This window comes from Kitasatospora sp. NPDC034533 (genome assembly GCF_055575155.1).
Window position 1 is genome coordinate 170,674 of record NZ_JBVITE010000002.1, and the last position, 90,565, is coordinate 261,238.

The window sequence follows — 90,565 nt, forward strand, 5'->3', positions numbered from 1 at the left end:
ACCTTCGCCTGGTCGCCCGCGCTGGGCCGCCCCGGACTGACCGACGAGCGGATCCAGCGGGCCACCGCCAACCTGCTGGACCGGCTCTGCAAGAACTAGCGTGCGACGGTCGTGAAAGACTGCGGGGGCAGTGACCTCCCCTTTCGCGGTGCCCCCGCCCGTGAACGACCCCTGAGGACTGAACACCTTGAGCGGATTTGTCACCAAGCCCGAGCCGGTCCAGGTACCCGGCCTGGTCCACCTGCACACCGGCAAGGTGCGCGACCTCTACCGCACCGAGTCGGGCGACCTGGTCATGGTCGCCAGCGACCGGACGTCCGCCCACGACTGGGTGCTCCCGAACGAGATCCCCGACAAGGGCCGCATCCTCACCCAGCTGTCGCTGTGGTGGTTCGAGCGGATCGCCGACATCGTCCCCAACCACGTGATCTCCGCCGAGGTCCCGGCCGGTGCCCCGGCCGACTGGAAGGGCCGCACGCTGCTCTGCCGGAGCCTGGAGATGGTCCCGGTCGAGGCGGTCGCCCGCGGCTACCTGGCCGGCTCCGGCCTGGCCGAGTACAACGAGAGCCGCACGGTCTGCGGCATCGCGCTGCCGGAGGGCCTGGAGAACAGCTCCGAGCTGCCCGCCCCGATCTACACCCCGGCGCTCAAGGCCGAGGTCGGCGAGCACGACGAGAACGTCTCCTACGAGGAGACCGCCCGCCGGATCGGCGCCGACCTCGCCGCCCGGCTGCGCCGCACCACCCTGGACGTCTACTCCCGGGCCCGGGACATCGCCCGCGAGCGCGGCATCATCCTGGCCGACACCAAGTTCGAGTTCGGCCTGCTGGACGGCGAGCTGGTGATCGGCGACGAGGTGCTCACCCCGGACTCCTCCCGCTACTGGCCCGCCGACGAGTACCGGCCGGGCCGCTCGCAGTCGTCCTTCGACAAGCAGCTGATCCGCGACTGGCTGGTCTCCCCGGCCTCCGGCTGGGACCGCCACGGCGAGGAGCCGCCGCCGGCGCTTCCGGACGAGGTGGTCGAGCGGACCCGCGCCAAGTACATCGAGGTCTACGAGCGGCTGACCGGCACCAGCTGGGCCTGACGCGTTCCGCGACGCCCGCGAGCGCTGGGGCTCGGTCTGACGGTCCGCGTCGCGCATCCGGCGAGACCTGCCGGACGCGCCGCTAGATCCAGCCGTGCTCGCGGGCGATCCGCACCGCCGCGTGCCGGTTCTCCGCGCCCAGCTTGGTGGCCGCCGAGGACAGGTAGTTGCGGACGGTGCCCTGGGACAGCGCGGCCCGCTCGGCGATCTCCGCGATCGGGGTGCCGTCGGCGGCCAGCTCCAGGACGTCCGTCTCGCGCGGGGTCAGCGGGGTCTCCCCGGCGCTGATCGCGTCCGCCGCCAGCTCCGGGTCCACGTACCGGCCGCCGGAGCGCACGGTGCGGATGATGCCGGCCAGGTCCGCCGCCGAGACGGTCTTCGGCAGGAAGCCGCGCACCCCGACCTCCAGCGCCCGCTTCAGGTAGCCCGGGCGGCCGTGGCCGGTGACGATCATGCAGCGGCAGTCCGGCAGCAGCAGCCGCAGCTGGGCGGCCACCTCGATGCCGTCCTTGCCCGGCATCTGGAGGTCCAGCACCGCGACGTCCGGGCGGTGCGCCTGCGCCATCGCCAGGGCCTCCGTGCCGGAGCCGGCCTGGGCGACCACCTCGATGTCGTCCTCCAGCGAGAGCAGCGCGGCCAGCGCGCCCCGGATCAGGTGCTCGTCGTCGGCGAGCAGGACGCGGACGGGCACGGCGTTCTCGGTCATCGGGCGCCTTCCTTCCTCAGCGGAAGCTTGCTCAGCGGGGGAGCGGGACGGTGGCGAGCATCCGGAAGACGCCCGCCTCGACGGTCGGGACGGTCAGCTCGCCGTCGTGGACGGCGAGCCGCTCGCGCAGGCCGCGCAGCCCGGTGCCGCTGCCCTGGGAGGGGAAGGGCACGGCGGGCACCCCGTCATTCTCCAGCTCCAGCACGGCCCGTCCGTCCTCGGTCCGCAGCCGGATCAGGCAGCGGTCGGCCTCGCTGTGCCGCAGCACGTTGGTGGTGGCCTCGCGGATCACCCAGCCGAGCACGGACTGCACCGCGGCCGGCAGCCGGTCGGCGTCCTCGCCGAGGTCGATCTCGCAGGCGACGTCGGCCGAGCGCAGCACCGCCCGGGCGCCGATCGCCTCGGCGTGCAGGTCGGCGGTGCGGTAGCCGCGGATGACGTCCCGGACCTCGCGCTGCGACTCCTGGGCGATCTTCTGCACCTCGGCCATCTGGTCGGCGGCCTCCTCGCGCCCCCGGCGGGCCAGCTGGACGGCGAGCTCGCTCTTCAGCGCGATGGTGGTGAGGTTGCGGCCCATCACGTCGTGCAGGTCGCGGGAGAAGCGCAGCCGCTCCTCGGCGACGGCCAGCCGGGACTGCGCCTCGCGGGCGGCGTCCAGCTCCCAGACCGCCGCGGTCAGCCAGGCGAAGCTGCGGCAGGTCCCGCCGAGGACGGGCAGCATGACCAGGGTGCCGACCAGCAGCCCCGCGGTGTGGGCGACCCCGTACCCGGCCAGCACCAGCGCCGGGGCCACCATCAGCAGTCCGCCGACGGCGGCGAGCGACGCCCGGGGCAGCGACAGCCCGATGGACGCCGGTCCGAAGGCCATGGCGATCAGGAGGGAGCAGACCGTGGAGGCGAACGCCGTCCCGTGCGGGCCGTCCGCCCCGCCGGCGTCCGGTCCGGTCAGCAGGACGGCCCAGGAGCCGGCCACCGCGAAGGCGCCGTTGGCGGCCAGCCATCGCAGGTGGTCGGTGGGGCGCTTCAGGTAGTGGTCGAGCGAGGTGCGGCAGGCCCGCAGGCCCAGCAGTGTCCCGGCGAGCGCGACCAGCAGGGCGATCCGGACCGATCCGACGGAGTCCGGCAGCTCGGCCCGGGCTCCGACGGCGAGCAGCGTGATCGGGAGCAGCAGCAGCGGCAGGGAGTAGAGCGACCAGCGGAAGTACAGCTCGGTGCGCTGGGGCTTGCTCAAACCAGCCCAGCTGCTGCGCGGTGACCGCATTCTCAATTCTTCCGCCCCCAGTTCGACCACGATCCTGCTCGCTGCCTTCATATCAGAGGCCAATCTGGGGGCGGTCCTTCGGATTACTGTTCTTGCTTCGAACAGAGCCTCAGCGACGCGGCTCCCAGCGGAAGTAGCGGACCGCGCCCCAGACCGCCAGGCCCAGCCAGATGGTCCCGGTGACCAGGTGCGGGGCGGCGGCGCCCCAGGAGCCGGCGAAGCCGGTCGCCGCGGCCGAGCCGTCGGTGCCGAACCAGCCGACGCGGATCAGCTGGAAGGCCGGGGTGGTCGGCAGCAGGCGGCAGATGTCGGCCAGCTGCTCGGGCATGACCTCCAGCGGGATGAACAGGCCGGAGCCCAGCTGCATGACCAGCATGACCGGCAGGGTGGTGATGCCCGCGCTCTCGACGGTCTTGGTGAAGGCGCTGGACAGCGCGGCCAGGGCGATCATGGTGGCCAGCACCAGCAGCAGGCCGATCAGCATCAGCAGCGGGTTGACCGGCACGGCCAGGTGCAGGCCGAGGCTGCCGCCGACCCCGATCAGGGCGGCCATCAGCAGGCCGAGGGTGAGCGAGGGGACGGCGGTGCCGAGCAGGATCTCCAGGTCCCGGGCCTCTCCGGTGCGCAGCCGCTTGAGGACCAGCTCACCGCGCCGCCCGACGTACGCGGCGGTCAGGTTGTAGTACACGACGAAGGCCAGGATCATCCCGACCGAGCCGTAGACCAGCAGCGAGTCGACGTCCAGCCCGGGGTTGGACTCGGCCTGCTGGGAGAGCGTGCTCTTCAGGGTGAAGATCAGGATCAGCGGCAGCAGGAGGGCGGTGAACAGCGCCGTGCGGTTGCGCAGCAGCAGGGTGGCCTCGGCCCGGCCGAGGGCGAGCAGCCGGCGGACGGTGGTGCTCTTCGGACCGGTGGTGCTCTCCGGGCCGGCGGTGAGGGTGGCGGCGGTGGTCATCGGGCGGATCCGATCAGGCGGCGGCGGGCGGGACGGGTGGCGGCGGCGGGCGCCTTCGGCGGGTTCCGGTGGGCGGCCTCGGAGGCGATCGCGAGGAAGGCCTCCTCCAGCGAGGCGCTCCGGGCGTCCAGGGCGCCGAGCGCGACGCCGTGGTGGCGGGCCCAGCCGAGCAGGTCGGTCAGGGTGTCCTGGAGGGCGAGGGTCTGCACGGTGACCTTGCCGCCGTCGACGGAGAGCTCGGCCCCGGTCAGGACGGGCAGGGAGGCCCCGGCGAACTCGGGCAGCCGGAAGCTGATCCGGGAGGGCCGTCCGGCGATCACCTCGGCGACGGTGCCGGCGGTGACGACCCGGCCGCCGTGCATGATGGCCAGCCGGTCGGCCAGCTCCTCGGCCTCCTCCAGGTAGTGGGTGGTGAGCAGCACCGTGGTGCCCTGGGCGCGCAGCTCGCGCACCAGCTGCCAGACGGCGGCGCGCGCCTCCGGGTCGAGGCCGGTGCTGGGCTCGTCCAGGAAGAGCACCTCGGGGCGGCCGAGCAGGGCCATCGCGAGGTCCAGCCGGCGCTTCTCGCCGCCGGACAGCTGCTTGACCCGGACGTTCGCCCGGTGGCCGAGGCCGACCAGCTCCAGCGCCTCCGCGACCGGGCGGGCGCCGCTGGTCATCCCGGCCCAGACGCGGCCGGTCTCGGCGGCGGTGAGCTCGCCGGGGAAGCCGCCCTCCTGGAGCATGACGCCGATCCGCGGGCGGACGGCGGCCCGCTCCTTGTACGGGTCCCGGCCGAGCACCCGGACGGTGCCGCCGGTGGGCGCGGCCAGGCCCTCGATGACCTCCATGGTGGAGGTCTTGCCGGCCCCGTTGGTGCCCAGCAGGGCGAACAGCTCGCCGCGGTGCACGGTGAGGTCCACGCCGCGTACGGCGTGGTACCCGGAGGTGGCGCCGCCGTAGTGGCGGTGCAGGTCGGTGACCTCGATCACGTCTTCGCTGGGGCGGGGGGTCCGGCTCGTTTCCATGCCCCAAGCCTTCCGCCGACCGGGCCGCGCGGGCAGTGCGGGCCGTCATGACATGGCGGTGGGTATCCACGGGTCGGCGATGACAAATGTCATGGGTGGATATCGCGGTCGCCGGCGGGAATGCCGAAGGGCCCCCTCGTTCGAGGGGGCCCTTCGTATCGGAGCGGACGACGAGATTCGAACTCGCGACCCTCACCTTGGCAAGGTGATGCTCTACCAACTGAGCCACGTCCGCAGGTCTGACTATTGAGTTGTGCTGTGCTCGCGCACTGCGAGCGGACGACGAGATTCGAACTCGCGACCCTCACCTTGGCAAGGTGATGCTCTACCAACTGAGCCACGTCCGCGTGGTGCCTGGTGGGGCACCCGCCGCCTCTCCGGATCTCTCCGTTGCGGCGACGAGGAATACTCTACAGCATCTTTCGGGGTGGTCGCCCCACCCCTCGGTCCGGGCGGGAGGGGCGACCGGGTACGGAGCCCGCGGGGCTCAGTTCGCCTCGGCGAACGCCTCGTACACGTGCTTGGGGATGCGGCCCCGGGCCGGCAGTTCCATCCCGCGGGACAGCGCCCAGGCGCGGACCGCGGCCGGGTCCGGAGTGAGGGCGGTGCGGCGGAACGACTTTCCGGTGCGGCTCTGCCGGCGGCCGGCGGCGACGAACGGAGCGAGGGCCTCCCGCAGCTTTTCCGCGTTGTCCACGGACAGGTCGATCTCGTACGACTTCCCGTCGACGCCGAAGTGGACGGTTTCCGCGGCGGCGCCGCCGTCCAGGTCGTCGGAGAGCGTGACAACTACACGCTGAGCCATGGGTGTCAATCCTCTCGGGCAATTCGGCCGCCGGTCCGAGGGGGTACCGAGGCCTGATGTGCACCAACTCGCGCAAGCACGTACGGGCGGACCCGGTGGCCCGCCTGATACGCAGCACTTGCCGCGACAGGTGGCCCTATTCTGCACCCGAAGGGGGTCGAAATCGAAGAGTTCGGCATTCTTTTCCGGATATTCACGAGTCTTCGTCGGGTGTGCCGGATACCGATGTGCGGGACGGGCGGATCTGTCCCCAAGTGCCGTATTCGGGTGTTCTCCGGGCGGGATCGTTCCGAGTGCCGTTCCGACGGTCGTTCCGGGCGTCGATTCCGCGGAAACCGGACGGGTTCGACGGGGGGTCAGGGCGCTGGATCCCTTGCCGTGTAAGGGGTCTGGGTCTACGCGCGTCGCTATGCCCGGCCAGCAATCCCGCCCGAAACCACCGGTAGTCTGGAGTTCCCCCGCCTCACCGAAGACACCACCGGGAGTGCCAGTGGCACGCGTCGTAGTCGACGTCATGCTCAAGCCGGAGATCCTCGACCCCCAGGGACAGGCGGTGCAGCGCGCACTGCCCCGTCTCGGATTCACCGGGATCGCCGACGTCCGCCAGGGCAAGCGTTTCGAGCTGGATGTGGAGGGCCCGGTCGACGACGCGGCGCTCGCCCGTATCCGCGAAGCCGCCGAGACCTTTCTCGCCAACACCGTGATCGAGGACTTCACCGTCCGGGTCGAGGAGGAGGGCAAGTGACCACCCGCGTCGGCGTCGTCACTTTCCCGGGCTCCCTCGACGACCGCGACGCCCGGCGGGCGGTCCGTCTCGCCGGCGCCGAGCCGGTCGCCCTCTGGCACCGTGACAAGGATCTCCACCAGGTCGACGCCGTCGTCCTGCCGGGCGGATTCAGTTACGGCGACTATCTGCGCTGCGGTGCGATCTCCCGCTTCTCGCCGGTGATGGAGACCGTCATCGAGCAGGCGAAGCTCGGAATGCCGGTGCTCGGTATCTGCAACGGCTTCCAGGTGCTCTGCGAATCGCACCTGCTGCCCGGCGCGCTCCACCGGAACGACTCGCTGCACTTCATCTGCCGCGACCAGAAGCTGCGCATCGAGAACGCCGGCACCGCCTGGACCGGGGATTACTCGGCGGGCCAGGAAATCGTCGTCCCGCTGAAGAACGGCGAGGGCCGCTTCGTCGCCGACGAGCGGGTGCTGGACGAACTGGAGGCGGAGGGCCGGGTCGTCGCCCGTTACCTCGACGTCAACCCGAACGGTTCGTACCGCGACATCGCCGGCATCACCAACGCCGCCGGCAATGTCGTCGGCCTGATGCCGCACCCGGAGCACGCGGTGGAGCCGCTCACCGGTCCGACCACCGAGGGCCTGGGCTTCTTCACTTCCGTCCTGAAGCAGCTGGTGAACGCCTGATGAGCCTCGACACCGTCAAGAACGCCGAGCAGACCCCGGACGCCGCCCAGCCCTGGGCCGAACTCGGCCTCAAGGAGGACGAGTACGCGCGCATCCGGGAGATCCTCGGCCGCCGCCCGACCGGCGCCGAACTCGCCATGTACTCGGTCATGTGGTCGGAGCACTGTTCGTACAAGAGCAGCAAGGTCCACCTGAAGCAGTTCGGCGAGAAGAAGCCGGATTCGGACGCGATGCTCGTCGGCATCGGCGAGAACGCCGGTGTGGTCGACGTCGGCCAGGGTTACGCGGTCACCTTCAAGGTCGAGTCGCACAACCACCCGTCGTACATCGAGCCCTACCAGGGCGCGGCCACCGGCATCGGCGGCATCGTGCGCGACATCCTGGCGATGGGCGCCCGCCCGGTCGCCGTGATGGACCCGCTGCGCTTCGGTGCGGCCGACCACCCGGACACCCGGCGCGTGCTGCCCGGGATCGTCGCCGGCATCGGCGGCTACGGCAACTGCCTGGGCCTGCCGAACATCGGCGGCGAGGTCGTCTTCGACTCCTGCTACCAGGGCAACCCGCTGGTCAACGCGCTGTGCGTGGGCGTCATGAAGCACGAGGACATCCACCTCGCGCAGGCCTCCGGCGCCGGCAACAAGGTCATCCTGTACGGCGCCCGCACCGGCGGCGACGGCATCGGCGGCGTCTCGGTGCTGGCCTCCGAGACCTTCGACGACACCAAGCCGGCCAAGCGCCCGGCCGTCCAGGTCGGCGACCCGTTCCAGGAGAAGCTCCTGATCGAGTGCACCCTGGAGATCTTCCGGGAGAAGCTCGTCAAGGGCATCCAGGACCTCGGCGGCGCCGGTCTGTCCTGCGCCACCAGCGAGCTGGCCTCGGCCGGTTCCGGTGGCATGCGGATCGAGCTCGACACCGTGCACCTGCGCGACCACACGCTCTCGCCGGAGGAGATCCTCATGAGCGAGTCGCAGGAGCGCATGTGCGCGATCGTGGAGCCCGACAAGGTCGACCGCTTCCTGGAGATCTGCGAGAAGTGGGACGTCATCGCCAACGTCATCGGTGAGGTGACCGACGGCGAGCGCCTGGAGATCTTCTGGCACGGCGAGCTCGTGGTGGACGTCCCGCCGCGCACCGTCGCCCACGAGGGCCCGACCTACCAGCGCCCGTACGCCCGCCCGAGCTGGCAGGACGCGCTCCAGGCCGACGCCCCGACCGCCGAGCGGCTGGCCCGCCCGACCACCGGCGAGGGCCTCAAGGCCGACCTGCTGAAGGTCGCGAGCCACCCGAACCAGGCCTCCAAGTCCTGGATCACCGACCAGTACGACCGCTACGTGCTCGGCAACACCGTGCTCGCCTCCGGCGAGGACTCGGGCATGATCCGGATCGACGAGGAGACCAACCTCGGCGTCTCGGTCGCCACCGACGGCAACGGCCGCTTCGCCAAGCTGGACCCGTACACCGGCGCCCAGCTGGCCCTGGCCGAGGCGTACCGCAACGTCGCGGCCGGCGGCGCCAAGCCGCTCGCCGTCTCCGACTGCCTCAACTTCGGCTCCCCCGAGGACCCGGACGTGATGTGGCAGTTCGCCGAGGCCACCCGCGGTCTGGCCGACGCCTGCCTGGTGCTCGGCACCCCGGTCACCGGCGGCAACGTCTCGCTGTACAACCAGACCGGTGACGTCGCCATCCACCCGACCCCGGTGGTCGCGGTGCTCGGCGTCATCGACGACGTCACCCGGCGCACCCCGGTGGCCTTCGCCGAGGAGGGGCAGCTGCTCTACCTGCTCGGCGACACGGCGGACGAGCTCGGCGGCTCGGCCTGGTCGCAGGCCGTCCACGACCACCTCGGCGGCCTGCCGCCCAAGGTGGACCTGGAGCGCGAGCGGCTGCTCGGCGAGATCCTGATCGCCGCCTCGCGCGACGGCATGATCGACGCCGCGCACGACCTGTCCGACGGCGGTCTCGGCCAGGCGCTGGTGGAGAGCTGCCTCAAGGGCGGCCACGGCGCGCGGATCGTCGTGCCCGAGGGCCAGGACCCGTTCGTGCTGCTGTTCTCGGAGTCGGCCGGCCGCGCCGTCGTGGCGGTGCCGCGCAGCGAGGAGCTCCGGTTCAACGACATGTGCACCGCGCGGGGCCTGCCGGCCACCCGGATCGGTGTCGTGGACGGCGACAGCCTGGACGTCCAGGGCCAGTTCAGCGTCTCGCTGGCGGAGCTGAGGGACGCCCACACCGGCGTCATCGAGGCCCTGCTGGGCTGACGCTCGGCTCGGCCCGAGGGGCGGACGGTTCCTTCCGGACCGTCCGCCCCTCGGCGTTTCCGCCAACCGTCCTCCCCCGGGCGTATGTTGGGGTCCATGCCTGCCAAGTCCCGTACGTACCAGCCGCAGAAGGTCCGCGCCGCGCTGGCGGCCCAGACCGAGGCGCTCCACACCGCCGTCCACGGCCTCACCGCGGACGAGTTGGAGCGGCCGACCCGTCTCGGCACCTGGCGGGTAAGGGAGTTGCTGGCGCACCTGAGCCTGGCGCTGGGCCGGCTGCCGGCCGCGCTGGACGCCCCGGCACCGGACGGGCCGGTGCTCTCGCTGGCGGGCTACGCGGAGCTGAGCAGGACGATGGCCGGGGCCGTCGACGAGGCGGTGACGGAGCACGCGGCGGCCGGGTTCGCCGGCCCGCTCGCGGAGGTGGTCGCGGCGGTCGACCGCTCGCTCGACGCCGTCCGGGCGGTGCTCGACCGGCCGGCCGGGGAGGGCCCGGAGGCCACCGCCGTCGTGGTCGGCCGGCGGATCCTCCTGACCGACTACCTGGTGACCAGGCTGGTCGAGGCCGTGGTGCACGCCGACGACCTGGCCGACGCGCTCGGTCGGGAGGGCTTCCCGCACGACCGCCAGGCCCTCGCCGCCGTCACCCGGATGCTGGCCGACGCCTTCGCCGACCGCGCCCCCGGCGGCGCGGTCGAGCTGCGGGTCCCGCCGTACGCGGTCGTCCAGGCCGTGCCCGGGCCGAAGCACACCCGGGGCACCCCGCCCAACGTGGTGGAGACCGACCCGCTGACCTGGATCCGGCTGGCCACCGGCCGGGCCGACTGGGCGGCCTCGGTGGAGGCGGCCGCGGTGTCCGCCTCGGGGGAGCGCAGCGACCTGCGGGCGTACCTGCCGGTGTTCGGGTAGCCCGGCCGGTGGCCCGGGGGCCCGGTCGGTCTCAGGGACCTGGCCGGTGTATCAGGGGCCCGGTCGGTGTCTCAGGTGCCTGGTCGGCGCATCGGGGTCCCGTCGGTCCCTCAGGGGACGGACGGCCCGCTCAGGTACGTGCCCTCCGCCGAGTACGGCCAGGCGTTGGGCGTGCAGCCCTTGAGGCCGTAGATCTGCTGCATCATCGCGGGCGCGGGCTTGCCGTCCCCGGGGCAGGTCTCGTGCCCGTGGCCGATCCGGTGGCCCACCTCGTGGTTGACGATCAGCGCCCGGTAGTCGTCCAGCGGTCCGCTGAACTGGGGTGAGCCGGTGTTCCAGCGCTTGGAGTTGACGAGCACCTGGTTGCCGACGTTGCAGTTGACCTCGCCGTGGGTGTCCAGACCGGAGGCGCCGCAGATCCGGTCCACCGTGGCCGGGGAGGCGATCTTCACGGTGAAGTCGTACGAGCCGCCGGCGGTCAGCTGGAAGCCGTTCCTGCGGTCGCTGGTCCAGCCTCGCTTGTCGCCGAGGATGCCGTGGATCTGGGCGGCGGCCGCCGCCGCGTCGATCCCGATGCCGTCCTCGACCTCGACCCGGTAGCGGCGGATGTTGCCCTGTCCGACCGCCTTGGCGGTGGCGGGGGCGATGGTGAAGGTGCCCGCGCCCTTGGTGGGGCCGGGGTCCGGTCCGGTCGGCGTCGGGGTGGGAGTGGGCGTCGGCGTAGGTGTCGGCGTGGGCGTCGGGCTCGGCGGGGCCTGGACGGGCGCCTGCGACTCCACGGAGGCCTGTTCGGCCGGCGGGGCGACCCGCGCCTGGGTGCTCGGGGCGGCGGCCGGGGTCCCCGGGGAGCGGTTCAGCATGACCGCCGCGGCGCCCAGCACCAGTAGGGAGAGCGCCAGCGCCGTGAGCATGCCAGGACCGAACCTCCGGCGCGGTCGGCGGCGTCGGCTGCCGCCCTTCTTCCTGGGCGGTGCGACCCGCCTGCCGACCGATCGGGCTGCGGACATGATCTTCACACTGGCATGGCGAACGGGTGAATGTCTACATACCTGGTATGCGGCGCGGGGGCGCTGGGGAGGGAGGTCCGTTCCGGGACGCCGGTTGACCCCTGCGTCTCGGGTGGCAGACTTCAGGGCATGGCGATTCACAGGAACCTTCTCGACGGCCCCGAACCGACCCTCCTCCCGGAGGAGGAGCGGCCCTACCGGATGCTGGCGGAGGAGTCGGCCTCCCCGACCCAGGTGGCGGCCGAGTTCCCGGCCTTCTGTCTGGCCTGGGCCATGCTCGCCGACGACGCCTACACGGCCGGCCGGTACGTCGAGTCGTACGCCTACGCCCGTACCGGCTACCACCGGGGCCTGGACGCGCTGCGGCGCAACGGCTGGAAGGGCCACGGCCCGGTGCCGTGGGAGCACCGCGGCAACCGCGGCTTCCTGCGCTGCCTGGCGGCGCTCGCGCGGGCGGCCGGCGCGATCAAGGAGACCGAGGAGGAGGCCCGCTGCTGGCAGTTCCTGAAGGACAGCAGCGCGGAGGCGTACGCGGAGCTCAAGCAGTAGCCCCACGGCTCGGAGAGCGGACACCCGGACGTGCGGGTGCCCCCGGCGGAGGACCGCCGGGGGCACCCGTTCCTCATGCGGGGCGCGGGGGCCTCACTTCAGGCGCTTGCCCGCCGAACGCAGCTGCTCGGCGGCCTCGCGCACGCGGGCGGCCATGCCGGCCTCGGCCAGCTTGCCCCAGGTGCGCGGGTCGTAGGTGCTCTTCTTGCCGACCTCGCCGTCGACCTTCAGCACGCCGTCGTAGTTGGCGAACATGTGGCCGGCCACCGGGCGGGTGAAGGCGTACTGGGTGTCGGTGTCCAGGTTCATCTTCACGACGCCGTTCTCCAGCGCGGTGGCGATCTCCTCGGCGGTCGAGCCCGAGCCGCCGTGGAAGACGAAGTCGAACGGGTCGGTCTTGCCGTACTGCTTGCCGATCGCGTCCTGGAGCTCGCGCAGCAGCTCCGGCTTCAGCACGACGTTGCCCGGCTTGTAGACGCCGTGCACGTTGCCGAAGGAGGCGGCCAGCAGGTAGCGGCCCTTCTCGCCCAGGCCCAGCGCCTCGGCGGTGCGCACGGCGTCGTTGACGGTGGTGTACAGCTCGTCGTTGATCTCGTGGGTGACGCCGTCCTCCTCGCCACCGGTCGGGGTGATCTCGACCTCAAGGATGATCTTGGCAGCGGCGGCCTGGGCCAGCAGCTCCTGGGCGATGGCCAGGTTGTCGGAGAGGGTCTCGGCCGAGCCGTCCCACATGTGCGACTGGAACAGCGGGTCCTGGCCCTTGGCCACGCGCTCGGCGGAGACCGCCAGCAGCGGGCGGACATAGCCGTCCAGCTTGTCCTTCGGGCAGTGGTCGGTGTGCAGCGCGACCGTGATGTCGTACTTGGCGGCGACGATGTGGGCGAACTCGGCGAGCGCGACGGCGCCGGTCACCATGTCCTTGTTGTGCTGGCCGCCCAGGAACTCCGCGCCACCGGTCGAGATCTGGATGATGCCGTCGCTCTCGGCCTCGGCGAAACCACGCAGCGCGGCGTGCAGGGTCTGCGACGAGGTGACGTTGATGGCCGGGTAGGCGAACTTGCCCGCCTTGGCCCGGTCCAGCATCTCGTTGTAGACCTCGGGAGTTGCGATGGGCATGCGATCCGCTCCTGTCGGGTTGCGGCGTACGGACGGTGCTGTCCGACGCTGTGTACGCCTTCGTGACGACTCCGTGCCGGCCCGCCGACGCGCGGCGTTGCGGTGGCTCTCCGGCACGTTCGAGGCGACCTCCGCGGTACGGCCATGAGGGTGGTGTGCCGTTGCGGACCGGACGCCCGTGCCATCTTCCCAGACTCGTGCCCGCTGGTCAGCAGGAGCCCGCCATGCGGAACACCACGGGGTGCGGGCGCGCGACGGGCTCCGGGCGGTCCGGGCGGGGGGTCGGGAGCCGTCGCCGGTCAGGCGCGCCCGCTATCCTGCGCCCGTGGACTACAACCAGCTGGCCGTCAACCTCCTCGACGCCAAATCCCTGATCTCGTCCCTCGGCGCCATCGGGCTGATCGCGATCATCTTCGCGGAGACCGGCCTGCTGGTCGGCTTCTTCTTCCCCGGTGACTCACTGCTGATCCTCGCGGGTGTCGCCGCCTCGAACGCCGCCTCCTCGGTGCTCGGCGACGGCGCCAAGCTGCCGATCGCCGTCCTGCTGATCGGCTGCCCGGTCGCGGCGATCGCCGGCGCCCAGTTGGGGCACCTGATCGGGGTCAAGGTCGGGCCGAAGATGTTCGACAAGCCCGAGTCGAAGATCTTCCGCCGCGAGTACGTGGTGAAGGCGGAGGAGTACTTCAACAAGTTCGGCGCGGGCAAGGCCGTCGTGCTGGCCCGCTTCATGCCGATCATCCGCACCTTCCTGAACCCGGTCGCCGGCACCCTGGAGATGCCCGCCCGGACGTTCTTCCTGTGGAACGTGGTCGGCGGCGTGCTGTGGACCGAGTCCATGCTGCTGATCGGCTACTTCTTCGGCGACGCGCTCGCCCCGGTGATCGACAAGTACCTGATCCCGGCGGTGCTGCTGATCGTCCTGCTGTCGATCTCGCCGATCCTGGTCGAGGTCATGCGCGAGCGAAAGAAGAAGCGGGCGGGCGGTGCCGGGGCCGACGCCGAGAGCCCGGCCGCCCAGGTCGGCAGCGGCCGGCACCGGCGCGGCTGAGCGCGACACCGGCCGGGCGCCCTTCGGCGGGCCGTCCGTCGAAGGGTCGTCCGTCGGTGGAGTGTCCGTCCGTGGGGCGTCCGTCCGTGGACACGGCGAGGGCCGGTCCTGTTTCACGTGAAACAGGACCGGCCCTCCGTCGTTCTCGGCCCTCCGAGGGGCGGCCGGGGTCAGAGCCCCAGGTCGTCCAGGGTGTACGCGGCCACGTACTCCAGGCCCTGCGCCTCGACGGCACCCGCGCCGCCGCGCTCCACGATCACCGCGACGCCGACCACCTCGGCGCCGGCCTCGCGCAGCGCCTCCACGGCGGTCAGCACCGAGCCGCCGGTGGTGGAGGTGTCCTCGACGGCCAGCACCCGGCGGCCCTTCACCTCGGGGCCCTCGATGCGGCGCTGGAGGCCGTGCGCCTTGCCGGCCTTGCGGACCACGAAGGCGTCCAGCTGCCGGCCGCGCGCGGCGGCGGCGTGCAGCATCGAGGTGGCCACCGGGTCGGCGCCCAGGGTCAGCCCGCCGACGGCGTCGTAGTCCAGGTGCGAGGTCGCGTCCAGCATCACCCGGCCGACCAGCGGGGCGGCCACGCCGTCCAGCGTGATCCGGCGGAGGTCGACGTAGTAGTCGGCCTCCTTGCCGGAGGAAAGGGTGACCTTGCCGTGCACGACGGCCTTGTCCTTGATCTGTGCCAGCAGGGCGTCGCGGTCGTTGCTCATGAGCGTTCAGTCTAGGCCCTGAGCACGGACCCGGCGCTCCGGGCTCAGCGCCGGCGCAGCGCCCTGACCAGCACCACGGCACCGCCCAGCAGGGCCACCGAGCCGCCGATCACCCACGGCACCGCGCTGCGGCCGCCGGTGCCCGGCACCACGATCCCGCCGGCCTCGCCGCCCCACCGGGACGCCGCCCGGGCCCGCGCGCTGCGGGCGGGCAGGGCCGGGGCGTACGGGCCGCGCGGCGGGGCGTGGTCCACCTCCTCGGCGGACCGGCCGACGATGCTGCGGCGCACCGGGCCGGTGAGCACCGGCTCCTCCTCGTACGCGAAGAGCGGCTCGGCGGAAAGGTCCTCGGCGACGGCGTCCTCGCCGTCGACGTCGTTCTCCTCGTCCGTGTCCTCCTCGTCGGCGTCCCCGGAGCCGGTGGGCAGACCGAAGCGCTCGGCGTCGGCGTCGGAGAAGGCGATCAGGTCGGAGAGGTCGTCGTCCAGGTCGTCGCCGGGGTGGTCCTGGTGCTCCTCCAGGTAGACCACGTCGGCGTCGGTGCCCGTTCCGGCCTCGGTCTCCTCGGTCTCCTCGGCCTGGGCGTCGGCCTCGCTCTCGGCCTGAGGCTCGGCCTCGGCGGCCTCGTCGCCCGCCTCCCGGTCCTCCTCCCGGCCCTCTTCCCGCTCCTGCGGCTGCTCGCCCCCCGGGGCGACCAGCGTGGCGGCGAAACGGTCCAGCAGGCGGCGGCCGGTGGTGTCGAGGGTCTCCTCGTCGAACTCGGTCAGCCGACCGGTGGCGCTCAGGTCACCGGTGAAGCGGATCGCCGCGGTGCCGGCCTCGGCACCGTCCGCGACGCTGACCCGGACGGTGGCGGTCACCTCACCGCTGCCCCGGGCCTCCTCGCCCTCGGCGAGCACGGTCAGCACGCCCTCCCGGCCCTCGATCAGCGACAGCACGCCCTTGTACGTGATCGTGGAGCCGCCGATCCGCAGCTTCAGCCGTCCGCTGATCTCCTCGGCCGAGCCGGCCCCGACCGCGGCGGGCTCGGTGCTCAGCCCCGGCACACTCCGCGCCAGCAGCGCAGGATCCTGCAAGGCCTGCCGCACCAGCTCGGCGGACATCGGGACGACAACCTCATGCTCCATGTCACGGAGCCTACCGACTGCTCCCCGCCCGGTCCCTACCCACCACCATCAGATTTTCCCCGCCCCACCTGTTCCCTTGGTCGCCGCACCATCGCCCCCGCCGCCGCCCGCGCGGCGCTGACCAGGGCTGGGGGCGGGGCGGGGTTCCCCGTGACCTTCTCCTGTCCCCTGCTTCCTGAATGCCCTGACCCACGCGGCTCCCGGCCCCTGGCGCGCCCGCCCCGGCCACTCCCTCGGGGCCGCGTCGCCCGGCCGAAGCAAGCAGGGCCCCGCATCCCCGGGCTCAGCGGGGCCCGAGGAGGGTGAGGGCGGCCGGCGGGTGGGTGGGGCGGAGGGCCGTGAGGCGGGCGGTGGAGCCGAGGAGGGTCTCGGGGGTGAGGGCGCGGGGCGGCGGGGCGTCGGGGGCGAGGCCGAGCGCGGGCTGGGCGTCGGAGGCGAGGAGGAAGTTCTGGGTGGCGTCCCGCCGGCCGGGGCGGCAACCGGCGGTGGCGCTGCCCGGGACGGCGTACGGGGCGGTGCGCAGGCCCGCCGTGCGCAGACCGGACTCGATCCGCCAGAGGCCGTCCAGGCCGTCCGGGTCAGCCGGGCCGTCCGAGCCGTCCGGGCCGCCTCCGGCGCGGACGGCGATCCGGCCGCCGGGGGAGAGCAGCCGGGCGGCGAGGCCGTAGAACTCCTGGGAGTGGAACTTGACCGGCCCGCCGTCGTCCGGCGCCGGGAGGTCGGTGAGCACCACGTCGTACGGCCCGTCCCCTCCGGAGGCGTCCGCGGCGCGCAGCCAGGCCATCGGGTCGGCCGCGGTGGTGCGGACCCGGGGGTCGTCCAGTGAGCGGTCGCCGAGGGCGGCGAGCGCGGGGTCGGTGCGGGCGAGCCGGGGGAGGACGGGGTCGCCGTCGACCAGCCGGACGGAGCGCACGCCCCGGTGCCGCAGCACCTCCCGCAGGGCGAGCCCGTCGCCGCCGCCGAGCAGCAGAACCCGGGCGTCCGGGCCGCCCGCCATGGCGGGGTGGACCAGTCCCTCGCTGGCCCGGTACTCGTCGGGCCCGCAGACCGCGAGCCGGCCGTCCAGGTAGAGCCGGAGCGGGCCCTCGGCGGGGCCGGTGAGCACGATCTCCTGGTGCCGGCTGCGGGTGGCGTAGCGGACGTCGTCGCCGTAGAGGGCGTACCGGGCGGCGCGTTCGATCGCGTCGGAGCCGGCCGCGGCGGCCGCGAGCAGGGCGAGGACGAGCAGGCAGCCGCCCCAGAGCAGCCGCCGGACACGGGGGGCGGGTTCCTCGCGGAACAGCCAGAGCACCACGGCGGCCCCCGCGACGGCGTTGACGGCGCCGGTGAGCAGTGCGCCGTCGCCGGGGCCGAGGGTGGGCAGGATCAGGAACGGGAAGGCCAGGCCGCCGATCAGCGCGCCCACGTAGTCGGCGGCGAACAGGTCGGCGACGGCCCGTCCGGCGTCCTCGCGCCGGATCCGCTGGATGAGGGTCATCAGCAGCGGGATCTCGGCGCCGATCAGGATGCCGATCAGGCAGGTGAGGCCGACCACGGCCACCTGGTAGCGGCCGATCCAGGCCCAGCAGGAGTAGAGCGCGAGGACGGAGAGCCCGCCGGTGAGCGCGAGCGCGCACTCGACCAGCGCGAAGGCGGTGGCGGGACGGCTGGTGAGCCGCTTGGCGAGCAGCGAGCCGAGGCCCATCGCGAACACCATCACGGAGAGCACGACCGAGGTTTGGGTGACGGTGTCCCCGAGCAGGTAGTCGCCGAGCGCGACGAGTTCGAGTTCGTAGACGAGTCCGCAGGCCGCGCAGACGAACGCGGCCAGCAGGACGGCCAGCCGGGCGAACCGGGGGCTGGAGCGCAGCCGGGATCGACGGCGGGTGGGCAGGAGTGGGGCGAGGCTTCGCCCGGGCCGGGGTGGGGCGCCGTCGTCGAGGTCCACTCGCGGGCGTGCGGGCGGACCGGCCGGATGGTTGATCACGAACAAACGCTAGGGGACGTGCGGGACGGATCGCTGCGCCCATCCGGCGGACAGTGAGCAACGTCAGATTGACGAATCGTTCCTGCGTACGATTCGTACGACCGCATCGGCGGCCCGCCGCCGGATCGGGGGTCCGGTCCGGGCCTCGGGCCGGTCATGCCCCGGACAGCACCAGCGAGGACCGGGTACACACCAGCTGCCCCTCCTGCGGGTAGGCGTGCCAGGTGCGCCAGAGCACCCGGTCCGCGCCGCCCTGGGCGACCAGTGCGGTGAAGGCGCTCGGGTCGCCCGGGAAGACTCCGGCCAGGCCCCGCGGGTGGCCCTCGACCAGGGCCAGCAGTTCCTGGGCGCGGGCCGCGAAGTCGTGCGGCGGCAGCGCCTCGATCCGGGCGGCGAACTCGTACTCCCAGCCGCCGACCTGCTTGGCCACCCGGGCCGGCAGCGGGGTGCGGCGTCCGGGCAGACAGGCGACGGTCTCCAGACACTGGCCGGGGCCCGCGTCGATCACCACCTGATGGGAGGCGCCGAGCAGGCGCAGCTGGAGGGTGCCGGAGGCGCCCTGGCGGTCGGCTCCGTCGAGTCTCAGGTCGCGGACGGCGAGAGCGGGCAGCGGGTCGCCGCCGAGGCACCAGGCGAGGTCACCGGCGCGGGTGTCCGTGTAGGAGGTCTGCAGTGTGGTGAGCATGCTCGGCTCCGCGTTTCAGCTCCGTGCGCGCCCGCCGAGCAGCATCGAGTAGGCCTAGGCGATGGCGAGGCTGTTCGTGGCTGTGCGGCCCTGGGCGCGGCCGGCCGTGGAAGGAAGGATTCCGGCTGGAGATTCAGCAGCAGAGAAGCACGAATACGTCGGGTCCGCCGGTGATTTACCCAACTTTGTCAAGCATTCACCGTTTCGAGCACACCTGCTTCCCGGCTCTGATCGAGCCGGTGTGCGACTCTGCACAGCCCGCGCCCCTATCACCGGATCGCGCGCCGTGTGCGCCGGGAGTGCGCCGTCCGAGTGCATCACACATCGCCGCCCTCCGCGCGCGAGGCGTGGAGGGCGGCGAGCCCGTACCCGGCATGGCGGACCGAATGCCCCTGGAACGGCAAAATAGCAGTCTGATCAAGGAAGTTGAGCTCTCACCAGAACTGGTGTCGGATCAATCGGCATCCCAGTTCGAAGGGCGCGAAAGGGGGCGCGTAGCCCATCATGAGCGCCGCAGACAAGTGACGGGCTCCTGCTCCACCCTGCCCTCATTGCAGCGGGCGAGGCGGACCGAGCCGGTACCGAGGAGGCCGCGAAAAGGATTGTCATGAAAGGGAGTTCGGCCGGCGAGCGGCGAAGTCCCGCAGCGGCAGGGATTTTCCGGAGCCCGGAAAACCGGCGGTGGTACCGGATTCCGAGGCTCCGACAAAGGGAATGGGTCAGGACCCGGTGGTCCTGACCCATTCCTTCCGAACGCCTCGCGGACGGTAGCCGCCCGTCAGAGCTGCCGCAGGCGGGTGACGGCCTCCTGGAGGACTTCGTCCTTCTTGCAGAAGGCGAAGCGGACGAGCGGGCGGCCCGCGTCCGCGTCGTCGTAGAAGACGGCGTTGGGGATGGCGACGACGCCGCAACGGCCGGGCAGGGCGCGGCAGAAGTCGATGCCGTCCTTCTCGCCGAGCGGGGTGATGTCGGTGGTGACGAAGTAGGTGCCCTCGGGCCGGAAGACCCGGAAGCCGGCCGCGGCGAGGCCGTCGACCAGCAGGTCGCGCTTGCGCAGCAGGTCGGCGCGGAGGGCGTCGAAGTACGTGTCGGGCAGCCGCAGGGCCTCGGCGACGGCGTGCTGGAAGGGGCCGGCGCTGACGTACGTGAGGTACTGCTTCGCGGTGCGCACGGCCGCGACCAGGGCCGGGCTCGCGGTGACCCAGCCGACCTTCCAGCCGGTGAAGGAGAAGGTCTTGCCGGCCGAGGAGATGGTGACGGTGCGCTCGCGCATGCCGGGCAGGGCGGCGATGGGGTGGTGGGTGGCGCCGAAGACGAGGTGTTCGTAGACCTCGTCGGTGACGACCAGCAGGTCGTGTTCGACGGCGAGGGCGGCGATGCCGGCCAGTTCCTCGGCGGTGAGGACGGTGCCGGTGGGGTTGTGCGGGGTGTTGATCAGCAGCAGCCGGGTGCGCGGGGTGATCAGCGAGCGCAGTTCGTCCAGGTCGGGGCGGAAGTCCGGGGCGCGGAGGGTGAGCGGGCGGCGGGTGGCGCCGGCCATGGCGATGCAGGCGGCGTAGGAGTCGTAGAAGGGTTCGAGGGCGATCACCTCGTCGCCGGGCTCCAGCAGGGCGAGCAGGGCGGCGGCGATGGCCTCGGTGGCGCCGGCGGTGACCAGCACCTCGGTGTCCGGGTCGTAGGTCAGGCCGTGGAAGCGCTGCTGGTGCTCGGCGATGGCGGTGCGCAGCTCGGGGATGCCGGGGCCGGGCGGGTACTGGTTGCCGCGGCCGGTCAGCACCGCGTCGGCGGCGGCCTGGGCGATCTCGCGCGGCCCGTCGGTGTCCGGGAAGCCCTGGCCGAGGTTGATCGAGCCGGTGGCCGTGGCCAGGGCGGACATCTCGGCGAAGATCGTCGTGCCCATCCCGGCCAGTCGGCGGTTCAGCAGCGGCCTGGTACCCATCGGTGCTCCTCACGGCTCGTCGTCAGGGCCATCCTGGGACAGCCGGGAGCCGGGGGACAAGAACGGCCCGCCACCGGTGCTGACGCGGTGGCGGGCCGGTCGTCGGCAGTGCCGGGAGGATCAGGCCTCGTCGGTGCCCTCGGGGGCCCCGCCGTCCTCGCCCTCGATCTCGTCCTGGAGGCCGAGGCGCTCGACCATCCACTGCTCGAAGCCGACCGCGGCCTGGGTCCAGTTGGCGGTGGTGGTGACGAAGTAGTCCAGGTTGACGCCGGTGCCGACGATCATCTGGGCCTCGCCGATCAGCCGGACCACGCCGTCCTCGTGGGTGTGGGTGTAGACCTTCGGCCAGAGGGTCTCACGGTTCCACTCGTCGATCAGGTCGAGGATCTCGCCCTTCTTCTCCAGCGGGTACGCGCGGTCGTAGAAGGCGCGCACCGCGAAGAGCTCCTTCTGCTCGCCGCGGAACATGTAGTAGACGCGGAAGCCCTCCCAGGGGGCGGTGAGGTCGCCCTCCTCGTCCACGACGTGCTTGAGCTGCATCTGGTCGAGCAGCTGGGCGACGAGGGCCTGGTCCGGGACGATGATCGGCGGCGGGCCGGCCGGCCGCCCGCCCTGGCCGCCGGGCTGGCCGCCCTGGGGGACGCCGAAGGACGGGATGGACGACGGGTCGATGCTCATGGGGGTCCTCTTCCTCAGTGCACGTGGTGGCCGGCAATGAGAGGCCGCCCTTTCCACCTCCCATCCTGCCTCATTCGGGGCTCCGCTCACAGGGGCACCCGAGGGGTCCGTCGATCTTCGTCGGCCGTTCTCCCGGGTGTTTCTGCCGGTACTGCGCCCGCCGTCGTCCGGCGACCCGGAGGGTGGTCCGGCGGGCGGTGGTCACGGAGGGTGCGCGGCGGCGGGGCGCGGTCCGTACGGAGGGTGGCGCGTGAGCCACGTCACGTGTCCGAGCGTGCGGGTTCGCCTGCCGGGCCGGACGGATGCGGTTAGCGTGCGACGCACTCGTATCGTTCAAAACCCGGCCGTGCCGGGTGAGTTGAGCTGTCCTGAGTTGAGGGGGGAACAGAAGTGGGCGGACCGGCGACGGGGGAGGGCGCATCGCTCGGGGCGCTGCTGCGGAGCATCCGACTGGACCGGGGGATGACGCAGGAGCAGCTGGGCGAGGCGACCGGGCTGAGTGTGCGGTCGATCCGGGACCTGGAGCGGGGGGTGTCCTGTCCCCGGGTCTCCACGCTGCGGCTGCTGACCCAGGCCTGGGACCTTCCGGACGCCCAGGTGGCCGAGTTGCACCGGCTGGCGCGCGCCTGGCGGGACCGGTCGCGGCGGCTGCTGCGGCAGGCGGTGGCGGAATAGGGAGGGAAGGCGGAACAGGGAGGGGAGGCGGAACAGGGAGGGGAGGGCGAATTCGGCGCAACAGGCCGAAAGGGTCCAATGGGCCGGATGGGCCGAACGAGCGGTAGCGCAGGAAGGGCCGCCCCCGCCGCCGGAGCGGAGGGGGCGGCCCGTGCGCCGGACGCCCGGCCGGCTACTTCTCCAGCGGCCCCCGGCCGCGGACGGTGAGGTGGTCGCCCTCCTCGTCCCGCTCGACCAGGACGGTGTCCCCGTCGTGCACCGCGCCGGACAGGATCGCCCGGGCCAGCTGGTCGCCGATCGCGGACTGCACCAGCCGGCGCAGCGGGCGGGCGCCGTACGCCGGGTCGTAGCCGGTGAGCGCCAGCCAGTCGCGGGCGGCTTCGGAGACGTCCAGGGTGAGCCGCCGCTCGGCGAGCCGCTCGCCGAGGCGGGCGACCTGGAGGTCGACGATCCGGCTCAGTTCGCCGGTGCCCAGCGGCTCGAAGACCACGATGTCGTCCAGCCGGTTGAGGAACTCCGGCTTGAACGACGCCCGGACGGCGCCCAGCACCAGCTCCCGCTTCTCCGCCTCCGGGGTGGTCGGGTCGACCAGGTACTGGGAGCCCAGGTTGGAGGTGAGGATCAGGATGGCGTTGCGGAAGTCCACCGTGCGGCCCTGGCCGTCGGTGAGCCGCCCGTCGTCCAGCACCTGGAGCAGGACGTCGAAGACCTCCGGGTGCGCCTTCTCCACCTCGTCCAGCAGCACCACGCTGTACGGGCGGCGGCGGACCGCCTCGGTGAGCTGGCCGCCCTCCTCGTAGCCGACGTACCCGGGCGGGGCGCCGACCAGGCGGGAGACGGAGTGCTTCTCGCCGTACTCGCTCATGTCGATCCGGACCATCGCCCGCTCGTCGTCGAACAGGAAGTCGGCCAGGGCCTTGGCGAGTTCGGTCTTGCCGACACCGGTCGGGCCGAGGAAGAGGAAGGAGCCGGTCGGCCGGTCCGGGTCGGCGATGCCCGAGCGGGTGCGGCGCACCGCGTCCGAGACCGCCTGCACGGCCTCGGTCTGGCCGATCAGGCGCTTGCCCAACTCCTCCTCCATGCGCAGGAGTTTGGCGCTCTCGCCCTCCAGCAGCCGGCCGGCCGGGATGCCCGTCCAGGAGGCGACCACGTCGGCCACGTCGTCCGGGCCGACCTCCTCCTTGACCATCGAGGCGGAGGCGTCCTGGTCCGCGGCGCGCTCCTGGGCGTCGGTGAGCTCCTTCTCGGCGGCCGGGATCTCGGCGTACATCAGCTTGGACGCCCGCTCGAAGTCCCCGTCGCGCTGGGCGCGTTCGAGCGCGCCGTGCAGGTCGTCCAGGCGCTCCTTGAGCTCACCGACCCGGTTGAGGCTCTTCTTCTCCTGCTCCCAGCGCGCCGTCAGCACGCTCAACTGCTCGTTCCGGTCGGCGAGATCGCGCCGAAGCCGGGCCAGCCGGTCCACCGAGGCCGGGTCCGACTCCTTCTCCAGGGCCAGCTCCTCCATCCGCAGCCGGTCGACGGAGCGCTGGAGTTCGTCGATCTCGACCGGGGAGGAGTCGATCTCCATCCGCAGCCGGGAGGCCGCCTCGTCGACCAGGTCGATCGCCTTGTCGGGCAGGAAGCGGGAGGTGATGTAGCGGTTGGACAGGGTGGCCGCGGCGACCAGGGCGGCGTCCGAGATCTGCACCTTGTGGTGCGCCTCGTACCGGCCCTTGAGGCCGCGCAGGATGGCGATCGAGTCCTCCACGCTGGGCTCGCCCACCAGCACCTGCTGGAAGCGGCGCTCCAGGGCCGGGTCCTTCTCGATCCGCTCGCGGTACTCGTCCAGCGTGGTGGCGCCGACCATCCGCAGCTCGCCGCGGGCCAGCATCGGCTTGAGCATGTTCCCCGCGTCCATCGCGGAGTCGCCGCCGGCGCCCGCGCCGACCATGGTGTGCAGTTCGTCGATGAAGGTGACGACCTGACCGTCGGAGGACTTGATGTCGTTGAGGACGGCCTTCAGCCGCTCCTCGAACTCGCCGCGGAACTTGGCGCCCGCGACCATCGCGCCGAGGTCCAGCGCGACCAGCCGCTTGCCGCGCAGCGACTCCGGCACGTCGCCGGCCACGATGCGCTGGGCCAGGCCCTCGACCACGGCCGTCTTGCCGACGCCGGGCTCGCCGATCAGCACCGGGTTGTTCTTCGTCCGGCGGGAGAGCACCTGGACCACCCGGCGGATCTCGTGGTCGCGGCCGATCACCGGGTCGAGCTTGCCGTCCCGGGCGGCCTGGGTGAGGTCGGTGCCGTACTTCTCCAGGGCCTTGTAGGTGCCCTCCGGGTCCGGCGAGGTGACCTTGCCGCTGCCCCGGACGTCCTTGAACGCGGCGAGCAGCGCCTTGGGCGTGGCGCCCTGGTGCACCAGCAGCTCGGCCACCGGCCCGCCCTCGGCGGCCAGGCCGACCATCATGTGCTCGGTCGAGACGTACTGGTCGTCCAGGTCGTCGGCGCGCTTGCCGGCCTCGGTGAGCACCGCGACGGTGTCCCGGGAGAGCTGCGGCGCGGAGACCGTCGAGCCCATCGCGCTGGGCAGCGCGGCCGCCTGGCGACGCGCCTCGGTGTCGACCCGGGAGGCGTCGGCCCCGACCGCCTCCAGCAGGGGCCGGGCGATGCCGTCGGGCTGCTCCAGCAGGGCGATCAGGATGTGCACCGGCCGGACGTCCGGGTTGCCGGCCGTGCCGGCCTGCCGGATCGCGGCGGCCAGGGCTTCCTGGGTCTTGGTGGTGAACTTGCTGGCGTCCACTGCTGGGGGGCCTCCCTCGTCGTCCTTCGCTGCTGCCTCGGTGCCGCGCCCGTGCCCTGCGGGGCGCCGGACACCGCACTGTGCTGCGTACAGCATGCACTAAGTTGAGTCTATTCCGCTCAACCTTTTTCGGCACTCACCTTCTCGGTGAACGTTTGGTGGACCGCCGGGTCAGCCCCAGCAGTTCCCGGGCCGGCCCGCCCGGCCGCTGCCCGGCCGGCCACACCGCGCGCAGCGGCCGCCGCAGGTCCAGCTCCGGAGCCAGCTCCACCTCCACCAGCCGCCGGGTGGCCAGCTCCTCCACCACCACCAGCTCGCTCAGGCAGACCGGGCCCGCCCCGGTCATCGCCGCGGCCTTCAGCGCGGTGGACGAGGCCAGCTCCATCCGGGGCCGGGTCGCGCCCCCGTACGGGCGCAGGGCCGTCTCCAGCACCTCCCGGGTGCCCGAGCCGGGCTCGCGCAGCACCAGCGGGGTGGCCGCCAGCTCGGCGCCGGTCAGCGGGGAGTGACGGCGTGCCCATGGATGGCCGGGGGCCACCACGATCATCAGCCGGTCCGTCGCCACCACCGCGCCGGCCAGCCCGGGCCGGGTGGACGGGCCCTCGACGAAGCCGAGGTCGGCCTCCCCGGCCAGGACCTGCCAGGCGACGTCCGCCGAGTTCGCCGTCCGCAGCGTCACCGCCGTCCCCGGGCTGACCTCGGCCAGGGCCAGCAGCCAGCCGGGCATCAGGTACTCGGCGACGGTCAGGCTGGCCACCACCCGCAGCTTGGCGTCCCGCCGGCCGCGCAGCGCGTCGATCCCGGCGTCCATCGCCTGCGCCGCCTCCACCACCTGCCGGGCCCACTCGACCACCAGCCGGCCCGCCTCGGTCGGCGTGCTGCCCCGGGGCGAGCGGTCCAGCAGCGGCACGCCGATCTGCCGTTCCATGCCCTTGATGCGGGCGCTGGCGCTCGGCTGGCTGATGCCCAGCTCGGCCGCCGCCCGTCCGACGCTGCCCAGCCGGGCCACCGCGAGCAGCAGTTCCAGGGCGCCCAGTTCGGGTACGTGCGAGGAGAGGGCCATAGGCCCAGGCTATGCCCACATAAGATCCCGGGCGCTACCGGCGGTCCGCCTCCGGCCCGAAGGTGGGAGCATGTCCACCTTGTCCGACATCCGCCCCCTCGCCCGCCCCGCCGTCCGCTGCCCGCGGTACGACCTCGCCCAGCTCGGCCCCAACTGGTACGCCGCCGTGATGGGCACGGCGATCCTGGCGAACGGCGCCGCCGCCCTGCCGGTGCGGCTGCCCGGGCTGACCGGCTTCGGCGAGGCGATGTGGGCGCTCGGCCTGGCGGCCCTGCTGGTGCTGGCCGGAGCCCGGCTGGTCCACCTCACCCGGCACCGCGAGGCGGCCCGCGCCCAGCTGCTGGACAACCCGGCGACGGCGGTCTTCTACGGTTGCCCGCCGATGGCGCTGCTGGCCGTCGGGCTGGGCACCCTGCTGGTCGGCTCCCGGGTCATCGGCACCGGCCCGGCGGTCGCCCTGGACCTGGTGCTGTGGAGCCTCGGCACCCTCTACGCGCTGGCGGTGGCCGGCGGCATCCCGTACCTGATGATCACCCGGCACCCGGTCTCCGCCCTGGAGGCCAACCCGACCTGGCTGTTGCCGGTGGTCGCCCCGCTGGTCGCCTCCGCCTGCGGCCCGGCGCTCGTCCCGCACCTGCCGGCCGGAACGGCGCGGACGGCCATGCTGTACGGCTGCTGGGCCCTGTTCGGCGTCGGCCTGCTGGCCACCCTGGTGCTGCTGCCGGTGGTGTTCACCGGGCTGTTCCACAGCAAGCTGCCCGCCCTGGTGCTCACCCCCTCGCTGTTCCTGGTGCTCGGGCCGCTCGGCCAGTCCGTCACCGCGATCCACCAACTCGCCGACGCCGCACGGCCGGTGCTGCCCTCGCTGGCGCCCGTGATGACCGACCTCGCGGAGCTGTACGGCGTCGCGGTGATCGGCGTCGCGATGCTCTGGCTCGCCGTCGCGCTGACCGCCAACCTGCGCGCCCGGCGGGCCGGGATGCCGTTCGCGATGACCTGGTGGGCGTTCACCTTCCCGGTCGGCACCTGCGTCACCGGCGCCTCCGCGCTCGCCCGGCACACCGGCTTCGGCGGGTTCGACGCCCTGGCCGTCGGGCTGTACCTGCTGCTGGGGCTCGCCTGGGTGCTCGCGGCCGGCGGGACGGCGGCGGGGCTGGCGCGGGGGCGGCTGCTGGCCCGCTGAGCCGCCGCGGCCGGCCGGGGGTGGTCGGGGGTGGTCGGGGCTGGGCTGGGCCGAACCGGGGGTGGGCTGGGACGGGACGGGATCGGGCCGAACCGGGATCGGACCGGACCGGGATACCGGGCCGCCGGCCGGGCCGAACCGGGGGCGGGTCGCGATGCAGGAACGTGCACGGCGGGCGTGACCGTGCACCTTCCGAATGACCGTGGACCGCCAACCGGCGGAAGTGCCGGGCGGCGCCGACACCCCCCGCCCGCCTCGGACTTCACCGGAGGCCACCCCACCGCCCGCACCGCCGCCCCCGGGCCGCGGTGCAGATAGCTGCAATTGCGCGAACCTGCACTCGGGCGGCACTTGTTCACCGGCCGCCCCGCTGTGAGGGTGGAGGTACGCCAAGTCGTCCGGGCACCGCAACCCGATGGTGACGACTAGCTCTTCGGACTGACCGCGGGTGCGCATGCCGCACCCGCGGAACGGGGGGGAAGAGCACCGGCCGGGAGCCATGTGTGGTGATGGCCCCCGGACCGGACCCGTCGAGGCGTTGCTGCTCCGCCTCGACGGGAGCGTCCTGACCTGGCGTACGACAGCGGCCCCCGGACGACCCGGCGTGCGACGGCACCCGGCCCCGGGGGTCCGCTGTCCCACCCGGTACCGTGACCGCCGACCAGTGATCACGCCGTACCGGCACCCGGCACCGTGAGCCCGCCCGGCCCACCGGCGCCACGGCCCGTGCGGAGGGGAACACGGGTGGCCCAGGGGAGAGGCGTCCGGCAGGGGGAGTGCGACGTGACGGCGGAACCGGCGGTCCCACCGCATCCGGAGGGGCCGGCGGGCGAGGAGCCCGACGAGGCCGCCCGGCGGCTCTACCTGGCCGTCATCGCCCAGGGCGGCCGCATCCCCACCGGCGAGGTCGCGGACGTCGACCAGGGCGCGCTCCAACAGCTCATCGACATCGGCCTGTTGATGGTCAACCCGGTGGACCGCTGCTACACCGCGGTCAGTCCGCGCTCGGTCAGCGACCGCCTCGGCGCCGAACTGCGCAGCGAGGCCACCCGGCTGCTGGTCCGCGCGGAGAACCTCCCCGGCGCCCTGGACGGCCTCACCCGCGCCTACGACGCGATGCCCCGCCCGTCCGGCCGCACCGGCGGCGCCGTCCACGTCGAGGGACACGTCCACATCCGCCAGCGGATCTCCCAGCTGGTCTCCGACTGCCGCTCCGAGGTCCTCACCGCGCAGCCCGGCCACCGGCCCGCCGACACCCTCCAGGTCGCCCTCCTCCAGGACGTCCAACTGCTCCAGCGCGGCTGCTCGTTGCGCACCATCTACCAGCCGGTCGCCCTCGCCGACCCGCCCGCCCTCGCCTACGCCGAGGAGGTCACCCGGCACGGCTCGCTGATCCGGGTGCTCGACGAGCCCTTCCAGCGGCTGATCGTCTTCGACCGGTCCGTCGCGGTGATCTCCGCCAGCGACGACAACGGCACCGCCGCCTTCATCACCGACCCGGCCACCATCACCTACGTGGTCGGCGCCTTCGAACGCGACTGGGCGCGCGCCGACACCACCGAAGCCGCCACGCCCGGCCAGGGGCCCGCCCGCACCATCCCCGACCGGGTCGGCCGGCTGCTCGCCCGCGGGCTCACCCAGCGCGCCGTCGCCACCCGGCTGGGCCTGAGCGAACGCACGGTGGCGGGCCACATCTCCCGGCTGCGCGACCGCTACGGCGCGCAGACCCTGTTCCAACTCGGCTGGCTGATGCGGGGGGCCCGCGATGACCGATGAGCCCGGCCCGGCCGAGCGGGCCCTCTACCTCGCCGCCGTCCGGTCCGGCGGCCGGCTGAGCCCCGAGGACCTCACCGCCGCCGACCGGCCCGTCCTCGCGGCCCTCGTCGCCCGCGGCCTGCTCGCCCCCACCGCCACCGGCTGGACCGCCGCCAACCCGCGCGTCCTCGGCGACCGCCTCGGCCTGGAACTGCGCACCCGCGCCCTGCGCCTGCTGCTCCAGGCCGAGCGGCTCCCGAGCGTCCTCGGGCCGCTGGCCCACGCCTACGACGCGGCGCGCCACGGGGGCGGCGCGGCTCCGGGGGGCGCGGCTCCGAGCGGTGGTGCCGGTGGCGCCGGGTCCGGTTCCGTTGGTACCGGCGCCGCCGGTACCGGGGCCGTCCATCCCGGGCCCGGCAGCGTCGACGAACCCGCCGACGCCCGCCGGCGGATCAGCGAACTCATCGCGGGGTGCCGGGAGGAGGTCCTGGCCGCCCAGCCCGGACCGCGCCCGCTCGAAGGCCTGCGGATGGCCCTCAGCCAGGACCTCTCGCTGCTCCGCCGCGGCTGCTCGCTGCGCACCGTCTACCAGCCCGCCACCCTGGCCGACTCCGCCGTGCTGAGCCAGATCACCCTGCGCAGCGAGCACGGCGCCCAGGTCCGGGTCCTCGCCGAACCGTACGAGCGGGTGCTGATCTTCGACCGCGCGGTGGCCGTCATCCCCGCGGACGCGGATCGCCGCCGTGCCGCCTTCCTGACCGACCCCAGCACCGTCGCGTACCTGGTCGCCCAGTTCGAACGTGACTGGGCCCGCGCCACCCCGGCGGCCCACCACCTCGACCCGACGCCGCTCACCACCGTCCGGATCGGCCGGCTGCTCGCCCGCGGGCTCACCCAGCGCGCCGTCGCCACCCGGCTGGGCCTGAGCGAACGCACGGTGGCCGCCCACATCTCCCGGCTGCGCGACCGCTACGGCGCCCAGACCCTCTTCCACCTCGGCTGGCAGCTCAGGGGCGAGCGCCATGACTGACGCCCCCGCCACCCTGATCTCCGACGCCCTCCCGGACGCCGCGGCCCGCGCCCTGTACCTCGCGGTGCTGCGCGAGGGCGGCCGCGTGCGGGCGGCCGAGGTCGGCGCGGAGGACGGGCCGGCGCTCCGGCGGCTGGTGGAACTCGGCCTGCTGGTACCGCAGTTGCTGGACAGTTCATACAGCGCGGTCGACCCCAGGGCGATCGCCGAAAGGATCGGCACCGACCTCCGGAAAGCCGGCACCCAACTGCTGGCCGAGGCTGACCAGGTCCCCGAGCGGTTACGTGAACTCACCCACGCCTACGACACCGCACCCCGGCGTGCTGCCGGCCACACCAGTATCCGGATCATCACCGGAAAGTCGGAGATCCGGCACGAGCTGGAGCAGTTGGCGCACACCCACCCGAACGAGAGCCTGTCCGCCCAGCCCGGTGCCAAGCGCCCCGCCGACGTGCTCGCCGAATCCCTCGCCCGCACCCACCGCTACCTCGAACGAGGCGGCGAGATGCGATCCCTGTTCGAATCGGCCGCCCGTACGGACGCCCCGCAGGTCGAGTACGCCGCCGGTGCCACTCGGCTCGGTTGCGCCATCCGGGTCCTGGACCGCCCGTTCAAACGCTTCCTGGTCTTCGACCGCGTCGTGGCCGTCATTCCCGCCGGGCCCGACTACAGCAGTGCCGCCGTGGTCAACGACCCATCGACGGTCGCCTTCGTGGTGGACACCTTCGAGCAGCTCTGGCAGCGCTCCGAAGGCGTCAACTGGGCGTCCTTGGCAGCCGGTTCCGCCGAGCCTCCCAGCCACCAGCAGATCGCCCGCCTGCTCGCCCAGGGCCTCACCCAGCGCGCGATCGCCACCCGCCTGGGCCTGGGCGAGCGGACGGTGGCCGGCCACATCGCCCGGCTGCGGGAGTCGTACGACGCGCAGACGCTGTTCCAGTTGGGCTGGCAGATGAGGGGAGCCGACGATGCCTGAGCCCGATCTGCCGGATGCCGCCGCCCGTGAGTTGTACCGGGCGATCCTCAAGGACGGCGGCCGTCTGCGGCTCAGTGACATTCGCCCCGAGGACGAGTCGACCGTCAAGCAACTGACGGAACTGGGTTTATTGGTCCTGCACACAGCCGATGGCGTCTACAGCGCCATCAACCCTCGGGCCGTGGGCGAGCGTCTGGGTGCCGAGCTGCGGGAGGAGGGCACCCGTCTGCTGGCGCGGGCCGTTCTCATCCCGGACCTGTTGGAGGATCTGGCCCAGGCCTACGACGCCGCACCCCGACGGAGCCGGTCGGTCGGCGGTGTTCGGCACGTGGCGGGCAAGGAGGAGATCCGGCATCTGGTCTCCCAGTTCATCAAGGAGTACCCCCACGAAGCCCTGGCGGCCCAACCGGGCAGATTCCGCCCGCCGGCTCAGCGGAAGGACAGCCTGGCGCAGACCTGCCGTTACATCGAGCGAGGTGGCTCGGTGCGCACGCTCTACCAGCCGCAGGCCCGACTGGACCAGGACCAGGTCGAGTACGCGGCGGAGGCCGCGAAGGTCGGCTCACGGATCCGGCTTCTCGACCTCCCGTTCAGCCGGGCCCTCATCTTCGACCGCACCGTCGCCGTGCTCTCGGCGGCCCTGGACCATGAGGCCGCCGTCGTGGTCGAGGACCCCGCGACGGTCGCGTACCTGGTCGGTGTCTTCGAGCAGCAGTGGACCCTGGCCCAGGTCGTGGATTGGGTGGCTCTGGCGGCCGGTTCGGCCGAGCCGGCCGCTCACGAGCAGGTCGGCCGGCTGCTGGCGCGGGGGCTCACCCAGCGGGCGATCGCGAGCCGCTTGGGGCTGAGCGAACGGACGGTGGCGGGGCACATAGCCCGGCTGCGTGAGCTGTACGACGCGGAGACGCTGTTCCAGTTGGGCTGGCAGATGAGGGGAGCCCGCGATGTCTGACCTCGACCTGCCCGACGAGGGAGCGCGCGAGCTCTACCGGACGATCCTCAAGGACGGCGGACGGCTGCACTTCCGAGACATCCGCGCGGAGGACGAGCCGACGGTCAAGCAACTCACCGACCTCGGCTTGCTGGTCCAGCACGTCACGGACGGGTTCTACACCGTGATCAACCCCCGCGCCGTGAGTGAGCGTCTGGGCGCCGACCTGCGGGAGGAGAGCACCCGTCTGCTCGCCCGGGCGGCGCTCCTCCCCGATCTGCTGGCCGATCTCACCCGGGCCTACGACGAGGCACCGCGTCGGACGGAGTCGGCGGGCGGTGTCCGACGGGTGAACGGCAAGGTGGAGATCCGGCACCTGGTCTCGCAACTCATGAAGGATTACCCGCACGAGGGTCTGACTGCCCAGCCCGGTAGGCAGCCGCCACCGCCGCAGCGCGGGGACGCCCCGGCCCACACGCTCCGCTACCTGGAGCACGGCGGTGTGGTGCGTACGATCTATCAGCCTCAAGTCCGGCTGGACCGGTACCAGGTCGAGTACGCGGTGGAGGCCACGAAGGCGGGCTCACGGATCCGGCTCCTCGACCAGCCCTTCCGCCGGGCCCTCATCTTCGACCGCACCGTCGCCGTGCTTTCGGCGACCGCCGATCACGAGGCCGCCGTCGTGGTCGAGGAGCCCGCGACGGTCGCGTACCTGGTAGGCGTCTTCGAGCAGCAGTGGGCCCAGGCCCAGGTCGTGGACTGGGTGGCTCTGGCCGCCGGTTCGGCCGAGCCGGCCGCCCACGAGCAGGTCGGTCGGCTGCTGGCGCGGGGTCTCACCCAGCGGGCGATCGCGAGCCGCTTGGGATTGAGCGAACGGACGGTGGCGGGGCACATAGCCCGGCTGCGTGAGCTGTACGACGCGGAGACGCTGTTCCAGCTGGGCTGGCAGATGAGGGGAGCCCGCGATGTCTGACCTCGACCTGCCTGACGCCGCGGCCCGCGAGCTCTACCGGGAGATCCTCAAGGACGGCGGGTGGCTGCGCTTCAGCGACATCCGCCGGGAGAACGAACCGGCGGTCAAACAGCTCGCCGACCTCGGGCTTCTCGTGCTCCACATCGCCGACAGCGCCTACAGCGCGGTGAATCCCAGGGCCGTGGCCGAGCGCATCAGGGTGGACCTGCGGGAGGAGAGTGCCCGCCTGCTCGCCCGCGCCGCCCTCGTTCCGGACCTCCTGGAGGATCTCACCAGGGCCTACGACGCCGCTCCGCGGTGGAGCGGCCCGGGTGGGGGCGTCCGCCGGTTGACGGGCATGGCGGAAATCCGGCACTTGGTCTGGCAGCTGGCAAAGGACTACCCGCACGAGGTGGTCAGTGCCCAACCCGGCGGTGCCCGTCCAGCGGAGCACATGGAAGACTCCTTGGAGCAGAACCGCCTCTACGTCGAAGCGGGCGGCGCGGTCCGCACGATCTACGAACCGGCGGCCTGCTCCGATGCGTCCACCATCGAGCTCGCATCGCGGTCGGCGCGGATCGGCGTGCCGATCCGGGTGCTGGAGGGGCCGTTCTCCCGGACCCTGATCTTCGACCGCGCGGTGGCGGTGATTCCTGCGACTGGCGACAACACGGCCGTCGCCGTCGTGGAGGACCCCGCGATGGTGTCCTACCTGGTGGGGGTCTTCGAGGAGCAGTGGGCACGGGCCACGGTGGTGGACTGGGCGGCTCTGGCCGGCGGTCCCGCCGAGCCGGCCGCCCACGAGCAGGTGGGGCGCCTGCTCGCTCGGGGCCTCACGCAGCGGGCGATCGCCAGCCGGATGGGGCTGAGCGAACGCACGGTGGCCGGTCACATCGCCCGGCTGCGTGAGCTGTACGACGCGGAGACGCTGTTCCAGCTGGGCTGGCGGATGCGCGGATCCCGGACGGGGGAGTCCGATGGGTAGCCGCTGCTCAGCCGGTGGCGGCGCCGGTCGGCCAGTAGCCGGGGACGGGGGGCTGCTGCCGGGGGACGTTGAACTGCTCGCCGGGGGCGGTCCAGAAGCCCTCGCGCAGGGAGAGCGCCATGCCGGCCCAGTCCAGCGCGGTCTCGACCGTGTGGTTGAGGGCCTCCTGCGACCAGGTGTCGTCGAAGACCAGCGGCAGGACGGGGGCGACCTGCTCGATGGTGGCGATCAGCGGGTTGTGGGTGATGGCCTCGTCGACCAGCAGGACGATCGGCTTGCGCAGCGCCGACGCCCAGCCGAGCTCCAGGCTCACGCCGGCCGAGAGGGGGGCTCCGACGTAGGCGAACACCAGGTCAGCGGACTGGAGGGCACGGAAGTCGGACGGAACGCGGGGCTCCGGCGCGCGGCCGGAGATGGTCCAGGCGTCGCTGTGGTGCGCGCTGTACACGGCGGCACCGCTGCGGAGCAGGGTGGTGCGGAGCGTCGTCAGCCGCGTCCGGCTGGCGAGCGTCACCACGCTGTCGGCCGGGCCGGTCAGCCGCATCAGCGGCGCGGCCAGGAACACACGTGCACGCCGACCCTCAGGGGCCTGGCTGTCGTGGTGACGCAGGTAGGGCTCGGTCATGTCGACTCCGGGGACAGGCCGACCAGGGGAGTGAACGTCGGCTAGGCGTTGGACTGGGCTGCTCAGGTTGGTGATCCCGGTGGTGAACCGCCGTGCATTTGACGGTACATTGGCAAAGTGTGGTGCTCTGTCGGACCATCGGGAGCGAACTGATCGTCCATCGCCGGGCGCCGCCGCGTCCAGGGTTAGCCTGTGTCATCTGGATGCCTGGCAGGGAGATGACGCACACCCTGCCTGGGAGGAGCGGATGGCGGCTTCCCCCTCGTGCGGCACGGTGCGAGTAGTTATCCTGACCTGACGCTCTAGTGGCGATTCCCGAGGGAGAAAGTGGGGGCGTGCCTACCATGCGCCGATTTGTCCGCAAGGTCGTACTTTCGCTGGCCGTAGCGGCTGTGGTGGTCGGTGCCGGTTGCCTCGTGGATGTCGTCGGCTCTCTTGAAACAGCCACCACTGAAGCTGCCGTAACCCTTGCGGACGACATCGCCTGGACCTGAGTGCGGTCGTGTGTGCCCGGGCGCATGTCGGCAATGCCGGGACATCCGTTGGTTTGTCCGCAGCGTGCCGCGATTCAGTCGGCAGGCCCCTGCGTTTTGCGGCCGAGAACGTAGCCGAGCTGGAACAGTGAGTCGACCTTGTAATCGTCCCGCATCTCGGCTATGTGCCGGGCCAGCGTGCGCTCGCTAATTCCCAGGCGCCGCGCAATGACACGGTGATTGGTACCCTCCAGCATCTGGTCGATGATCGTCTGGCGCAGGCGGGAAACCACCTGGTGTGGCACTGTGCGGTCGCCCTCGAAATCCAGCGCACGACTCCAGCAGCGCTCGAACACTTCTTCGACGAGATAGGCGACTACCGCAGCGTCGTAAATGAACGCCGCGAGGCTCATGTCGTCGGCGATCGGGATCACGGCCACGCGTCGATCCATCACTATTAGACGGGTGTAAGGCTCGTCAAGAGTCCGGTACTGACCTCCGGCCCGGGCGAGTGTGGCCACGTAATCCCTGGTTGGCTGGTGGTACCGCGTACTGGCGTGGTAGATCGTCCGCATGGTCGTGCCGCTGCGGAGCGTATGCAGATCCTGCTCGACCATGACGGCGAGGACATCCGGAGGCCGGGGTCCGCCGGGTTGGAGGGCTAGGGCCTCTTCCATGGAATCCCGGTACTGCTGCACTCGCTGATGAATAAGGGATTTCCCTCGCACATATTCGATCGCCCCCCCTTGCTGTTTCGGGGAGTGGAATTCTTGTGCTAGTTCCTGCAGTTCGGACGGTAGCGAAACGGCGCGCGATAGAAGATCAAGTGCTTGACGCTGCCATGATTGGCTGAGGCGCGCCGAGAGCTGAGCCGGATCGGCCGCTAGGAAATCGTTCGGATCGTCGCTGTCGGGCACGAGGAGACCAATTCTGACCAACTCGTCCCGCGCAGAATTAGCTTGATCGGTACCGGCGTCCGATGCCAGACGGCCGTCTCCTCGGATGACGGCCAGATAGAGTTCCCGGGCCTCGGCCGACAGGGCGGACCAGCCGGCGGCAATGGGCTGCTCTCGTTCACTCATCTGCGGCTCCTTGCCGTAACCGGTGATTCTGCGCCCCATCAGCACCGACGCTGGATCACGTTTCAGCATGCCAGACCTGATGAGTCCGATGGAGACGAAATGTGACAGCACTCTCTCACCACATGCCGACCGCCGGCACCCCCCGAGAGGAGGGAGCCGGCGGCTCGGGGCGCGCTTCGCGGCCCGGTCAGCGCTTGGGGCGCCAGACGACCAGGGCGCTTGACTGCGGGGTGGGCGGCTGGTACGGGACGAGGTCGCGGCGGTAGGAGGCGTGGACGGCGGCCTCGCGCTGCTGGAGGGCGCTGGCGGCGCCCTCCAGGGAGTCGACCAGTTCCGCGACGCGCGACTGGAGGGCGGTGACCTGGTTCTCCAGCTCGATGATCCGCTTGATTCCGGCCAAGTTGATGCCCTCGTCCTGGGAGAGCCGCTGGACCTCGCGCAGCTGCTGGATGTCCCGCGCGGAGTAGCGGCGCCCGCGGCCGGCGGTGCGGTCGGGGCAGACCAGGCCGAGGCGGTCGTACTGGCGCAGGGTCTGCGGGTGCAGCCCGGACAGTTCGGCGGCCACGGAGATGACGTACACCGGGGTGTCCTCGGTGAGGACGTACGGCGGCGGGCCCGCGGCGGCCCGGCGGGTGCGGCGGGGGGCCGCGCCGGGCAGGCCCTCGCCGACGCCGGCGCCGATCGGGGTGTCGGGGTCGATCGGATTCATCGGGGACATCTGGTCGTCACGCTCCCTTCGCCGCCCGGAACAGGTCGGCTCGCGGATCGTCGGAGGCGGTGGCCTCGCGGTACTGCTCCAGGGCGTTCAGCGCGTCGCCGGTGACGTGCTGGGGCACCACGACCTCCACGGTGACCAGGAGGTCGCCGCGGGTGCCGTCCTTGCGGGTGGCGCCCTTGCCGCGGGCGCGCATGGTGAGGCCGTTGGCGCTGCCCGGGGGCAGCTTGAGCTTCACGGCCGGACCGTTCAGCGTGGGCACCTCGATGGTGGCGCCGAGCGCCGCCTCGGGGAAGCTGACCGGGACGGTGACGGTGAGGTTGTCGCCCTTGCGCCCGAAGACCGGGTGCGGGTCGACGTGCACGGTGACGTAGAGGTCCCCGGGCTGCCCGCCGCGCTCGCCCTGAGCGCCCTTCCCCTTGAGCCGGATCCGCTGGTCGGCCTGGACGCCGGCCGGGATCCGGACCTGCATGGTGCGGGCCGAGCTGGCCCGGCCGCTGCCGTGGCAGTCGGGGCACGGGTCGTCGACGATCATGCCCCGGCCGCGGCAGTCCTTGCACGGCTCGGAGAGCGCGAAGGCGCCCTGGCCGCGGCTGACCGTGCCCGCGCCGACGCAGGTCGGGCAGACCCGCGGGGTGGTGCCGGACTTGGCACCGGTGCCGTTGCAGCTGCGGCAGGGGGCCTGGCTGGTCATCCGCAGCGGGACGGTCGCGCCGTCCACCGCCTCGTCGAAGGAGAGCGTCACCTCGGTCTCGACGTCGGCGCCGCGCCGGGGCTGGGCCTGCCGGGCGCCGCCGCGGTTGAAGAGGCCGCCGAAGACGTCGCCGAGCCCGCCGCCGGCGCCGCCCTGGCTGCCGCTGAAGAGGTCGCCGAAGTCGAAGCTGTAGCCGCCGGCCCCGCCGGGGCTGCCGCCCCGGAAGCCGCCGTTGGCGAAGAGGGTGCGGGCCTCGTCGTACTCCTTGCGGCGCTTCTCGTCGGAGAGGACGTCGTACGCCTCGGAGATGTCCTTGAACCGCTCCTCGGCCTTGGTGTCACCCTTGTTGGCGTCGGGGTGGAACTCGCGGGCGAGCTTGCGGTAGGTCTTCTTGATCTCGGCGGCGGTGGCGTCCTTGGGCACGCCGAGGACCTTGTAGTAGTCCTTCTCGACAAAGTCCTTGCCACTCATGCGTCCACCTCGCTGCGCTCGGCAGCCGCGGAGCGGTACACGCGCCCCTCAAGGGTTCGCTCGCTGCGCTCGCTCACGGCTTCCGCCACCTCCCGAATTCCATCGTCACAGAGCTGTCAACAGCCGCTGGGCGAACGGCCGCTGACAGCGCGCTGCGGAGCCGGCCGCCGTACTCGCCGGCGTACGACTCCGCAGCGCACTGGTTGTCAGCTGTCACAGGGTGTCAGCTGTCCGAGCCACCGTCGGACTTGTCCGCGTCGGCGGACTTCGCCTCGGCGTCCGGGGACGCCTGGCTGCCGGGCTGGGGTTCGGCGACGGCCACCATCGCCGGGCGGATGATCCGCTCGCCGATGCGGTAGCCGGGCTGGAGGATCTGCACACAGGTGTTCTCGGTGACGTCCGAGGAGTAGCTGTGCATCAGCGCCTCGTGCATGGTCGGGTCGAAGGGCTCGCCCTCCTTGCCGAACTGCTGGAGGCCCAGCTTGGCGACGACCGTCTCCAGCGACTCGGCGACGGACTTGAAGCCGCCCGTGACCTCGCCGTGCTCGCGGGCGCGGCCGATGTCGTCAAGGACCGGGATCAGCGACTCCAGGATGTTGGAGACGGCGATCTCGCGGACGGTCAGCCGGTCGCGCTCGACCCGCTTGCGGTAGTTCTGGTACTCGGCCTGGAGGCGCTGGAGATCCCCGGTGCGCTCGGCGAGCTCGCGCTTGGCGGCGGCGAGCTCCTCCGAACCGGACTCCCCGCCCGCGGCGGCCTCCTCCGCGGCCTTGACCACGGCCTCCTCCGCGGCGGAGTCGTCGCCGGGCTTGCCGCCCTGCGGCTTGTCCGTCATGCCGCACCACCCTTGGGCTTCTCGTCGTCGACGATCTCGGCGTCGACGACGTCGTCGTCCTTGGCCTGGGCGGAGTCACCGGCCGCGGCGGCACCGGCGGGGGCGTCGGCGTTGGCGTACAGCGCCTGGCCGAGCTTCTGCGCGGTGGTGGAGACCTTCTCCGAGGCCTCGCGGATCTTCGCGATGTCCTCGCCCTTCAGGGCCTCCTTGAGCTCGCCGATGGCGGTCTCGACCTCGGTCTTGACGTCGCCCGGCAGCTTGTCGGCGTTGTCGGCGATGAACTTCTCGGTCGAGTAGACGAGCTGCTCGGCGGAGTTGCGGGTCTCGACGGCCTCGCGGCGCTTGTGGTCGTCCTCGGCGTACTGCTCGGCCTCGCGGCGCATGCGGTCGACCTCGTCCTTCGGCAGCGAGGAGCCGCCGGTGACGGTCATCTTCTGCTCCTTGCCGGTGCCGAGGTCCTTGGCGCCGACGTGCATGATGCCGTTGGCGTCGATGTCGAAGGTGACCTCGATCTGCGGCAGGCCGCGCGGCGCCGGCGGCAGGCCGGTCAGCTCGAACATGCCGAGCTTCTTGTTGTACGCGGCGATCTCGCGCTCGCCCTGGTAGACCTGGATCTGCACGGACGGCTGGTTGTCCTCGGCCGTGGTGAAGATCTCGGAGCGCTTGGTCGGGATCGTGGTGTTGCGCTCGATCAGCTTGGTCATGATGCCGCCCTTGGTCTCGATGCCGAGGGACAGCGGGGTGACGTCGAGCAGCAGGACGTCCTTGACCTCGCCCTTGAGGACACCGGCCTGGAGCGCGGCGCCGATGGCGACGACCTCGTCCGGGTTGACGCCCTTGTTGGCGTCCTGGCCGCCGGTCAGCTCCTTGACGAGCTCGGCGACGGCCGGCATGCGGGTCGAGCCACCGACCAGGACGACGTGGTCGATCTCGGAGAGCGAGATGCCGGCGTCCTTGATCACGTTGTGGAACGGGACCTTGCAGCGCTCCAGCAGGTCCGCGGTGAGCTGCTGGAACTGGGCGCGGGTGAGCTTCTCGTCCAGGTGCAGCGGGCCCTCGGCGGAGGCCGTGATGTACGGCAGGTTGATCGAGGTCTCGGAGGACGAGGACAGCTCGATCTTGGCCTTCTCGGCGGCCTCGCGCAGACGCTGGAGGGCCATCTTGTCCTTGGACAGGTCGACGCCGTGGCCGGCCTGGAAGACCTTGACCAGGTGGTCGACGACGCGCTGGTCCCAGTCGTCACCACCGAGGTGGTTGTCACCGTTGGTGGCCTTCACCTCGACGACCCCGTCGCCGATCTCCAGCAGGGAGACGTCGAAGGTGCCGCCGCCGAGGTCGAAGACCAGGATGGTCTGGTCGTCCTTGTCGAGGCCGTACGCGAGCGCGGCCGCAGTCGGCTCGTTGACGATGCGCAGGACGTTGAGGCCCGCGATCTCACCGGCCTCCTTGGTGGCCTGGCGCTCGGAGTCGTTGAAGTACGCCGGGACGGTGATGACGGCGTCGGTGACGGTCTCGCCCAGGTACGCCTCGGCGTCCCGCTTCAGCTTCTGCAGCACGAAGGCCGAGATCTGCTGGGGGTTGAAGTCCTTGCCGTCGATGTTGATCTTCCACCCGGTGCCCATGTGGCGCTTGACCGAGCGGATGGTGCGGTCGACGTTGGTGACCGCCTGGCGCTTGGCCACCTCGCCGACCAGGACCTCGCCGTTCTTCGCGAAGGCGACGACGGACGGCGTGGTCCGCGCGCCCTCGGCGTTCGTGATGACGGTGGGCTCGCCACCCTCCAGAACGCTGACGACCGAGTTCGTCGTGCCGAGGTCGATGCCGACCGCGCGTGCCATCGTAGATACCTCCACGGAAGAGTTGAGCTTTACAGGCTCAAGGATGCATGACCGGGCACGCGGCGTCAACAGCTATGAGTGCCGTTCGCTCAACTTTGCTGAGCCGGATCCCCGGAGCGGCCCGCGATCCGTGGCCGACGGCCCCGCCGCGCCGTGGCGGGGGTGCGCTCACGTGACTGCCGCCATAGCTTGGGAATCTTCTGGAGAACCGTTAGCCACCGGTAATGTCCGGGCCGTCGGCCCGGCAAGTTACCGACCAGTACACTCGGTGTTCCCAGACCGTGGAACCGCAGAGCCTGCTCAACCGCAAAGCCGCAGGAGACGGAGAGCCGATGCAGCTAGCAGCGATCGTCATCTCGCTGGTCACATTCGTGATCGGCACCGCGCTCGCCGCCCGTGCGGCGCTGTACATCTACAAGGTGGTCCGCACCGGTGCGGACGACACCACCCGCTTCGGGCAGCCCGCCCAGCGCGTGGCCACCACGGCCAAGGAGTTCCTCGGCCACACCCGGATGAACAAGTGGGGGATCGTCGGCGTCGCCCACTGGTTCGTCGCGGTCGGCTTCTTCAGCCTGGTGCTGACCCTGGTCAACGCGTTCGGCCAGCTCTTCGACGCCGACTTCGCGCTGCCGGTGATCGGCCGCTGGACGGTCTGGCAGCTCTTCGTCGAGCTGATCGGCACCCTCACCACGCTGGGCATCCTGGTCCTGATGGTGATCCGGCTGATGAGCCTGCCCTCCCGGTCCGGCCGCAAGTCCCGCTTCGCCGGCTCGATCGCCTGGCAGGCCTTCTACGTCGAGTACACGATCCTCGGCATCGGCCTGTGCATCCTGATGCTGCGCGGCCTGGAAGGCGCCCTGGAGAACGTCGACTCGTACGGACCGGAGCACCTGGTCTCCTACCCGCTGGTCTCGGCGTTCGGCGGGGTGTCGCACGGCACGCTGGAGAACCTGATCTACCTGTTCGCGATGCTGAAGATCTGCATCTCGTTCGCGTGGGCGATCACCATCGGCCTCAACCCCTCGATGGGCGTGGCCTGGCACCGCTTCCTCGGTTTCTTCAACATCTACTTCAAGCGCGAGGAGGACGGCGGCACCGCGCTCGGCGCCCTCCGTCCGATGACCAGCGGCGGCCGGCCGATCGACTTCGAGGACCCGGCCGAGGACGCCGTCTTCGGCGTCTCCCAGGTCGAGCACTTCTCCTGGAAGGGCATCCTCGACTTCTCCACCTGCACCGAGTGCGGCCGCTGCCAGTCGCAGTGCCCCGCCTGGAACACCGGCAAGCCGCTCTCCCCGAAGCTGCTGATCATGAGCCTGCGCGAGCACGCCTACGGCAAGGCACCGTACCTGCTGGCCGGCGGCGGCAAGGACATGGAGGGGGAGGAGAAGGCCACCGCCGAGCAGCTCAAGGACGTCCCGGCGGCCGCCCTGGCGGAGGCCGAGCGCCCGCTGATCGGCACCGCCGAGGAGGGCGGTGTCATCGACCCGGACGTGCTGTGGTCCTGCACCACCTGCGGCGCCTGCGTCGAGCAGTGCCCGGTGGACATCGAGCACGTCGACCACATCGTCGACATGCGCCGCTACCAGGTGATGATCGAGAGCAACTTCCCGACCGAGGCCGGGACGATGCTCAAGAACCTGGAGAACAAGGGCAACCCCTGGGGCCTGGCCACCAAGGCGCGCCTGGACTGGGTCAAGGAGCTCAAGAAGGAGACCGGCATCGTGGTGCCGGTGATCGGCGAGGACATCGACCCCGCCGAGGTCGAGTACCTCTACTGGGTCGGCTGCGCCGGCGCCCTGGAGGACCGGGCCAAGAAGACCACCAAGGCCTTCGCCGAACTGCTCCACACCGCGGGTGTGAAGTTCGCGATCCTCGGCAAGGAGGAGACCTGCACCGGTGACTCCCCGCGCCGCCTGGGCAACGAGTTCCTCTTCCAGATGCTCGGCGCGCAGAACGTGGAGACGCTGAACGCCGCGCTGGAGGACGCCCCGGTCAAGCGGATCGTGGCCACCTGCCCGCACTGCTTCAACACCATCGCCAACGAGTACCCGCAGCTGGGCGGCCACTTCGAGGTGATCCACCACACCCAGCTGCTCCAGCACCTGATCGACGAGGGCAAGCTCGTCCCGGTGAACCCGGTCGAGGGCCTGATCACCTACCACGACCCCTGCTACCTGGGCCGCCACAACAAGGTCTACAGCCCGCCGCGCGAGATCATGGACAAGGTCCCGGGGCTGCGCCAGCAGGAGATGCACCGGCACAAGGAGCGCGGCTTCTGCTGCGGCGCCGGCGGTGCCCGGATGTGGATGGAGGAGCGCATCGGCAAGCGGATCAACACCGAGCGCGTGGACGAGGCGCTGTCGCTGGACCCGGACATCGTCTCCACCGCCTGCCCGTTCTGCCTGGTGATGCTCTCCGACTCGGTCAACGGCAAGAAGAACGACGGCGCGGCCAAGGAGCACCTGAAGGTGGTCGACGTGGCCCAGCTGCTGCTCGACTCGGTGAAGGCGACCCCGCCGGCCGAGACCGAGGAGCCCGCGACGGTGGACGCGTAGCGCCGCTGTTCGACAGTTCTGCTACAACTGCCCGGCCCGGTGGACGCCGTCAACGCGCCCGCCGGGCCGGGCCTTTGGGGGCCCGGACGGCCCGCGTGGGCGCGGCGGGCGGCCCACCGGCCGGCGGCGATCGCACAGCTGCCGGACGGGCATTCGGTCGGAAGCAAATACAGTAGGCCCGGACCGGCCCGTGCCGGTCCGCCCGCCCCGGACGCAAGCCCCGGACGGGTGGCGACCCGGCCGGGCGGCCGGGTCCAGACCGACGACGGAGGTATCGGCCCGCCGGGCCGGGCCGCAGAGACCACAAGGGGAACAGCGCAGACCATGACCGAGGCGATCATGCTGGTCGGTGGTAAGGGCACGCGACTGCGTCCGCTGACCACCCACACCCCCAAGCCGATGCTGCCGGTGGCAGGCGTCCCGTTCATCGCGCACCAGCTGGCCCGCGCTGCCGCGGCCGGCGTCACCCGCGTGGTGCTGGCCACCTCCTACCTGGCCGAGGTGTTCGAGGACCACTTCCAGGACGGCACCCCGTACGGCATCGAGCTCGTCTACCTGACCGAGCGCGAGCCGCTGGGCACCGGCGGGGCCATCCGCAACGCCGCCTCCGGTCTGACCTGCGGCCCGGACGAGCCGGTCCTGGTCTTCAACGGCGACATCCTCTCCGGCGTCGACATCGCCGCCCTGCGCGACGGCCACGTGGCCGCCGGGGCGGACGTCACGCTGCACCTGACCCGGGTCGAGGACCCGCGCGCCTTCGGCCTCGTCCCGACGGACGCGGACGGCCGGGTGCTGGAGTTCCTGGAGAAGCCGGAGACCCCCGAGCAGATCGTCACCGACCAGATCAACGCCGGCTGCTACGTCTTCACCCGGTCCGTGATCGACCGCATCCCGGCCGGCCGCGAGGTGTCCGTCGAGCGCGAGACCTTCCCCGAGCTGCTGGCCACCGGCGCGCTGCTGCGCGGCGTCGTCGACACCTCGTACTGGCTGGACCTGGGCACCCCGGCGGCCTTCGTGCGCGGCTCGGCCGACCTGGTGCTCGGCAAGGTCGACTCCCCGGCCGTCCCCGGCCCGACCGGTGACGCCCTGCTGCTGCCCGGCGCCACCGTCCACCCGGGCGCGGTGCTCAGCGGCGGCACCGTGGTCGCCGAGGACGCGGTGGTCGAGGCCGGCGCGATCGTCGAGGGCAGCGTGATCCTGCCGGGCGCGGTGATCGGCCCGGACACCCTGGTCAAGGACTCGATCGTGGGCGCCTTCGCCACCGTCGGCGCCCGCTCGGCGCTGGACGGCGCGGTGATCGGCGACGGCGCGATCGTGGAGTCGGACAACGAGCTGCCGAACGGCATCCGGATCGCCTGCGGCACCCTGCTGCCGGTCGGCGCCGTCCGCACCTCGGCCGGCCCGGGCGGCTGCCCGGCCGGCACCAGCGCGGCGGCGGCGGTGCACGGGCCGTCGGTCAGCGCGCAGCGGTAGCGGCCTTGCAGCGGTAGCGGCTTTTCGGCCCCCGTTCGTCTCAGCCTCGCTGCAAACCGGCCCCGGCTTCGTCCCGGGCCGACGCGCACCCGGCCGGACGGGTACCTTCGGACCGTGGCTGGTAATCGATACGACAGCGGTCAGGGCGCCGACCGTCCGCACGGCGGGTGGTCGGCCCCTCCGCCGCCGCCGGGGGCCTCCGGGGGGCACGGGGGGACGGACGGGCCGGAGTACTTCACGACCTCGCACCCGAGCGTGCCAGGCGGGGCGGTCGGACACGGTGGGAATGGTGGTCCGGTCGGGCACGGCGGGCCGGTCGGGCACGGCGGCGTGCCCGGTGGGCCGGGGTACCCGGCGGGGGGCGGGCACGACCCGTACGCGGCGGACCGGCCCGGCAGCACCCGGGCCTTCCCGATCGGCGACCCGTACGCGGGGGAGCAGGGCTACTACGACGGCGGCCACGGGCAGCAGCCGCCGTACGGGCCCGGGCACGGCTACGGCCCGGAGCGGGGGTACGGCCCGGACCAGGGGTACGGCCCCGACCAGGGTTACGGCCCGGACCAGGGGTACGGCCCCGAGCAGGGCTACGACCAGCAGCCGTACGGCCAGGACAACGTCGCCGTCTACCGGGCGGGCGGCCAGTCCGCCCCGCACGTCGCCGGGCCCCGCCCGCACTGGCGCGAGCTGTTCCTCGGCCTGTTCCGCACCCCGACCGCGATCTTCGACCGCACCCGCGACCACCAGGTCTGGCTGCCCGCCCTCACCGTCTCGCTGGTGTACGGCGCGCTCGCGGTGCTCGGCATAGGGCTGACCCACGACGACATCGTCAACTCGACCTTCACCGTGGCGCTGACCGGCATCCTCGCCGCCGCCATCGGCTTCACCGTGACCGGTGCGATCTTCGGCACGGTCACCTACGCGCTGGCCCGCCAGCTGGGCGGCGACGGCCCGTGGAAGGCGACCATCGGCCTGGCCGCGCTGATCGGCTGGCTGACCGACGCGCCCCGGTTGCTGCTCGACCTGGTGCTGCCCTCCGGCAGCGCCGTCGTCCAGCTCGTCGGCTGGGCCACCTGGATGCTCTGCGCGTACCTGCTGACCAGCATGGTCCGGCGGCTGCACGACCTGCCCTGGGGCAAGGCCGCCGCCGCCTCGGCGGTGCAGCTGGTCGCGCTGCTGGTGCTGATCAAACTGCCGACGCTGGGCTGAGGGGCCGAACGGGCGGAGGGCAGAATGGGGGAGCGGGCCGCGGCCGAGCGCCGCACCCGCCCCACCCTCGTCGTCCCACCTTCACCGGAGCCAGGCATGCCCCTCCCCACCACCCACGTCAGCTTCCCGGCCGGGGCGGTGACCGGCGAGTCCCCGGTGCTCGCGGTGCACCCGCTGGCCGACGGCCGGTACGCCGTCGTCACCGAGGCGACCCCGTTCCACCCGCTCGACCACACCTGGCCCGACCAGCCGGCCGACCTCGGCACCCTGACCGTGGACGGCACCGAGCTGGCCGTGGTCGACTGCCTGACCGGCGCCGTCGGCCCGGACGGCGGGGAGCTGCTGGTCGGCGCCGACATCCCGGTCCGGCGCGGTGACGAGGAGTGGTCCTGGCTGGTCCTGCACGTCCTCGACAGGAACCCCGGTGACGTCGTCGGCCGTACCGCGGCGCTCGCCGTCGACGCCGAGCGCCGGGGGGCCCTCAGCGCCTCGCACAGCGGCTGCCACCTGCTCGCCCTCGCCCTGAACGCCGCGCTCGCCCCGCGCTGGCGCAAGGACCCGGGCCGCGCGGACGCCTTCGGCAACCCGGACTTCGACAGCCTCGCCATGGCGAGCTCGGTGATGGACACCGAGGCCAGCACGGACACCTACCGGCTCGGCAAGTCGCTGAAGAAGAAGGGCTTCACGGTGGACGCCACCGAGGAGTTCCCGGCCCTCGCCGACGCCCTGCCCGCCCTCACCGAGGCCGTCAACGCCCGGCTCGCCGCCTGGGTCGCCGCCGACGCCCCGGTCCGCATCGAGGTGCCCGGCCCCGAGCTCACCGCCCGCCGCCAGTGGCACTGCGAGCTGCCCGAGGGCGGCGCGCGGATCTTCTGCGGCGGCACCCACCTGCACCACCTCGGCGAGCTGGCCGGGCTGCGCACCGAGCTGCGGCTGTCCGCGGACGGCACCGAGCTGGTCGCCGTCACCAGCCCCAAGCGGGCCTGAGAAACGCCGCGGGCGGCCACCCCGGCTCGGGGTGGCCGCCCGTCGTGCGTGCGCTCCGGAGGTCTCCGTCAGACCTGCGTCCGGTGGAAGTTGAGGTACGAGCGGGACGGCGTCGGGCCGCGCTGGCCCTGGTAGCGCGAGCCGTAGCGCTCCGAGCCGTACGGGTGCTCCGAGGGCGAGGAGAGCCGGAACAGGCACAGCTGCCCGATCTTCATGCCCGGGTACAGCTTGATCGGCAGCGTCGCGACGTTCGACAGCTCCAGGGTCACGTGCCCGCTGAAGCCGGGGTCGATGAAGCCGGCCGTGGAGTGGGTGAGCAGGCCCAGCCGGCCCAGGCTCGACTTGCCCTCCAGCCGGGACGCGACGTCGTCCGGCAGCGTGATGACCTCGTACGTCGAGGCCAGCACGAACTCGCCGGGGTGCAGGATGAACGCCTCGTCGCCGTCCGGCTCGACCAGCCGGGTCAGGTCCGGCTGCTCCTCGGAGGGGTCGATGTGCGGGTACTTGTGGTTCTCGAACACGCGGAAGAAGCGGTCGAGGCGCACGTCGATGCTCGACGGCTGGATCATCGCCGGGTCGAACGGGTCGATGACGACCCGGCCCCGGTCGATTTCGGTACGGATGTCCTTGTCAGAGAGCAGCACGCTTCGAGGTTACGTGCAAGAAAGGGCCCCGGACGAATCAGCCCGGGGCCCACCTGCCCATCCGTCCGCCGTCAGGCCAGGAACTCCGCGGCCTCCAGCCGCATGGCCCGCGCCAGTTGCGGCTCCGACAGCTCCCGCACGTCGGCCAGCACCGAACTCCGCAGCCGTCCACACTGCGGACAGCGGATCAACCTCCCGGGCCCCAGCCGGCCCGGACCGAGGTTCTGCATCGGAAACGTGGTGGTGCTGAACAGGTGCCCCTCGGCACAACGAACGACGGCGCGCTGCTCCATCGATCCCCTTCCCATCCCTAACCCAGTACTCACCCGTACTCGCGTCCCCGGCGGCCGAGCCCCAGGACAGCGTCACATTAGGGGATGTTCCGGACATTCCTCACCATGGCTCGCCGCCCGGCCCCCACCCGCCGGGGCACTCGCACGCGGCCCAAACAGTACGCCCCCGCACCCGCCCCACCCCGCTCCGCCACGTCCACCGCCCCCCTGTGCAACCACCGTCGCAGATGGGGTACAGTGACACTGGATCGAGCGGTCTCTGACGGCTCATCAGGCGGGCGTAGTTTAATGGTAGAACATGAGCTTCCCAAGCTTAGAGCGCGAGTTCGATTCTCGTCGCCCGCTCCAGCAGTAAAGGCCCAGGTCAGGGGCATGATCCCCGACCCGGGCCTTTCGCGTTTCTGGGCTTCCGTGCCCCCTGCGTGTCTCTACGGCTGGTCGGGCGGTGTCGTGCCCCGACCGAGAGCATCGTTGATCGCAGTGTCCATGCCGTCCGCGATCTTCTTGTCGCGCTCGCTGGTCGCGTGCTGGTAGATCAGCGCAGCCCGAACGGAGGCGTGTCCCATGCGAGCCATCAGCTCCTTGAGGCTGGCCCCGGTGGCGGCGGCCAGGTTGTTGCCGGTGTGCCGCAGGTCGTAGAAGCGGAAGCCCGGCATGCCCGCCTTCGCGCGAGCCTTCCGCCAGGTTCGCCCGAAGGTGGTCCGGCGGAACGGGGCACCCTTCTCGCCGACGAACAGCAGACCCTCATCCCCCTTCTCGGCGAACAGCTCCAGGTGCAGCCGGACATCCGGCAGGACGGCGGCCGGGATGGTCACGACGCGCTTTCCCGCTTCGGACTTCGTGTCGCCGAGTGCCCGCCGGCCGGTGTTGAGTTCCGGGGCGGCGAGCCGGACGCGGACCGTTCCGGCCACGAGGTCGATGTCCTTGCGCCGCAGCTCGGCCAGCTCCTCCGGGCGGAGCGTCGTGAAGGCGGCGAGCAGGACCATGGCGCGCCAGCGCAGCCCCACGTACTCGGCCAGCTCGTAGACCTTCTCGATGCTGGCGACCCCGCGTTCCTCGGCCGACTCCTTGCCCGCGCCCTTGATCCGGCACGGGTTCCGGCGGATCAGCTCGTCATCGGTCGCGGTGGCCATCACGGACTTGAGCAGGCGGTATGCCTTCGCGGCCGTGGTGTGCTTGCCGGTGGCCCGGAGTTCGGCCCGCCAGGCGCGGACGAGCGGCGGCGTGATCTCGTCCAGGTCGAGGCTACCGAAAGTCGGCTGGAGGTGTAGCCGCAGCAGCCGGCGGTACAGCTCCAGGGTGGTCGGCATCAGGCCGCGCTCCGTGATCCACGCGTCGGCGTACTTGGCGAAGTTGACCGCTCCGGCGTCCGGGTCGCGCCAGTCCTTCTTGCGGATGCTGGTCTGCATCTCGGCCAACCAGTCGTCCGCGTCGGTCTTGGTCTCGAAGGTCTCGGGCGCCGGCCGAAGGACGCCGGTCGGGTCGAGGTACCGGGCCTGAAAGCGGCCGGACGGAAGCTTGCGGATTCGGCCGAACTGCCGTCGCTTGCTTGCCACTTAGGCCACCGCCCGCAGTCGACGGGACCGGGGCTGAACGGTGTTGGCGGTCACGTACTCGGACAGGGCCGCTTCCGTGATGCGCACGTGACGGCCGACCTTCACGAAGGCGATCCGGCGCTCGGCGACCAGGCGCCGGGGGAACCGCTCCCCGCTGGTCTCCCAGGTGCCAAGACGTTCGGCGACCTCCTTGATCGTCAGCAAGTGGCCCATGCTGATTCCCCCTCTTCTCGCGCGAGTTGTGCGCGCATCTCCTGTCGGTCGGTGGTGTGGCGTTCGTGCAGATCCCGGGCGATCGACGCGGCGATCATGGCTTCACCCGGGGAGTTTCCGGCGCCGGCGAAGGCCCAGTGGGCGACCACCAGCGTCTCGGCGTCGGGCAGGTCGTCCAGGTCCGGGAGGCCGGCGGCGAGGAGACGTTCCCGGAGTTCGGTGCGGGCTTGGTGGGCGCGGTAGTCGGCGCGGACTTGGCGGAGGGCGCCGAGGGTGGTCGAGTAGGTGGGGGACTTGCTGGAGAAGTGGCCCCGGAAGCCGAGCATGTGGGACCAGTGCGCCAGCAGGCGGCCGGGGTAGTGCCGGTCCAGGTCCCAGCAGGCTTCGATCAGGCGCCGGGTATGGGCGGGCAGGTCGTGCCGGTCGAGTTCGTGGCGCTCCAGAATGCGGCGGTCCACGGTCTCGGTCGTTTCGGCGGACTTGGTGGCGTACTTGGCGATGTAGGAGGCGACGGCTTGCTCCGTGATCTCCCCACCGGCGAAGGCCCCGATCGGCCGCACGTCCACCTGGGTGCCCCATTCCAGGACGCGGGCGGGTTGGTCGCCCCCGGCGGCGACGGGGACACCGGCACGGCGGGCGGCGGCCCGGATAGCGGCGTCCAGCAGGGCGACGGTTGCCCAGGCGGGCGGGGGCGTGTCGGGCCCGCCGGGGCCGTCGATGCGGATCACGGCGTGGAAGTGGACGGCGCCCCGGCGCTGGTACTCGGCGACCTTGCCGAAAGAGATCTTCGCCTGCTCCTTGAACTCGTACTGGTACAGGCTGGCCATCTTTGCCATGGTCCGGAACAGGTAGATGGTGAAGCGGCGCCACAGGTCGGGGGCGTGGTTGTTCCACAGCACCGCGTGCCCGTACTCGTACTTCTCCGAGTCCAGCGGCGTGCCGAGCAGCGGAGAGCCGGCGGGGTGGGCGTGGCCGCAGCGGCAGGTGCCCTTGTCGGGCCGGTTGTGGACGGGGCCGAAGCTGGGTGCGGTGAGGGTGGCGAAGACCCGGGGGTGGGAGCGGACCGTCGCCGGGACGCCCTTGGTGGTGTCGCCGGCGAGGCCTGCGCGGATCAGGTGGAAGGTGTCCGCCGAGTACGTCCGGGCGCAAGAGGGGCAGCGGGAGGCCCGGCGGTTACCGCAGGCGACCTTGAGGCGTCCGCCGGGTTCGTGGTCGGTCGAGTAGCGGTGCCAGACGGCGCCGGTCGGGGCATGGGTGAGGGTGCGGAAGCCCTTGAGGTGCATCGGGTTCGAGCACCCGCCGGTGCGGCGGATCTGGTCGGCGAGTCGGGGGAGGTCTCCCCTGGACGCCAGGCGGACGAGGTCGGGAATGGCCAGGCGGTCACGCTCAGGGCGGATGGTCGGCATCATGCGGCCACCGCCAGACGGGCGGGCTCCAGGACCGAGCGGAGAGCCGCTGCGGCGAGGCCGGGCGGGACGGCGTTGCCGATCTGCTCGAACTGCTTGGTGCGTGATCCGGTCCACGGATAGTCGACGGCGAAGTCCTGTAGGACGGAGGCTTCGGGAACGCTAAGCCGCCGGACCGGGGTGCCGTTGTCGTCCAGCCAGGACACGTCCTTCATGGAGTGGCCGAAGAGGAGCGTCGGCGCGGGCGCGTCGGCGGGACGACGGGTGGCGGAGGGGCGGTTTCCGACTCGGAGCGTCCAGGAACGGGACCGTCCGGTCAGGGCCCAGGCGGGGCCAGAGGTGGTGAAGCGGTTGCCGCCGCTGTGGTGCTCGCCGCGGGTGACGACATCGCCGGCAGGGATGCTGAGGGCGTCGGCCATGGCAACCCACGCGGCGCGGCCGGGACCGAACAGGCTCTCCGGTTGAGCTGCGGCGGCGTGGGTGGGGTCGGGCGGAGAGATCGGACGTGCCGCGGAAGCCAGTAGAAAGGCCCGGCGGCGGGTCTGTGGAATGCCGTAATCGGCAGCGTTGAGGATGCCGACCCAGGCCGAATAGCCGATGCCGCGCAGGATTCGCGCGATGTGGCCGAAGAGGGGTTCCACCGCGGGGACTTCCTCCAGGGCGATCCAGGCGGGTCGGACGTCGAGGGCGTACCGCAGGGGTTCGACGGCCAGGAGCGAGCGCGGGTCGGCACAGGCCGTGCGAAGCAGGGTGCGCGTGTCGCGTCCGGCGGCGAGGTCGTCAAGGGCCTGGTGGCAGAGCGCTATGTCGTCGGTTCCGGCGCGGAGTCCGGCGGCGCTGAAGGTCTGGCAAGGCGGGGAAGCGATCAGGCCGGAGACTTTTCCGACGAGCGGGGTGGTCGGGTAGGCGGCGACGTCGGTGCGGATGGTGTGGTGGCCGGCGGCGGCCCGGGTGGCACAGGCAGCGGCGTCGATCTCCAGGCCGATGTCGGAGTGGCCGAGGCGGCGCAGTCCCTCGGACCAGCCGCCGGGGCCGGCGAACAGGTCGATGATGTGGCGGTGCAAGGCGGTTCCTCCCCTCAGGGAAGGCCCCGGGACGGACCAGCGGCACCAGTCCCGGGGCCGGGCTGGTCAGGACTGGTCGGCGGGCTTCTGGTGGCGGTCGGTCCACTCCTCGGCGCACACCTTGTGGACGGGCTTGCCACGGTCGGAGCGCAGGTTGGTGGGCTTGTCGCAGATGCCGCAGGGGGCGGGCTTCGGGTCCCAGTGCTTGGAGTCGCGCCAGTCGAGGAGGGCCATCGGTCAGGCCACCTGGGTGGTGGTGACCAGCGGGCGGGCGATGGTGCCGGCGCCGTAGCAGGTCGGGCAGTTGACCGGGACGGTGGCGCGGGAGCCGTCGCGCAGGCGGACGCCGGTGGCGATGGCGACGGCGGCGAAGCCGGAGCAGTTCGGGCAGATCCGGTTCGGGGCGTGGTTGTGCTGCGGCATGATGGAGCTCTCCTTCGTGGGCTTCGGTTCGGGAAGGGGTTGCGGCCTCGGGGCGGCGGGATGCTTGGCGGCGTGTTGCCGCCCCGAGGTCGGTCTTCGAATCAGCGGCGGCGGGTCGTGCGGCCGTCGCGCTTGTGCGCGTACATGTCCCGGTCGGCGGAGGCGAGCGCGTCTGTGAGCGAGACGACCGGCAGCTCGACGACGGGGCAGATGCCCACCGAGGCGGAGGCCGGAAGCATGGAGCCGGCGTACGGGACCGGCTGGTTGAGGGCCGCGCGCAGTTCGGGCAGACGCGACGGGGCGTCCAGGACGACGGCGGCGAACTCGTCTCCACCGAGGCGGGCAGCAACGCCGGGACGGCCGCACCAGGCGGACAACCGGGCGGCGGTGGCGGTGATGACCGCGTCGCCGGCGGCGTGGCCGTAGGTGTCGTTGGTGGCCTTGAAGTCGTCCAGGTCGATCAGCAGCACCGAGGCGCGGTCCGGGTGGCGCTGGGTCAGCCGGTGGGCGCGGGCGGTGAAGCCGTCGCGGGTGTGGAGCCCGGTGAGCGGGTCGCGGCGGGCGGTGGCGAGGCGCCGGCTCAGCCAGGTGCCGTGGGTGGTCCATCCGATCAGTGGGACAGCGGCAGCAAAGGCCGTGGGCAGATCCATCTGCGGTCCTTCGTGATGGGCGGGGGTGGTTGGGGGTTGCGATCTCCGGGGCGGCGGGATGCTGGCGGCGTGTTGGCCGTCCCCGGGGAGGTCAGAGGCCGAGGCGCTGGGCGCGGGCGGCGGCGCGGTCGAGCAGCTGGTGGATGTCGGTCCGGCGGGTGGTGGGGCGGTCGTTGTACTCGTCCGGGGAGTTCACGGGGCGGCCGGTGGCGTGCAGGATCTCCATGAGCTGGACCCGGGCGGTGGTGACGGTGGCCGGGGTGCCGTAGCCGTGGGCGAGGACGGCGGCCTGGGCGCCGAGGAGGCAGACGCGGCCGGCGGAGTCCCACATGGCGCCCTGGAGCCAGCCGAAGGCGTTGATGTAGCAGGAGGTGAGCCGGAGGTGGCTGGCGGCGCTCACCGGGACCGGGCGGGCCGGGCGGTGGGTGATCCGGTCGAGGAGCGTGAGCCGGGGCACCGGGTAGCCGACGTTCCAGGGCTGAATGGTGGAGCCGAGCGGGGAGACGTACGGGACCGCGATGCGGGACGGGGCGGGCAGGGAGGCAAGGTACGCCTCGATTTCGGCGACGAGCCCGGAGCCGTCCACGGTGACCAGAGGCGGCAAGGAGGTGATGGTCTTCACGGTCAACTCTCCTTTCTGGGGTTCTACTTGGTGGTGGTCTTGTTGATGACGTTCACGCCGTCATGGGTCGTGTTGTCGATCAGCGGAGCGGCGGAGGTGTCGGCGAGGTAGAAGCCGAGGAGGACGAGCGCGGCGACGGCCCACCAGCGCAGGCGGAGGTTCCGGACGATGAACCAGGCGGCGATCGTGAGGACGACGATGAGCGGCAGGTGGATGTTCACCAGGTGAGCCCTTCAGACGAGTTCGGCGGCGAGCGCCGAGGCGAGCGGGTCTTGAACCCCGAGGCGGGCGCGGAGTGTGGCGGCGTCGATCGGGTTGCCGGTGCGGTTGCGGTGGTCGTCGGCGACCTTGCGGGCGTGGTCGAGGAGGAAGGCCGGGACCGTGGGAGCGGGGGCCGGGGCGGAGGCCGTGACCGGCATGGGCACCGGCGCCGGAGCGGGCTCGGGAGCGGGTTCGATCGCCGGGACAGCCATGGGCGGCTCGACGGGCGTCGGCTCGACATCCGGCTCGGTGATCGGTTCGGCGGCCGGGACGTACAGCGGCGGCGCGTCGTCGGTCTCGGCGTCGTCCGGTTCGGGCTCGACCGCGGGGGTTTCCTCGGACGACGCGGTGGCGGAGTGGGCCAGCAGGGTGCCGCCGAGGAAGGCGGCGGCGGGCCAGCCGGCGACCAGGACGCGTAGCCAGGCCGGGGCGTTGGCGAGGTCGAGGAGGCCGGCGGTGCCGACGTTGGCGCCGAGCGACGCGGCCAGGGCGATGACGAACCAGCACCAGGCGAGCCGACGGGCCGTTCCGGTGCGCATCCGGCGCCAGGCGGCGACGAGCAGCAGGTCGACGGAGACCGGGTAGGCCCAGGACTTCCATCCGGCCTGTCCGGCGGCTTCGGCGAGGTCGTGCAGGTGGGCGAACGAGAGTGCGGCGGCGATCACCGCCTGCGCGAGTACGGCGTCCAGCTTGGGGAGTCGGCGCATGGCGGGCTCCGTCAGAGCTGGTTCTTGTCGAGGGAGAAGAAGAGGACGACGCCGCCCGCCAACTCCGGCTGCTGGCGCGTCAGCATGCGGATCGCCTTCTCGTAGATGTCCGCGCGGGTCATCTGCGGCGTCGGCTTGATCGTGTTGGCGAAGGTTCCGATGGCGGACATGCCGCGCACGGTCTGCTGCATCGTGAGGACGCAGAAGTAGGTGTCCTGCTGCATTGCTGACTCCAGGGGATCGCGGGCCGGGCGGTGGTCGTTCAGCCGCCCGGCCCGATGAGCTGGCGCTACTTGGCGGTCTTCCGGCGACGCGTCACGGTGAGGTCGAGGTGGCGCCGGCCGGAGTTCTCGGCGGGACACTCCTTGACGTCGTGCACGTGCCACGTCCGGCAGAGGTCGGCGACGACGAACGGAACGTCGTTGATGTCGCAGGTCACGCGGATCTCGATCACAGCGACGCCTCCAGAGCGGTGCCGGTGCCGAGGCAGTCCAGGCATGTGGCCTCCTGCTCAGCGATCCGGCGGCGTCGGGCGCCCCGTCCGGCGTAGACGGTCTCGGTGATCTGGCCGGTGCCCTTGCAGGGCTGGCACGCCGCGGGCTTCGGCGGCGCGGTGTGTCCGCGGGCGGCCACCGGGATCACCGGCGGTTGCGCTGAGCGCGGTCGGCGGCGGCGCGGGCCTCACGGGCGATCTGGGCGGCGTCGCGGTCGTTCGGGTTGGCTGCGGCGATGCGCTCCAGCAGGTCCGCCTTCTCGGCGAGCAGCGGGCCGTTGTCGTCGTTGTCGCGGGTGGCCTTGAGGTGGCCGAGGAAGGCGCCGATCTCGGCAATGGACGGTTTGCGGGGCACGGGTGGATCTCCTTCTGAGCGAGGCATGGCGGGGGTAGGGACTTGGCGCGAAGAGGCCGCGCCGGCCGTTGGGGGGAGGGAGGTGCCGCTACTTGCCCAGCGAGATCGGCGCCGGGTTCGGCGGCATCGAGGGCATCGGCGGGATGGTCACCGGGCTGACAACCGGCGGACGGAAGGCCGCCAGGCGGACCAGGGTGGGCGCCAGGTGCGCGAACTCGGCACAGCGCTCAGCGACTTCGGTGAGCGAGCGGTACGGGGTGCGGATCTCGGACCACTGACCGGAGGTGTCGCCGGCGACGGCCATGCCGGGCATGTCGGGGCTGATCCTGGTGGACGCGGCGACGGCGGCGTCGGAGATGTCCCCGAGGCCCATCTTCGCGGTCTCCAGGTCGTTGACCCGGTGGACGGTGCGGCTGGTGAGCTGGGAGCGGAGGAGAGTCGCGCCCTTGCCCAGCTCCGAGCCGAACCGCTGGCCGGCGATCTCCAGGAAGATGCCGGCGGCGCGGGCGAGTTGGGCGAGCCGGATGAGTGCGGTGACGATCTGGTTCCGGCGCTCCTCATCTGCCTTGCTGGCCGACAGGAACAGCTCCGCGATCTCGTCCACCAGCACGACGATCGGCACCGGACGGATCTTCGCCGGCAGGCCCCAGATATCGGCGGTCAGGTCCTCGGCCGCCACCGATCCAGGGACTCCCTGGTGGTCACGGATGAGGTCGTACCGGTCGTCCATCTCGACCAGCAGCGCGAGCAGCAGCCCGAGCGCCTCCCCCTGGTCGGTGGCCAGTGCGGATAACCGCGGGGCGAAGGGGCGCTGTTCGACGCCGCGCTTGCAGTCGATGCCAACCAGGGCGACCGGCTGCGGGGCGAGTCCGTGGACCAGATTGCGGGTGAACATCGACTTGCCGGATTGGTTGGCACCGAGGTTCAGCCCGTTCGGGGCCTGTCGGAAGTCCCGGTGGTGCACGGTGCCATCGGCCCGCAGCGCGACTGGAATCCGCAGCATCTCATGGGACTTGGCCGAGGCCCGACGCGGCATGCGCACGTTTCGCAGCACATCGAAGCCGACGATCCGCAGGTCCACCACGCCGGGCTTGACCTCGGAGACGTGCACCGCGTGGACCTCCCAGGCGTGCCGAAGGCGTTCAGCCGCGTCGACCAGGTCCGTCGTCTGCTGACCGCGGGCGAGCCGAAGCCGGAGGCGCAGACCAGTCGAACCCAACTGCATGCCACGGATCTTGGGCATCGCGGGCTTGGTCGGCTTGTTGCTGGCGGACGAAGCCATGGCGCGCCAGAACGAGGGTTCCACAGTCAGCCCGCAGGCTTCCATGACGTTCTCGTAGTCGCGCCGGATGCGGTGGACGGTCAGCGGCAGGCCCACGGTCGCCCAGTAGGTCCGGGGCATCTTGGCCTTGGCGTAGAGCGCTCCGGCGCCGACAGCGGCGGCGGGGACGCTCAGCTCCAGGAGCGCGGGCATCAAGGTGTTCACGGCGATCAGGCGTTCGCGCCGGCGAGGACCGGGGCGGCGACCGTCACGGCGTCGGCTCGGAAGGCGATGCCCGAGCGCTTCTGACCGTTGAACTCGTTTTCCCACGGCCGGGCGATCAGCCGGGTAAGGGAAACCAGCATGCCCGGCGCCAACCCCTCGGGGATGCCCGGCTGCGGCACGGTCAGGGACAGGATGTCGGCCTCGCCGTTGGCGACGAAGGTGACGTCCAGGGTGACCAGCGGCGCGCCGGTCTCGGCGTCCATGGCCATCTCGCCGGTCTGGCGGTTCTTGAGTTTCGGGCGGGGCGCCTGGGCGACCATCACCAGCGCGGCGGTCGTGTCGACGGGGATGAAGCGCATGAGCTGGGCTCCTTCGTCTGGCACCGAGGGAATGTCGTCGTCCTCGGAGCAGCCTCACCACGGCAGATGCCGGGCGTCATCAGCACCTCATGAGATCTTGTCTTCAAGTCCTCATTAGGAGTTGCTGTGATGAAGACTATGACGGCTCCTCAGCTAGTCGTCAACACCTCTTTAGGACTTAGGATGGGCATGAGACCACGACAGGACGGTGACCAGCACCATGGCCAACCAGTACGAGCGGATCGCAGCCGACATCCGGCACCAGATCGAGACCGGCGAGCTGGCCCCGGGTGACCGGCTACCGGCGGAAACGGCCCTCGCCGGTCAGTACCGGGTGAGCGTTCCGACCGTCCGGCAGGGCGTTGGGATGCTCGCAACTGAGGGCCTGGTTGAGAAGCAGCACGGCCGGGGCACGTTCGTCCGCCGGCAGCCCACTCCGGTCAAGCGGGACAACCTCCGCCACCAGTGGGAGAAGGACCGTGCGCGCCAGTCCGAATCGGAGCGGCAGAAGACCGGAGCCACCGAGCACGACACCGGTCTCACGGTGAACGACCTCGTGTTCGCAGCCAAGTACCAGCAGATCCCGGCGAACGCCGATCTTGCCGCCGCGTTTGCAGTGTCCGAGGGGACCATGCTGCTGGAGCGCACCTATCGCACTCGGTACAGCGAGGAGCGGGCGCCGTTCAATGTGTCTCGGTCCTACCTGCTGCTGGATCTGATCTCCGGGAACCCGGATCTCCTTCGCGAAGACCAGGAGCCGTGGCCGGGCGGGACGCAGAACCAGCTATTCACCGTAGGCATCGAGCTGGATCGTGTCGTGGAATCCTTCCAGGCCCGGCCGCCGACGCCGGAGGAAACGGAAGAACTCGGTCTGCCCGCGGGTGTGTCGGTGATCGTTCTCCGTAAGACTTGCATTGACACGACGGACCGCGTGGTGGAGATCGCCGACGTAGTACTCCCCGGTGACCGCACTGAGATGGTCTACACGACCCAGTTGAAAAGGTGGTGAGCATGACCAATCTCGTTACCGTGATCACGGCCGTCCACGGGCCGAGCGCGGAGTACCTGGCGGACGCCTACAAGTCGCTCCTCGACCAGGACCTTCCCAACGGATGGGACTGGCAGTGGGTGATCCAGCAGGACGGCGAGACGGACGACGTGGCCCCGTACGTCCCGGACGACGCCCGGATCAGCTTCGGCCAGGGTCGACACGGGCGAGCGGGCATGGCGCGGACCATGGGGCTCTCGCGTGCAGCCGGGGAGTTCGTGAAGGTGCTCGACGCGGATGACCAGCTCCCTGCGGGCACGCTGGCCCGAGACCTTGCCGTCCTCACCAACCGGCCGGACGTGGCGTGGACGACTTCGCGCGTGCTCGACCTTCTTCCCGACGGTAGCACCGTCGGCTTTGACCAGGACCCGCCGGCCGGGCCGATCGAGCGGGGCGAGGTACTGGCCCACTGGAAGGCCCATGACTTCCGAGCCCAGGTGCACCCGGCGACGCTATGCGTCCGGCGGGATCTGCTGCTCGCGCTCGGCGGGTGGATGGCGCTTCCGGCTTCCGAGGACACCGGGCTGTTGATGTCGCTCAACGCGGTCAGCCGCGGGTGGTTCATCGAGGAGACCGGTCTCCTGTACCGCAAGTGGCCTGGACAGAGCACCCACCAGGCCGCACACAGCCAGGAGGCCGAACGCGCCGCCCGCATGTCGGTCATCCAGGCCCGAGCGGAGTCGATGCTGGCACTGGAGAACTGGCGCCTCGACGCCGGCTGAGCAAGACCGATCGAGAACGGCCCCGGCAGCGCCAGCGTCGGGGCCGCTTCGCTGCCCGATTCAGGTCCGGTCGGCGGCCTCATCCACGTTCCGGGCACCGGGCAGCAGGAGCCCGCGGGCAGTGTGCTGTGCTCCCTCGAAGCGACCTCGGACGCCGAGATCTGCGCGGGCAGCTTCGTGGAACCGATTGATTGCCTTGAACGCCTCAATGTGCAGCGCCCGCCAATCCGCGAGTGTCCCGTTGACCAGGCCGCGTGCCTGCCAGCCGATCGCGGCGAGGTTCTCCTGAATGGCGTGGGCTGCCTCGATCACCTCATCCCCGGCAAGCAGCATGATCCGCTCGAACGCCATTGCCTGGGCGCCGCCAGACTCGGTCAGCTCCATCGACAACTCGTGCTCTGTGCGCGGCATTTGCCTAATCTCCTCACGCACCTCGTACAGGAGCACCGCAATGTGGATCGAGGTCCGGACCCGTCCGACATAGTCGGCGTACGCGTCGAGCTTCTTCTCATCCCAGCGAAGCCGCAGGCCGTCCTTGCGCTTGCTCCGCTCCATCAGGTGGTTCGTCACGTAGGTAGTCAGCCCACCAAGCACTACGGCGGCGATGGTCACAAGCTGGGTGATCGTATCCATGGCCCCCATGCCGAGGATGTGAACAGCAGTCAGATCCGAACCTGCCGATGATAGGGGGTCGATGAGCGCGGAGGCAGATGGCGGAGGGACGTGAGAAGGCGCGTACCTGTTCCGGGCGGGCGGTTGGTGGGATGGGGATGGGTAGCTGGGGAGTTGGGGTGATGGGGTGGGGTGGGAAGGTGACTGTTACGAGTTTCGCTACTGGTTCAAGGGCGCGCACAGCGCGCCAGCGCGCGGCCCTGCCGCTCGCCGTCGCTCCTGTCTGCGCCCCGCTTCGGCGGCGGCCGGCCGCGCACGTCGAGCGTGCGGCCGGGGATGCCGATGTGAGAGAGCCCGCCGGACGGACAGCGCGGGTCAAAGCATGAGGCTCCGCCGGGCCCTCCTCGGAGGGGACCGGGGGCAGGCGCACGGGTGCGGCTTCGACGTGGTGATCGTGGGCGGGTCGCGGGAGGCCCCCACCTCGACCGGTCACCCAAGGGCGTACCCGGAACCTCCTGGGGCCGCCAAGGCCAAGCGCACGCGTCACAGGGTGAGCCTTGGCGGCCCCAGGAGAACCCGGGTACGGCGAAGCTGCCCGATCGAGGAGGGGACCACCCGCTCAGCCCGAGCCATGGCCGGCGGCCAAAACCGTTCCATCGCTCGTGGGTTAGCCCTTACGGTCTATCGTGTGCAGTTCCTCAGGACGATACCGAAGGAATTGCCGTGTACGTCGAAAACTCGTTGGTCTCTGTCGCCCTTGCCGCTCACGTGTCCGAGCTGCCGCAGCAGGTGTGGACGCTTCGGATCTACGAGGCTGATGTCGATGGCAGCGTCATCGAGCAGGAGCTGTTGAAGGTTGCCACGCTGGACGGGCAGCTTCAGTACCCGGTCTCCAAGAGCTTCAAGGCGACTGAGCGCCGGACCGACTGGGGCGCTTCATCGAGCTTCGGTGAGTACGCCTTGGTGGTTTCGCAGGGCATTCTCAGCAATGGTGGTTGGGCCGTCATCTCAGGCGTGGTGTTCCTTGTCTTCAACCGGATCAAGAAGCAGACCGGGGACCACGGTCCGATGACGGCTGTCGACCTCGAACGCGCCACCGATCTGATCCGCGCGGACATTGAGCGCGTCTACTCCCAGGCCGCTGACTCGTTGGCGGTCGTTGCTACGGCGTACGACCGAGCGACTGGTGTCTACGAGATCTCCTTCAGTAGCGCGGCCGGCCACGAGTACGGCGGAACTGTCGGAGAGGTCGAGGGGGCGCCGACGAGCACGCGGATCTGGTTCAAGTCAGACACCAACCAGCCGAGCAACTGACGCCACCGATCCAGTGCCGCTGGGCGCGCGCACCCAGGCTCAAACCGCCTTGCCGTGTCCCTTCCGTGTCTCAAGGGGCGGTGTTGCGCGGTAAATCACGGTCATTAGCGGTACCGCCTCCATCGGCGTTGAGCCGGTCACAGGTGGCATCGGTACAGGTCAGAGCCTGTGTGTGGCTGATAGGTTGACGAGATTCCCAAGCTTAGAGCGCGAGTTCGATTCTCGTCGCCCGCTCCAGCAGTAAAGCCGCAGGTCAGCGACCTGCGGCTTTCGCATTGTCTGGACCAATCCGTCTCTGCCGTGCCAGATCCGTGCCAGAGCTCGATCGGTCCGGTGCGAGTGCCGACTCGCTGCCGGGCTTTCGGGGGCGTGAGTGGCAATCGGCGACGCCAAGATCTCGGGCGGAGAGTGGGTGGCCCTGGGGCGCCGGCGACGATCATGGTGGCATCGGTCAGCAGCTCGTCATCGCCGAGGGTGCTCGGCGGCCGCAGTGGCCGAGTGTTCTGATCGGCGCCCGGGGTCGGGGCGGGGTGCCCGGCGAAGTGTTCCGGTTCGCATCGGCGGGCCGGGGTCGGAGCGATACCCCTCGAAGCTTCCAGTCGTTTCGGATCTCGTGGTCCGTCCTGGCCGAACTGCGGCATTGCGAAAGCCGCTGGAAATCACGGGTTGGCGGGGTCTGTGGCTTCCGCGGACAGGAGCCTGGCAAGGGAATCTCATCCGCAGTCGTCATCATGGCGGTCTCAAATTCTCCGCAGTTTGAGATTTTCCAGCTGCGGTTGAGTCGATCAGGTGCTCCCGTAACCGCAGTTGACCATCTGGCGGACCGTCAACTAGCGTGCTGCGGAACGGCGAGACGTCAGAGGGGCGTGCTCGCGTAGGGGAGGGAACCCGTGTCCATCACCACGTTCACGAAGCCGGTCACCACCGGCTTCCCCATCCAGCTCTCGGTCGTCCGCGAGGGCGTCATGGTGAACGCCGTCATCGACGGTGAGAACCTGCTCTACCTCGTCAATGACCCGGCGAAGGTGGAGGAGGACGCCAAGCGTGCCGTGAAGGCCGGCTACGAGATCGACCCTTACGCCCGCTTGCGCGCCGAGGTGCAGCGGCCCATAGGTACGGCAGGCAGCAAGAAGGCCAAGAACGTCGGCGAGTACGCGGACTACATTGCAGCCGGCCTGCGGGGGGACTTCGACAGTGCGTGGTCGGTGCCGCAGATCACCCTTTGGTCCCCGCGCCCGCTGAGCCGGGACGAGAACGGTATGTGGCACCTGCCGATCCGTGACGGCCTCATCGCCCTCGACGCCGAGACCCAGGTCACGGCGCTGCACCGGATCAAGAAGAACCCGGCGGCGTACGACCTGGAGGACTTCGACTTCGGGGAGCTGAAGCTCTCCATCGAGATCTTCCACGGCATCAGCGTCATGGCCGCCCGGCAGATCTTCCACGACCGCAACCTCAAGGGTGTTCCGGTCGACAAGTCCCTGGCCATGTCCATGGACGGCCGCGACTTCGGCACCACGGTCACGCGCAAGCTGATGGAGTCGTTGACCGTGCCCTTCGGTGAGGGCACGGCTCCGCTGTCCAGTCTGATCCTCACCGGCAAGCGCCAGGTGTCGGACAAGGCCGCGGAGTGGATGACGATGTCTGTCCTGAGGACGCTCATTTCCACGGCCATGCTCGGCAAGGCCGGTATCCATGCCGCCTCGACCGGCATCGAGTACGAGGACATTCCCACCGACAGCAACAACAGCCGCCCCGACCAGGCCGTCGTCCAGCGCGAGCTCATGGAGACGGTCGGCGACTTCCTGCAGCAGAACGCCGAGCTGTTCCACGCCAAGACCGCCATCACCGCTCCCGCCGTCGTGGCCGGCCTCGGTGCGACCATGAACCGCACCATGTCCTGGTCCACCGACCCGATGCCCGAGGGCGTCACCCTGGATGCCCTCCTGGAGGACGTCCAGTGGGAGCGCGAGGCGAAGTACTGGAGCGGCGTCGCCGCCAAGCTGACGCACACGGGCAAGGTCAGCTGGGCCGGTGGTGCCCGCGACTCCGGCCACAAGGTCTATGAGGCGCTGAACAACCCGGACAGCGAAACCGGCATGCAGATCCGCGGTCGTTTCTAGCTTGCAGGTGGTGGCGGCTCCTCCCCAATCATGGTGGGGAAGGAGCCGCTTGGCGTCTTCGCAGCTTCTCTGCGGATCGGCGGCCGGTACGGGGGTTCGTGGGCGACTCCAGCGATGCCGGGGACCACGATGTGCGGCTCGGGCAGCATGGGATCACCTTCCCGGGCTGTGCCCGCCATCGGACTCAGCGGCTCCGTCCGTTTCCAGCCCGTCGATCGGTGCCCACTCGTGTTCCAGGATCGAGTAGGTGATCGAGTCACGCCAGGCGCCGTGGACGAAGACGTGGTCGCGGATGCGACCGTCCTCGGTCATGCCGGCGCGGAGCAGGGTGCGTTCGGAGGCCTCGTTGAGCGGTGAGCGGGCGGCCCAGATGCGGTGCAGGCCGAGGGCGTTGAAGCCGAGGGCGCAGAGCAGGTGAACGGTCTCCGTGCCGAGGCCCTTGCCCCACTCGGCCGGGTGGAGGGCGAAGCCGATGGTGGCGGCCTGCTGCGGCTCGGTGGCCAGGCGCGCGTAGCCGATCAGCTGGTGCTCACCGCGTCGGGTCACGGCCAGGCAGTACTCGGTACGCGGGGTGACGTGCGCGGAGTCGATGGAGCGGGCGGTGATCGCTTCGACCTGCTCGCGGGTGCGGGGTTCGAAGCTGAGGTGCCGGGTGGCCTCGGGATCGCCGTAGATGGCCAGGAGGTCGTCGGTGTCCTCGGGTTCGACTTCGCGCAGTGCCAGGTTGGGGCCGGTCAGGCGGAGTGGGGTCATGGCTGCGGAGCCTATCCGCGGGGTCACCGGACGAGGGCCGAGGTGGGGGTGGTGGTGAAGGCCTCGATCTCCTGGCGCAGACTGGCCGCCGCGCCACCACTGCTGCGTCGACCGGCGCCGTGCAGGGCGGCGTGGACGCGTTGGGCGCTGCTGACGATGCCGAAGTTCCGTTGTTCGACGGGGAGGTCGAGCACGGGGCGGACGGCTTCGGCGGCGCCCTCGATCTCGCCGCGGGCGATGCGGGCGAGGGCGAGGTCGGTCTGGGCGCCGGCCTGGTCGCCGAAGGCCCACTCGTCCTCGGTGGCGTTGCGGTAGGCGGAGACGGCGGCTTCGGACTGGCTCTCGCCGAGGGCCGCGTCTTCCCCGAGCTGCACGGTGGCCTCGGCGACGTAGTAGAGCTGGCGCGGCAGCGGGAAGGTCATGATGCCGCCGAAGGCGTCGAGGTCGTCGGGTTCGACGGTCGCGCGGGCCTCCTCGGCCTGCCGGATGGCGGTGCGGGTGGCCTCGCCGTCGCCGAGGAGGGAGTGAGCGCGGGCGGAGAGGCAGGCCAGCCAGACGCTGGTGGTGCCGCGGACGTCGCCGATGGCGCCCTGTCCGAGGGCGGCGTAGTCGGCGGCCTCGCCGGGGCGGCCGGCCCAGTAGGAGATCAGCGACTGGAGCGAGCGGACCCAGGCACGCATGGCGTGGTGGTCGGCGTTGTCGGCACAGACGAAGGCTGTGCGGGCCTGCATCATGGCGGCGCTCGGGTTGCCCAGGTCGTGGCTGGCCTTGGCGAGCATGCCGGAGGTGATCCCGGCGAGCAGGTACAGCTCCCGGGCCTGCGACGGCTTGGCCCGTCCGTGTTCCAGCAGTTGGAAGGTGAGGTCCTGGACCTCGACCAGGTCGCCGAGCAGGGTCGGCAGTGCCAGCTTCGGGTAGGCGACGGTCAGCCGCCGTACCTCGTCGTTGATCTGGCCCAGGGTCTCCGAGCCGATGCTGCTGCCCTCCGCCATCGCGGTGAATCGAAGTGCACGACGAGCCGCCATCGTGACCTGCCTTTCCAATTCCGTGGTGCCCGCGTCGAAGCGGGGCTCGCTGCTGAACGGGCCACCGACAGGCAGTGCCGCTGCCTGCTCGGGTGGGAGGAGGACAGGGACCGACCGTGGTGGCGGGACGGCGAACGAGGCGGTGGTGGCGGGCACGGATACGGGGCCGGCCGGTGCGGGCGCGAGGAGTTGGTCCACGCCGACGCCGAACATGGCCTCCAGCACCCGGCACTGGTCCGGGTAGGGGCGGGTCTTCACCGCGCCGCCGTACCAGCGCTCGAACTGCCGCTTGGAGACCGACAAGCCCCGAAGTCGGGGGTCGCGCTCCTGCTCGGCGGCCGAGTTCGCCGTCGCCTCGAACCGGAGACGGAAGGTCTCGTAGACCTGCCAGTGTCGCTGAAGCGTCAAAACCCTTAGGAGTGTGGGAGTTTCAGCCACCGCGGATCATCTCCGTCCCCGTTCGTCTGTTCTGACGATAGCCATGGTCGCTCGACAGGAAACCCGTTCGAGGTCGTCTCAGCCCAGATGGCGGCGGCCGTGACGGCAGTCATGACGCGTACCGACATGGTTCGCCTTTCGGGACGGCGGGACGGTGACGGCAGCCGCGTCGTATCGATGCCGCACCCGGCGCCGCCATCCTGAACGCCACCTTGCTGTCCGTGCATCGCCGACAGCGAAGCGTGAGATCAAGGGCGCTGGGATCCGCGCCCGATCGACCCCATCCAGCACCACGTGCATTCCGGTTCGCCATGCCGCGAGCCGGCAACGGGAGGGAACCGATGGACAACACCCTGACCGCTCTGGCCGGGCAGATCGCCCAGCTGGACGCCGTGGACTCCGCCCACCTGGAGCGGATGCGCCACGAAGCCCTGACCGCTCAGGCCCCCTGGAAGGCGGAGTACGGCGCCTACCAGTCCGGCGGCTGGTGGACCACCTCGCTGATGAACGCCTCCGGTGACGCCGCCGACGTGACGATCGGAGACTGCGCGGCCCGGCCGACCGACCTGCTGGGCCGGATGCCGGCCACCGCCGCATTCCTGGCCGACCTCGGCCTGGACTTCATGTGGGTGCGGCTCGCCCGGCTGGAGGGCAACGCCTTCCTCTGGGAGCACCGCGACTACGACGACCTCGACCAGGTCGAGCGGCACCGGCTGCACGTCCCGCTGCACACCAACAGGTCCGCCTTCCTGGTCACCGGCGGCACCAAGGTGCACATGACGGGCGGGCGGATCTGGCGGCTGACGCCGACGTACGCCCACGGGGTGTGCAACCTGCTCGGCCCGGACCGGATCCACCTGATCGCCGACGTGTACGCCGACGACGCCTACCGCCACCTGGCCCGCCGTCCCGCGCTCAGCCCGGTGGTCGCGGAGCCGCTGCCCGTCGCCGACCAGACGGTCCTGGCCGCGCGACTGGAGAGCGCCCGCAACATGGCCGCCCTCGGCTACACGGAGGCGGCCGAGCGGATGCTGCTGCGGCTCTTCTACACCTACGCCCTGCCGGAGGGCACGGTCTACGACCTGATCGCCGAACTGCACACCTCCCTCGGCGACATGGAGGCCGCGACGCGCTGGGAGACCGCCAAGCGCCGCCTGCTCGCCATCCCCGCCTGATCCCAGCCCGCACCTACGCCCGGAAGGAAGAAGCGCATGCCCACCCTGCAACTGGCGGCGATCACCCAGGCCAACCGGCCCGCGCAGCTGCCGCTGCTGTCGAAGCTCGCCGACATCCTGGCCACCTCCCCGGCGGTGACCCACCTGATGGTCCGCGGGTCGCTGGCCCACGGCACCGCCGACCGCCTGTCCGACGTCGACTTCGTCGCCGGCGTCCACGACGCCCGGTTCCCGTCGTTCGTCGAGGCCCTGGACACCCTGATGCCGGTCGAGGCCGGCGCCCTGCTGCCTGGCTGGCGCGACACGATCGTCGCCGACCTCGGCGGCGTCGGGATGGTCTTCCTGGTCCCGGACGAGGGCAAGCTCCACCAGATCGACCTCTACGTCGCGCCGGCCTCCCGGATCCCGCGACTGCGGGAGACGGTCAGCACCGCCGTCCTCCTCGACCGCCGGCCCGGACCGGTCACCGCGCCGGACGTCGCGGCGGCCGAGAGCTTCGCCGCCGCCTTCCTCGCCCGGCCGCGTTCCTGCGCCGAGCTGCTGATCGAACACCTGGTGCTGGCCGTTCTCCTGCACAAGCGGATCAAGCGCGGCCAGCGGTTCGTGGCGTACTCCGAGTGGCACCGCCTGCACACGGCCACGAAGGACCTGATCAAGACCGCCCTGGCCCCCGCCTCGCGGTTCTGGGGCTGGTACCAGCTGCGCGAGGAGATCGCCGTCACCCCGATCGGCCGCGCCTGCCTGGGCGACCTGGACGCCGCGATCAGCGGCCCGGCCATCCCGGAGGCGGCCGACGTCACCGAGGCGATCGAGCGGGTGCTCGCCCTGGCCGAGCGGGCCTGCCCGCAGGCGCTCGACGGCCTGCACGACGCCGTCGCCGCCTACCGCACCTACCAGGAGCTGGTGTGAACGCACTCCACCTCGCGGGCCCGGCCGCCAGCCGGGCCCGCGAGGGCCTGACCGCCGTCTTCTTCGGCGGCGTCGTCCCCGCCTCCGCCCAGGAGGAGGCGCTGGCCGAGGAGATCGGCCGGTCCCTCGCCCAGGCCGGCTACCAGCTCCTGCACGGCGGCTACAACGGGCTGATGGAGGCCGCCGCCCGCGGGGCCGGAGACCAGGGAGCCACGGTCACCGCCGTCACGCTGACCGGCAAGCACGACGAGTGGGGCGCGTTCAACCCCCACACCACCCTGTCCGTCCACCTGCCCGACCCCGGCGCCCGCCTCAACCACTACCTGGAGAACGCCGACCTGGTCGTCGCCATGGGCGGCGGAGTCGGCACCCTCCACGAGCTGACCGCCGCCCTCTACTACGCGACCACCATCCGGCCCGTGCCGGTCTGTCTCGCGGGCGCGTCGGCCCTGCGCCTGCTCGCCTTCCTGTGCGAGGAGCGGTGGCTGTACGAGACCCCGACCCGGCCGCTCGGCTTCCTCGCCACCGTCGAGTCCGCCGACGCCTTCCGCGCCCACCTGGCCTCGCTCGGCACCACCTCGATCGGAGGAGCATGACCACCCGCACCCCGTCGGTTGGCCTCGCCTCCCGACTCGCCGAAACCGCGTGCGTCAACGCCCCGTTCAAGCTCGCCGACGGCGGCCGACTCGACGCGTACTTCGACGAGTACCGGCTCGCCTCCGACCCCGTGCTCCTGCGCGACACCGCCACCGCCATGGCCGACCTCGTCCCCGACGACGCCCAGGTGCTCGCCGGCATCGAACTCGGCGGCGTCCCCCTCGTCGTGGCGCTGTCCGCCGCCACCGGCCTGCCCGCCGTCTTCGTGCGCCGCAAGCCCAAGAGCTACGGGTCGTTCCACCAGGTCGAGGGCCTTCCCATCGACGGCCGCCGCATCGTCCTGGTCGACGACGTGGTCCGCTCCGGCGGCCAACTGCTCCACATGGCAAGGATCCTGCGGATGGTGGGCGGACCGGTCACCCACGCGCTGTGTGTCCTGGAGCGCCCGCTCGGCGGCCGGACGCTGCTGGCCGAGCACCGCGTCACGCTGCGCTCGCTGTTCACCGAGGCCGACCTGCCGTCACCCCGGGCGGGCGGTGCCGCGTGAAGCGAGCTGTGCTCTTCGATCTCGACGGCGTCCTCGTCGACAGCCGGGACGCCCAACTCGCCACCCTGGCAGGCTATGCGACCGCCGCGCTCGGCAGGCGGGTGACCGTCGCCGATCTCCCGGCCGGCGCCGCGACCACCCCGCGCGAGTACGTCCTGTCCGACCTCGGACTGGACGGATCGATCAACGAGGAAGGCTGGGCCGCGGCGAGCGCCACGGCCACCCTGACCGCCGAGGTGTTTCCGTACGTCGCCGAGACCCTTGCGGCGCTCCGCGAGGCCGGAGTCGGCACAGGTGTCGTCACCCTGCGAAGCCGCGAACGGGTCAACTGGCTGCTGCCACAGGACATCCTCGACCAGCTGGACACCGTCGTCTGCTACGAGGACGCCCAGCCCAAACCCGCCCCCGACGGCGTCCTGCTCGCCCTCGACCGGCTCGACGTTCCTCCGAGGGCGGGCATCTTCGTCGGCGACACCGAGACCGACATCCACGCCGCCCACGCCGCGGGCGTCACCGCCGTCGGCGCAGGCTGGGGCTTCGCCGGCCCCGAAGCCCTCACCCGGGCGGGAGCCCACCTCGTGATGCCCCGCGCCGACCACGCCGCCTTCGTCCTGCCCCTCCTGGTCGGCATCGGCCGTCAGGAGGACAACTCCAAGCGATCTTGACCCCGGAGCCGCTACTGTTGGTGGCGCAGTCGCAGCGGACCGTTGCGTCCGTTGTCGGCTGCGCCACCTCAGAGCGACGGATACCGGAGTCATGGTCTACACCGTGGGGGCGCGAGCTATCTGCGCCGAGCTGGAGAACTGAGAACCACTCAGTCCTCGTTCTCGGCCCGGCTCGGCGTGTGATCACCCCCCACCTCTCCGCGACTCTTCCGTGAGGGCCCTACCGCCATGCGCTCGACGCAGATCCGCTCCACCTTCCTGGACTTCTTCACCTCACGCGGCCACCGCCACGTCCCGTCCAGCCCGCTCATCCCCTCCGACCCGACCCTGCTGCTGGCCAACGCCGGCATGAACCAGTTCAAGCCCTACTTCCTGGGCGAGGTCACCCCGGAGTACCCCCGCGCCACCACCATCCAGAAGTGCGCCCGCACCTCCGACATCGACAACGTCGGCCGCACCAACCGGCACGCCACGTTCTTCGAGATGATGGGCAACTTCTCCTTCGGCGACTACTTCAAGGCCGACGCCATCGCTTACGCCTGGGAACTCCTCACCCAGGGCTACAACCTGGAGGAGGACCGCCTCTGGATCACCGTCCACCAGAGCGACGACGAGGCCGAACAGCTCTGGCGCAAGATCGGCGTCCCCGCCGAACGCATCCAGCGCCTCAGCGCGGACAACTTCTGGGACATGGGCGTCCCCGGCCCCTGCGGCCCCTCCTCCGAACTCAACTACGACCGGGGCCCGGCCTTCGGGCGCGAGGGCGGACCGGCCGTCGACGGCGAACGGTACGTCGAGATCTGGAACCTCGTCTTCATGCAGTCCATGCGCGGCGAGGACGACGACAACGGCACCTTCCCGATCCTCGGCGACCTCGCCCAGCAGAGCATCGACACCGGCCTCGGCCTCGACCGTCTCGCCGCGATCCTTCAGGACGTCGAGAACGTCTGCGGCACCGACCTGCTCCTGCCCACCCTGACCACCGTTCAGGAACTCGCCGGCCGCGACTACCCGGGCAGCGGTTCCGGTGGTGAGGAGAAGGTCTCGTTCCAGGTCGTCTCGGAGCACGCCCGCTCCATCGCCTACCTCATCGCGGACGGCGTGCTGCCCGCCAAGGACGGCCGCGGCTACGTCCTGCGCCGCCTGATGCGCCGGGCGATCCGCCACGCCCGCATGCTCGGCATCGACCAGCCCGTCCTCGCCCCGGCCACCGCCAGCGTCATCGCCAACCTCGGCGACGTCTGGCCCGAACTGGTGGGCCAGGCAAGCCTCATCGAGCAGGTCGTCACCGCCGAAGAGGAATCCTTCACCCGCACCCTCACCCAGGGCACCCGGCTGCTCAACGCCGCCATCACCCGCAGCCGCGACAGCCGCTCCACCACCCTCACCGGAGACACCGCCTTCGAACTGCACGACACCTACGGCTTCCCCGTCGAGCTGACCATCGAGGCCGCCCGCGACGCCGGTCTGACCGTCGACGAGGACCGCTTCACCGCCCTGCTCGCCGAACAGCAGAAGCGCGCCAAGGCCGGCGGCAAGGCCAAGACCGCCGAGGCCCTGCGCCGCCAGGACACCTACCGGGAGCTGTCCTCCCGCCACGGCCGCACCGACTTCACCGGCTACGACCGCCTCGACACCGAAGCCACCGTCCTCGGCCTCATCTCCGACGGCACCGTCGTGCCCGGCGCCGACCAGGGCAGCACGCTCGAACTGGTCCTGGACCGCAGCCCGTTCTACGCCGAGTCCGGCGGCCAGGTCGGCGACACCGGCACCATCCGCACGTCCTCGGGCGCGCTCCTGGAGGTCCTGGACACCAGGCTCGGCCTAGAGGGCTTCCACGTCCACACCGTCCGCATCCGCGAAGGCGAGATCCGCAGCGGCGAGCAGGCCGAGGCCCTCGTCGACGGCCCGCGCCGCGACGCTGTTGCCCGCTCCCACTCCGCCACCCACGTCCTGCACGCCATGCTCCGCCGCACCCTCGGCGACCACGCCCGCCAGCACGGCTCCCTCGTCGACGCCGGCCGCCTGCGCTTCGACTTCGCCCACTTCTCCGCCGTCGACCCCACCCAGCTCGCCGCCATCCAGGCCCTCGTCAACGACCACCTCCTCGACGACCCCGAAGTCCGCATCTGGCACGCCACCCGCTCCGAAGCCGAGGCCGCCGGAGCCACCGCCCTGTTCGGCGAGAAGTACGGCGACCACGTCCGCATCGTCGACATCGGCGACTTCTCCCGCGAACTCTGCGGCGGAACCCACGTCCCCCACGGCTCCAACGCCGGCCCCGTCCGCATCCTCGGCGAAGCCTCCATCGGCTCCAACCTCCGCCGCATCGAAGCCCTCACCGGCCGCGACGCCCTCACCTACCACGACACCGAACGCCGCCTCCTCGAAGAACTCTCCGCCCTCCTCGGAACCCGCCCTCAGGACGCCCCAGACACCCTCCGCAAGCGCCTCGACGCCCTCACCACCGCCCAACAGGAACTCGCCCGCCTCCGCGACGCCGAGCTGCACACTCGCGCCCAGCAACTCGCCGCCATCGCCCGCACCGTCCCCGGCGGCCGGATCGTCGCCGAGAAGGTCACCGGCCTGGTCCCCGACGAACTCCGCGCCCTTGCCGCTAACACCGCCGACCTCCTGGGCAGCGACCACGCCGTCGTCGTCCTCGGCACCGAGCACGGCGGCAAGGCCCTTCTCGCCGCCGCCATCACCCGCAGCATTCTCACTGCTGGCACTCAGGCCAGTCAGCTTCTCGCCTCCGCCGCCCGCACCGTCGGCGGCGGAGCCGGTGGCAAGGGCCCAGTTGCCAGTGCCGGCGGACGCCGCCCCGAGGCCCTCGACGAGGCCCTCACCATCGCCGCGCAGGACGCTGCCCGAGCCCTCGACCAGTAGCGTCGGCCGCCAGCGAGTGTGGTCGGTGCCTTCCAGTTGGGGAGGCGCCGACCGCACGTTTTCACCGTTCCCGGCCAGCTGCGGCAAGGTCTTTCAGCAGGACCACGCTCTCGTAGTTGGTCACGTCCCACCGCCACGTCCCAACGGGGACGTACCCCCGTCGGCGATACCAAGCGACCAGCTCAGTGGCCTCGGCCGACGTATCGATGACCGCTTCCGCGGCCCCGAGAGCGACGATGCGGTCCTCCGCCACGGTCAACAGCCGTTGTCCGAGGCCCGTCCCCTGACACGCGGGATCCACCGCGAGCTGCCAGAATGAGCCTGCATCGGCTGGTGCCGGATACCCCACGGGCACCGTGTACGGTGCCGCTACCGTCACCGACCCGACCAGCTCAGCGCCTTGGAAGGCGAGCCAGCACTCCCCCCTCCCCATCCGGGTAGCCGTGTCCTGCACGGACTGGTACGACGCGAAGAAGACCCTGCCAGCCGCTGCATGAGCGGCGTATGCGCGGTGCAGGAGCAGGGTGAGTTCCTCGGCTGAATCACCATCGGTGAATCGCCGTATCGAGATGTCTCTTTCAGGGCCAGCCGACCGGCCGTGAACGTTGCGCAAGATCACAACGAACAGTTTCGCTCCGATGCAGCTGGAGGGCCTCCGGGAACGCCTACCTGCCGGCCGGTGAGTGGTTGGCGCGTAGCGACGGGACACCAGCAGGGCATGGCCGCGAAGGCCTCCTGCACGTCCTCTCGCCGCTCCGTTCACCAGTCCAGGAAGTGTTCAGCGGGCAGGAATAGGTGGTCGCAGGGGTTGTTGTCGCTGCAGCTTAGACTCGCCTGGTCACAGAGAATCCGCTGTTCTCAACCTGCTAGATCGGAATTTCGAGCTCGACCAATTGGTATAGGTGGTCTCCATTTTTCGACCATTCGATCAGGATGTCGCGGTCGATCAGTTGAATACCGTATTCGGTGCCCCATTCGAGGGCGTCTCGCGTGAAGAAGCCGTTGGTCACGATGATCGAGTCTTTTGCCCCGTAGACTGTTTCGGATGTTCCTTTCACCTCGTACAGGACCCGACTGGGGACCTTGGCGCCGATGGTCGTATGCTTGCACTGGACTGCGATTGGCTGGCCATTGGCGCTGTGCGCCAGAATATCAACTGCTTGATCTCCGCGTCCTCCGATAACCTCGCCCGTTAGGCCATCGCGCACCATTAGCTGTAGAACTGCCCTCTCGAATTCGGCGGGCGAGAGTTTGTCGATTTCATCGATTGTTGGACTGTAGGAAGCCTTCCTCGCTGCTCGACCCGATTCTATTCCTGCAACCCAGGCTTCTCTTCTCTCCGCCTCCCGCTGGGCCTGAAGTAGGAGCATCTTCTGCCTTTCTTCCTTGAGTGACTGAACTTCTCGCTCATACTGCTTCAGCTGGCGGCGATGAGAGTTGGCGACAATGATCTCGACCGGAAGTGCCAGCAAGAGGCCAATGGTTAGGGCAATGGATATGTCCTGGATTCTCATGAATCCGTCACCGGGGTCTGCTACTGCTGGCGGAAAGCCTTTCGCCAGATTGTTAATGATGGGAAGTCCGAGGGAGCCAATTATTACTAGGAGAAGCTTCCAGGAGGTAACCTTGCGGTGTGGGAATTCTGGCTTCTTTAGCAAATTTCAACCGCCCTAATTGATTTGCCGAGTTGGCGTCGATGGGGCCTGATCCGGCGAGTGGTCGGTTCGGCGTGGGGACCTACTACTCATCCGAGCTCAGGGATCGTCTCCTTCGTTCTCTCGCGAATCCAACAAAGGAGACGAAGATGAACTTAACTCCGAGGGACGGACCAAATGCCCCGGCGAAGATCCATACCGTCCCCCACCAATCCCGCTGGTCGCCATGGTCCCAAACTGGAACGGAGAGGAAGTTTCCGGCGAAGAGTGCCAGCCATCGCCCCGTCTCCTTGGGGATCCGGCCGGCCCGGAACTCGAAATACATGGCTAGGGCGGCGAAGGAGATGAAAGTGTAGATATTCATCACCCAGGGGAGCGGACTTATGTCAGAGTATCTTTCGACGAATCTGATCTGGTAGGGCCATTCCCACGCCATGATGATTGCCAGGATCATCAGAGGAATGGCTCGTCGCACGTCTCGAGCCAGGGTGTCGATTTTTTCCTCGTGGCGGAGTGCAAAATCTGCAAACCCTTCGAAGAGGGGATTGGGTGCCGTTTCCGGATCCAAGCCCCTCCTTGCCCTGGCCGCCCCGCTAAAGCCCTCTTCTTGAGTTCTTCCGCGCACGCGCATCCCGGCGCTATCGACGTATGCTTCAACTTCGGCGGCGAATCCGCGCATGCTGTCGTTGGATAGCTTCGAATCTTCTGGGATCTGAATCCAGGAAGGGGCTTTAGGGGCCTTCCTCAACTTCTTGGTCAGGTTCGTCCAGAAAATCTCACCCGTGTCGGGATCGTAGACGAAGCCCAAAACCGGAATCCTGCTCTGCTTCCAGTCATCGAAGTGGTCGTCGATCGGGATGGCATAGCCGCGGGCGCGCTTGTATTTTTTTCCACTCTTGACTTGGACCGCGATGTAGTGGCCCGTTCGCTTGCCTCCGCGAGTGAGGTTCACGATGAGGTCTTCACCGTGGTCGTTGCCGCCATCAATTTCTTGCACGATGTGCTCGTGATCTTCAAGCAGGGTGCGAACGGCGTTGACGCCGGCCCGTTCGATGCGGCGGCTGGGACGAATGGTCGCCACGACTCTCTCCCCCTTACGCTCTGTTCGCCGCACCATACCGAAGGTCACTGACATGTCGGAGAGGTTTGCGGGGATCTGTGCAGGGTGGGCGGCTCGCGACCGACCGTCTGAGGTTGTGTCTGTGGGCTTCCTTCAAGTGGCCAAGGGGGCCCATCTGGCTGGCGATTGAGCTGAGGATCTGAGACGAGCCGGTGCCCGACTCGCGAGCTGGTCGGCAAGGGCGGCAGCGGGCCCCTGTCGGGGGCTGTGCCAGATCCGTGCCAGAACGGGTGGTGAACGGCGGGCAGTAGCGGTCTGCCTTGGGCGTCCGGCGGGCTGGTTGTGCTGGTATCAGTACAGGTCAGGAGCACTTTTCGGCTCGAAGGCCCAAAGATTCCCAAGCTTAGAGCGCGAGTTCGATTCTCGTCGCCCGCTCCATGTCGAAAGCCGCAGGTCACATGACCTGCGGCTTTCGTGTTGTCCGAGGTTGGTTGGGGGTGGCCGCCGGCGGGGTGGGCCTGCGGCCACCGGTGGGGTGGGGTGGTCAGTGGCGGTTGGTGAGGTCTTCGAGGGTGGGGACCAGGGCGGTCGGGGTGGGCAGGGCGGCGTTCCGGGCCTGGAGGCGGTGGGCCGCGTCGCGGAGGGCGGGGTCGGTGAGGAGGCGGGTGAGCAGGGCGGTGTCGACGGCGTCGGAGGTGGAGCTGAGGGCGGCGCCGGTGGCGGTGATGGCCTCCGCGTTGATGTAGTGGTCCGCGCCCTGCGGGAGGAGCAGCTGGGGCAGGCCGGCCTGGAGGGCGGTCTGCATGGTGCCGGAGCCGCCGTGGTGGATCAGGGCGTCGGCGCGGCTGAGCAGCTCGTTGAGCGGGACCCAGGGCAGGCCGCGGACGTTGGCGGGCAGGGTTCCGAGCGGGGAGAGGTCGGTGCCGCCGACCGCGAGCAGGAAGTCGGCGTCCACCTCGGCCGCCGCCTCGACCAGGCGGACCACCGCCCGGACGCCGTCCAGCTCGGCGAGCACGGTGCCCAGGGTGACGACCACGCGCGGGCGCTCGGCCGGGCGGAGGTACTCGCCCGGGACGATGCCACCGCCGTTGTACGGGATGTAGCGCATCGGCAGGCCGTCCGGGTCCCCGCCGAGGGGGCCGAGGTTGAGCACCGCGGTGGTGGCCGGGCCGGTCAGGCCGTACTCCTCGTACAGGTCGGGCACGTGCGAGGCCAGCCGCTCGGTCATCGGACGGCCGGAACTGACACCGAAGTTGTGGACCACCGACGGGATCTTGAGCCGCCCGGCGACCAGCGGGGGAGCGGCGTGGAAGGAGTCGTGGACGAGCAGGTCGGCGCCCCAGTCGGTGGCGGCGGCCAGCAGGCCGTCCACGCCGGGGCGGGAGGCGTGGGCGAAGACCTCGGCCGCCATGTCGAGGATCTCCTCCTGGGTCCTGCCCTCGTTGACGTACTCGACCCGGCCGCCGAGGTGCTCCTCGAAGATCTCCCGCAGGACCCGGCCGTCGCCGATCTCGACGATCGGGAAGCCCGCGGAGCGGAGGTGGTCGAACGGCTGCCCGCTGGCGAACAGCACCTCGTGCCCGGCGGCGCGCAGTGCCTGGGCGGTGGGCACCATCGGGAAGAGGTGGCCGGCCGCGGCGGGGCCGACGAAGAGTATGCGCATGGTGGACTCCTTGCGAATGTCGCTAACAAGGCAGTCTCACCTTTGAAGTTGACGTTCAGTCAATTTGATGTAGATCACTGTGCACGGTTATCGGCCTTTTTGGCGCATCGCTTGCGGCGCGGACGGAATCGTGCACCCACGCGCCGGGTCGAGCGCCTCCGGGAGCATGGGTGCGCGGGAGCGGCGGGCCGAGGTCCGGCGCGAGAACCGGGGCGATGTGCCGCGGGGTTCGGAACTCGGCTGTTCGCGGCCGGGGGCGACGCGGTAGGGGATGCGGGCGGTGCCGACGGCGGCGGGAAGTGTGGGAACGGTGAGGGATGGAACGGGGAGCGGAACTGTCCGTACCGGACCGCCGTCCAAGCAGTGACGGAATTGCCTGCCCGGGTTGAACGCCGGGAGGAGTGCGGAGGGGCCCTGTGCAGTCAGGTGGTGCCGAACTGAACGTCGGGTGTCCGGGTGGCGGCCCCGGGGGCGTGCCGTCCGGGCCGGCCCGGTGGCCGGGGTCGGGCCCGGGGTTCGGGCCCGGATCGGGTCCGGGAGCGGCGGTCGACCAACTCGACGCCGCCGCGCGCTGCGAGACGCTGCTCCAGGACACCCTGGACGCCGTCCGTCCGATGCCGGTCTGGCAGGGGGCGCCGGCCCGTGCGGGCGCGCGACTGCCCCTGCCGGGGCGGGAGTCGGAGCTGCTCTGGTACGTCACCCGGGGCCGGGACATCCTCACCGTCGTCTCGCTGCCCCGGCGGTTGGTGCTGGTCGGCGTGGTGGAGCGGCACTGGCGGCGGCGTGGCTGGATGATCACCTCGCTGGACGCCGATCGAGGGCGCCCGGGCGTCACCGCGACCACCCCGGACGGCTACCGGCTGGCGTTGCGCTTCGGCGAGTCGGGCGAGGCCGGGCTGACCGCGAGCTCACCGGGGGTGGCCCGTTCGGAGCGGGGCCCGGTGTTGTCGGGGAGCGCCGACCGCAGCGCGCCGCCGCTGCCGTACGTGAGCTGTCCGTACTGGAGCGCGCTGGTCTGACCGGTGGAAGGCGCGTTGCGCGCGTCAAGTGCCGGCGAAGGGAAGGCCGGAAGGGCCGGAGAACGGGGGAGGGGGGGGGGGGGGGGGGGGGGGGGGGGGGGGGGGGGGTGTTCCCCCCCCCCCCCCCCCCCCCCCCCCCCCCGCCTCCTGGTCGAGCGGCTTCGGCGCTGCCGCTCCCCCCGACACCCCGGCACGCCCACCGTTCCCCCCTGGCTACACCCTCCGGCGAGAGCGGTCCGCACAGGCCCCGGCGAGCACCCCACCCCCGGGGACGTCGTGGATCTCACCGTAACAAACCGAGTGGTTTGTTTGTCAATAGAGAAGTCCACGAAAAATCCACAATGTGGTGGACGCTCCGGAAGCGCTCGGATGGGCCTCTGATCAGGGAGTTGTGCTGTCGTCAGGGCGACCGGGGTCGAGCCGCCCAGGCCTGGCCGAGCCGGGGGCCGAGATGGAATCCGACATTCCGAGCATCATGACAGCACGCAGTGACATCGGGCGAGCGCTCAGCGCAGCAGCCTGCGCTCCTTCGCCACCGCGACCGCGCCCGCCCGGGTGTCCACGCCCAACTTGTCGTAGATCCGGCCGAGGTGTGTCTTCACCGTGGCCTCGCTGATGAACAGCGCCCGGGCGATCTCCCGGTTGCCCAGCCCCTGCGCCAGCTGTTCGAGGATGTCCTGCTCGCGCTCGGTGAGCCGGCGCGCGGGTGCCCGCATCTGCGCCATCACCCGGGAGGCGACCGGCGGCGAGAGCACCGTCCGGCCCCGGGCGGCCGCGTGCACGGCGGCGAACAGCTCCTCCGGCCGCTCGGCCTTGAGCAGGTAGCCGGTGGCGCCGGCGGCGATGGCCCGGGTGATGTCGGCGTCGGTGTCGTAGGTGGTGAGCACCAGGACGTGCGGCCCGCCCGGGACGGCGGTGATCCGCCGGGTGGCCTCCACCCCGTCGATGCCGTCGCCGAGTTGGAGGTCCATCAGCACGACCTGCGGCGCCAGCCGGGCGGCCAGGGCGACGGCCTCCTCCCCGGTGCTCGCCTCGCCGACCACCTCGATGTCGCCCGCGCTCGCCAGCAGCGCCAGCAGGCCGGCCCGCACCACCGCGTGGTCGTCGCAGACCAGCAGCCGGACGGGAGCGGGGCGGACGGGAGCGGGGCGGACGGGAACGGGGCGGACGGGAACGGGCGGGACGGGAGTCGTGCTCATCGGTGCGTGCTCCAGGCTCATCGGCGGACGAGGGTGCTCGTGGGTGTACCGGCGCTCATCGGTGTCCCAGGGGGATCGCCGCGGAGACGACCGTGCCCTCGCCCGGCGCGCTCTCCACGGTCAGGCTGCCGCCGAGCTGCCGCAGCCGCGCGCGCATCGCCGGCAGGCCGTACCCGCGCCCGCCCCCGGCGCCGGCCGTGTCCGGGGAGAAGCCCCGCCCGTCGTCGGCGACGTCCAGCACGGCCTGGTCGCCGAGGAAGGACAGCGTGATCGCGGCGGCCGAGGCCCCGGCGTGCTCGCGGACGTTGGCCAGCGCGCCCTGGGCGATCCGCAGCAGTGCCGACTGCGCGGCGGCGGACAGCGGCACGGGGGCGCCGTCCAGGTGGAAGCGGACCGGGAGCCCGCTCTCGGCGGACTCCCGCTCGGCCAGCGCCCGGAGCGCCCGGTCGAGCGTCCGGCCGTCGGAGAGCTCCGCCGGGGCGAGGTCGTGGACGAAGCGGCGGGCCTCGGCCAGGTTCCGGGCGGCCACCTCGGCGGCGGTGCGGACGTGGGTGCGGGCGGTCGCGGGGTGGGTGTCCCAGGTGCGCTCGGCGGCCTGGAGCAGCATCTGCTGGCTGGACAGGCCCTGCGCCAGGGTGTCGTGGATCTCCATCGCCAGCCGTTCGCGCTCGGCCAGGGTGCCCTCCCGCCTTTCGGTGGCGGCGAGTTCGCGCCGGGTGCGGACCAGATCGGCGATCAGCGCGCGCTGCCGGGCGGCCTGCCGGGCCATGAAGAGGAAGACGCCGGTGGCGAGCCCGGCCACCGCGGGTGGCAGCAGGACGAGCGTGGCGTCGCCCCCGGGCAGCCGGAGCTCGGCGATCACCACCAGCAGGGTCAGCGCGCCGACCAGCGGGATGGCGGCCTTCGCGGGCAGCGCCCGCAGGGCGGTGTAGATCAGTGGGACGGCGCACCAGGCGAAGCTCGGCGCGAGCAGCACCAGCACCACCCAGAGCGCCACCACCAGGGCCGACGGCCACCGGCGGCGCCGACCCGGGGCGGGTGGGCGGTGGTGGTCGAGCCAGGAGCCGGCCGGCTGGGCGACCGCGAGGGCCGCGCTCAGCCCGATCACCCAGGGCGCCTGGGCGTTGCCCCAGTGGTGGTCGAGGTAGCGGTTGAGCGAGGCGGCGAGCAGCAGCAGGAAGGCGGAGTCCAGCAGCACCGCGAGCCGGCCGGCGTCCGGGTCGCCGAGGTCGTGGCCGGCGGCGGTGGAGCGGCCGGCACCGGCGTCAGCGTCAGCGTCAGCGTCAGCACCGGCACCGGCACCGGTGCGGTCCGTGGTGCCGCGGCCGACGGCCGGGCGGGGCTGCTGCACGGCTGGCTCCTGGCTGTACGGGTGCTGCGGGCGGCTGGACGGATGCTGTCGGGGCGCGGTCGGCGTCGGCCCGCACCGATCCGCTCGACCCGCACTGACCTGCGCCGATCCCTCGATGGTGACCCGTCCGGCCCGGGCCCGCATCAGCCGATCGGTTGACGCCGCCGTCCTCCATCATGCCCGGCCGCTCGCGCCGGTCCGTCGATGTGGCGCACCCGTCCCCGCCGGAGGATCGGAGCACGCCGCCGGGCGAGCCCCCGTACGGCCCGGCGGCCCGATCCCGCCACACCACCCCGTAGACCCGCTGAGGAGCTGGACCATGAAGAAGACCTCCGTGCGCACCCGGGTGCTGACCGGCACCGTCGCCGCCGCCGCGCTCGCCGCCGCCACCGTGGGCGCCGTCTCGGCCAGCGCCGAGTCCTCCGAGACCCCGGTCGTCCCGGCCGCGGCGAAGGCCGACACCCAGAACAAGAACCTGGCCCCGAGCAGCGGGTTGACCATCGACGCCGCCACCCGCGCCGCCCAGGCCGCCCTGGACGCGGCCACCAAGGCGGGCCAGCACGTCTCGGTCGCGGTCGTCGACCGTGACGGGGTCACCCGGGTGCTGCTGAAGGGCGACGGCGCTGGCCCGCAGGCCCCGGAGTCGGCCGAGCGCAAGGCCTTCACGGCGGTGTCCTGGAACGCCCCGACCTCGGAGCTGACCAAGCGGCTGGCGCAGACCCCGAACCTGAAGGACATCCCGGGCACCCTCTTCCTGGCCGGCGGTGCCCCGATCCAGTCGAAGGGCGCTCCGATCGCGGCCGTCGGCGTCGCGGGCGCGCCCAGCGGCGACCTGGACGAGCAGTTCGCCCAGGCCGGTGTCGCGGAGCTGGCGAAGTAACGCCCCGTAGCGGCTCCACGGCCGGTCCGCCCCGGGCAGCAGGGGCGGGCCGGCCGGGCGTTTGCCTCGTTCGGGTGAACGCCGGAGGGGTCGCCGCAGAACACGGGATGACCCTTCGAAAAGCCGGTGCCGCTGTCAGTGGCGCGTGGCAGGCTTCCCGGTATGACGGCGTGGACCCTCAACGACATCGAACGTGCGATCCGCTCCTCCTGGGGCGTCGACACCTGTGCGCCCGAGGATCTGGCCCACTGGCGTCCCGACAACCCCGCCCGCGGCCAGTGCGGGGTGACGGCGATGGTGGTGCACGACCTGCTCGGCGGCGAGCTCATGATGGGCGAGGTGTACGTCGACGGGGTGCGGACGGACCTCCACTGGTGGAACCGCTTCGCCACCGGCTTCGAGATCGACCTCACCCGTGAGCAGTTCGGGCCGGACGAGTTGGTCGGCCGTGGCCGACCGGTCGCCCGCCCGGCCCGCCCCGGCCGGCTCCAGGCCCAGTACGAGCTGCTGCGCGGCCGGGTGGTCGCCGAACTGGAGCGCGGCGCCGTCGCCGACCGCACCCGGAGGCCGGCCCGCGCCTGCGTGTGAGCCGGGCGTGTGAGCCGGGCGTGTGAGCCGGGCATGCGCGCGGGTCGGGCGTGCGCGTGGGCCGCGCCTGCGTGAGCCGCTCCGCGCGTCAGCCGGGCCGCGCCGTCTCGGATCGAGTCGCCCCCTCCTGACGTACAGTTCGGTCGCGTACGGGCAGTGACGGCGAGGAACGAACGGGGAGCGCGCGGATGACCGGGCAGACGATCGGCTTCGTGGGGCTGGGCTCGATGGGACGGGGCATGGCCGGCAGCCTGCTGCGGGCCGGTCACACCGTACGGGTCTGGAACCGCTCGCCCGAGCCGGTGGCCGCCCTGGTGGCCGAGGGCGCGGAGGCGGCCGACTCGCTCGCCGAGGTGTTCGCCGCCGACACGGTGGTCTCCATGCTGGCCAACGACACGGCGGTCGAACAGCTGCTGCTCGACCCCGCGCTACTGGCCGGCGCCACGGCGACCCTGCACGTCAACATGGCCACCGTCTCGCTCGCCCTCGCCGAGCGGGCCGAGGCGCTGCACACCGAGCACGGCGTCGGCTACGTCGCCGCGCCCGTCCTCGGCCGGCCGCCGGTCGCGGAAGCGGGGCGGCTGAACATCCTGGTCGCGGGCGCGCCCGAGCTGCTGGACCGGGCCGAGCCGCTGTTCGCAGCGATGGGCGAGCGCACCTGGCACTTCGGCGAGGCACCCCGGCAGGCCAGCACGGCCAAGATCAGCGCCAACTTCCTGATCGCCTGCGCGATCGAGTCGATGGCCGAGGCGTGCAGCCTGGCCGACGCGCACGGCGTCCGGCCGACCGACCTGGTCGAGATGCTCACCGGCACGCTCTTCCCCGGGCCGATCCACTCCGGCTACGGCGCGATGGTGGCCGAGCGCCGCTACGAGCCGGCCGGGTTCCGGCTGCCGCTGGGGCTCAAGGACGTCGGACTCGCGCTGGAGGCGGGGGCCGCGCGCAACGTCCCGCTGCCGTTCGGCAGCATCCTGCGGGACGCCTTCCTGGACGCGCTGGCCCACGGCGACGGGGACAAGGACTGGGCGGCCGTCGCCGCCGTCGCCCGCCGCCGGGCCGGACTGCCCGACTGACCGCCGGCACGGGCCGGCACGGGCCGACGCCGCCGATGAAAGGCCGACGCCGCCGATGAGGCCGTCGCGACATCGGGCCTGGAATAGATCGACGTTGGACGATTGCTCACTCCTGCGTTCACCGCGCGTACCACGGAGGAGTTCTGATGTCCGATCAGTCGACCGGCGCCGATGCGCCGCGCCGCTTCCTGTTCCTCGACTCCAGTGCGCGCCCCGACGGAAACTCGGTCCGCCTCGCCCGGCTGGCCGCCGAGTCGAGCCTGCCGGCCGGTGCCGAGCAGCGCTGGCTGCGGCTGGACGACCACCCGCTGCCGCCCTTCCGGGACCTGCGGCACACCGGTGACGGCAGCTACCCGGAGCCCACCGGCCACGAGCGGACCCTGCTGGACGCCACCCTGGCGGCGACCGACCTGGTCTTCGTCGCGCCGCTGTACTGGTACTCGCTGCCGACCAGCGCCAAGCTCTACCTCGACTACTGGTCGGCCTGGCTCCGGGAGCCCGGGGTGGCCTTCGGCGACGGGATGCGCGGCGGCACCATGTGGGGGGTCACGGTCCTCGCCGGTGAGAGCCACCTGGCCGAGCCGCTGATCGGCACGCTGCGGCTGACCGCCGAGTACATGGGGATGCGCTGGGGCGGGGTGCTGCTCGGCAACGGCAACCGCCCGGCGGACGTGCTGGACGACGAGCGGGCGCTGATCGCGGCCAAGTCCTTCTTCGGGGGCTGAAGCCCGGGGGGCCGAGGCCGCTGCCGGGGTGGGCGCGCGGTACCGCCCCGCGGGCGTGTACCCGTCACCGGTCGGTGACGATCGGGCGAAGTGCAAAAGCCCTACGAATAAACAGAGTTGGACGATTCGGGCATGCTCTCCCGGTGGTCGGGACGCAGCGTGCCACCCGCCTTCCTGATCGGCCGGATCGTTCGGTACTCTCCGTCGGACTTTCAGCTTCGCGGGGGGTTCCGCGGCGTTCACGGCTGCCCCCTCGCGCCTTCCCGGGCCTCGCCCGGACACTTCCGTGAGGTCTCCTTGTCCATACGTCGCAGTCTTGCCCTTGCCGGAGCCGCCGCGCTCGCGTCCTCGCTGGTGCTGGCCGGCGCCCAGGGCGCCATGGCCGTCGGCACCCCCGGCACTCCGTCCGCCGCCGCCACGCAGGCGGCGGACAAGGCGTCGCACGCGAGCCTCGACCTCTCGCTGGACGGCGTTCCCGGCACCTTCGTCGCCGGTGGTGACGCCCGCGAGTTCACGTTCGAGATCGAGAACCGGACGAAGCACGACTTCGTCTTCATCCCGCTGCTCAAGTTCAAGAACAAGGCGGGCACCCTCCAGGCGAAGGACCTCAAGGTCCAGTACAAGCTGCCCAAGGGCCAGTGGCAGACCGCCGTGGTGGCCCCCGACCAGAGCGGGGAGAAGCACAGCTCCGTCCTGATGATGCTCGGGACCCTCGACGGGGACGGCAACCCGGTCGCCGACGACCTGCTCGGGGTGAACCGGGGCAAGCACGTCCCGATCAAGATCCGGGCGTCCTTCGCCGACGGCTCCCCGCTCGGCCGGGCCGGCGTCGTCCCGGTCGTCTTCGCCGCCCAGCTCGACGACACCAGCCACCAGCCGGTCGACAACGGGCACCTCAGCTGCGACGGCGGCGTGGGCTTCGTCATCAAGGCGCCGGGCGGCAAGCCGACCCCGACGCACACCGGCAAGCCCAGCCCGACGGGCAAGCCGAGCCCGACCGCCAGCGGCTCCCCGACCGCCAGTAGCTCCCCGTCGGCCAGCCCGACCGTCGCGCCGACGGAGCAGCCCACCGAGAAGCCGACCGGGACCCCGACCGAGAAGCCCACCGAGAAGCCGACCGAGACCCCGACCGAGAAGCCCACCGGGACCCCGACCGAGAAGCCGACCACCCCGGCCACCGGCACCCCCTCCGGCTCGGCCACCGCCCCGGCCCCGGCCGAGAGCAGCGGTGACACCTCGGGCCCGATCGACTTCCCGGTGGAGCCCCCGGTCATCACCCCGCCGCCGCTGACCCCGGGCGCCGTCGACAAGGCGAAGGCCGGGGCGGACGACGACGACAAGGCCCTGGCCCAGACCGGTGGCGGTGACCACACCACCGCCGTCGCGGCCACCGGCGGCGCCGTCCTGGTGGCCGGTGTCGGCACCCTCGTGGTGCTGCGCCGCCGCAAGTCCGCGCAGCAGGGCTGAGCCGAAGGCGCTGACCATAGTCAACCGGCCGTAGGGCACTGGCCGTAGGGCACCGGCCGTGAGGCAGTGACCCACAGGCGCCGACCCGGAGGACAACGCCGCCCGGAGCCCGCCCGGAGCCCGCCCGTGCCGCCCCGCACCGTCCCCTCGGACGGGTGTGCGGGCGGCACGGGCGGTTCTGTTTCGTCACATAGGATGTCCGGCCGGAGGGGGGCGGAACGGCGGGGAGAGGACAGGTGCGGGAAGCACGCACGGCACGGGCCACCACCGACTACGAGGCGGCGACCGGGCGGATCGCGGGACTGCCGCTCCGGAGGCACCACATCCTGCTGACGGCCTGGACGGTGCTCTGGTTCTTCCTGGTCGAGCCCAGCGGCGGCTTCTCCTGGCACTACCTGCGCCAGGGCGAACAACTGCTCTTCAGCGACCAGCCCGACGGCGGCCTGTCGCTCTACGCCCACCACCCGGAACTCCAGATCGGCCCGGTGAGCCTCGCCGCGGCCAGGCTCACCGCCCCGTTCGCCCCGCACACCGGCGAGCTGATCGCCGAGGCGGTGAGCGCCGGGCTGGGCCTGGTGATGCTGGTCCTGATCGGCCGCACCGCCGCCCTGTACTACCTCGGCACCGGGATCAACCACCGGCGGCTCCAGCAGCGCCTGCTGATCGCCGGGCTGGCGTTCATCCCGATGTGGGTCGAGGTCTCGGTCCGCTTCGCGCACCTGGACGACGTCCTCGCGCTGTTCTTCACCACCCTCGCCGCGCACGCCCTGGCCCGCGGCAAGTCCGTCCAGGTCGCGGTGTTCCTGGCGCTGGCGGTCGACTCCAAACCCTGGGCGATAGCCTTCGCGCCGCTGATCCTGGCGCTGCCCCGGCCCGCCTGGCTGCGCACCGCGCTCTGGTTCTGCGCCCTGGTGGCGATCGCCTGGCTGCCGTTCTACCTGGGCAACCTGGACACCATGGCGGCTGCCAAGTTCACCATCCCGAACCAGCCCGCCTCCGCGCTGCGCTGGTTCGGGGTGACCGACCCGGCGACCCCCTGGTGGGACCGGCCGACCCAGTTCGCGCTCGGCATCGGGCTCGGCTGCGTCGCCGTCTGGCGCGGCCGCTGGCCGGCCGTGGTGCTGCTGGGCGCGGACGCCCGCATCCTGCTCGATCCGAGCGTCTACACGTACTACACGGCCTCGATCCTGCTCGGCACCCTGCTCTGGGACGCGGTCGGGCAGAAGCGGCTCGTCCCGTGGTGGAGCTGGATCGCGCTGGTCGCGCTGTACGGCGGCACGCTGTTCCTCCCGTCCGACTCGGCCCGGGGCTTCGTCCGGCTCGCCTTCGTGGTGGTCTCCGCCGGGTACGTGCTGTTCTGGCCCACCCAGCGGTCCCGCCGCCGGCGGTCCGGGTCGCGGCGGGGCGCCGACGCCACACCGCGGGACGGGCACCGGCTTCCGGAGCCCGCTCGCGCCGCCTGATCCCCCCCGCCGCGTCCCCCAGGCGAATCCACCCCCGGCGCGACGCGCGACGCGCGACTTGACCCTCACGCGACGTGAGAGCCGAGGGTGGTGGTCAGCACCAGGGAGGAACTCCGATGACCAGTGAGGGCTACTCGGTCGGCGCCGTGGCGAAGATCGCCAAGGTGACCGTCCGCACCCTGCACCACTACGACGAGATCGGCCTGCTGTCCCCGGCCGGCCGGACCCGCTCCGGCTACCGCCGGTACGTGGACGCCGACCTCGACCGGCTGCAGCAGGTCCTCTTCTACCGGGAACTCGGCTTCCCCCTGGAGGAGATCGCGGCGATCCTGGACGACCACACGGTCAGCCCGAGCGAACACCTCCGGCGGCAGCACCGGCTGCTCACCGACCGGATCAGGCACCTCCAGGAACTCGCCACCGCCGTCGAACACGCCATGGAGGCACGGAGAATGGGCATTCAGCTGACCCCGGAGGAGAAGTTCGAGATCTTCGGCGAGGGCTACCAGGAGGAGTGGGAGCAGGAGGCCGAGCAGCGCTGGGGGGACACCGAGGCCTGGGCCGAGTCGCAGCGCCGCACCGGCGGCTACTCCAAGGCCGACTGGCAGCGGATCCAGGCCGAGATGACGGAGCTCAACACCCGTCTGGCCGCGGCGATCACGGCCGGCGAGCCCGCCGACGGCGAGGTGGCCACCGGCCTCGCCGAGGAGCACCGGCAGCACATCTGCCGCAACTTCTACGACTGCACCTTCACCATCCACCGCGGCCTGGCCTGCCTGTACGTCTCCGACCAGCGCTGGACGGACACCTACGAGGAGATCGCGCCGGGCCTGGCGCAGTGGCTGCACGACGCGATCCTCGCCAACGCGGACCGGCGCGAGCAGGCGTAGCCGGCGCGCTCAGGCGGCCCCGCGCCCGAAGGAGCGCCGGTAGGCGGTCGGGGAGGTGCGCGTCACCCGGCCGAAGTGGTGCCGGAAGGTCGCGGCGCTCTCGAAGCCGACCGCTGCGGCGACCTCCTCCACCGTCCCCTCCGGGGACTCCAGCAGCGGCAGACTGGCCGCGATGCGCTGGGTGACGACCCAGCGCATCGGGCTGGTCCCGTTGCGGGCGGTGAAGTGCCGCAGGTACGAGCGGTCCGACATCCGGGCGGCCCGGGCCAGCAGGGAGACGGTCAGCGGGGACGGCAGGTGGTCCAGAGCCCACCGCATGCTGCGGGCTATGCCGTCGTCCTCGTCCTCGACCGGGCGGACCGCCGCCTCGATGAACTGGGCCTGCCCGCCGTCCCGGTGCGGGGCGACCACGAAGCGGCGGGCCACCGCGTTGGCCACCTTGGCGCCGTGGTCGCGGCGGATCAGGTGCAGGCAGAGGTCGATGCCGGCCGCGCTGCCCGCGCTGGTGAGCACGTCGCCGTCATCCACGTAGAGCACGTCGGGGTTGACCCGCACCCGCGGGTACCGCTGCTGGAGCAGGTCGGCGTACTGCCAGTGGGTGGTCGCCTCCCGGCCGTCCAGCAGTCCGGCGGCGGCCAGCGCGAAGGCGCCGCCGCAGATCGACACGATCCGGGCGCCGCGCCCGTGCGCGGTGCGCAGCGCCTCGACCAGCCCGGGGGAGACGCCCCCGTCCTGGCGGCCGGCGGGCGCCCCCATGCCGCCGAACGCGTTCGGCACCCCGGGGATCACCACGGTGTCGGCCGCGGCCAGTTCGTCCAGGCCGTGCCGGGCGGTCAGCCCGAAGCCGCCCACCGCGTCCAGCTCCGTCCCGGGCCGGTCGGCGCACACCTTCAGCCCGTACCAGGGAGCCGCCAGCAGCCCGGTCAGCTCGGGCCGGGCCAGCCCGAACACCTCGACCACCACGCCGAGTTCGAACGGTGCCATGCCCGCGAAGGCGTACACCGCGACGTCGTGCACGGGCGCCGGGCGCGGGCCGATCCTGACGGGCACCGGCCGCCGTCCGGGGACGCCGGGCGCGGAACTCGCAGGTGCGGAAACCCCGGGCGCGAAACCCCCGGCCACGGAAACCCCGGGCGCGGAACCCCCGTCGGCCCTGCCGGTTCCGGCACCGACCGGGCCCTGGACGTCCTGCTCGGCCATGCGAAACCCCCTGCTCACGGGTGGCGGAATGCCGGTGAGTGTAGCCGTCCCGGCCGCCTCGGAAAGCTCGGGAAAGCTCCGGAAAGTTCCTCGGATCCGCCTGCAACCTCCGCTCCCGCCACACGTCCATGGAAGTGAGGGGCGGAAGGGGGCGGGCCACCGGCGGCTGGAATGATCCTTCCGATCACGATCTTGATCAGGTGACCTGACGGGGCGGCCGGTGTCGTCACCGTCCCGGGGGAAAGCGGAAGCGCATGTCCATGGCCATCGGGCCGACCACTGTGCCGACAGGGGGGCGCGGGTTCTCCATCCGAGGGATGGCTGCCGCGTTGTTCGGCGCGCAGGAAGCCGGCGAGCCGCTCGCCGGTGTCGTCACCGAGCAGGAGGCGAAGCAGCGCCGCTCCGGCTTCCGCCTGCTGCGCGGCGGGCGCAAGCCGGCCGAGGAACGGCCCACCCTGACCGACCTGTACCACGCCCACCGGCTCGGACTGGTCCGGATGGCCGTCATGCTCGTCGACCACCAGGACCTGGCCGAGGACGTCGTCCAGGACGCCTTCACCCAGCTCTACCAGCGCCACGGCGAGGAGCTGGACGACCTGGACAACGCGCTCGGCTACCTGCGGACCTCGGTGGTCAACGGTGCCCGCTCGATGCTGCGCCGCCGCAGGACCGCCCGCGAGTACGTGCCCCCGCACGTGGCCGACGCCCCGTCCGCCGAGGACCACGCGGTGCTCAACGACGAGCACCGCAGGGTACTGGTGGCCCTGCAGGAGTTGACTCCCCGCCAGCGCGAGGTGCTGGTGCTGCGCTACTGGTCCGACCTGTCGGAGGCGCAGATAGCCGAGACCCTGGGACTGTCCCGGGGTGCCGTGAAGTCCACCGCCAGTCGCGCCCTGGACGCCTTGGAAAAGCACCTGGAGAAGGTTCGATGACCGACAAGCTCCCCCGCCGCATCGGCGGCGACGGCGACGGGCCGGCCGAGACCCCGACGGAACGGCTGCTCCGTGAGGCGTTGAACGCGCGCGCCTCCATGGTCACGGCGAGCAGCCTGCGTCCGGCCGCGCCCCCGAAGAGCCGGATCCGCCGGCTGCGCCCCGTGTACGCCGTCACCGTGCCGCTCGGCCTGGCCGCCGCGATGGCGATCGGCGTGCTCGGCTTCCACGGCGAGCCGGTCGCCCAGGACCAGGTCCCGCCGCCGGCCGCGACCGTGACCGCCTCGCCCAGCCCGACGCCCGAGCCGACCGGCGAGCCCAGCCCGACGGCCGCTCCGAGCGAGACCGCCGCCCCCACCGACGCGGCGACCGAGGTTCCGCCGGCCGACGCCGGACCCCCCACTCCCCGGAACACCAACCCCCCGTCGACACCGGCGAGTTCGTACAACCTCCGGGGTGTGAAGTTCAAGGTCCCGGCCGGCTGGAAGGCCGTGCCGGTCTCGGCCGACCGGGTCTGCGTCCTGAGCCCGGGCGCGCCGACCGAGCCGCAGGAGGGCTGGTCGCAGCAGCAGTGCGAGCCGTACGGCGTGCTGGTCGTGGCCTACAGCAGCCCGGAGGAGGTGCAGGGCGGCACCTGGCCCACCATGGCCGACCTGGGCTCGGAGTCGGGCTGGGGCCACCAGCCGAACTGCCCGGTCTGGGGCCACCCCTACTTCCCCGCCAACGGCTATTCCTCGGTCGGACCCGCGGTGCGGACCAGGGACATCGTGGCCGGGAAGACGATCGACAAGACCCAGTGGCAGGTGACCTGCCAGCCGGGTGACGCCTTCACGGCCCAGATGTGGGGGCTCAGCACGGACCAGGTGTACATCGTGGCGAACGGGCTGAAGCCCGAGTACCAGCCCGCCCTGGTCTCGATCCTCGACACCCTGGACGTCACCGGCCACCAGCCGCCCGGCGGGGCGACGGCCACCGGCACCAGCGTCGCCGTCTCGGTGGACGGCCTCACCACGGGCCAGTCGGTGCCGAACGACGGCACCGCGACGACGTTCTCCGTCACCTTCAGGAACACCGGCAAGACCGGCTACGCCCAGGTGGTCCCGCGCGTGGTCGCCGAGTCGTACGGGGGCAGCCAGCCGACCGTCCAGGGGACGCTGGAGCGGCAGGACGGCGGCACCTGGACCCCGGTGGCCCTCAACCGGCCGGTCGCGGGCAGGCCCGCTTCCGACGGCGGCTTCGCCCTGGCCCCCGGGCAGAGCGTGACGCTGAAGTACCGGATGAAGCTGACCAAGGAGGACGGTGCCGGGGTGATGCCGGTGACCGCGGAGGCCCTGCTCTTCCCGGCCGAAGGGGTTCCGGCCACCGTCGGCACCCAGACCGTCCCGGTGCGGGTGGTCGCGAAGTAGCCTGCCGCGGGTCGTCGTCGAGGGGGGGGGGGGGGGGGGGGGGGGGCGGGGGGGGGGGGGGGTGGGGTTTGTGGGGTAGTACGGGGGAAAATTCTCTACCAAGGGCGGCACCCCCCAAAGAGGGGAAGGCCTCTCTTTT

At 71.5% G+C, this 90,565-nt stretch carries 88 protein-coding genes, 3 tRNA genes and 2 pseudogenes (1 of these 93 cut by a window edge); 42 read left to right on the top strand and 51 right to left on the bottom strand.

Annotated elements, in window-relative coordinates:
- Both ACZ55U_RS02400 and ACZ55U_RS02405 read left to right on the top strand, forming a co-directional pair.
- A protein-coding gene (locus ACZ55U_RS02400) for a N,N-dimethylformamidase beta subunit family domain-containing protein (protein WP_465521529.1) crosses the window boundary here: on the top strand, positions 1 to 99 show its final stretch. 1,434 nt of this gene lie to the left of the window's left edge; 99 of the gene's 1,533 nt are visible here — the last part of the coding sequence; its start codon lies off the left edge, out of view; the stop codon is at positions 97 to 99.
- Positions 100 to 187: 88 nt separating this feature from the next.
- A complete protein-coding gene (locus tag ACZ55U_RS02405) occupies positions 188 to 1,087 on the top strand; it encodes a phosphoribosylaminoimidazolesuccinocarboxamide synthase (protein ID WP_465521531.1) in 900 nt (299 codons plus the stop codon).
- Between the two features lie 82 nt (positions 1,088 to 1,169).
- On the opposite strand, the gene ACZ55U_RS02410 is transcribed toward ACZ55U_RS02405, so the two are convergent.
- From ACZ55U_RS02410 to ACZ55U_RS02440, 7 genes are all read right to left on the bottom strand, one after another.
- Positions 1,170 to 1,793 carry a response regulator gene (locus ACZ55U_RS02410; RefSeq protein ID WP_465521533.1) on the bottom strand — a complete coding sequence of 208 codons (624 nt, stop codon included), beginning with the start codon at positions 1,791 to 1,793 and terminating at the stop codon, positions 1,170 to 1,172.
- Between the two features lie 31 nt (positions 1,794 to 1,824).
- On the bottom strand, positions 1,825 to 3,024 hold the full coding sequence (locus tag ACZ55U_RS02415) for a sensor histidine kinase (protein WP_465521535.1): 1,200 nt from the start codon (positions 3,022 to 3,024) through the stop codon (positions 1,825 to 1,827).
- Between the two features lie 139 nt (positions 3,025 to 3,163).
- On the bottom strand, positions 3,164 to 4,009 hold the full coding sequence (locus ACZ55U_RS02420; protein WP_465521537.1) for an ABC transporter permease: 846 nt from the start codon (positions 4,007 to 4,009) through the stop codon (positions 3,164 to 3,166).
- Positions 4,006 to 5,016 carry an ABC transporter ATP-binding protein gene (locus ACZ55U_RS02425; protein ID WP_465521539.1) on the bottom strand — a complete coding sequence of 337 codons (1,011 nt, stop codon included), beginning with the start codon at positions 5,014 to 5,016 and terminating at the stop codon, positions 4,006 to 4,008. The genes ACZ55U_RS02420 and ACZ55U_RS02425 overlap by 4 nt, the downstream gene beginning before the upstream one ends.
- A 162-nt stretch (positions 5,017 to 5,178) precedes the next feature.
- Positions 5,179 to 5,251 (bottom strand) — tRNA-Gly (locus ACZ55U_RS02430).
- Positions 5,252 to 5,290: 39 nt separating this feature from the next.
- Positions 5,291 to 5,363, bottom strand: a tRNA-Gly gene (locus ACZ55U_RS02435).
- Positions 5,364 to 5,503: 140 nt separating this feature from the next.
- Positions 5,504 to 5,821 (bottom strand): histone-like nucleoid-structuring protein Lsr2, encoded by a 318-nt coding sequence (locus tag ACZ55U_RS02440; RefSeq protein WP_030056585.1) that lies wholly within the window; start codon positions 5,819 to 5,821, stop codon positions 5,504 to 5,506.
- 490 nt (positions 5,822 to 6,311) lie between these two features.
- Between ACZ55U_RS02440 and purS the strand changes: the two genes are divergently transcribed.
- The 4 genes from purS to ACZ55U_RS02460 all read left to right on the top strand — a co-directional run bounded on the left by purS (position 6,312) and on the right by ACZ55U_RS02460 (position 10,404).
- Positions 6,312 to 6,566 carry a phosphoribosylformylglycinamidine synthase subunit PurS gene (gene purS / locus ACZ55U_RS02445; RefSeq protein ID WP_049654013.1) on the top strand — a complete coding sequence of 85 codons (255 nt, stop codon included), beginning with the start codon at positions 6,312 to 6,314 and terminating at the stop codon, positions 6,564 to 6,566.
- Positions 6,563 to 7,240, top strand: a complete 678-nt coding sequence (gene purQ, locus ACZ55U_RS02450; RefSeq protein WP_465521541.1) for a phosphoribosylformylglycinamidine synthase subunit PurQ — start codon at positions 6,563 to 6,565, stop codon at positions 7,238 to 7,240. Before purS ends, purQ begins: the two co-directional genes overlap by 4 nt.
- Positions 7,240 to 9,495: a phosphoribosylformylglycinamidine synthase subunit PurL gene (gene purL / locus ACZ55U_RS02455; protein ID WP_465521543.1), complete on the top strand. Its 2,256-nt coding sequence runs from the start codon at positions 7,240 to 7,242 to the stop codon at positions 9,493 to 9,495. The genes purQ and purL overlap by 1 nt, the downstream gene beginning before the upstream one ends.
- Positions 9,496 to 9,591: 96 nt before the next feature.
- The gene (locus ACZ55U_RS02460) at positions 9,592 to 10,404 is read left to right on the top strand and encodes a maleylpyruvate isomerase family mycothiol-dependent enzyme (RefSeq protein WP_465521545.1); all 813 of its coding nucleotides are present in this window, start codon (positions 9,592 to 9,594) and stop codon (positions 10,402 to 10,404) included.
- A gap of 110 nt (positions 10,405 to 10,514) precedes the next feature.
- Here the strand turns inward: ACZ55U_RS02460 and ACZ55U_RS02465 are convergent, their stop codons facing one another.
- Positions 10,515 to 11,315, bottom strand: a complete 801-nt coding sequence (locus ACZ55U_RS02465; protein ID WP_465521547.1) for a DUF3152 domain-containing protein — start codon at positions 11,313 to 11,315, stop codon at positions 10,515 to 10,517.
- Positions 11,316 to 11,540: 225 nt separating this feature from the next.
- Here ACZ55U_RS02465 and ACZ55U_RS02470 point away from each other — a divergent pair, with 225 nt between their 5' ends.
- Positions 11,541 to 11,960, top strand: a complete 420-nt coding sequence (locus tag ACZ55U_RS02470; protein WP_465521549.1) for a DUF3151 domain-containing protein — start codon at positions 11,541 to 11,543, stop codon at positions 11,958 to 11,960.
- A 93-nt stretch (positions 11,961 to 12,053) separates the two neighbouring features.
- Here ACZ55U_RS02470 and fbaA read toward each other — a convergent pair whose 3' ends face one another.
- Complete coding sequence (gene fbaA, locus ACZ55U_RS02475; protein ID WP_465521551.1) at positions 12,054 to 13,076, bottom strand: class II fructose-bisphosphate aldolase; 1,023 nt, start codon at positions 13,074 to 13,076, stop codon at positions 12,054 to 12,056.
- Between the two features lie 325 nt (positions 13,077 to 13,401).
- On the opposite strand from fbaA, the gene ACZ55U_RS02480 reads away from it, so the two are divergent.
- The gene (locus tag ACZ55U_RS02480; RefSeq protein ID WP_465521553.1) at positions 13,402 to 14,124 is read left to right on the top strand and encodes a DedA family protein; all 723 of its coding nucleotides are present in this window, start codon (positions 13,402 to 13,404) and stop codon (positions 14,122 to 14,124) included.
- Positions 14,125 to 14,294: 170 nt separating this feature from the next.
- Here the strand turns inward: ACZ55U_RS02480 and pyrE are convergent, their stop codons facing one another.
- The 6 genes from pyrE to ACZ55U_RS02510 form a co-directional block, all read right to left on the bottom strand.
- Positions 14,295 to 14,831: an orotate phosphoribosyltransferase gene (gene pyrE / locus ACZ55U_RS02485; protein ID WP_465521555.1), complete on the bottom strand. Its 537-nt coding sequence runs from the start codon at positions 14,829 to 14,831 to the stop codon at positions 14,295 to 14,297.
- 44 nt (positions 14,832 to 14,875) lie between these two features.
- The gene (locus ACZ55U_RS02490; protein WP_465521557.1) at positions 14,876 to 15,958 is read right to left on the bottom strand and encodes an SRPBCC family protein; all 1,083 of its coding nucleotides are present in this window, start codon (positions 15,956 to 15,958) and stop codon (positions 14,876 to 14,878) included.
- Between the two features lie 283 nt (positions 15,959 to 16,241).
- Positions 16,242 to 17,924, bottom strand: coding sequence for a polyamine aminopropyltransferase (locus ACZ55U_RS02495; RefSeq protein ID WP_465521559.1), 1,683 nt, complete (start codon positions 17,922 to 17,924; stop codon positions 16,242 to 16,244).
- A gap of 154 nt (positions 17,925 to 18,078) precedes the next feature.
- Positions 18,079 to 18,609, bottom strand: a complete 531-nt coding sequence (locus ACZ55U_RS02500) for a DUF2617 family protein (protein ID WP_465521561.1) — start codon at positions 18,607 to 18,609, stop codon at positions 18,079 to 18,081.
- Positions 18,610 to 19,387: 778 nt separating this feature from the next.
- A complete protein-coding gene (locus ACZ55U_RS02505) occupies positions 19,388 to 20,548 on the bottom strand; it encodes a pyridoxal phosphate-dependent aminotransferase (RefSeq protein ID WP_465521563.1) in 1,161 nt (386 codons plus the stop codon).
- A gap of 120 nt (positions 20,549 to 20,668) precedes the next feature.
- Complete coding sequence (locus ACZ55U_RS02510; RefSeq protein WP_465521565.1) at positions 20,669 to 21,226, bottom strand: type III secretion system chaperone family protein; 558 nt, start codon at positions 21,224 to 21,226, stop codon at positions 20,669 to 20,671.
- A gap of 390 nt (positions 21,227 to 21,616) precedes the next feature.
- On the opposite strand from ACZ55U_RS02510, the gene ACZ55U_RS02515 reads away from it, so the two are divergent.
- A complete protein-coding gene (locus ACZ55U_RS02515; RefSeq protein ID WP_465521567.1) occupies positions 21,617 to 21,901 on the top strand; it encodes a helix-turn-helix domain-containing protein in 285 nt (94 codons plus the stop codon).
- A 172-nt stretch (positions 21,902 to 22,073) separates the two neighbouring features.
- Here ACZ55U_RS02515 and clpB read toward each other — a convergent pair whose 3' ends face one another.
- Entirely contained in the window at positions 22,074 to 24,680 is a 2,607-nt protein-coding gene (gene clpB, locus ACZ55U_RS02520; RefSeq protein WP_465521569.1) for an ATP-dependent chaperone ClpB, read from the bottom strand.
- Between the two features lie 136 nt (positions 24,681 to 24,816).
- Complete coding sequence (locus ACZ55U_RS02525; RefSeq protein ID WP_465521571.1) at positions 24,817 to 25,743, bottom strand: LysR family transcriptional regulator; 927 nt, start codon at positions 25,741 to 25,743, stop codon at positions 24,817 to 24,819.
- A 70-nt stretch (positions 25,744 to 25,813) separates the two neighbouring features.
- On the opposite strand from ACZ55U_RS02525, the gene ACZ55U_RS02530 reads away from it, so the two are divergent.
- From ACZ55U_RS02530 to ACZ55U_RS02560, 7 genes are all read left to right on the top strand, one after another.
- The gene (locus tag ACZ55U_RS02530) at positions 25,814 to 26,926 is read left to right on the top strand and encodes a TDT family transporter (RefSeq protein ID WP_465521573.1); all 1,113 of its coding nucleotides are present in this window, start codon (positions 25,814 to 25,816) and stop codon (positions 26,924 to 26,926) included.
- 783 nt (positions 26,927 to 27,709) lie between these two features.
- Positions 27,710 to 28,702, top strand: a complete 993-nt coding sequence (locus ACZ55U_RS02535; protein ID WP_465521574.1) for a TrmB family transcriptional regulator — start codon at positions 27,710 to 27,712, stop codon at positions 28,700 to 28,702.
- Entirely contained in the window at positions 28,692 to 29,711 is a 1,020-nt protein-coding gene (locus ACZ55U_RS02540; protein WP_465521576.1) for a LuxR C-terminal-related transcriptional regulator, read from the top strand. The genes ACZ55U_RS02535 and ACZ55U_RS02540 overlap by 11 nt, the downstream gene beginning before the upstream one ends.
- A complete protein-coding gene (locus ACZ55U_RS02545; protein ID WP_465521578.1) occupies positions 29,704 to 30,684 on the top strand; it encodes a helix-turn-helix domain-containing protein in 981 nt (326 codons plus the stop codon). The genes ACZ55U_RS02540 and ACZ55U_RS02545 overlap by 8 nt, the downstream gene beginning before the upstream one ends.
- The gene (locus ACZ55U_RS02550; RefSeq protein ID WP_465521580.1) at positions 30,677 to 31,636 is read left to right on the top strand and encodes a LuxR C-terminal-related transcriptional regulator; all 960 of its coding nucleotides are present in this window, start codon (positions 30,677 to 30,679) and stop codon (positions 31,634 to 31,636) included. The genes ACZ55U_RS02545 and ACZ55U_RS02550 overlap by 8 nt, the downstream gene beginning before the upstream one ends.
- Positions 31,629 to 32,588 carry a LuxR C-terminal-related transcriptional regulator gene (locus ACZ55U_RS02555; protein WP_465521582.1) on the top strand — a complete coding sequence of 320 codons (960 nt, stop codon included), beginning with the start codon at positions 31,629 to 31,631 and terminating at the stop codon, positions 32,586 to 32,588. Before ACZ55U_RS02550 ends, ACZ55U_RS02555 begins: the two co-directional genes overlap by 8 nt.
- Positions 32,581 to 33,552, top strand: coding sequence for a LuxR C-terminal-related transcriptional regulator (locus ACZ55U_RS02560; RefSeq protein ID WP_465521584.1), 972 nt, complete (start codon positions 32,581 to 32,583; stop codon positions 33,550 to 33,552). The genes ACZ55U_RS02555 and ACZ55U_RS02560 overlap by 8 nt, the downstream gene beginning before the upstream one ends.
- A 7-nt stretch (positions 33,553 to 33,559) precedes the next feature.
- Here ACZ55U_RS02560 and ACZ55U_RS02565 read toward each other — a convergent pair whose 3' ends face one another.
- Entirely contained in the window at positions 33,560 to 34,177 is a 618-nt protein-coding gene (locus ACZ55U_RS02565) for a TIR domain-containing protein (protein ID WP_051709310.1), read from the bottom strand.
- Between the two features lie 335 nt (positions 34,178 to 34,512).
- On the opposite strand from ACZ55U_RS02565, the gene ACZ55U_RS02570 reads away from it, so the two are divergent.
- The gene (locus ACZ55U_RS02570; RefSeq protein WP_465521586.1) at positions 34,513 to 34,671 is read left to right on the top strand and encodes a hypothetical protein; all 159 of its coding nucleotides are present in this window, start codon (positions 34,513 to 34,515) and stop codon (positions 34,669 to 34,671) included.
- A 74-nt stretch (positions 34,672 to 34,745) separates the two neighbouring features.
- Here ACZ55U_RS02570 and ACZ55U_RS02575 read toward each other — a convergent pair whose 3' ends face one another.
- The 5 genes from ACZ55U_RS02575 to dnaK all read right to left on the bottom strand — a co-directional run bounded on the left by ACZ55U_RS02575 (position 34,746) and on the right by dnaK (position 40,285).
- Complete coding sequence (locus tag ACZ55U_RS02575) at positions 34,746 to 35,801, bottom strand: hypothetical protein (protein ID WP_465521588.1); 1,056 nt, start codon at positions 35,799 to 35,801, stop codon at positions 34,746 to 34,748.
- Positions 35,802 to 35,919: 118 nt separating this feature from the next.
- Positions 35,920 to 36,441, bottom strand: coding sequence for a heat shock protein transcriptional repressor HspR (locus tag ACZ55U_RS02580; protein WP_465521590.1), 522 nt, complete (start codon positions 36,439 to 36,441; stop codon positions 35,920 to 35,922).
- Between the two features lie 16 nt (positions 36,442 to 36,457).
- Positions 36,458 to 37,612, bottom strand: coding sequence for a molecular chaperone DnaJ (gene dnaJ, locus ACZ55U_RS02585; protein WP_465521592.1), 1,155 nt, complete (start codon positions 37,610 to 37,612; stop codon positions 36,458 to 36,460).
- 223 nt (positions 37,613 to 37,835) lie between these two features.
- Positions 37,836 to 38,447: a nucleotide exchange factor GrpE gene (gene grpE / locus ACZ55U_RS02590; RefSeq protein ID WP_465521594.1), complete on the bottom strand. Its 612-nt coding sequence runs from the start codon at positions 38,445 to 38,447 to the stop codon at positions 37,836 to 37,838.
- Positions 38,444 to 40,285, bottom strand: a complete 1,842-nt coding sequence (gene dnaK, locus ACZ55U_RS02595) for a molecular chaperone DnaK (RefSeq protein WP_316522441.1) — start codon at positions 40,283 to 40,285, stop codon at positions 38,444 to 38,446. Before dnaK ends, grpE begins: the two co-directional genes overlap by 4 nt.
- A 332-nt stretch (positions 40,286 to 40,617) precedes the next feature.
- On the opposite strand from dnaK, the gene ACZ55U_RS02600 reads away from it, so the two are divergent.
- From ACZ55U_RS02600 to ACZ55U_RS02615, 4 genes and pseudogenes are all read left to right on the top strand, one after another.
- A complete protein-coding gene (locus ACZ55U_RS02600) occupies positions 40,618 to 42,840 on the top strand; it encodes a (Fe-S)-binding protein (RefSeq protein WP_465521596.1) in 2,223 nt (740 codons plus the stop codon).
- Between the two features lie 324 nt (positions 42,841 to 43,164).
- Positions 43,165 to 44,238, top strand: a pseudogene (gene manB / locus ACZ55U_RS02605) (mannose-1-phosphate guanylyltransferase); the annotation flags it as partial.
- Between the two features lie 405 nt (positions 44,239 to 44,643).
- Positions 44,644 to 45,519, top strand: coding sequence for a Yip1 family protein (locus ACZ55U_RS02610; protein WP_465521598.1), 876 nt, complete (start codon positions 44,644 to 44,646; stop codon positions 45,517 to 45,519).
- A gap of 96 nt (positions 45,520 to 45,615) precedes the next feature.
- Positions 45,616 to 46,506: an alanyl-tRNA editing protein gene (locus tag ACZ55U_RS02615; RefSeq protein WP_465521600.1), complete on the top strand. Its 891-nt coding sequence runs from the start codon at positions 45,616 to 45,618 to the stop codon at positions 46,504 to 46,506.
- A gap of 68 nt (positions 46,507 to 46,574) precedes the next feature.
- Here ACZ55U_RS02615 and dcd read toward each other — a convergent pair whose 3' ends face one another.
- Entirely contained in the window at positions 46,575 to 47,150 is a 576-nt protein-coding gene (gene dcd, locus ACZ55U_RS02620) for a dCTP deaminase (protein ID WP_465521602.1), read from the bottom strand.
- A gap of 71 nt (positions 47,151 to 47,221) precedes the next feature.
- On the bottom strand, positions 47,222 to 47,443 hold the full coding sequence (locus ACZ55U_RS02625; protein WP_174315667.1) for a hypothetical protein: 222 nt from the start codon (positions 47,441 to 47,443) through the stop codon (positions 47,222 to 47,224).
- A gap of 274 nt (positions 47,444 to 47,717) precedes the next feature.
- Here ACZ55U_RS02625 and ACZ55U_RS02630 point away from each other — a divergent pair.
- A tRNA-Gly gene (locus ACZ55U_RS02630) sits at positions 47,718 to 47,791 on the top strand.
- 80 nt (positions 47,792 to 47,871) lie between these two features.
- Here the strand turns inward: ACZ55U_RS02630 and ACZ55U_RS02635 are convergent.
- The 16 genes from ACZ55U_RS02635 to ACZ55U_RS02710 form a co-directional block, all read right to left on the bottom strand.
- Positions 47,872 to 48,999 (bottom strand): tyrosine-type recombinase/integrase, encoded by a 1,128-nt coding sequence (locus tag ACZ55U_RS02635; RefSeq protein WP_465521604.1) that lies wholly within the window; start codon positions 48,997 to 48,999, stop codon positions 47,872 to 47,874.
- Positions 49,000 to 49,212, bottom strand: coding sequence for an excisionase family DNA-binding protein (locus ACZ55U_RS02640; protein WP_465521606.1), 213 nt, complete (start codon positions 49,210 to 49,212; stop codon positions 49,000 to 49,002).
- Positions 49,197 to 50,621, bottom strand: coding sequence for a replication initiator (locus ACZ55U_RS02645; RefSeq protein ID WP_465521608.1), 1,425 nt, complete (start codon positions 50,619 to 50,621; stop codon positions 49,197 to 49,199). Before ACZ55U_RS02645 ends, ACZ55U_RS02640 begins: the two co-directional genes overlap by 16 nt.
- Positions 50,618 to 51,682 carry a DNA cytosine methyltransferase gene (locus tag ACZ55U_RS02650; RefSeq protein WP_465521610.1) on the bottom strand — a complete coding sequence of 355 codons (1,065 nt, stop codon included), beginning with the start codon at positions 51,680 to 51,682 and terminating at the stop codon, positions 50,618 to 50,620. The genes ACZ55U_RS02645 and ACZ55U_RS02650 overlap by 4 nt, the downstream gene beginning before the upstream one ends.
- 66 nt (positions 51,683 to 51,748) lie before the next feature.
- Entirely contained in the window at positions 51,749 to 51,916 is a 168-nt protein-coding gene (locus tag ACZ55U_RS02655) for a hypothetical protein (protein ID WP_465521612.1), read from the bottom strand.
- A 3-nt stretch (positions 51,917 to 51,919) separates the two neighbouring features.
- On the bottom strand, positions 51,920 to 52,105 hold the full coding sequence (locus ACZ55U_RS02660; RefSeq protein ID WP_465521614.1) for a hypothetical protein: 186 nt from the start codon (positions 52,103 to 52,105) through the stop codon (positions 51,920 to 51,922).
- 101 nt (positions 52,106 to 52,206) lie between these two features.
- Positions 52,207 to 52,755: a GGDEF domain-containing protein gene (locus ACZ55U_RS02665; protein ID WP_465521616.1), complete on the bottom strand. Its 549-nt coding sequence runs from the start codon at positions 52,753 to 52,755 to the stop codon at positions 52,207 to 52,209.
- A gap of 91 nt (positions 52,756 to 52,846) precedes the next feature.
- Complete coding sequence (locus tag ACZ55U_RS02670; RefSeq protein WP_465521618.1) at positions 52,847 to 53,377, bottom strand: DUF6197 family protein; 531 nt, start codon at positions 53,375 to 53,377, stop codon at positions 52,847 to 52,849.
- 23 nt (positions 53,378 to 53,400) lie between these two features.
- Positions 53,401 to 53,598, bottom strand: a complete 198-nt coding sequence (locus tag ACZ55U_RS02675; RefSeq protein ID WP_465521620.1) for a hypothetical protein — start codon at positions 53,596 to 53,598, stop codon at positions 53,401 to 53,403.
- Between the two features lie 12 nt (positions 53,599 to 53,610).
- Positions 53,611 to 54,345 (bottom strand): DUF2637 domain-containing protein, encoded by a 735-nt coding sequence (locus tag ACZ55U_RS02680; protein ID WP_465521622.1) that lies wholly within the window; start codon positions 54,343 to 54,345, stop codon positions 53,611 to 53,613.
- A gap of 11 nt (positions 54,346 to 54,356) precedes the next feature.
- Positions 54,357 to 54,569 carry a hypothetical protein gene (locus ACZ55U_RS02685; protein ID WP_465521624.1) on the bottom strand — a complete coding sequence of 71 codons (213 nt, stop codon included), beginning with the start codon at positions 54,567 to 54,569 and terminating at the stop codon, positions 54,357 to 54,359.
- Positions 54,570 to 54,634: 65 nt separating this feature from the next.
- Complete coding sequence (locus ACZ55U_RS02690; RefSeq protein WP_465521626.1) at positions 54,635 to 54,799, bottom strand: hypothetical protein; 165 nt, start codon at positions 54,797 to 54,799, stop codon at positions 54,635 to 54,637.
- The gene (locus ACZ55U_RS02695; RefSeq protein ID WP_465521628.1) at positions 54,796 to 54,978 is read right to left on the bottom strand and encodes a hypothetical protein; all 183 of its coding nucleotides are present in this window, start codon (positions 54,976 to 54,978) and stop codon (positions 54,796 to 54,798) included. The genes ACZ55U_RS02690 and ACZ55U_RS02695 overlap by 4 nt, the downstream gene beginning before the upstream one ends.
- A 5-nt stretch (positions 54,979 to 54,983) precedes the next feature.
- Positions 54,984 to 55,193, bottom strand: coding sequence for a hypothetical protein (locus ACZ55U_RS02700; protein ID WP_465521630.1), 210 nt, complete (start codon positions 55,191 to 55,193; stop codon positions 54,984 to 54,986).
- Positions 55,194 to 55,281: 88 nt separating this feature from the next.
- On the bottom strand, positions 55,282 to 56,667 hold the full coding sequence (locus tag ACZ55U_RS02705; RefSeq protein ID WP_465521768.1) for an FtsK/SpoIIIE domain-containing protein: 1,386 nt from the start codon (positions 56,665 to 56,667) through the stop codon (positions 55,282 to 55,284).
- 17 nt (positions 56,668 to 56,684) lie between these two features.
- Entirely contained in the window at positions 56,685 to 57,038 is a 354-nt protein-coding gene (locus ACZ55U_RS02710; protein WP_465521632.1) for an SCO3933 family regulatory protein, read from the bottom strand.
- Positions 57,039 to 57,258: 220 nt separating this feature from the next.
- Here ACZ55U_RS02710 and ACZ55U_RS02715 point away from each other — a divergent pair, with 220 nt between their 5' ends.
- Together ACZ55U_RS02715 and ACZ55U_RS02720 are read left to right on the top strand one after the other, a co-directional pair.
- Positions 57,259 to 58,047 carry a GntR family transcriptional regulator gene (locus tag ACZ55U_RS02715; RefSeq protein WP_465521770.1) on the top strand — a complete coding sequence of 263 codons (789 nt, stop codon included), beginning with the start codon at positions 57,259 to 57,261 and terminating at the stop codon, positions 58,045 to 58,047.
- A 2-nt stretch (positions 58,048 to 58,049) separates the two neighbouring features.
- On the top strand, positions 58,050 to 58,808 hold the full coding sequence (locus ACZ55U_RS02720) for a glycosyltransferase family 2 protein (RefSeq protein WP_465521634.1): 759 nt from the start codon (positions 58,050 to 58,052) through the stop codon (positions 58,806 to 58,808).
- A 60-nt stretch (positions 58,809 to 58,868) separates the two neighbouring features.
- Here ACZ55U_RS02720 and ACZ55U_RS02725 read toward each other — a convergent pair whose 3' ends face one another.
- Entirely contained in the window at positions 58,869 to 59,441 is a 573-nt protein-coding gene (locus tag ACZ55U_RS02725; RefSeq protein WP_465521636.1) for a hypothetical protein, read from the bottom strand.
- 702 nt (positions 59,442 to 60,143) lie between these two features.
- Here ACZ55U_RS02725 and ACZ55U_RS02730 point away from each other — a divergent pair.
- Positions 60,144 to 60,734, top strand: a complete 591-nt coding sequence (locus ACZ55U_RS02730; RefSeq protein ID WP_465521638.1) for a hypothetical protein — start codon at positions 60,144 to 60,146, stop codon at positions 60,732 to 60,734.
- Between the two features lie 890 nt (positions 60,735 to 61,624).
- Complete coding sequence (locus tag ACZ55U_RS02735; RefSeq protein ID WP_465521640.1) at positions 61,625 to 62,857, top strand: DNA sulfur modification protein DndB; 1,233 nt, start codon at positions 61,625 to 61,627, stop codon at positions 62,855 to 62,857.
- Positions 62,858 to 63,010: 153 nt separating this feature from the next.
- On the opposite strand, the gene ACZ55U_RS02740 is transcribed toward ACZ55U_RS02735, so the two are convergent.
- Entirely contained in the window at positions 63,011 to 63,610 is a 600-nt protein-coding gene (locus tag ACZ55U_RS02740) for a GNAT family N-acetyltransferase (RefSeq protein WP_465521642.1), read from the bottom strand.
- Between the two features lie 23 nt (positions 63,611 to 63,633).
- On the bottom strand, positions 63,634 to 65,043 hold the full coding sequence (locus ACZ55U_RS02745; protein WP_465521644.1) for a hypothetical protein: 1,410 nt from the start codon (positions 65,041 to 65,043) through the stop codon (positions 63,634 to 63,636).
- Between the two features lie 371 nt (positions 65,044 to 65,414).
- Between ACZ55U_RS02745 and ACZ55U_RS02750 the strand changes: the two genes are divergently transcribed.
- The 6 genes from ACZ55U_RS02750 to alaS all read left to right on the top strand — a co-directional run bounded on the left by ACZ55U_RS02750 (position 65,415) and on the right by alaS (position 71,855).
- Positions 65,415 to 66,248, top strand: a complete 834-nt coding sequence (locus ACZ55U_RS02750; protein ID WP_465521646.1) for an aspartyl/asparaginyl beta-hydroxylase domain-containing protein — start codon at positions 65,415 to 65,417, stop codon at positions 66,246 to 66,248.
- A gap of 36 nt (positions 66,249 to 66,284) precedes the next feature.
- On the top strand, positions 66,285 to 67,157 hold the full coding sequence (locus ACZ55U_RS02755; RefSeq protein ID WP_465521648.1) for a nucleotidyltransferase domain-containing protein: 873 nt from the start codon (positions 66,285 to 66,287) through the stop codon (positions 67,155 to 67,157).
- The gene (locus ACZ55U_RS02760) at positions 67,154 to 67,753 is read left to right on the top strand and encodes an SLOG cluster 4 domain-containing protein (RefSeq protein ID WP_465521650.1); all 600 of its coding nucleotides are present in this window, start codon (positions 67,154 to 67,156) and stop codon (positions 67,751 to 67,753) included. Before ACZ55U_RS02755 ends, ACZ55U_RS02760 begins: the two co-directional genes overlap by 4 nt.
- Positions 67,750 to 68,301, top strand: a complete 552-nt coding sequence (locus ACZ55U_RS02765; protein WP_465521652.1) for an orotate phosphoribosyltransferase — start codon at positions 67,750 to 67,752, stop codon at positions 68,299 to 68,301. Before ACZ55U_RS02760 ends, ACZ55U_RS02765 begins: the two co-directional genes overlap by 4 nt.
- Positions 68,298 to 68,966 carry an HAD family hydrolase gene (locus tag ACZ55U_RS02770; protein WP_465521654.1) on the top strand — a complete coding sequence of 223 codons (669 nt, stop codon included), beginning with the start codon at positions 68,298 to 68,300 and terminating at the stop codon, positions 68,964 to 68,966. The genes ACZ55U_RS02765 and ACZ55U_RS02770 overlap by 4 nt, the downstream gene beginning before the upstream one ends.
- 228 nt (positions 68,967 to 69,194) lie before the next feature.
- Positions 69,195 to 71,855, top strand: coding sequence for an alanine--tRNA ligase (alaS, locus tag ACZ55U_RS02775; RefSeq protein WP_465521656.1), 2,661 nt, complete (start codon positions 69,195 to 69,197; stop codon positions 71,853 to 71,855).
- Between the two features lie 61 nt (positions 71,856 to 71,916).
- Here alaS and ACZ55U_RS02780 read toward each other — a convergent pair whose 3' ends face one another.
- From ACZ55U_RS02780 to ACZ55U_RS02795, 4 genes are all read right to left on the bottom strand, one after another.
- Complete coding sequence (locus ACZ55U_RS02780) at positions 71,917 to 72,474, bottom strand: GNAT family N-acetyltransferase (protein WP_449808692.1); 558 nt, start codon at positions 72,472 to 72,474, stop codon at positions 71,917 to 71,919.
- Positions 72,475 to 72,721: 247 nt separating this feature from the next.
- Complete coding sequence (locus tag ACZ55U_RS02785; RefSeq protein ID WP_465521658.1) at positions 72,722 to 73,369, bottom strand: restriction endonuclease; 648 nt, start codon at positions 73,367 to 73,369, stop codon at positions 72,722 to 72,724.
- Between the two features lie 226 nt (positions 73,370 to 73,595).
- The gene (locus ACZ55U_RS02790; protein ID WP_465521660.1) at positions 73,596 to 74,591 is read right to left on the bottom strand and encodes a DUF4365 domain-containing protein; all 996 of its coding nucleotides are present in this window, start codon (positions 74,589 to 74,591) and stop codon (positions 73,596 to 73,598) included.
- 523 nt (positions 74,592 to 75,114) lie between these two features.
- Positions 75,115 to 76,233, bottom strand: a complete 1,119-nt coding sequence (locus ACZ55U_RS02795) for a nucleotide disphospho-sugar-binding domain-containing protein (protein ID WP_465521662.1) — start codon at positions 76,231 to 76,233, stop codon at positions 75,115 to 75,117.
- 416 nt (positions 76,234 to 76,649) lie between these two features.
- Between ACZ55U_RS02795 and ACZ55U_RS02800 the strand changes: the two genes are divergently transcribed.
- On the top strand, positions 76,650 to 77,252 hold the full coding sequence (locus tag ACZ55U_RS02800) for a hypothetical protein (RefSeq protein ID WP_465521664.1): 603 nt from the start codon (positions 76,650 to 76,652) through the stop codon (positions 77,250 to 77,252).
- Between the two features lie 506 nt (positions 77,253 to 77,758).
- On the opposite strand, the gene ACZ55U_RS02805 is transcribed toward ACZ55U_RS02800, so the two are convergent.
- On the bottom strand, positions 77,759 to 78,451 hold the full coding sequence (locus tag ACZ55U_RS02805) for a response regulator (RefSeq protein ID WP_465521666.1): 693 nt from the start codon (positions 78,449 to 78,451) through the stop codon (positions 77,759 to 77,761).
- 55 nt (positions 78,452 to 78,506) lie between these two features.
- Positions 78,507 to 79,802, bottom strand: coding sequence for a sensor histidine kinase (locus ACZ55U_RS02810; protein ID WP_465521668.1), 1,296 nt, complete (start codon positions 79,800 to 79,802; stop codon positions 78,507 to 78,509).
- A 319-nt stretch (positions 79,803 to 80,121) separates the two neighbouring features.
- On the opposite strand from ACZ55U_RS02810, the gene ACZ55U_RS02815 reads away from it, so the two are divergent.
- From ACZ55U_RS02815 to ACZ55U_RS02845, 7 genes and pseudogenes are all read left to right on the top strand, one after another.
- Complete coding sequence (locus ACZ55U_RS02815) at positions 80,122 to 80,682, top strand: GlcG/HbpS family heme-binding protein (RefSeq protein WP_465521670.1); 561 nt, start codon at positions 80,122 to 80,124, stop codon at positions 80,680 to 80,682.
- A 162-nt stretch (positions 80,683 to 80,844) separates the two neighbouring features.
- On the top strand, positions 80,845 to 81,270 hold the full coding sequence (locus ACZ55U_RS02820) for a YunG family protein (protein ID WP_465521672.1): 426 nt from the start codon (positions 80,845 to 80,847) through the stop codon (positions 81,268 to 81,270).
- Positions 81,271 to 81,443: 173 nt separating this feature from the next.
- Positions 81,444 to 82,343: pseudogene (locus ACZ55U_RS02825) on the top strand (NAD(P)-dependent oxidoreductase); the annotation flags it as partial.
- 146 nt (positions 82,344 to 82,489) lie between these two features.
- Positions 82,490 to 83,068, top strand: coding sequence for an NAD(P)H-dependent oxidoreductase (locus ACZ55U_RS02830; RefSeq protein ID WP_465521674.1), 579 nt, complete (start codon positions 82,490 to 82,492; stop codon positions 83,066 to 83,068).
- Between the two features lie 297 nt (positions 83,069 to 83,365).
- Complete coding sequence (locus ACZ55U_RS02835; protein WP_465521676.1) at positions 83,366 to 84,535, top strand: LPXTG cell wall anchor domain-containing protein; 1,170 nt, start codon at positions 83,366 to 83,368, stop codon at positions 84,533 to 84,535.
- Positions 84,536 to 84,771: 236 nt separating this feature from the next.
- Entirely contained in the window at positions 84,772 to 85,998 is a 1,227-nt protein-coding gene (locus ACZ55U_RS02840; RefSeq protein ID WP_465521678.1) for a hypothetical protein, read from the top strand.
- Between the two features lie 116 nt (positions 85,999 to 86,114).
- Positions 86,115 to 86,888: a MerR family transcriptional regulator gene (locus ACZ55U_RS02845; RefSeq protein ID WP_465521680.1), complete on the top strand. Its 774-nt coding sequence runs from the start codon at positions 86,115 to 86,117 to the stop codon at positions 86,886 to 86,888.
- A gap of 9 nt (positions 86,889 to 86,897) precedes the next feature.
- Here the strand turns inward: ACZ55U_RS02845 and ACZ55U_RS02850 are convergent, their stop codons facing one another.
- On the bottom strand, positions 86,898 to 87,938 hold the full coding sequence (locus tag ACZ55U_RS02850; RefSeq protein ID WP_465521682.1) for a helix-turn-helix domain-containing protein: 1,041 nt from the start codon (positions 87,936 to 87,938) through the stop codon (positions 86,898 to 86,900).
- A 467-nt stretch (positions 87,939 to 88,405) separates the two neighbouring features.
- Here ACZ55U_RS02850 and ACZ55U_RS02855 point away from each other — a divergent pair, with 467 nt between their 5' ends.
- Complete coding sequence (locus ACZ55U_RS02855; protein ID WP_465521684.1) at positions 88,406 to 89,020, top strand: RNA polymerase sigma factor; 615 nt, start codon at positions 88,406 to 88,408, stop codon at positions 89,018 to 89,020.
- Positions 89,017 to 90,426 (top strand): hypothetical protein, encoded by a 1,410-nt coding sequence (locus tag ACZ55U_RS02860; RefSeq protein WP_465521686.1) that lies wholly within the window; start codon positions 89,017 to 89,019, stop codon positions 90,424 to 90,426. The genes ACZ55U_RS02855 and ACZ55U_RS02860 overlap by 4 nt, the downstream gene beginning before the upstream one ends.
- The last annotated feature ends 139 nt before the right edge of the window (positions 90,427 to 90,565 follow it).

Coding starts and splice junctions, on each gene's coding strand:
- ACZ55U_RS02410 (WP_465521533.1), bottom strand. CDS start 1,793: ATGACCGAGAACGCCGTGCCCGTCCGCGTCCTGCTCGCCGACGACGAG.
- ACZ55U_RS02420 (WP_465521537.1), bottom strand. CDS start 4,009: ATGACCACCGCCGCCACCCTCACCGCCGGCCCGGAGAGCACCACCGGT.
- ACZ55U_RS02425 (WP_465521539.1), bottom strand. CDS start 5,016: ATGGAAACGAGCCGGACCCCCCGCCCCAGCGAAGACGTGATCGAGGTC.
- ACZ55U_RS02440 (WP_030056585.1), bottom strand. CDS start 5,821: ATGGCTCAGCGTGTAGTTGTCACGCTCTCCGACGACCTGGACGGCGGC.
- purL (WP_465521543.1), top strand. CDS start 7,240: ATGAGCCTCGACACCGTCAAGAACGCCGAGCAGACCCCGGACGCCGCC.
- ACZ55U_RS02460 (WP_465521545.1), top strand. CDS start 9,592: ATGCCTGCCAAGTCCCGTACGTACCAGCCGCAGAAGGTCCGCGCCGCG.
- ACZ55U_RS02465 (WP_465521547.1), bottom strand. CDS start 11,315: ATGCTCACGGCGCTGGCGCTCTCCCTACTGGTGCTGGGCGCCGCGGCG.
- ACZ55U_RS02470 (WP_465521549.1), top strand. CDS start 11,541: ATGGCGATTCACAGGAACCTTCTCGACGGCCCCGAACCGACCCTCCTC.
- fbaA (WP_465521551.1), bottom strand. CDS start 13,076: ATGCCCATCGCAACTCCCGAGGTCTACAACGAGATGCTGGACCGGGCC.
- pyrE (WP_465521555.1), bottom strand. CDS start 14,831: ATGAGCAACGACCGCGACGCCCTGCTGGCACAGATCAAGGACAAGGCC.
- ACZ55U_RS02490 (WP_465521557.1), bottom strand. CDS start 15,958: ATGGAGCATGAGGTTGTCGTCCCGATGTCCGCCGAGCTGGTGCGGCAG.
- ACZ55U_RS02500 (WP_465521561.1), bottom strand. CDS start 18,609: ATGCTCACCACACTGCAGACCTCCTACACGGACACCCGCGCCGGTGAC.
- ACZ55U_RS02505 (WP_465521563.1), bottom strand. CDS start 20,548: ATGGGTACCAGGCCGCTGCTGAACCGCCGACTGGCCGGGATGGGCACG.
- ACZ55U_RS02510 (WP_465521565.1), bottom strand. CDS start 21,226: ATGAGCATCGACCCGTCGTCCATCCCGTCCTTCGGCGTCCCCCAGGGC.
- ACZ55U_RS02525 (WP_465521571.1), bottom strand. CDS start 25,743: ATGGCCCTCTCCTCGCACGTACCCGAACTGGGCGCCCTGGAACTGCTG.
- ACZ55U_RS02530 (WP_465521573.1), top strand. CDS start 25,814: ATGTCCACCTTGTCCGACATCCGCCCCCTCGCCCGCCCCGCCGTCCGC.
- ACZ55U_RS02540 (WP_465521576.1), top strand. CDS start 28,692: ATGACCGATGAGCCCGGCCCGGCCGAGCGGGCCCTCTACCTCGCCGCC.
- ACZ55U_RS02545 (WP_465521578.1), top strand. CDS start 29,704: ATGACTGACGCCCCCGCCACCCTGATCTCCGACGCCCTCCCGGACGCC.
- ACZ55U_RS02550 (WP_465521580.1), top strand. CDS start 30,677: ATGCCTGAGCCCGATCTGCCGGATGCCGCCGCCCGTGAGTTGTACCGG.
- ACZ55U_RS02555 (WP_465521582.1), top strand. CDS start 31,629: ATGTCTGACCTCGACCTGCCCGACGAGGGAGCGCGCGAGCTCTACCGG.
- ACZ55U_RS02560 (WP_465521584.1), top strand. CDS start 32,581: ATGTCTGACCTCGACCTGCCTGACGCCGCGGCCCGCGAGCTCTACCGG.
- ACZ55U_RS02565 (WP_051709310.1), bottom strand. CDS start 34,177: ATGACCGAGCCCTACCTGCGTCACCACGACAGCCAGGCCCCTGAGGGT.
- ACZ55U_RS02575 (WP_465521588.1), bottom strand. CDS start 35,801: ATGCTGAAACGTGATCCAGCGTCGGTGCTGATGGGGCGCAGAATCACC.
- ACZ55U_RS02580 (WP_465521590.1), bottom strand. CDS start 36,441: ATGAATCCGATCGACCCCGACACCCCGATCGGCGCCGGCGTCGGCGAG.
- dnaJ (WP_465521592.1), bottom strand. CDS start 37,612: ATGAGTGGCAAGGACTTTGTCGAGAAGGACTACTACAAGGTCCTCGGC.
- grpE (WP_465521594.1), bottom strand. CDS start 38,447: ATGACGGACAAGCCGCAGGGCGGCAAGCCCGGCGACGACTCCGCCGCG.
- dnaK (WP_316522441.1), bottom strand. CDS start 40,285: ATGGCACGCGCGGTCGGCATCGACCTCGGCACGACGAACTCGGTCGTC.
- ACZ55U_RS02600 (WP_465521596.1), top strand. CDS start 40,618: ATGCAGCTAGCAGCGATCGTCATCTCGCTGGTCACATTCGTGATCGGC.
- ACZ55U_RS02615 (WP_465521600.1), top strand. CDS start 45,616: ATGCCCCTCCCCACCACCCACGTCAGCTTCCCGGCCGGGGCGGTGACC.
- ACZ55U_RS02625 (WP_174315667.1), bottom strand. CDS start 47,443: ATGGAGCAGCGCGCCGTCGTTCGTTGTGCCGAGGGGCACCTGTTCAGC.
- ACZ55U_RS02640 (WP_465521606.1), bottom strand. CDS start 49,212: ATGGGCCACTTGCTGACGATCAAGGAGGTCGCCGAACGTCTTGGCACC.
- ACZ55U_RS02645 (WP_465521608.1), bottom strand. CDS start 50,621: ATGATGCCGACCATCCGCCCTGAGCGTGACCGCCTGGCCATTCCCGAC.
- ACZ55U_RS02655 (WP_465521612.1), bottom strand. CDS start 51,916: ATGGCCCTCCTCGACTGGCGCGACTCCAAGCACTGGGACCCGAAGCCC.
- ACZ55U_RS02660 (WP_465521614.1), bottom strand. CDS start 52,105: ATGCCGCAGCACAACCACGCCCCGAACCGGATCTGCCCGAACTGCTCC.
- ACZ55U_RS02665 (WP_465521616.1), bottom strand. CDS start 52,755: ATGGATCTGCCCACGGCCTTTGCTGCCGCTGTCCCACTGATCGGATGG.
- ACZ55U_RS02680 (WP_465521622.1), bottom strand. CDS start 54,345: ATGCGCCGACTCCCCAAGCTGGACGCCGTACTCGCGCAGGCGGTGATC.
- ACZ55U_RS02685 (WP_465521624.1), bottom strand. CDS start 54,569: ATGCAGCAGGACACCTACTTCTGCGTCCTCACGATGCAGCAGACCGTG.
- ACZ55U_RS02705 (WP_465521768.1), bottom strand. CDS start 56,667: ATGCCCGCGCTCCTGGAGCTGAGCGTCCCCGCCGCCGCTGTCGGCGCC.
- ACZ55U_RS02710 (WP_465521632.1), bottom strand. CDS start 57,038: ATGCGCTTCATCCCCGTCGACACGACCGCCGCGCTGGTGATGGTCGCC.
- ACZ55U_RS02715 (WP_465521770.1), top strand. CDS start 57,259: ATGGCCAACCAGTACGAGCGGATCGCAGCCGACATCCGGCACCAGATC.
- ACZ55U_RS02720 (WP_465521634.1), top strand. CDS start 58,050: ATGACCAATCTCGTTACCGTGATCACGGCCGTCCACGGGCCGAGCGCG.
- ACZ55U_RS02725 (WP_465521636.1), bottom strand. CDS start 59,441: ATGGATACGATCACCCAGCTTGTGACCATCGCCGCCGTAGTGCTTGGT.
- ACZ55U_RS02740 (WP_465521642.1), bottom strand. CDS start 63,610: ATGACCCCACTCCGCCTGACCGGCCCCAACCTGGCACTGCGCGAAGTC.
- ACZ55U_RS02750 (WP_465521646.1), top strand. CDS start 65,415: ATGGACAACACCCTGACCGCTCTGGCCGGGCAGATCGCCCAGCTGGAC.
- ACZ55U_RS02755 (WP_465521648.1), top strand. CDS start 66,285: ATGCCCACCCTGCAACTGGCGGCGATCACCCAGGCCAACCGGCCCGCG.
- ACZ55U_RS02765 (WP_465521652.1), top strand. CDS start 67,750: ATGACCACCCGCACCCCGTCGGTTGGCCTCGCCTCCCGACTCGCCGAA.
- alaS (WP_465521656.1), top strand. CDS start 69,195: ATGCGCTCGACGCAGATCCGCTCCACCTTCCTGGACTTCTTCACCTCA.
- ACZ55U_RS02785 (WP_465521658.1), bottom strand. CDS start 73,369: ATGAGAATCCAGGACATATCCATTGCCCTAACCATTGGCCTCTTGCTG.
- ACZ55U_RS02795 (WP_465521662.1), bottom strand. CDS start 76,233: ATGCGCATACTCTTCGTCGGCCCCGCCGCGGCCGGCCACCTCTTCCCG.
- ACZ55U_RS02805 (WP_465521666.1), bottom strand. CDS start 78,451: ATGAGCACGACTCCCGTCCCGCCCGTTCCCGTCCGCCCCGTTCCCGTC.
- ACZ55U_RS02815 (WP_465521670.1), top strand. CDS start 80,122: ATGAAGAAGACCTCCGTGCGCACCCGGGTGCTGACCGGCACCGTCGCC.
- ACZ55U_RS02820 (WP_465521672.1), top strand. CDS start 80,845: ATGACGGCGTGGACCCTCAACGACATCGAACGTGCGATCCGCTCCTCC.
- ACZ55U_RS02830 (WP_465521674.1), top strand. CDS start 82,490: ATGTCCGATCAGTCGACCGGCGCCGATGCGCCGCGCCGCTTCCTGTTC.
- ACZ55U_RS02845 (WP_465521680.1), top strand. CDS start 86,115: ATGACCAGTGAGGGCTACTCGGTCGGCGCCGTGGCGAAGATCGCCAAG.
- ACZ55U_RS02855 (WP_465521684.1), top strand. CDS start 88,406: ATGGCTGCCGCGTTGTTCGGCGCGCAGGAAGCCGGCGAGCCGCTCGCC.
- ACZ55U_RS02860 (WP_465521686.1), top strand. CDS start 89,017: ATGACCGACAAGCTCCCCCGCCGCATCGGCGGCGACGGCGACGGGCCG.